Genomic DNA, 115,343 nt, shown 5'->3' on the forward strand with positions numbered 1-115,343 from the left:
CACGATCAATCATCACTGTTAAACACCCGATAATTGTATTTCCTACTAAATAATGATAGTCAACAGATTTTGGTACACTCACTTCGCGATTTAGTTCATTACCATTTTCATCAATTAAACTATACGACGCATATGAAAAAGCAATATTCATTTCTTCCATAAATAACAATTGTGTCTTCAATTTATGCGGCAACCATATATCATCACTATCTAAAAAGGCAATATACCTTCCTCTTGCCTCTTGGATCGCTAAATTCCGAGCTTTAGCAGCACCAACATTTTCTTTTAATGATAATAATCTAATTCGTGAGTCTCCTTCTATTATCTCTTTAATTTTTTCCGCAGATTGGTCGGTTGAACCGTCATCAACGATAATCATTTCCCAGTTTTCATACGATTGATTCTGTACAGATAAAATTGTCTCACCTATAAATCGTATACTATTATAAGAAGGTGTTATTACAGAAACATAAGGCGGCTCGTTATGTGCTGATAGACATTTTACCATCTATCTTTCCCCTTCCTTCATATATTGAAATATACTTCACAACAACTGCTAAAAATAAAAAGAACGCTTCGTTAATAATGAGTGACAATGACATCATCTGAAATAAAAATGCAATCATAGTCAATAGAAGGTATGGTTTTTCACGAAACAAAGTATGCTGCGCTAGCTTGAATATTAATATGAATAAAAATGCGCTATATAGAAGAAAACCAATTGTACCCGATTCAGACAAAATTTCTAAAAATGTATTGTGTACATATAATTTTTCATTAAATTGATACTCATAATAATTCGAAAAGTTAAAAGCACCGATTCCGATATATGGATTGGATAAATAATATTTAAAAGCAGCTTCCCATAATGTAAATCTACCACTTCCATTATCATGGGAAAAATCAGAGATTCGTTTATTTAATATGTCATCTAATTGGCCCCCCATTACACTATTCGATAAACTAAAAATAACTACACTAAACAATACTAAACTCATAATTATTTTTATTTTTTTAGCGAAACTAGACATACATATATATACAAAAACGACAAGCACAAGCGCTAATATACCACCCCTTGAAAAGGTTAATAGACTCGTCGTAACACATAAAATTAACCCTAGGATGTTAGTGATATTTTGTAAATTAGTCATATAGTACATAAAAAATATTGTATTATAGAAAATAAAAATGTTAGGATCATCTAGCAATCCAATTAACCGTGGATATCCTCTATCAACTAATAAACCAGCAAAAATTTCTCTCTCTTCTCCACCGTATAAACTAAAGTATTGTAAACCGATTATATAGAGTATTAGACTTACAATATTAAATACTACTCCTACATAAGCAATAGATGATTCAAGTACCACTATTTCAGTATTCCCCAATAAATTCCTCATTATAAAATAGCATCCTAAAACGAGTAGCACGCCAAAAATCATACGAATACTAGCATTTAAATACATAGAAAGAATTCCACTTAAACAATAAATGAAATAAAACAGTAAAAATATAACTTCATGAAAATATAACTTTTGAATATGAAAGTTTTTAATTGTTAAACAAAAATATATGACTAAAAAAATCATATATATTTTCAATGAAAATCCAATATATAAATTGTATTTACTTAACATAACAAATAATATTAGAAGAATAATCCATCCCATCGATACTTTCATACTATTTTCCATAGGCTATATCCCCTGTTTCGTAATATAATCCTTTTTGCGTATTTTTCTTATAAAAGAAAGAAGAAGTTTTTTTAGCTCATAATCATATAGGAATATGGCAGCTACTACAATTAGTATATTAAGAACAAGCGCAATTAAATGATATGTATGCAATATATATTGCACTCCAATAAAGGTTACACCAAAATAAATTGTATACGGTATTACAATTTGGAATACAATTTTTTTCTTCACTACACTTACCGCTATATATCCCACTAAAGCGACAATTTCAAATAAAACCATAGCGTATGCCGCTCCTATCACTCCACCAAGACTACTAAAGCTATAAAGCATAACCCCACCTATCACCAATGCTACACACTGCACAACAGTTCTCTTATTTTGACATCCGCTCGTCGTTAAACCGTCAGCAATGGCAATATTTAAACTTTGTAGCACAATAAGAAATGATAATATTTGGAGTGGTTCTACTGCATTGCTCCATTCTTCATGAAAAAATATAGAAATAAAGTATGGTGCTAAATGATATAAACCAATCGTCATACATATTCCTACAATCGCCATTGATTTAATTTGAAGCAAATTTAATTTCGTATGCGCTTCTAAATTATTCTGGTTATAATGCTTAAAGAGCACTGGAAAAAATGCACCTGCAATTACCCCCGGTACTTGATATAAAGCTGCCGGCATCCGGTAGGCTACTGCAAAAACACCTACCATACTTAATGGCAATGTATAGTTAAGCAAGATAGGTGCTAATTGTGGCGTACTCATTATTAAAAAACCGCTAATAATAAAGGGAGTTAATTGCCAAAATAACGCTTTATGAATTACGACTTTCATATTCATTTTCGTCTTTCTTCTCATGATATATATACTGAATACACCACCGATCATATACCCAAAAGCATATAAGCGAGCCGTTACATACACCGGTAAATCTCCGAAAATACAAAAACATGTAATTATAATAACAACCGATGATGATACAACTTTAATGAGCGCTATATACTCCATACGTTCCATCAGTTGAAAATAGACAATTCCTATGTTTTGCCAAGTTAATCCTATTAACATGAAAAACATTACGTTTATCATCATATAAATTAAATTTTTATCTACATACATATAATGAATAGCAACATAACCGATGATAGAAATAAAAATAAGTAGAATCATCCTTATTTTTATATACGATGATAAAATCTTCTCTAAATCTGCTCCACCCTTTGCCCCTTCTCGAAGAAACGTATTACTAAGTCCTAAGTCTGTAAAAAATAACATAACAAACGTCACTGCTATGGCAACACTAAACATCCCATAATGTTGTGCGTTAAAAAAGTTTGCTAAAATAATTAAACTGACAGCCTGAAGAAGGTTAGCTAAAATCGTACTATAAAATAGATGGATAATATTGTTTAGAATAGATCTACCCATACCAGTTCTCCTTTGCAAGTAACCTACTTACATATGTTGTTTGTTTACATATATATTTATCTTGCACCATTACCGTTCAATACAATTAAAACGGTCTTACATAAAATACGGATATCCATCCGAATCGTTTTCATTTCAATATACTCCATATCCAGCCTCAACTTTTCCTTTGGATCAAGATTATATCCTCCATTTATTTGTGCCCATCCTGTTAATCCTGGTTTTACCATTAAACGATCCTTAAATTCTGGAATATACGCATCAAATTCATTATAAAAAAACTCTCTCTCTGGTCGAGGGCCTACAAAAGACATATCTCCTCTTAAAATATTTAAAAGTTGCGGTAATTCATCAATTCTCGTTTTTCTTATGAACAATCCAACTTTTGTAATTCTTGAATCATGTTCTTTTGCCCATTGCGGGCCATTTATTTCAGCATCCTTTACCATCGATCTTAATTTAAATACATTAAACTTCTTCCCGTTTATACCTAAACGTTCTTGAAAGTAAATTGGAGCCCCTGATGTTTCTAAAGTAATCATAATACAAAAGAACAACATAATTGGTATCGTTAATAGTAACAATATGATTGAAAATATAATATCAAACAAGCGTTTTACACTTCGATTCAATATGCTAGGCTTTTCTTGAGCCGGAATCGTATACAACTTGGCTTGATTTGTTTCACGAATCATGGATCGTTACCCCCACATTCAAGAATATAAAATTATACCTATTAATTCACATTCTTTTCTCTTTATATCCGCTATTACTTTTTGCACTGTACGTAGTGAATCTTTTCGCTTTTTAACTGCTAAAACCACTCCATCGCACTTCCCTGCAATAATGTGCGTAGCAGGAAGGTCAAATACTTCAGAGGAATAAAAGAAAATGTAATCAAAATCTTCTTTCCACTTAGCAATCGCATTATCAAATTCATCCATAGCAATTAAGGGTGTCCCTGTGTGTACTGTTTTTTTTGCAGGAATACAATATAAGTATTTAGACAAATTACTAGAAAAAGATTCATAATTGCAGGGGGAAGAACTTATTATATCGTTTACTGTTATCATGTGATTACTTTGTAATAATACATGTAGTTTAGGGTCAGAAAAATTCACATCAATAAGTAACACCTTTTTCTTCATTTCCGCAAACACTAGCCCCATATTTACTATAAGCGAGGCAACAACACCTCTGTCCTTCGTTGAACTAACTGTGAACAGTTGTTTTCCAGATTTTTTCAGCTCGTGATATACCGTATAAAACTGCTCTTTCATCAGATCATCATGCATATTGAATGGCAGCTGTTTCTTTGTCCTAAACATCGACATGTTCACCTCGATATATAGATGATTGTTTATCAACCTCTGTAGGTTTCTTTTTTCTATTCGGTTTCATATTTATGTAACCAATAACAGAAACTGTAGTTATTTTCTCTAAATCCTGTTCCACGTATATACGTTCATCAAAATAATCTCGAAATACAGCTAAACCTATACCAACAAAAAAACTAACAATTAAAGAAATAGGAATGATTAGTTGAAATTTCGGAAACAATTTTTCGGCCTGTTCCTGTAACTCAGGATCAGTTAATACTTTCACTCCTTGTACATTTGTGTACTGTTGAAAGCTTTTTTGTGATTGCTCTGCCAATGTCTTTACTATGTCTTTCACGACTTTCGGATTGGAATCTTTTACTGTAACAGTTACAATTTGTGAGTTGTCCGTATTTACCACCGAGATTTTTTGTGCTAATTCATAACTTGATTGCTCTAATTTCAAAGTTTTTTTAACTGTTGAAATAATTAATGGGCTTTTTAAAATATCGACATACGATGTTACTAGTTGCTTATTTTCTTGTGTTTTATTTGTTGAATTTTCCTTATTAAACTCATCTAAATTCCCAACAAGAATTTGCGTTGAATATTGATATGACGGCTTTAAAACATACATAGAGATAAGAACTAAAGAAGCGGTTAAACAACACATCGTTAAAATAATCGTTACGAATCTTCTTTTCAATAATTGTTGAAAATCTTTTATACTCATTTCTTGCTTCAATTATTTCACCGCCCTTTTCTGAATAACATCCTGCAAGTCACTCTTTACAGATAACCCTTTCTCCTTTCTATCCACTTGTTTTGTTACATACTTTCCGACTCTCAATGCAAATTTTTCTACATATATATACGAAAGCATTGCAAATATAAACGAAAAAACAAGTGAAAAAATTAAAATAATAGGCAACGGTAATATTTTATGGAGCATGTATATAAGGGAAAATAACGATATAATATGATATAAATAAAGACTGTAAGAAATCTTCCCCAAATATAACAAGTATTTATTACGTAGTAAGGACGACAAAGTTGATATTGACAAGCTTAATATGACAAATAGACATGCGCTTATCGCCACTACATAGTCTCGAAATATAAAATTATTGAGCACTTTCATTTCTCCAATAAGCCCTTCATACATAAAAAGTAAAATCGCAAATAAAAACCATGCAATTTTCGTGTTTTTAGTACAATTACTATAAAAAACTATTAAATTATTTTTATACTTCGCAACTAGTGCTCCTAGTAAAAATAGCACCGTATAATGCAAAGTTAATGCATAGCTTGTTAATGTTAAGCCCGAACGAAACAAAAATAATATGATGACAGAACATATACTAAAACTAAACAATAATAGTAATGAACCCCTTAACGTTTTTCGTAAGCAAATCATCAAAATTAACGGGAAAATTATTGATATTCGCATTTCATGGACAAGCGACCAAATCACACCGTTATATGCATCTGTATTATATTTCCCAACCAATAAAATATGTTGTGCGATTAAGCTTGAAGAACTTTCAATCGTCCATGAGCGATTAAACCATTCACTTAAATAAGAAATACCATATTCACTAATTGTAGTCTGGCATATAATCGCTATAATTATTGCCACAATATAAGGAATATATATTCTGCATATACGTTTTAAAAGGTATGACCCATAGCTACTATAGTTTTTTTGAATAGATTCATACAAAACAAATCCGCTCAAAACAAAAAAGATAATAACAGATTCGTTACCACTACTAAAAATTAGACGAGCAGGTGTTTCTTTTAATAGATACACAACAAATGGTTTATTATCTTCATAACTGTAATTTTGAAATGCTGAAAAAATCATTAAATGATGACCAATCATTACTACTAATGAAGAAATCCCTCTTATAGAGTCCAATTCTTCGTATCTCTTCATCTTTTTACATCAACTCCTAATGAAATGATACTAATCATTTCAAAGCGACATCTTTATTCATATTCCTCTCCTTTCTTTTCATTCCAATTTTTCATATTAAAATGATTTTATAGTATAAATTTGAGTGTATTGTAACATTTTTTGTAATATTATGAATAGTAAATCTCGAAAATTGGTATATACCAATTTCAACCTCGAAAAATGAGTAATATTGATAGAAAAACACTATAAAAATATCTTGCATATTTACAAAATTAAAGAGATGAATAGCGTTTTTTCAATATAAAATAAAAAAGATAGCCTATATAGGCTATCTTTTTTATTTTATTTAATTACTGGCACCACTATATGCTACATGTCGTTTCTCAATTCTTTCTTCAATTTCTTTCATATTTTCTTTATTATTTAATAGTGATTGTTTATTTTCAATTAATAATTGTTTAAAAGATTTTCTCACTTTTTTTCTCATTTTCATTGTCCTCCTTGGGGGATGGTTTATATAAAAGATAAAGAATTATCTGTGTGTCCTTATAATAATTGATTGTTGTGAATTCTATTTGAACTTCATATGAAAAATCCGTTTATTTTCTGACAACTTTGTGAACACGAAAAAAAGACTCTCTAAAACTATGTTGAAATTAATTCACTTCATTATAAAAATTACTATTTCCATCAACTTTTATCATTATATCTTGTCGAAACATTTATATATTTAAAATTGATTTCGACATAATTTTATTTACTATAATACTGTTTACAAAAACAAAAAGAAGGTGTTGCATAAGTCAAAGTTCGACTTATGCAACATCCCTCTTTCTAAACTATTTATAGCATATTTATTAATATTTCAGGTCTTCCCCAATTCATTTCTTCACAAACAAATTTAAGTTTTTCTTCATCCATTGTGTGTAGTCCCTCTTCTAGTGAACATGAAATTGGAACTTCACAGTGAATTTGTGCTAATTGCAACGAAATATTTAAGTTCTCTAAATCACTTTCAATCTTCGTACGCTGCGCTTTCGTTAATGATTCTACATTTTCTAGTACAGCGGATACTGTTCCGTGCTCTTGAATAAGCTTATACGCTGTTTTTTCACCGATACCTTTTACACCTGGATAATTATCACTTGTATCTCCCATGAAAGCTTTTGCATGGACGATTTGCCACGGCTCTACACCTTTTTCTTCCATGATTTTCTCCGGTGTGTAATATTCGTAATTTCCAATTCCTTTACGCAGAAGCATAACTGTAACGTTCTTATCAACAAGTTGAAGTAAATCTGTATCACCAGTTAAAATATAAACTTCAGCTTCATTGCAATATTGTTTTGCAAGCGTACCGATACAATCATCGGCTTCGTAGCCTTTCATACCGATAACTGGAATGGATAATTTCGCAGTCATTTCTTGCACTAAATCAAATTGAGGAATTAATTCTTCTGGTGGCGCTGCACGATTTGCTTTATAATTCGAGAACGATTCTGTTCTAAATGTCGTACTTCCCATATCCCAGCATGTAACGATATGTGTTGGTTCGATCGCTTGCGTAGCTGTTAACAAGTGTTTCATATAACCATGAATCCCGTTTGTAGGGGTTCCATCTTGTCGTTTCATAAATTGTCCGTAGACACTTGTTGCGTAAAAAGCACGAAATAATAGTGCCATACCATCAACTAATAATACTTTTTTCATAATTCCTCTCCTATTAAAAAAATAATAACCTCACGTTATCACGTAAGGTTATATAAATAGATTACCATTCTACGTTTTTGCTCAACTTTGTCTATTATACATGGTTTTTTTATATTTAGCACCATTAACACATTAAGACATCCTACTACAACAAGTATGCAATATGCCTGAATACGTATTTTTTCCAGTAGAAACAACGACAGCCTTTGCATTTCCACTAACAATATGCGAACCTTTAAAACATACATTTTCAAGCTCAAGTGGATTATAATCTTTCATCCGTTTTAATGGAATAAATCGTTTACGTTCAAGGTGATAGCAGCTTTCAAACTTCTCTATACTCGCTTCGTTTCCCGTTAACACAGACTCATTTACTAATAAATCATCTGCATAAATAATACGTACATCAGCTGGCACAGCATCTCCAGCCGAAAGAAAAATCATATCTCCAGGTACAAGTTCTTGCACTGGTATCTCCATCATTTTCAGTTCACTATTTAGCCCTGTACTACTAGAACATTCTACTCTAGATACAGTAATCGTTTCACGTTGTAATTCATCACACACACGTTGTTTTGAAAAACCTGGGATCATGCCACCAAGCTTCATCATTACTTCTGCAAGAAGTGCTCTTTTTGAAGTTAGTTCATTTCGGCCATATACTTGAATACGTTTTTGTGCCTCTTTCATTGATAGTCCGTCTCTTGTTGTTTTAAAATATGCAAATACAGATTTTACATCTCTTGTTGCAATTTCAATTAATAAATCTTTATTTTTTTGAAGCATTGTTTGTTCTTTTATTGATTTTTTACTTAGTTTATATGACGTGTTACCCACAGTTTTGTTTGCATATAACATATTATCGTCTCCTCCTTTACAACATAGGAAGAAACGCTTTGTTTCTCAATTTATCCACTTTACTGTGAAAGTGTCTAGCGCTTTATAAACGCTACATTGTGATAAATATAGAGGGAGGAACAAATCGTTTCCTGCCTACATCATATATTTTTGATTTGAAGTATATGGGTAACGGAACCGAGTCAGAATTTGACATGCTCCTCACCTCCTCGTTTAATTTTATAGTTTATACTATGAAATTACTCATAGCTTGGTAACAAAAAAGACCCCTACCCTTAAGAGAGTAGTGGCCATTACATACACAAATAAACGATTTCTAATATAATTAGAAATCTACGGACCTCTCCCTCACCGAGTTTTAGCACTGTATAGCATAGGTACATTACCAGCTACGTTAAGAAAAACCTTAATTCGATCATTCCTGTTGACCCATTGGCGTCTCTCGACATTTTTGGGCAGTAGCATTTCTCTATACAGGAGCCTCACCTAACAGAGACTTATTTTCATTACATTGAAAATGTTACTCTTATTTAAAATAGATGTCAACCGTAGCCTACAATTTTTTCAAAAGGTATGGCAAACTAACATATATAAAGTGAAACTTTAATCAGTGGGGTTTTGTTCATCCCCCACTGATTATTAGCCCTCACCAATCGGGCTGCCCGGCAAATAGCGGAATAAAATAAAAAACTTTACGTTTAAACGTAAAGTTTTTAATAAGTTATACAGCCAGCAATTACAATCCCAATTGAAAGCGATAAAAACATAAGAAAAAGACCGACTGCTTGATTATCTTCTTCAAGACTTTTGTTTATATTAAAGCGTGGTGTAAGCCACTCAGCTAAATAAAAAACGATAATTTGAGCCAAAATCCCAACTGCTCCCCACGAAATCATATCAAGAAGTGAAATTGAATTAGCTGCTGTCGAATATAAAACAATAGCTAACCCAAGTAATCGTCCTCCAAGCACATAGCTTACCGCCTTATTCCCTTGAGCCATTAACTTAAATTCCTTAACTTTCGTTGTCACTTCCATCAAGAACAGACCAATACATAAAAGTCCGAGTGTTACTGCTAAATATGATAAAAAATTAATCATTTTTCCCCCTCCTTTTTATACCTACCGGTAAATAGTACGATTCATTTCCTGTAATCTTTTCTCCCGCGCGAATACCGATACTACTTGCTTTTCCAGCAATTAAAAAAGAACCAAACACATACGACAGTTTCTCCATCCCTTTTTCTGTTTCCAAGGATACGACTGGAAGTTCTATATACTTTTGAAATATCGGCAGTGAAGTTTTATACGTTTGATGTGCATTTTGAAGCATAATATTTTCATCCTTATCGCGAATCGTAATTGTATCTCCTTCTCTACCAAATGAAGGTTTTTGAACGAAAGAACCTTTTCCTAAAAATAAATCTGGTTCTAAATATGTAGGTAACATATATTCTTTAATCCACTGTTGTTCCTCGTTTGTATAAAAGACCTCTTCTTCTGCTAACCCCCAAATAAGACACTGAATTGATTTTGGCTGAAGTAAAAATGCTGACAAAGGATTTATTATAAAAAGCTTTCCGGCTTTTACAAGTTGCAGCAGTTCCACACCTACCAAATCTCCTGTTTCAGGATCTTGATCCTCAATTAAATCTTCTATCGGATATGTTTGACGATATAAAACATCAATCTTCGCCCCATCTTTATCAACTAGAGCACCTTTCGTAATTCTAAGTTCTGACATTGGCACTACTTTATTTTCAACATGGCATAACTGACTTAAATACATAGTCGTATTCCAATCCTCAATATGTTCATGATGTGCTGTAAAAACAACATTTGGATTGTCTAATCCCTTTGTCGCTTCCATTACAGCTTTCGTAACACCAGAAGATAGTAATCGTTCTTGATCCGAGTTTGGATCATCATAACCTAGGTTTTCACAAACTTTTCCATTCATTTGAAAGCATTCCATAATAAAAGTTGGTGTATCACTATTAAACTCAAGCATTTTAATTTGGTTATCAACCGTTATAACGAAATCAAATCGTGAAATAACAGATTCAGGATATAATCCTTTCATTCTAATGAATGATAAGCTCGCAGGAGGAAAACCAAGCTCAAGAAGCTGTTCGTCACTTAAATTTCTCAAAAGTCTAGCAGTCTTAAAAAATATTTTACCCATTCGTTCAGTCGCTAAGTGTAATTGTTCCAAAGTCTGATTTGTTATAGAAAAAACATGAAACAAACTATATTCACATTCATATAAATCCGACCAAAAATTCGGATATTTTAAATAAAAATCTTTTCGATCCCTTATGTATTGCGACATATTTTAGCCCCCAAATCCTCCCTTTGAACCGCTTCCAATTCCACCTTTAAATTCAGCAGACGATTGATACGATTTAAACGCCGATGAATTTTTAAAAGTGGATTTATTTTGATAATATCGCCCACCATAGAAATAATGCCCACGATAACCTGAACTACTATCATCACACTGCCATACCCCAAGTTCATCATCCCAATCCCAATCAGAACAACTATTATCATTCGGTTTTGGGGGAAGATCTTGTGCGCAACCAAATAAAGTGCCAGTCATTAAAGACGTTACGACACCACCTACTAGCCATTTCGTTTTTGTCACCTTCGCACTCCCCTTTTTAAATTCTATTCCTATTATATAGGATGGCATGATAAAGTAGAAGAAAAAGGAAGAAGAGGGATGAAATGCGCTTAGAATATCGACTTAATGATGAAACGAAAGGGTATCCTGCTTTATGGAACTACGCCAATATTTCTAATTCTGAAATTATCGCACGCATGACTTGTGAATATTTTATTAAAGAGAAAAATACTTATGTTGTTACTGCAACTTCGGTTGATCCAGACGGAACAGCAGTTATTTATATTCAAAAAGAAGTTTTCGCCAATGACCCTTCAGACCCTACATACTCCCACATCGGTTTTGAAATTAGAGAACTAAGTGAAACGAGTTCAAGCTTAGTAGATAGTCAAGATGTATGGAACTACGAAGAAATTTTACCATCTCTTCATTCAGATATTATATATATTCAGCGAGACGGCATGTCTATGGAATTCTCCTTGGATTCAAGAGAGATTGATGAAGACAGAAAGTGCTACATTTATTACGGAAACTTCACAGGTGAATCAAGATAATATTGATATATCTATGCAACAAAAAAACCTTACGTATAAAACGTAAGGTTTTTATATAGCCCCACATATGCCGTTCTCTCTAGATGTCCATAAACCTGCTCTCACAGGTGGATGCTCTCACAAATGTTTGTAACTTCCTTCTTAAAAAGATGGCATGTTAGCTACATTTAAATATTGAACTTCCATATTAAACTTATTGGTTTAAGACATGCATAAGCTACGTACACCGTAGGAATTTTATATAAGGTTAGTTGAAATAAGACCCCCGCACGTGCCGCTCCTCGTAAATGTCCAAAAACCCGCTACTCGCAGGTGGATGCCCTCACAGTTACCGTACATCTTCCTCCACAAGGAAGGCTTGATGATGGTCGCTAAATATTGAGCTTCCGTATAACTAACATCGGTTTTAGACATAAATAAGTTACGTACACCGCAGGATGTATTATTTACTTGTCGTTATATTATCACATTGTTTCCAATGTGTAAAATACAAAGTTTTTCGAGCAATCTCTTGCTTGTGACCTTATTTTAATACAAATTATTTTTGCATGCAAGTGATTAATCTTCTTCTTTTGCAATTTGATTTTCCGGATAAGAAATCCAATCACTCCAGCTACCCGCATACAATTTAACATTTTGGAATCCAGCCAATTTTAACGCAATGATATTTGGACATGCCGTAACACCAGAACCACAATATACAATGGTTTCCTTATCTTTCGACAGATTTTGGAATCGTCCTTGTTGCTCAGCTTCATTCTTAAATTGTCCTGATTGCAACATTCCATCCTTCCAAAAATAGTTTGCTGCTGTCGGAATATGTCCTGCTTTATGATCGACAAGTTCCTCTACACCAGCATAACGTTTTGGCTCTCTTGAATCAATTAACGTAACATCTGCACCTGCCTGGATATTCTCTCTTACTGTTTCCATCGATACAAGCATATGATCTTGTATGTTTGTTTTGAATGTTTTTCGTATAACAACAGGAATTTCCGTTGTTGTCGGTAGTCCATTCTCTTTCCAAACCGGGAAACCACCATCTAATATATATACTTTCTCATGTCCTACATAGTTACATAACCACCATAAACGAGCAGCATTTGCACCAGCTTGACTGTCATACGCAATTACTGTCGTATGTTCATCAATACCAACCTCCGAAAGCTTGTCCGCAAACTCTTCAATGCTTGGCAACGGGTGGCGGCCACCATGCTCTACTATAGGACTTGATAAATCTAAATTCAAATCAAAATATAAAGCATGAGGAATATGTTCTTCTTCATACTTTTCTCTACCCCAATTAGGATTCGCTAAATCAAAACGACAATCGATTACACGGACGTTCTCATCTTCTATATGCTCACGTAACCATTCGACTGTAACTATCATCTTTAACGACCTTCTTTCTCTTGTAAACGACTTACATACTCCATAACCATTTCTTCTGTAACATATTTACGCTGCAAGGTAACACCATTTTTTGCAAGATCATTAATTTGCTTTGTTACAACATTAATGACATCAACCGAAAATTCTTTCCCATTTGACGCAAGAGATACGGCTGCTTCAATAGCTGCTTCACGCTGCGCATCTAATTGTAAACATGCTTTTACACTTTCATTTTGTTTACGAGAATGTGCTGTAATTGCTTTATGTACTTCCATCTTCTCTTCCCCCTAAATAAGTTATACGTTCTAATTCAATTCCATTGCAAGCCGAATCATATCACGGCATACAATGCCATTTTCAATAATCTCTTCTTCATAATGCTTCGAAAAGTAATCAAAATCAATAGAAAAAATACGAAATCCACATTTTTGATATAAAGCAAGTTGTGAAACACTAGAATTGCCTGTACCAACTTCCAGTTTTGACATACCATATCCTTTAGCAGTTTCTACAGCATGACTTACTAGCTTCTTTCCAATCCCTTTTCCTTGCACATGCTCTGCAACCGCAATATTCATGATTTCCATCGTCTTTGGCCTTGTTTCCAAAAGAACATATACACCGATAACGCTACCCTCTTGCTTTGCTACGTATGTTAATCCTCTTTGTACATATGTAGCTATTTGCCGTTCACTTGGATCAGCAAGTAGCAATAAAGACTTCGGTATAGCTTCTTCTTTCGAAATATACTCTATTACTACACCCATAAAAATTCCCCTTTCTCTATTGTTCTAAACCCTCCTTGTCTACCATAAGTAATAGAAAGGAGGGGTTCATCATGGACAACAATGAGAAAAAATGCAACGTCATCTCTATTGATGGAAAGAAGAAGAAAAGCGACACGTATTCCTATCCAAAATTAGTAGTAGAAAATAAAACATATGAATTTTCTTCATTCGTCTTATGCGGTGAAACACCAGACGGCAGACGACTCGTTCTTACTCATATGATTTCTACCGATGAATTTGCTGGATTTGTAAAATCTTTAGATACTGTACTGCAAAAGAAAATTGAACGAATCTTTTTCTCATAACGACTATATAACATAAATTTCTTTTTCAATCTCTACTAACTGCTTGTGCAATTGTTCTTTACTTTGCTCATATAGAGATACATCAATCGTTTCAGCCAATGCAAATAATATACTTTCATAATAATTCATCACATCTTGCTGCATTACTTTTTGGAATAAGTTCCATTTCAAATCCCACTCTTGCTTATAATGATGAACAAATAAATCTTTTTCATCAGCTACATAGTTTGATACGAAAGGTTCTAATACAACTTTAGCCTCTTCTTGCATGAATGCTTTATCATTTTTTTCAAAAAAGCTTTTTTCATTTTTAAAATGTGCCAGTGCTTTTTTGAAATCTTTTATTTCAACTGAAGGGAACGGTTCTTTATGTGTAATATCTTTATATTCATACTCCACTGTTCCATTCATAGAAATTGATTGATTTTCTACTTTACAGTTCACTACAATTTCGTCCTTTGCACGCTTCATCGCTTCGTCTATCCATTTTTCAAGACGTAATGATGTCGCACGCATTTCTTGTAATAAATCATGCTGAATAAATGCTACTAATTCCATAACACACTGTTGCAATTGTGTTTTCACATTTCCATCCGTTCGAAGTGACGCCGGATTAATAAATTCAGTAAACACATCGTTATAACGTAGGAATAGACGCTGTTGCACGTAATAAAGCAACTCTTTCACTTCATTTTGCATCGCCTGTTCTTCAGCAAGTACACTATATGATGAAATGATATGAAGTAGTTGATCACGCTCTGCTTCATATTTTTTCGTTTGCTTCTCTTTCTCTTCATTCCCCTGCTTTGCACCATTTATCATGTTTACTAAAAGCTGATCTGCCCCTTGCAACGCACCGTATAGAGCATGCACAGAAACAAGCATTAAATCTCTCATCATAAAGGACGTAAATGATTCCTCAAACTTAGTAATTCCAGAGTTTTGTAAAATACCATACTTCTCTTTTTCAACACTCTTTCCTTGTTTCTCTTCAAGCGCACATAAACTTGAAATTGCAAATAAACGCGGATTTCTAATACCGTATTGCAGTAGCTGATCTGCGATATAACCTTTTACCATTTCAAGTTCTTCTTCAGACTCTGCTAAATCCGCCGCATTAATTAAGAAGAACATTTTATCAAGGGCAAAAGTATCCTTTACACGACCAAGCTGAATTAAAAATTCACGATCCGCACGAGAGAATACATGGTTATAATATGTTACAAATAAAATAGCATCTGCGTTTTTAATATACTGGAATGCAACATCCGTATGGCGAGCATTAATAGAATCCGCTCCAGGTGTGTCTACAAGCGCTACTCCCTGCCTTGTTAAAGCACAATCATAATAAAGCTCCATATACTCAACGAAGCATGATTTTTCTTCGTTCGCTACATAATCAGAGAACTCTTCTAATGTAACTTGTACTTGTTCTCCTAAATAAGTAGAAACTGCATCATACCCTTTTTGTACCGCTCGTAAAAAGCTAAATGTTGTTTTTTGCTTCCCAGTTGGTGAAGGATATTTCATAACTTTATCAATTTGTGCTAACGCCTCATCTAACGTAGTAATCTCATAATGAAACAGCTTATAAACAGCTTTCATATCTTCTAATAAAGCTTGCTTTGATTTGAATTGAACCATTACTGTTCCGTGTGGTTTTTCCTCTGTAACCGGCAAAATTTGATTAATCGTTGCCGTCGTCGGATTTGGTGATACAGGAAGTACCTTCTCACCTAGTAAGGCATTGGCAAATGATGATTTTCCAGCACTAAAAGCTCCGAATAACGCTACTGTAAATTGTTTCGTTTCCACACGACGCCTTTTTTCTATTACCTCTTGCTGTACATGTTTCAGCGCTGGCAATGGCTCTAATATCATTTCAGCTTTCTTCACTTTCTCTAATATACGCTGAATATTTAAAACTGCTGTTCCTTTTATCTCTTCTTCATGAGCCGCCCCGTTATCATTTACAATCTCCTGCTCTTGTAGTGTAAATTTCTCACTAACAATTTGTTTTTCACGTTGCAATATCTCCTCTATTTGCAATCCTTCTGGTGTAGCAACACGCTCGCGCCAAATATTTTGTAAATAACTTTCATATGTCTCTAAATTGTTACTGTATTGTAATTCCGTCTCTTTTGCCGTTTGCAACATCGTATATTTTTCAATCTCTTGTTCCATACGAGCAACTGCTTCCTTCACCTTTTGCTTTAAAACGACTGCACTTTTATCAAAAATTTGCTGAGCTTTTGTAAAATAACGTTTCTTCAGTTCATTCGCTACATCCGCTGTATAAAGAAGTAAGTAATCACCTGTGAAACCTGCACCTTGTTTAATGACTTCAGCTAACATTTCTGGTCCAAAAGCAATTTCTAAAGCATATATGTCTTTCCCAATTTCCTCCGTGAACAATCCTTCTTCTTTTAAGAAGGCCACAATAAATTCTTTCACATGAAAATCAAGTTGCGTTTCAACAGTCTTTTGAAGGGCAGAATAAAACGCCTCTACACGTCTTTGTTTTTCTTGCTCCGTCTTTCCTTTTGCAAATAGCAAACCAACTTTAAACTTTGTTAATTTCGTTTCTAAATATGCATTTGCCAATTCTCTCATTTCAAATGGCATTAAATACGCGTTATCTAATATAGCTTGTAAACCTTTTATAAATTCGTTTCTCACATGAGATTCTTTACTAGCCTCGCGATGTTTAATTTCCGTTAGCTCTTCTTTCTTTTCAACTATTTCTGAAATCGAAAGCGGTGATGCTAACTCTTCCTCATATGTCAAAAGAGCTTTTTCATTTTCAGAAAGAATAAACGAGAAATGTTCCCCCATTAAATATTCTGTTTCTCGCTCCATTCCATCTCTTACATACTGCTCTTTTTCTTTCATAATAGATGTAATTAATGTTTCTAAGCTTCCAATTTCATTTTGTGGATGGTTCATCATTCTTAATGACGTATAATAAACTCCATCTACTTCAATATCCCAGTTAGAGAACGATTGTTTTACACTATCTTTATAATCCTCAAACGATAATTCATTTTCTTTATGTTTATCTATTTGATTTACAACGAGATAAACCGTTTTATTACGTTGTTTCAATTCTTTAACAAATTGTAAATTCACTTCCGATTGGACGTGATTATAATCCATCATATAAAAAATTACGTCTGCTAGATGCAGCGTTGATTCTGTCGCTAATTGATGGGCATCATCTGTTGAATCAATCCCTGGTGTATCAACTAACATAACACCCTCAGGAATTGGCGCATCATTCCGATAAATATGAACACCAATTACCTCATCACCGTCTTTACAAATTTGTTTTAATTCTTCCGCTGAATATGCACCATCATATTCGTACTGTTCTCCAGATTTAATCGTTACAACAACACGATCAAATCCCTTTTCAATTTTAACGACGTTAGCGCTTGTCGGAATTGGACTTGTTGGTAACAACTGTGCTTTATATAGATGATTCATCATCGTTGATTTCCCTGCAGAGAAGTGACCGCAGAACGCTATCATAAGCTGTTCTTGTTTATATTTTTGAATCACCTCAAACAACTTTAAACTATTCTCTGCATCGCCGTGTTTTTGCCACTCTTCATAAAAACAAACAAGTTTTCTCATACCGTTTGTCTGTACTATGTTTGTCATCCCCTTGTTCCCCTTTATCCAAGATGTATATACTTTTCTCTGCTATTTGCGAGCTCATAACCAGTGAGAGTTACACCTACCCATTGATTACAGTTTCACTTTACTATCATACTAAATTTTCAGCATATTCTCATTAAAAATAAAAAATCCCTTTCATTCTTTTTACAAATGAAAGGGATTTTATGTCATATCACTCATTTTGCTGTTCCTACCCCATTTAAAACATACTTTGTAATAACTGCATATACAACGACTGTACCTGCTACTAATGCATATACCATACTTACGCACCAACCTTTTTTGATAATGATTATCACTTTTGAATACAGTTTATCATTAAAGAGAATCATTATCAACACTTTTCATAAAGAAAGCCCCTTATAGGAAGGAGCTTTACTGCCTGTTTTGAAGAAGGTTAAAACTTGTTGTGCACTCTTATTATATCTCATAATACGCATCTTAACAGTTTTAAAAATTGGAAATTACCTATATACCCTCTTCTTTACATTTTGTATAATAAAAGGGAATTACTTAACAAGGAGGAAAATAATGACACAAAACATTTCACAAGGCGAGAGGATACATTCCATCGATATTATTAGAGGAATAGCTGTATTAGGTATTTTTCTTGTTAACTGGCCAATTATTGCCGGGGTTGACTCACGTGATATTACAGGAATTTACGAAGGGATAGACAGCTATATTCGCCTATTTTACGATATGTTTATTCAAACGAAATTTTATACAATTTTTTCGTTTTTATTCGGATTAGGTTTTTATATTTTTATGAATCGTGCTGAGGCGAAGACCGATCGTCCAAAAACTTTGTTTGTTCGCCGCTTACTTATCTTATTATTATTTGGGTTCTTACATTACGTTCTTTTATGGGACGGTGACATTTTACATACTTATGCAATTACCGGGTTTTTCTTATTTTTATTTTACAAAAGAAAGACACGTACTATTTTAATATGGTCAATTGTACTATTAAGTTTCATGCAATTGTTCACATTATTAGGTTCTCTTGTCATGTTATTAGTGCCGGTAGATGAACTAGGCCTTTCCATAGCCATTATGCCGTTAGAAAACTGGGGCTTACAAATTACAGACAGATTCTATTCTTTCTATTCTGAAGCAATAAGTAACAGTCTTATTATGCTTCCTGAAACACTAGGATTGTTTTTACTCGGATTATATGCCGGTAAAAAAGACATTTTCCGCCGTGCTAAGGAATTAGATCCAAAACTTAAAAAATGGCAAATCATTATGTTCATTTTAACATTACCGATGTGGTTTATTATGGTTTACTTCTTTATGAACAATCAACCATACACACCATTTTCACTTATGGGTATTACGATGATAAGCGGAAAGACATTGTTCATCTTCTACATTGTCACGTTAATGCGTTTATTACAAAAAGAAAAATGGCAAACAGTATTACGTCCATTCCAATACGTTGGACGAATGGCGTTAACGAATTACATCTCACATACAATTGTTACATTACTTGTATTTGGGCTACTATTCAAAAATGATTATCTTGCTCCATTATGGGTTGGACCACTATTCTGCGTCGGTTTCTACACGTTACAAATCTTTATTAGCCGCTGGTGGCTTTCACATTACCAATACGGGCCACTTGAGTACATTTGGCGTCTTGGTACTTACGGGAAAATGATGCCACTTAAAAAGAAAAGCAAGGTCTCATAACGAGACCTTGCTTTTTTACGCTTCTCTTACTGCACTTTGCATAGACACCGGCTCTTCTTTTACTTTCACTTTGCGCTGCGGCACCATATTAAATACGATATTTAACAATACTGCTGATGCACTTCCAAGTACAATTCCGTTATCTGTTAAAATACGAATGCTTTCTGGAAGTTGTGAGAATAATGTAGGAACGACTGTTACGCCAAGCCCAATTCCAACAGAACATGCAACGATTAATAAGTTTTCTTGTCTTCCAAAGTCAACGCTACTTAACATTTTAATACCATATGCCATAACCATACCAAACATTGCGAGCATAGCACCGCCAAGTACTGACTTCGGAATAATTGTTGTGATAGCTGCAATTTTCGGAATAAACCCAAGAGCGATTAACATACCACCGCAAGTATAAATAATAACGCGATTTCTTACTCCAGTTAATTGAACAAGTCCTACGTTTTGAGAGTATGTTGTATATGGGAACGCGTTAAAAATACCACCTAACACCATCGCTAATCCTTCTGCACGATACCCTTTTGTTAATTCTTTTTCACCGATTTTTTTATTGCAAATATCAGATAATGCAAAGTATACACCTGTTGCTTCTACAATCCCTACACAAGCAACGAGAATCATTGTAATAATTGGTGTTAATTCAAATGTTGGTGTACCGAAGTAAAATGGCTGAATACCATGGAACCAATCCGCCTCTCCAACTGCTTGCAAGCTTACTTTCCCCATAAATGCTGCAGCGATAGTACCGAACAACAAACCTAATAGAATAGAAATTGAACGGATAAACCCATCAAAGAAACGATACATAATGATGATAAATAATAACACTCCAAATGCTAACGCTAAGTTTTCAAGACTTCCGAAATCTTTGCTTCCTACTCCACCAGCCATATCATTAATAGCGGCTGGAACAAGTGTAACTCCAATTACTGTAACGACAGACCCTGTTACAACTGGTGGAAACAGTTTTACAAGCTTTCCAAATAATTTCGCAAAAATAACAACGAATAACCCGGCAGCAATAATTGCCCCATAGATAGAAGACACACCGTATTGTTTTCCAATTGCAATCATCGGCCCAACCGCTGTAAATGTACAACCAAGTACAACTGGGAGTCCAATACCGAAAAAGCGATTTGATAATGCTTGTAAAATTGTCGCAACGCCGCACATTAATAAATCAATTGAGACTAAGTATGTTAACTCTTTTTGATTTAAACCAAGTCCGCCGCCTACAATAAGCGGTACGATAATTGCGCCAGCATACATAGCAAGCATATGCTGCATACCAAGCGATGCAATTTTAAATGGATGCTGCTTCATTGCTTATTTCACCTCCGCAGTTTCATGCTGTACAAATGTAACTGTGCCGTTATCAAGTGATGCAATTTCTGCTAGTGATTCAACACGAACGCCTTGTTCACGAAGCTTCTTTCCTCCATCTTGAAATGCTTTTTCAATAACAATTCCAATTCCTGCAATACTCGCTCCAGCTTGCTCTACTAAACTCATTAAACCTAAAGCAGCCTGACCGTTTGCTAAAAAGTCATCGATGATTAATACACGATCATTTTCATCGATATGATTGCGAGATAATGAAATTTCATTCGTTTCTTGTTTCGTAAATGAGTATACGTTTGCAACGTACATATTATCTTGTAACGTTAACGATTTACGTTTTCTTGCAAAGATTACTTTTACACCAAGCTCTAATGCAGCCATAACTGCTGGTGCGATGCCTGAAGATTCAATCGTTACGATTTTTGTAATGTTCTCTTCTTTAAAACGTTTAGCAAATTCTTTTCCAATCTCTTGCATAAGTACTGGGTCAATTTGATGATTTAAAAATGCATCTACCTTTAATACGTCACCAGATAAAACCTTTCCTTCGTTCAAAATCTTTTCTTGTAATACTTTCATGTTTGTTCCCCCTCTTATGCAATAAAAAACTCCAAAAGCCGCCACCACTCGTTACAAGTGAGAGACGCGCTTTTGGAGTTTCGCAAAAAAGAATGCTAAACAAGCAATATATTCGTCCTCACTCATAGTCAAAGTATTTACGGTACTTCGGTAGAAACTTGCAGGCCATATCCCCGCGATTATATGAGTGTAGCTAACTATTTATTTTATAGATGGATTATAACGCACTTTTTATACTTTGAAAAGTATTTATTAACAAAACACGTACAAATTTTATAAAAACATCATTTTCGTTCGAGTTTTGTAAACTCTTACATATTATTTCAAAGCGTCGTTAAAACAATTGGCCCATCTTTTGTAATTGCAATTGTATGCTCATATTGCGCTGATAATTTCCCGTCCATCGTTCTTGCAGCCCATCCATTTAAATCTACTTTAGAATATCGCATACCTACATTTACAATTGGCTCAATTGTAATTACCATTCCTTCTTGCAACTCAGGCCCTTGTCCTTGTTTCCCAAAATGAAAAATTGCTGGTTCTTCATGGATCTCTTTACCTATTCCATGTCCCGTAAAGTCTCTTGCGACAGAAAAACCTTCATTTGCTACGTAACTCTCAATTGCATACCCAATGTCTCCTACATGATTACCGATTACCGCCTGATCAATCCCTTTATACAATGCATTCTCAGCTACTACCATTAACCTTTCCGCTTCCTCAGAAACATTTCCAACTCTATACGTCCAAGCAGAATCTGAAAGACCACCATTTAAGTTTACTACCATGTCAATTGTTACAATATCTCCTTCATTTAAAGGAACATCGGCCGGAAACCCATGACACATTTCATCGTTTACAGATGCACATATCGCATATGGATACCCATTGTAACCTTTCTGTTCAGATGTGGCACCATGCTGTTTTAAATACATTTCAACAAACGTATCAATCTCTTGTGTCTTTATACCTGGCTTTATCATTTTCGCAATTTCTTTATGACATGAAGCAAGTAATTTTCCAGATTCATGCATCAAATCTATTTCATTTTTCGTTTTAATTGTAATCATACTACCTCTACCTTTCCTTGCTAAACCTACTATTTACTACTAAAATTCTATCATACACATCTTCTTCCACAATTTCCAATTACAAAAGCAAATATCCTTTATCTCTATTTTCCGAATATAAATTTTTAGTTAATTCGATTTTTAAGATATTATATCTAGTATTTTTTATTGATATTTACTTATAAACAAAGTATAGTGTTACCATACTATTAAAAGGAGGATTATTAAAGATGATGCACGCAGGAAGACTACGTCAGCAAACTTTGAACAATAAGTAACTTAATATGTTCAAAGGCTCTGTTTTCATAAAGCAGAGTAAACGGGATTAGTCTGCACATTTTTAATAATCTTCAACGGAAGAGTACACTTTCCACATGAAGAAAGGCAGATATACGTCTGTCTTTTTTTCGTATATTTTTTCATACAAAGAGAGGCGTTTATTCATTATATCCTCGTTTACTCTTAACCACAGACAGAAGCTCGTCTGTGGTTTTTTTATGATTACATTTCCTTATATCTCGCTACTTTAATCATATTGATGTAGTTAGAAACAATTAGTAACAGAAAACATTAAAATTAGAATAAACATTTGGAGGAAATGGGAATGAATACACTTAAAGTTAAACAATTAGCAAATAAGGAAGGACTAAATATATTAGAAGATTCAATAGTAATTAATGAATCTGGCGTTGACTTTCAAGTAGCACACGTTAAAGAACAAAACGGAGATAAATGGATACTAAGAATTCCTCGTAGACCAGAATCTATGAGACATGTCCAACGAGAAAAAAAGCATTAGAACTTATGAAAAAACATGTAGAATTCCAAGTTCCTGATTGGTCTATATTCTCTGAGGAACTAATCGCTTATAAACAACTAAGTGGCGTTCCTGCCGCTACTATCGATATAGAACGACAAGAATATATATGGAACTTTAATGAAAAGAATGCACCAACTGAATACAATATTTCATTAGGAAAAGTTCTAGCGAATTTACACTCATTACCTCAGCAAAAATTTAATAATATAGGTGTTGAAATTCTTACTGCTAATGAATTAAGAACTTCTATGAAACAAAGGATGAATCGAGTGAAGGAACAATACCACATCAATCAAAACTTATGGGATCGTTGGCAAGCATGGCTAGCTGAAGACTCTTTTTGGCCATCTCATGTAGGAGTAAAGCACGGGGATATACATCCAGGTCATATCCTGATTGATAAGAAAAATAATGTAACTGGCTTAATCGATTGGACAGAAGTAGGGATAGCTGATGTATCTATCGATTTCGCTTCCCATTATCTGCTCTTTGGGAAAGATGGACTAACAAAGTTAATTAGTTCTTATGACAATTCTGGCGGTAAAACTTGGTCAAGAATGGATGAACATATTATCGAACTTCTAACAACAAGTAGTATCACTGTTGCTGAATACGCTCAAGTATCAGGTTTGAAAGACATGCATGAAATAGCTGTACACATGCTATCAACTGAAAGTTAATGTAGTTGCAAAAAACAGAAGAACCCTCTTCTGTTTTTTGTTATTTTCCACATATATAATTCATTTTCAAAAACTCAAAACAACTACCGTTTGTTTTTTGTATAAACGTCCCAACTGCTTCAAACCCTGCCCTTTTATATACTTTAATAGCTCTCTCATTAAATTTCACTACTGATAGTGTTATATAATTGCACCCATATTTTTCTTCACTAAAAGCTAGTCCCGCATTCACGAACTGTAAACCAAATCCATTGCCAGTTATATCAGGTCTCATTCCAAGTCCTATATCAACCGTTCCATTATTCATTTTACAAACAGTAAAAAAACCAATGAGAGTGCCATTTTCCTTTACAGAAAATGTATGATTCCCTCTACTCTCATCATGTAAAAACTCATCTAAATCTTCTTCATCTGCCGCTATATCATAAAAAGAATATTTCCCTTCATAGTGCCAGTTATATGCAATCTCTTCCGCTTCTTCTTGCGTCATTACTGTATATGTATAAAGCATTCTTTTATCCCCCTTAAAAAAAGAGCTGCAATTGAACTGCACCCCAATTGTTAGACACAGTCTAACAATTGGAGGTGCAGTTTTTCTATGGCTAAATTTACAGCTGATGAAAAAATACAAATCGTTCTACGTTATTTGAACGGAAATGAAAGTTATCGAGAAATGGGTAGATCGCTCGGTATAAGTGACACAATCATTTTGAATTGGGTAAACCAATATAAACAGAATGGTCTGGAAGCTTTTCTAAAACGATGTACAAATTACACACAACAATTTAAACTAGACGTACTAAACTTTATGATTGAAAACGGTATGTCCTTATTTGAGACGGCAGCTATCTTTAATATTCCTGCCCCTTCAACGATTTCTGTTTGGAAAAAACAGCTCGAAACACAAGGAATTGATGCCCTTCAATCTAAGAAAAAGGGGCGTCCATCCATGAAAAAAGATTCAAATAAACAATTAAAACAACCTTTAGCTGAAGGGTCAGTCGAAGCACTTGAAGCACGCATTAAACAGCTTGAGATGGAAAATGAGTACTTAAAAAAGTTAAATGCCTTAGTTCAAAACAAGGAAAAATCACAAAACAAGACAAAGCGCAAGTAGTCTATGAATTAAGGCATAAATATTCGGTGAAGGCACTCGTGGAGCTAGCTACTATTCCTCGAAGCACGTATTATGATTTAGTAAAGAAAATGAATCGTCCAGATGTAGATGCCGATTTGAAAGCTGAGATTAAAGCGATTTATGAGGAAAATGAAGGTCGTTATGGTTACCGTCGCATTCGTGATGAATTAACGAATCGTGGCCAGAAAGTGAACCACAAGAAGGTTCAGCGCATTATGAAAGAGCTTGGGTTAAAGTGTGTTGTGCGTATGAAGAAATATAAATCCTATAAAGGAAAAGTCGGTAGAATTGCACCTAATATTTTAGAGCGTAATTTTCATACAGATGCACCGAATCAAAAGTGGGTAACAGACATCACAGAGTTTAAATTGTTTGGAGAAAAACTGTATGTATCACCTGTATTAGATTTGTATAATGGTGAAATTATTACCTATACAATTGGTTCTAGACCGACGTATTCGCTTATTTCAGACATGTTAGAGAAAGCATTGGAACGTTTACCTGAAACGCACCAGCTACTGATGCATTCGAATCAAGGATGGCATTATCAAATGAGACAATACGTCCGTACTCTTGAATCAAGAGCTATCGTCCAGAGTATGTCTCGAAAAGGCAACTGTTACGACAACGCAGTAATAGAAAATTTCTTTGGGATTATGAAGTCGGAGTTCCTCTACATAAAAGAATTTGAAAATGTAGAGCACTTTAAAATAGAATTAGAAAAATATATAGATTATTATAATACGAAACGGATTAAGGCAAAATTAAAAATGAGCCCGGTACAATACCGGACTCACTTTTATCAAGCTGCCTAATGAAATAACCGTGTCTAACTTTTAGGGGTCACTTCACAATTAAGCAGCTCTTTTTTATAACTCATAAATTTCTTTATACTTCGCTTCTAAATAATCTGCTAAGTAGTTTGCATTTAATCCTTCGCCTGTCACATCTTCTAAAATTTCAAGTGGCTTTTTCGTTTTACCGTATTGGTGAATATTTTCTGTTAACCATTCACGAATTGGTGTTACGTTTCCTTCTTCTAATAATGCGTCAAAGTTCGGAATGTCTTTTAACATTCTTTGCTTAAACTGTGCTGCATACATGTAACCAAGCGCATAAGATGGGAAGTATCCAAATGAACCACCAGCCCAGTGAACATCTTGCAATACACCTTGTGCATTATTTTCCGGACGAATGCCTAAATATGCTTCCATCTTATCATTCCAAGCTGCTGGTAAGTCCTTCACTTGTAATGTACCATCAAATAATTCTTTCTCAAGCTCATAACGAACCATAACATGAAGCGGGTATGTAAGCTCATCTGCTTCTATACGAATGAATGACGGTTTCGATTCGTTAATTGCATCATAAAACTCATCAACTGACATATCATCAAATTGACCATTGCTATACTCTTTTAATAAATCATAATTCTTCTTCCAGAATGATTTATTACGGCCGATAAAGTTCTCAAAGAATAATGATTGTGATTCGTGAATACCCATAGATGTACCACTGCAAAGTGGTGTACCTTCAAATTGTTCTGCAATATTTTGTTCATATACTGCATGACCACATTCATGAATTGTTCCAAAAACAGCCATACGAAAATCTTTTTCATCATAGCGTGTCGTAATACGAACATCCCCTCTATTTAATGTAATTTCGAAAGGATGTACTGTTTCATCAAGACGACCTGCTTCAAAGTCATAATTCAATTGCTTCAATAATTCTAATGTAAAGTTCTTTTGTTTTTCTTTTGAAAATCGTTCCGATAAAGCACTTGTTTTTAATCCTTTTTTAGACTCAGAGATTTCTTTTACAAGCGGTACGATGCGCTCACGAAGTTGACCAAATACGTGATCTAAAACTTCCACTGTAATACCTGGCTCATACATATCTAATAATGTATTGTATTTATATGTTTCATAACCCCAATATGTAATAAATTTCTTTTTAAATTCCACAATTTTTTCTAAGTATGGGCGGAACATTTCGAAATCAGATTTTTCGCGAGCTTCTTCCCACACACTCTCCGCTTTCGCTTCTAATTTCACATAAGCCTCATATTCAACTTGTGGAATTTTTTTATTTCTATCATATTCTTTCCGGCACTCTTCAACCATTTTCTTCGTCGTTTCAGAAAGTTTATCTTCGCGTATTAAAGCTTCAAGCTCTGTTAAATAGTTTCCCATCTCATCTGAAGTCGACATAGCAAACACTTCTGACGAAAGCATACCAATTACTTCAGAACGCTGATCCACACCTTTTTTTGGTGCACCTGTTCTTAAATCCCAAAACATTAAACTTAATGCTTCTCCATAATTCTGTATCTTCTTCACGTATGTTAAAAATTGTTTTTCTACTTCATATGTAGCAACTGTCATCGTATAAAAGCCTCCTTTTTCTACCTCAAACTTAATTCGACACGGAAACATAAATTCCTTTTATAATAGAAAAAAGCTTGGCAAGCGCCAAGCTTTTTCCTTATAATTCTTTACCTTCTACTGGCAGTACATTTTTCACAGCTGCAACTACTTTCTCATCTTCTGAATCAGATAAGAAGATTGATATAGCACCTTTATCGTCGCTCGTACGAATTAAACGTCCGATCCCTTGACGAAGTCGTAAAATCATATACGGTACATCTACATCCCAGAATGGATCATTTACGTGCTTACGTTTCGCTTCAAACACAGGATCGTTTGGAGGGAATGGTAATGACCAAATGATAACATGTGATAATGATGAACCTGGAATATCTAAACCTTCCCATAAATGAACGGCACAAAGTACAGTCTCTTCTTCATTTTGGAAACGAGAAACGAGCTGACTAATTTCCTGATCTCCTTCATATAGGAACGGAACTGACATTTGTTCTTTACTTACATATTCTTTAAACGCTGCAAGTTCTTGTGTTGTACGGAATAATACAAGCGTACGTCCATTTGTTTTTTGTATATTTTCAAGTGTATATTGACACTTTCTTTCCCATTCATTTTCTTTCGTATGCGATAGTAAGTTTACCGCCATTTGCTCCTCATAATCAAACGGTGAGGCAACTGAGAATGATAAGTAATCTTTTACCCCTAGACTATTTGCTGTAAATGCGAATGAATCGTTGTTCGATAATGTCGCAGAAGAGAAAATATACGGGATTTTCTTCGAGAATACTTTCTCTTGTAACACCTCTTCAACTGCACGCGGCATAATAACTAACGTGAAGGCACCATCACCTTCTTCACCCCATGTAATTACATTTTTCTCGTGCATAAACAGACGAAGTGAATGTTCTAACACATCTAAATGCTCATCAACGATATTTAAGTCATACGTGTTTACTGTATGCATTTCACTTTCAAATACTAATGCATCACCGACTTCACCAATTTTTGCATAAAGTCGCTTCGCTTCAGCTGTTACTTTTTCTGTCACAGTAATTTCTAAACGATCAGAACCGGCAATTTCCTTTTTATTCTCTTGTAACACATCAAAGAATCGCTCTGTTTGCCAAATTGTTTCTTCTACTAAATGCGCAAACTCCTCGCGAATATCGTTTTGTAGCAATCTCGTTAAAAGTTGCTCCATCATCGTTTGCTTTAAACGGTATGTTAAAGCTTTTTGAGCTGCATATTCTACAAGATGTCCTTCATCGAATACAACGCAGCTACTTTCTGGTAATAACGGAATTTGCCCTTCACGCTTACGAGCATCGTACGTCCAAATATGATCCATATAGAAATCTTGAGAACAAATAATTAAATCTGCTGCTTTACGATAATGTTCACGAGAAAGAGTTTGTCCACAGCGATGACGAGAATCACAAGTAAAGCAATCTTGGAAGTAATCCCAATTTACTTTTGACCATTCTTCGTCATTTAAAAGTGGAAATTCTTTTCTGTCACCATAGTGAGTAAAGTTTTGCATCGTACCATGATCAAATACAAACTGTGGTAACTCATAATATACGTCTTCAATTACTTCTGGAGCTCGTCCACTCATAACATCTTCAAGTTTACGTAAGCATAAATAATTATCCATTGATTTTGCAAGCCTTACATCAACAGAGAGCCCTAATGCTTCAGATAACTTAGCAATGTCCCCTTCTTCTTTCACAAGTTGCTCAATTAACGTTTCATCTGCACAAGCAATAATAGCTGGTTTCCCAGTATAACGCGCGTAACAAATTGCATATAGAAGATATACAATTGTTTTCCCTGTTCCTACACCCGCTTCTGCGAACATAACTTTCTTTTCTTGGAAAGCGCGTTCTAACTGAAACGCCATAAAAATTTGTTCATCACGCTCTTCAAAGCCTTTTTCCGGAAGGATGTCGTAAAATACATCTCCAATCCACTCATTCAACTTATCATAAAAATTATCTTGTTTTCCTACTTCAAATGGTAATCTCTTCTCAGTAAACATCCTTAGCCTCCAACCAAAAAGTTTTTCTATAAAAAGATAATAGCAACTGCTACGCATATGTATGCATTTGCTTTCCCCTGTTGCCATACATAGAAATTCACGAAAAAAAATTTTCCTTTCGAAAAAGGAAAATTTTCTTCTATATTAATGACTTTAAATACCGTTTATCAATCGCTGTTTCATGTGAAAGAGCTGACAGATATTCTTCTTGTGCTTTTTGTATTTCATCTACAATCGCACCTTGACTATCCACTTCTTTTCCGAGCTCATCATACGTACGGTGAATAGCTTTTTGAATCATTGATAATTGGAAACTATCCATATCACTTCCTCCTTTACGCATTACATAATAGCCAGTATATGCGCGCTGGAGGAGTTTTATACTATGAATTACGCGGTGGACGTTTTCCGAAGTATTGGTAGTAATCTGTACGGATAAATCCGTTAAACAGTTTACGCTTCTTCGACGCATCTTTTCCGTAACACTTCTCAAATGCTTCGTAGCTTGTTAATACATACGCTGACCATGTATCTAACGGACGGAATACTTGTCCCATTTCTTTATACAGTTGTTCAACGAGTGCTTTTTCACTTAAACGTTCTCCGTATGGAGGATTCGTTACAACGTAGCCATAATCCTCTTTTGTTGTGAAATCTTTTACCTGCATTTGTTTAAATGTAATTAAATCACCTAAACCTACTTCTTCTGCGTTATCTTGAGCAACTCGAATCATACGATGATCAATATCTGATCCTATGATTTGTAATCGTTGATCATAGTTCGCTAAATCTTCAGCTTCTTGACGCGCTTCACGCCAGTTTTGTTTACCTACCCAGCCCCACTCATCTGATGCGAAACCACGGTTAAATCCTGGCGCAATGTTTTGCCCAATTAATGCCGCTTCAATCGGAATTGTACCTGATCCACAGAATGGATCAACAAATGGACGATCTGGCTTCCAGTTTGTTAATTTAATTAAAGACGCAGCTAATGTTTCTTTTAACGGAGCTTCCCCTTGATCCATACGGTATCCACGTTTATGAAGTCCAACACCACTCGCATCAATTGTTAATGTTGCAATATCCTTGAGCATTGCAATCTCGATACGGAATAACGGACCATCTTCTTCAAACCAAGTTGTACGTTTATATGTTGTTTTTAATTTTTCAACGACAGCCTTTTTAACAATACGTTGGCAATCCGAAACACTGAATAATTCAGATTTTAAAGATTTACCGATAACAGGGAACTCGCCATTCTCTGGAATATAATCTCCCCAGTTTAATGCTTTCGTTTTTTCAAATAGCTCATCAAATGTTGTTGCTTTAAATTCGCCAACTTTAATTTTTACACGATCCGCAGTACGTAACCATAAATTCGTGCGACAAATCGCCTTTTCATCTGCTTCAAATGTTACTTTGCTGTTTTCTACTTGACATTCATAACCAAGATCGCGAACTTCTCGGGCAACTAACGCTTCAATACCCATTGCCGCTGTTGCAATTAAAGTAACTTTTCCCATTTGCATTCACCTCTTATGTATATTCAAACAATAATTAATAGCAATTGTTCCTATTAATCATTACATTTTACGAAAAATTTTCTCATTAACCATTTTAACTCATACTTTATAACTTCATACAAATAAAAAGCCCTCCTCTAACAAAGGAGAGCTGAGTTATTTCATAGTTGGTTCATAACGTTCTGTAAGCCATGTTCTGTTCCTTTGTACTACAAACGGCCCACGCCTCGTACTCCGGTGGCAATCATCTATCTACAGGTTATAAAACCTGTCCTTTCCCGTCGTTCATTTCCTTGGAAAAGATTCCCCTACCATTATTTGGGTTTCTCGCTCGTGGGGTTTACCTCGTTCCACTCCTATCATTTCTTCAAGGACTTCGTCACTGTGGCACTTTAAAGGTAGTCAAACCATATCCGAAAGGACTTAGGTTTTTTCCCTGCCGTTAAACCAGCCTTACAGCCAGAATACCCTAGCTTATGAATTGGCTAGGCACGAACACTACAGCCATCTCAGGCCGTGCGAGCATGGACTTTCCTCTACAACGTTGGCGTTGCAGCGATTACCCAAACGTTATGACATCCATTAGTATAGTGGAAACAAAAAGATTTTGCAACGTTTTTTTCTATGTAAAATGCTTAAACCTTTTCCCACCTTACATCATTCGTATAACTTACTTCCAAATACAGCTTTTTCTAAGTTAGATAAGCGTTTTAAAATATCCGTATTCGTGTTGTTATAAACCGGTTGTGCAACTGGTGTTTGTACAGGTTGTTGTGGAACTTGCGTTACTGCTAGTTTTTGTTCCTCTAATTCACGCTTTAAACGAGCATTTTGTTGCTTTAATTGCTCAAACTCTTTGTGGAAAGCTTCATAGTCTTTAATGATCATATCAAGAAACTTATCTACTTCTTCTTGCTGATAACCTCTCATACCTGTTTTAAATTCTTTTTCTAAAATATCTTTCGCTGTTAATTTAATTTTATCCGAAATCATTTTCTTCACCTCAAATTTTTACCAAAACTTTCATTAACTAAATTTTTTCAGAAACAATGCTTTTTGTCAATCATATATACGAGTACTATATTACATATTACTCTGCATTATTCCACTGTTCCTCTTCTATTATATCTTGTAACTCAGAAAAAAGAATGAAATAACTGTGATAATTTTCTATTTCCCCTTTTTTCTTTGCTGTTTCTACAATATATTTGGGACTTCCTGGTTTTTCTTCATCGTATACCGCTAAAAGTGCATCACTTTTTTCAATAAAAAATTGATTTTTTAATTTAAATTGCTCTGGGCTTTCATACTTCCGTTTCGTGATACTATCAACATGGTCTGCTTGAGAAAGAATAAATTCGTAATATTCACGATTATCTTCTTTCCAATTTTCTTCTTGTTCTAAAAACGGAGTGAATACCGCTAATTTTAAATCTGGATATTCTACTTGAATTTCAAAAACAACTTCAGCAGCCCATAATTCTACACCTAACTGGCCGCTTATTATAACCCATTCTAAACCATCTTCTACAAAAGTGGTTAATTTACGGTGTAATGCCTTTTTTATACACCCCACCCCTGGATGATCATTTTTAAATATTCCAAGTTCAAATGGCTTATATCCTGTTACTGCAATAACTTTCATATCAACACTCCAATTACAAAAAAAGAACTAGCATTTCGCTAGTTCTAACATATCATTTACTTTTTAAATATTCCACCAACGTTTGGTCCGATATTTGGACCTACTGGTGATACATTGTTTGGTAAAAACGGTGATACATTTGGTCCTGGTCCAAACGGTGATACATTCGGTCCTGGCCCAAATGGAGATATTTGATGACCGTGGTGATGATGACCATGGCCACACGGTCCACATCCACCGCCGAATCCTGGGTCGATTGGGTCCACAACATTTACATTTGAATTTGTTTGTGGGAAGAAGTTTTGGTTTTTAATTTGTTGATGATGTACATGTGTTGTATGTGTTGGGAAAATGTGTGGCACCACCGTTGTTGAAAAAGAGTGTGTTACGCATTGTTTCGTCGGATGAACGACAGGAGCAGTTGTACAAATAGGTCCTACAGGCTTATGCCCTCCAAAACAAGGATGACAATGATGCATAGTTTTTTCTCTCCTCTCTCGTTAAAAAAATCTGATTACACTTTACAGTATGAGAAAAGAGAGAAAGCCGTTTGTTATATATACCCATTTATTACAAGGAAATTTGTCTAGTCCTTTATTTCATATACCATACTTTCATAGACAACTCTTCAACATTACTTACCAAAAAAGCCTCCAACTTGCTTTACAATACCTGTCACCTGATTCATCGCATTCATCATTTGTCCAGCTGTATTCATCATTTTATTTACATCATAGTTACCATCGGATGTTTTAAATTGAGAAACAAAACTAGAAAACTGACTTGGCTGTTGTTGCTTTTGTTTACTCTGCGTCGGGTACGGCTGTTTTGGTGGATAAAACATCGCTTGTTGATTAGCATAGGGCGATGGTGGTGGCATATAATATTGCGAATTCATATAAGGCTGCTGCTGTTGTTGATTCATGTATGGTTGCTGAGCTTGTGATTGTTGAGCTTGATTCACATAAGGTTGCTGCTGTTGTGATTGTTGAGCCTGATTCACATGAGGTTGCTGTTGTTGTGGTTGTTGAGCCTGATTCACATAAGGTTGCTGCTGCTGTTGTGGTTGTTGAGCTTGATTCATAAACGACACTTCAAACGGTTGATAATAATTTTGATTTCCATAATAAGGCTCGAAAGGATACATATTATACCGTAAATATGTATCCGTATTATATTGGTACATATTTTGCTGTGCATATGGATTTGTTTGCTGATATACGTTAGATTGTTGAAACATGCATTCTCTCCTCCTTCACATAAGTTTCTACATATATAATATGTACCTATAAAATAATATGTGTGATGGAGTATCTGTCTATTTTTGTCGGAAGTTTAAATTTTTAAAAAATTAAAAAAGAAAACCCTTCCATGCTATGATAATTAAGAAGAAGATTCTCATGGGGGAGGAATCAACATGGTATTAGGGGATTTAAAACAAGCGTTTTCTCAAAAAAAGGGGTATTGCACAGAGAATGCAAATGAATTATTAGACTTTGCGAGACATTGGTATCTCGAAGGAAAAATATGCATTTCAGATTATCGAACATTAATAAAAGAATTAGAAATAAACGGCGCAACAAAACCTACAACAATGACAGAAGCATAAAAATAACAAGAGGGTTCTCCCTCTTGTTATTTACATTGCTCAACTATATTTTGCAAAGTATACGAAATGGCTTGGTGTGTTTCAAAGAATCGTTTACCTTTACCTTTATTTACAAAGCATTGTAACACATTCGTTTGTAAATTATCGTATACTTGATCAATTTGCTGTACATGTATATACTTTGGCTTTTCTTCTTTAATCCACGTATAAGCTAATTCTTTCCACTTCTTTAATTCCTCATCTACCATGTCTACAAATGGTTTCATATCCTTATAAAAGTCGTATTCGATTAGTTCTCTTTTTTTTATATTCGCTTCATTATTATACTGCATGAGTTTTTCTGAAGACTGTATTAATGCTTCATTCTTCATCTCTTTCCCACCTTATTATGCACTCACTACGACGTTTTGAAATGTCTTTACCCAATTCCCTTTTTCTTCGTGATGCACTAATTTATTTTCCATATGTTCAATATGCATTTCTGTTATTTCTATCTTATTACATATTTTTTCACTCGCATCCTTTAATGCATGATTCATTCTAATCCCTATATTCATTTCCAGCAAATCGAGAGAACTTAACATTTGATCCATTTTTTTCATTACATCTTCCTTCTGAACCATCGCCATATACAAAACGCCTCCTTCTTTGCTTTTCCTTTGTCATGTAATTTCGCCGAACGATTCACCACTCCTGCCCACATGACAAAACTAGTTGTTATTCGTCAAAGAAATCATTTCGTATGTCATTTATAGAAATGGTAACAATACAAAAAGGAGGTGTAGTACAATGGCAAAGAACAAAAATGAAAAAAAGAAAAACCAAAACAAACAACAAAATAAACCCGAGACTGGCAATCCAAAGCTAGATGGTCCAAACTTCCCTGCTACATAAAGCGAGACTTTATTACGTACGGTTAAATTTCAAGTCACCCTTAATCTCCTACTAGCATTACGTTTTGAGATTAAAGTCGTAGCAAGCATAGCAGGATTATTTCAAATTAAGAAGTCCCGTCTTCAAAATGGAAGACGGGACTTCTTTTTCATTATATCATGAACTCATCCATCCTTTTAACGAAACGATTTACGATAGATATCCTATAGATTTGTTCCCTCTTTCTCCTATACCATTCTGTTATATTAACTTCCTCTTTAGGTTCTTCAAGTACAAATAGCACATTCATTTTCATATTTGCACAAAACCAATCTCTCATTTCTATTTCTTCATGTAAAACAACAGGATAACTATCTCTAAGTGCTGGCGTACACGATTTTCTAGTTTCCTTTGAGTAAAATTCATAATCTTCTCTAGACCCAGTATGTGTAGTTTGCACTGCAAACTTATAAAACGAACCATTATAAATTGGATGAAACAATAACCATGCTAATTTTTTTCCCAGTTCTATACGCTGTTGTAACGTTTCAAATTGATAAACCGAAAATCCATACATCCTCCCTTCAATTGTTGGGAAGATAACTGCACTAATATGAAATCTTTCTTGTACTTTAAAAAGTGCAGTATGGAATACATGTTTTTTAAAATATGTGCTCTCAATGACTGGTTTTTGAATTTTATTTTGTTCATTTATAATAAGGGCTGTTATAAGCCTATTCATATCTCTTTTCTCCCAGAAAAGTAACCATTCTTTTTCCATAAAAATTGATACGCTGAAATATTGCAACAAATGAAAGAGAGGTGTACGTCTCTTCTTACTTTCCTCATACAATAATAGCTGAGGAAAGGCATCTAAGAAAATAATCCAATTAGCTTGTTCGTACAGAAGAAATAAATGTTTTTTTACCGTTTTAGGTAAAACAGTAGCATAATATCTCCCTTCTAAATCGGTCATATTCCATCCCGCATTTCTCGAAACCATACTCGCTAAAAAGGCCCACCTGATTTCACTATTTCTTAAATAATATTCTTGATAAGATTGTGTCCGAGAAATATTGTCCACATTAGCTATTTCTGTTTTCTTTGTAATATTGCGAATGATTGCTTTTTCTTCCTCTGTACAAAACTTTTTTTCTCGATTTTGTTTAATTTTCATATAATCATTCCATGTCAACATAAATAAGTCATCATACCTTTCATCAAAAAGGTCACATCTTTTTTCATTTTTTGATATAATCACCTTTGTAAGTAATTCTTAGTAAGTTGGGAGTGGACACACTATGACCATTCGTTACCCAAATGGAAAAAGGTATAATCAAGCTTCACAACCTCAAAAAACACCTATAAAAACACATACTTATAGCAACAGAGGTATGTCCCTTGAAGAGGAATTGAATGAAACAAATCAATATTACTTAACCCATAATATTGCATGTGTACATAAAAAACCTACACCTCTTCAAATTGTAAAAGTAGATTACCCCGCTCGAAGTGCTGCAGTGGTAAAAGAAGCGTATTTTAAACAACCTTCTACAACAGATTACAACGGTGTATACAAAGGGAAATACATCGATTTTGAAGCAAAGGAAACAAAAAATAAAACTAGTTTCCCACTTCAAAACTTCCACCTTCATCAAATAGAACATATGAAGCAAGTGGTTGCTCATAATGGAATTGCATTTGTCATTATTAAATTTACACTTTTTGATGAATTTTATTTATTAGATGCAAAACATATTATTGCATTTTGGAATCGTCAAAATACTGGTGGACGCAAGTCGATTACGAAAGAAGAAATAGAAGAGCATGGATCCTTATTATCATGCGGTTATCACCCTCGGATTGACTATATCCGTGTACTAGACACGGTTTATTTTTCGTGATAGAGTCATCACTAAGGCTCTTTTTTCGACTTTTGGGGGAGAGAATGAAAGGTAGGAGAAAGTATAATGTCAGATAATTATCGTTCTCGTACAGAACGAAATCATGTGAAAAATCAAGAGAAAAAAACACATAAAGAAGAAAAACCAAAGAAAAAAGGCTCCTTTTTCAAGAAATTCCTTATAGGTTGTCTACTTCTTGGTATCGTTGGTCTCGTAGCCGGCGTTTCCGCTTTCTTTGTTATGGTAAAGGACGCTCCAAAATTAGACAAATCCAAACTTGTTAATCCTTTATCAACAAAGTTTCTTGATAAAAACGGGAATTTCTTCTATGAATACGGTGCTGAAAAACGAACGCATGTTACTTATGATCAAATTCCAAAAGTAGTTGAAAATGCATTCCTTGCAACTGAGGATTCGCGTTTCTATGATCATAATGGAATTGATTTTAAACGAACTACAAAAGCAGTTATGGAAAATGTCACTGGTGGTTTCGGTTCCCAAGGTGGTAGTACGATTACACAGCAAGTCGTTAAAAACTATTTTCTAACGATGGACAAAACTGCTAAGAGAAAAGTACAAGAGTGGTACTTATCTTATAAATTAGAGCAACAATACTCTAAACATGAGATTTTAGAAATGTACTTAAATAAGATTAATTTAGGTAACCGTTCATATGGTATTGCGACAGCAGCGCAAAAATATTATGGTAAAGATTTAAAAGACTTGCAATTACATGAAGCTGCTATGCTCGCTGGTTTACCCCAAGGTCCAAACATTTATGATCCAACAAAAAAGGAAAATGTTGAACGAGCAACAAATCGTCGTAATGTTGTATTATCATTAATGAATCGACATGGTTATATAACAAAAGAAGAAATGAATAACGCCGTTAAGATCCCAGTAACAGAGGGCCTTCAACCGTCTTCAGAAGTAACTGAGATGAAGTATCAAGCATTTTTAGATGCGGTTGTAAAAGAAGTTGAAAAAGAATATCCTGATGTAAATATCGGTTCAGATGGTTTAACGATTCATACAACACTTGATCAAGATGCTCAAGATTACGCTGACAAAATTATGGATGGCAATCTTATTAAGTATCCAGACGATCAATTCCAAGGGTCATTCGTATTTATGGATACACAGTCTGGAGAAGTTCGAGCAATTGGTGCTGGACGTAAAGAAAGTAAGTCTACTTTCAAAGGTCATAATATGGCAACTGATTTAAAACGCCAAGTTGGTTCAACAATGAAACCAATTTTCGACTACGGTCCGGCAATTGAAAATTTACAATGGTCTACATACCATCAATTAAACGATTCAGAGTATACGTATTCCAATGGTAAAAAAATACAAAATGCAACAAAGAGCTACAAAGGTGACGTTTCACTACGTGAAGCTTTGAAAAAGTCATTAAACATTCCAGCTTTAAAGACAGCACAAACAGTTGGTCTTAATAAGTCAAAAGAATTCGCTGAAGGTTTAGGCATGACCTTTAAAGAAGGAAAAGTCTACGAATCAACAGCAATCGGTAGTAACGAGGGGTCTCCATTGGAAGTAGCAGGTGCATATGCAACCTTCGGTAATAGTGGTAACTATAATAAACCACACTTCGTAAAAGAAGTAACCTTCCCGGACGGGAAAAAGAAAAGCTTTAAACCTAAGGAACAACGCGCAATGCAAGACTATACAGCTTACATGGTTACTGACGTTCTTCGTGACGTAGTAAAACCTGGTTCTGGTGGTACAGGTCCAACAGCATACGTTTCAGGTGTTGACGTAGCAGGTAAAACAGGAACACAAAACTTTGATGCATCAGTTCTTCAAAAATATGATATCCCAGCTGATGCAAACAGAGATAGCTGGTTTGCTGGATATACACCACAATACACAATGGCTGTTTGGACTGGTTACGAAAAAGATGGTCCAAAAAATTATGTTAGTGATCGCTCCACTAGAATTGCACAGCAAATGTTCCAAATAATGATGAGCAAATTCGCTACAGATAAATCACGCTTTGAACGTCCTTCTTCTGTACAAGAAATAAACGGAGAGTTATACGTTAAAGGTGCGAAAAAAGATGCAATTAAACAAATTAAAGTAGATGCCCCTAGTGGTCTGAATGTCACTTTTGATGGCGCTAGCACAGTTACACTAAACTGGTCTGGACCAGCAGAAGTTGACGCATATGCAGCCAGCTATAAAGCAACTGACGGTTCAAGTGGTAGCCTATCAATAAGTGGTACGACAGCTACTCTTGGTGGTATTAAACCAGGTGTTACTTACAGCTTCTCTGTAGTAGCGAAAAAAGGTACTGGAACAAGCCCAGCAATTGGTGCATCCTTCACTGCGCCTGGCGGAACTCCAGATGCGAAAAAAGCTGATGAAGAGGCTAAGAAAAAGGCCGATGAAGAAGCTAAGAAAAAAGCTGATGAGGAAGCCCAGAAAAAAGCTAATGAAGATAAAGTAAAACAAGACGAAGCTAAGAAAAAAGCTGATGAAGAGGCTAAGAAACAACAAGAACAGCAGCAACAACAAGAACAACAACGTAAACAGCAAGAAGAAGCTCAAAAGAAAGCTGATGAGGAAGCTAGAAGAAAAGCTGAAGACGAAGCTAAGAAAAAAGCTGAAGACGAAGCTAAGAAGAAAGCTGAAGAAGAGGCCAAGAAAAAAGCTGAAGACGAAGCTAAGAAACAACAAGAACAGCAACACCAAAATACCGGAGGAGATACACCTCAGGCAGACGGTGCTGTTGTTACAACAGAGTCCTAATAAACAAAAAAAGAAGTCCGTTTCTCTTAACGAGAAGCAGACTTCTTTTTTGTTATCATTTTCTTTACAAACAGCTTTTCTATTTCGATATATAACTGCGCTAATTGAATATAAGAATGATAATTACTCGGTTTCTTTATAATGAATGAATACCTTTCCATAAAATTAACAGGTTGCACTTTTAATTTATTCGTATTTATTTGCATTTCATTCAAACTATGAACAGGTTGCTCATTTAACCAATAGACAACCGATAACAAGTGAGCTGCAAAAAGAATCATTGGCCCCTCAGCCTCTTGCTTATCTCTATTTCGAAACAGTATAGCAATGTCTTCATGCTTATTTTTCCATACATTCAACACTGCTGGAATACTGTTTTCAATTTCCTTCCATGGCTCATACTGTCTTTCAATATCAAATATAAAGTAAGTATTTTGTATTATTTCTTCAAAAGACTCGTCTGTATGATACTCAATTGAATTTACGCTTTCTTTAAAAAATGGTAAGCAATGAAATTCTTTCGGTATTTCTATAACTCGCTCCATCCTTTATTTCACCTTCATTCGCTTCTTTCCTTCACGACATACTTCTAACAGCCTGCACTCCTCACATTGCGGTCGTTGTGCTTTACAGTGATAACGTCCAAAGAAAATCATACGATGATGCGTAACCCCCCACTCATCCATCGGTACTTTCTTCATTAACGTTTTTTCTACTTCTAACACAGAGTCTTTCCATCTACAAATCGCTAATCGTTTACTCACTCGCTCCACATGTGTATCAACAGCAATTGCCGGAATCCCAAACGCTACGGAAACTACAACATTCGCTGTTTTCCTTCCTACACCTGGTAATTTCGTAAGTTCATCTCGATCGCTCGGTACCTCCCCATTATAGTCATCTAATAACATTCGGCATAATTTTTGAATGTTTTTTGCTTTATTTCTATACAATCCGATAGAGCGTATATCTTGTTGTAATTCTTCTAGAGAAACACTTAAATAATCTTCTGGTGTTTTATATTTTTGAAATAAATTTCTTGTCACTTTATTTACAAGTACATCTGTACATTGTGCAGATAACGCCACCGCGATTACAAGTTCAAATGGATTGTCATGAACCAATTCACAATGTGCTTCTGGATACATATCCGCCATTGTGTCTAAACAATAACGGATTTGCGTTTTGTTAAGCATATTTCCCCTCCTATATTACTGCTCCAACCAATTATAAAAAGGCACTTTTCCAGTAAATTTCGTCTCTTGTTTTGTCATTTGTTGTGCTCTTTGTTGATTCGCTCTAAATTTTTGACCTTGATTTTGAGCCTGATCTACCGTTTTAATTCCATTCTTTTTCCACTCAAATAAAATACGATCAATATATCGGAAATTTAGTTTTCCACTCATTACAGCTTCTCTAAGAGCCGCTTGAATTAAATTTGGATGATGTTGATCTTGGTCCTCCCACATTCCTAACGTTTCACATTCGAACGGCGAAAGTGGTCTTCCAAATTCTTTTTCGAATACTGTATATAAATTTACTTGCAGCTGTTTTTTTTCTTTTTGCTCTTCCTCTATTGATTCATCCATTAAGAAATGTAATATTTTTTCCCATAACGGTTGTAAAGAATAACTTTCGCACATCATCGCTTCTGATCTTTGTCCACCTTCTAGTGATAAAAAACCTTTTTGAATCAACGCTTGAATTATTTCCATACATTTCATTTCTGTTATCGTCATCCGTTCAGAAATCTCTGAAGGAGTCGGAAACGAATTACCTGATTCTAAAAATGTATGTATATGAAGTACAACCATAAATTCCGTCTCATTTAAACCTAATTTTTTATAATGCATCATAAGCAATTTTGGAATTGCAATGCTTCCCTGCTCAAACCACTGTAACATCATTTTCTTTTTCATCACCAAACACCTCGCTCTCTAGTATAACACACCTTTAGCTATTTCTTTTTGCCACAATTCGTCAAAAAAACCTCCCCATTAATAGGGAGGTTTTGTATATTACATAAATGAAATATACAATTAAGCTTGCACTTTACTTTTCATAAATGTATGGATGCGTTCCAATGCTTTCTCTACTTGTTCAAGAGATGTCGCATATGATAAACGAACATTATTTGGAGCACCAAATCCTGTACCTGGTACAAGAGCCACTTTTTCCTCTTCTAATAGAGCTTTTGCCCAATCATCAACTGTTGCATATCCTGATAAAGCTACAGCTTCTTTTACGTTAGGGAATAAGTAAAATGCACCTTGCGGTTTAATACAAGTAAAGCCAGGGATTTGAATTAATTTATCATAAATGATGTTTAATCTCTCTTCAAAGGCTTGACGCATTGTTTCCACAGGTTCTTGTGAGCCTGCATATGCCGCAATTGCGCCGTATTGAGCGATTGAAGTAGGGTTTGACGTACTATGACTCGCTAAGTTCGTCATCGCTTTAATAAGCTGCTTATTTCCTGCAGCATATCCAATACGCCATCCTGTCATAGAATGAGATTTAGATACACCATTAATAATAAGTGTTTGTTCTTTTAATTCATTAGAAAGCTGGGCAATTGAAATATATTCTACGCCACCATAAATTAATTTTTCATAAATTTCATCAGAAACGATTAAAATATCATGTTCTAAACATACTTCTCCAAGCTGTTGTAATTCTTCTTTGCTATAAATCATTCCTGTTGGATTGCTCGGTGAATTAATAATAACTGCTTTCGTTTTCTCTGTAATTGCCTCACGCAGCTGCTTTGCTGTAATTTTGTACTCATTGTCTTCTAAACCTTCTACATAAACCGGCTTACCGCCAGCAAGCTTTACTTGCTCTGGATAGCTTACCCAGTAAGGAGTTGGGATGATAACTTCATCTCCCTCATCAAGTAATACTTGGAATAATGTATATAATGCATGCTTTGCGCCATTACATACAATAATTTCAGATGGATCATACGCAATACCTTGATCGCGAGTAAATTTCTTCACAATTTCTTGTTTTAACGATTGTAATCCACCTGTTGGTGTATACTTCGTATGCCCTTCTAACATCGCTTTATGTGCAGCATCCATAATATGCTCTGGTGTATTAAAGTCAGGTTCCCCTGCCCCTAATGCAATTACATCATGACCCTCTGCTTTTAATGCTTGTGCCTTTGCTGTAATTTCTAAAGTTGAAGACGGTGTTAAAGCAGCTACTCGCTTTGCTAATTTCATTTGTAGTTCCCCCTACATCTATTTTTCAATGCTATATCGTCTTAAAAATTTTCCATCTTTAAATTCAAGATAGTAATAACTATAACGATTGTCATCATCAATATATGTAACTTCCCATAGTGGTACATCATTTTCAAAGCCTAATTTCACTTTCATAATCTCTTTCGGCTTACTTTTTGATTCCTTACTTTCATTGCCGACTTGCTCTATTGTTCTTTGTATAGCCTCTTTTTCAGAAATACCTTCGCTCTTTTTCCTTACTACAGTATCCCCTTTTTTCTCAGGCACCCAAACGATAAGTTGTTCTCCCTTTTCATCTGTACCTTGCACGACTATATATGCAGATTTTCCGTTGTAATAATCAACAGATTTCACCTTTGTAAGCTTTGCTTTTTCTTTAGCAATTTCTACAAATTTCGACTCTTTTGGAATTTTCTTTCCCATCGCTTTATTATAAACATACGCCCCATATATTCCGCTAGCAACGATAACAATAATGATTGCAAAAATCCACTTTTTCATTGTATCGCTACGTTCTGTAAATCGTAAATACAGCTGTTTCTTTATCTTTTTCGTCTAATGCTAGTCCGAACATGAGGTCCTGCTCTTTTAACGTACGATTCAAACTATCAACAATTTTATACAAATCAGACGAATATTTAATACGCGTCGTTGATAGTACTTCGATTTTCTTCTCCATGAAAAAACTCCTCCGTTACACAAAAATTTCTAATTATAGAAGAACGCAATGCGGTTACAATAAGAGTACATTCTTTACAACCCCTGCTTCATCACCCATCTATTATAGCAGGACATGTACAGCAAAAAAAGGTTTCAAGTCGAAAACCAACACATTTTGTATACAAGAAGTAAGAAAAATAAAATTCCTCCTACCCACATTTTTTACGCCTGAAGTTTATAAGTACTTCAGGCGTATTTTTCTTCCATTTTTATTCATTTAATGGTTCTTCTAATTGTACTAATAATTCTTCTAATGGCCCTTCATAAAGAGGTACGTTAGGGATCGATTGTAGAAATCGTTTTCCATAGGAAGAACTCGTCAAACGACGATCTAACACTACTACCGTTCCTGTATCTGTATTCGTTCGAATTAAGCGGCCGAATCCTTGTTTGAAACGTAATATTGCTTGTGGCAACGCTAATTTAGCGAATACATCCTCACCTTGATTTTTTAGCCACTCACCTTTCGCTTCCATCATAGGTTGATGAGGAGGCGTAAATGGTAGACGGACAATAACAAGACAACTTAAGGCATCTCCTGGAATATCTATCCCTTCCCAGAAACTACTCGTCCCTAATAAAATTGATTTGTCGAACTCTTGAAACTTTCGAATTAAGCGGCTTCGACTTCTATTATTCACACTTTGTGTGAGTAATAAATAACCCTCTAATTCATCATTATTTTTTAAATTCGCATACGCTTCTTTTAACATTTCATACGAAGTGAATAAAACAAGCATTCTGCCTTTTGTGGCTTTCGCTATCTTTGCAATATGTTCCGATACAGATTCAATATATCGCTCATTACTTACTTGCTTAATAAAAGGTACATCCGTTGAAACCATTAATTTCATTTGTTCATCATAACGAAATGGCGACGGAACCTTTAAAGTATTTGGAGCGAAATCATGTAAACCAAGTTCCTCTTTTATATAATCAAACGTATCGTTAACTGTTAGTGTTGCGGATGTAAAAATAACACTCTTTTTTTCTGTTAAAAATTTATCAGCAAATCTTTCACCAATATGAACAGGCTGTGCATATAGAACTGTTGAATGAATCGTCCCTTTCGTTTCAGTCTCCATCCAAGTTACATACGAATTCTTTTCTAATACGAGTAACTGTAATGATTCTGCCATCTTTCTCAGCAACTCAATTAAATGCATAAATTCACCTGTTACAACATGCATCTCCCATTCTAACTTACTTTGCAATATATCCACTTGCTTCTCAAGAGCAGTTACTACCCTTCTTAATTCATATATAAAACGATTTGTTAATTCGACGATACTATCCCACAACTTACCTTTTTCTAGTTCTGCGTTATACCTATAGATGAGCGGCATATTATTTGTTCCTTGTTCTTGCTTTGTTTGTTTAAATATAAAAGTACGTAACATTTGGAAGAGTTCATCCGCATCAAACTTAAGTTCCTTCAAACTATAACTTATCATACGGAAAGTTGAACGAGATGCTTGCTCTGATTTTTTCATCATTTTATATACTTTGGAGAGTACATCTTCTGTTTCTAGCGTCCCAAGACGAGATATAACCAATTGAAAATACATACAAGAGAACTGTTCACCCAATGTTCTACTCGCAGCTTCTTCAATATGGTGAGCTTCATCAAAAATAATATGTTCGCATGAAGCAAACAGCGGTTCTTCACTTGAAAAATCTTGAAATAATAACGCATGATTTGTAATAACGATATCTGCAAATAAAGCTTTATTCTTCGCTCGCTGGTAAAAACAACGACTAAACCAATTACTTTGCATACCGCCTGGACTATACGCATCACTACAAATACGATTCCAAAGTAACTTTCCGCCCTCAGGAATATTTAATTCGTCTCGATCACCCGTTTCAGTTTGCAATAGCCAAACTAAAATCTTCGCTTTCGTAAGTGCCATATCATAATTTTTTTCTTCCTCTTGTAAAGCATACTCAAATTTGTGTAAGCAAAGATAATGCTTTCTTCCTTTTAGAAGAGCTGCATCAAATGAAAATGGCATTATTTTTTGTAATAACGGAATTTCTTTTTCTAATATTTGTTGTTGGAGTTGTACCGTTTGTGTACTTATAATGACAGGTTCTTCTTTTCTCTTTGCAAAATAAAGACTAGGAAGCAAATACGCAAGAGTCTTTCCTGTTCCTGTACCGGCTTCAATTAGTGAAAAACGAGAATCTCTTAACGCCGTATATATCTCTTTCATCATCAGTTGTTGACTTTCTCTTCTTTCAAACTTTGGCATATGTGATTCCAATTTATCCATCGTTTTATTCAAGAAAGCATCAAACTTTGATGAACACGTTTCTCCAAGGTTTAAGGAATAGTTCCGCTTTTTCAGCGCAATATTTCGATGTATTTCATACTCCGCTATATCTTCTTTACCATGCATTACTTTCTTTAAAATATTTTCAGAAAGCACATCAGCTATATCACTTTGAAACACGTCGCTTAATTCATAAAGCGATTGCAACGTGACAAGTGGTAACTTTTCAATTTCATTTAAAAATTGTAAAAATAATTCCGCTGTTGCAAGAGCATCACTATCCGCACGATGTGGTTGATCATGTTCTAGTTCGTGCTTCTTAGCTAAATCACGTAATTTATAACTATCAGCTGTCGGTAAAAGAATTTGAGCCAATTCAACCGTGTCGATTTTAGGACAATGTATTTCTGTATATCCAGCCTGCCTTAATTCTTCATTTAAAAAATTCCAATCAAAGTGAACATTATGCGCAACGAAAGCCGCACCTTGTAATAGCTCAACAATCATCGGGGCTACATCTTGAAATAACGGGGCTTGTTTTACAAGACTTTCATCAATCCCTGTTAATTCTGTAATAAATGGTGGGATCTCTCTCTTTGGGTTAACAAAAGACGAAAAAATCTCCAATATCTCTCCATCTTCTACTACAACAGCTGCAATTTGGGTAATTTTATCCTTCCCATCTTTCCAGGAGTTCCCTGTCGTCTCTAAATCAACAACGACATAACGCTTACTCATATATGTAACACCTCAATTTCTTACCGTTCAAACAACAATAATTTATATAATGTTACTATACCACGTTTTATCTCATCTTAATGAAAAGATGCACAAAAAAGCTATCTCCGCAATGGAGATAGCTTTTCTACTTATAATATCGTACCCGCTTTTTCAGCACCTAACATTTCAATAATTTGATTATTGTCGTCTAGTACTGCAATTTTTGGTTCTTGTTTATGAACCTCTTCTTCCGTAACTAGCCCATAACAAATAATAATTACTTTGTCCCCTGGTTGTACAAGCCTTGCCGCAGCACCGTTTAAACAAACAACACCACTACCGCGTTCCCCTTTAATAACGTATGTCTCTAAGCGAGCACCATTATTATTATTTACAATTTGGACTTTTTCATTTTCTACAATATTTACTGCATCCATTAAATCTTCATCAATTGTAATACTACCTACATAATTTAAATTTGCCTCCGTTACAGTTGCACGATGTAACTTTGCTCTCATCATTGTGCGAAACATAGATGCTCCCCCTTATTTAACCGTTAATGTTATATTGTCAATTAATCTTACATTTTCAAATTTAACTGCAATAGCTAAAATGATTCGTCCTTCGACTTTCTCTACCATTGTTAATGACGGATATGCATATAAATCCGCATAATCTACAGTGCCTTTCGTATGCGTCTCAATATACTCTTTCACAAGATTTGTAATGATTTCTGGATTACGTTCACCTGCCTCAATTCTTTCTTTCGCTATACATAGACTGCGGTATAAATGAAGAGCCTCTTCACGTTCATCTTGTGATAGGTACACGTTACGAGAACTTTTCGCTAATCCATCTTCTTCCCTTACAATATCAACTGGTACGATTGTAACTGGAATATTGAAATCAGTTACAAATCCTTCAATTACTGCAACTTGTTGAGCATCTTTCATACCGAAATAAGCACGCGTTGGCAGCGTAATATTAAATAGTTTCATTAGTACAGTTGCAACACCAGCAAAATGACCAGGTCTTTGTTTACCGCATAATACGTCCGTGCGTTTCACAACTTCTACTGTTGTTGTTTGTTCTGATGGATACATTTCTTCTACACTCGGATAAAATAAATAATCTACACCGTTTTCTTTTGCTACATTTTCATCTCTATCAATATCACGAGGATATCGATCTAAATCTTCATTTGGGCCAAATTGCAGCGGGTTTACAAATACACTTAAAACTACAATTTCATTTTCTTCTCTTGCCTTACGTAATAAGGTAGCATGCCCTTCATGTAAATAACCCATCGTTGGAACAAAACCAATACTTTTTCCACTTGCATGCAGTTCGTTTGTAATTTGCTGCATCTCTTGCACTGTAGTTACGATTTTCATTATTGTTTTCCCCCGTATAACGCTAAGCGGTCTTCTTCTTTCATTGTGAACGAATGTTTTTCTTCAGGAAATTGCCTTGTCTTTACTTCAGTAACGTATTGTGAAATCCCGCGCACAATCTCCTCTTGAACAGAAGTATATTGCTTCACAAATTTTGGAACACGATTTACGCCATATGAGATAAGATCATGATAAACAAGCACTTGCCCATCTACTTTTTGTCCTGCACCAATCCCGATTGTTGGTATTGTTAGTTGTTCTGAAATAAGTTCTGCTAACTGCATTGGTACACATTCTAACACAAGCGCTATTGCACCAGCTTCTTCACATTTCTTTGCATCTTCTATTAATTTTTTTGCACTCTCCGCATCTTTTCCTTGCACTTTATATCCACCCAACACTCCTACAGATTGAGGTGTTAAACCTAAATGCGCTACAACAGGAATTCCTGCGTTCGTCAAATATTGAATCGTTGATATAACTTCTCCAGCACCTTCTACCTTCAATGCGTGCGCCCCGCTCTCTTGAACGATGCGGCGTGCATTCATCATCGTTTCTTGTAATGATACGTGATACGACATAAATGGCATATCAGTTACAATAAACGTCTCTTTCGCTCCGCGGCGTACAGCTTTCGTATGATGAATCATATCCTCTACTGTTACAGGTACTGTTGAATCGTATCCGAGTACAACCATTCCAAGAGAATCTCCAACTAAAATCATATCAACTTCAGCTTCTTCTGCTAATTTAGCAGATGGATAATCATACGCCGTTAGCATTGTAATCGGCTCACCTTGCTCTTTCATCTTCAAAAAATCTGTTTTTGTTTTCAAAAACTACTCCTCCTTTATGCAGGAGAGAGGAGATGGCCGAAATCATATAAAAAACCCCTCTGGCCATAAAAGGGCAGAAGGGTTGTGTGTTAGTCGGCATTATTCATCCCTCTGTCCCAGTCCGTTATTGGATCAAGGCAGAATCCAAGTTATTATTTTTCATATTACTTCGAATCATGGTGCAGTTCACTCTGATACTGCCCACATTCGAACTAATTATAGCAAACTACAAAAAGGAATTACTACATTTTTTTGAAAAAATAATTTTTTATTCTTATTGCGGTATATGAAATTTAACAAGAGAGTATATATGCTATAAAGTGAAAATTTAATCAGCCCGACAAATAGCGGGATAAAGTTTTTATAGATAATTCAATCTTGAAAAGATACATGTTTTTTCAACGCATGTTAAAAAAATCTAAGTTAATTTCTTCTATAATCAATTGAACTGTATAGTATAACTCTTAAACTAATGATGCAGGTTAATTGAGGAAAAGTACTTAACAAAGGAGAATTGCAGATGTCTATGAACAGGTGGTTATTTCGATTCAGCAGTTTGCTTGTAATGATTGTATGGTGGATGTCTTTAGGATCCTTTCATGTATTTGCCTCAGTTAATGTCGTAACACAACCCACCGATTTAACGAACGTGATTGAGGTTGAACTAAATGATGATTACTTTAATCCAAATGTCATCAAGATTCCGCTTGAAGGATCTACAACATTACTATTGAAAAATAAAGGTAAAAACGAGCACACCTTTACAGTGAAAAAACTCGGCATTGACGTCGTAGTCGAGTCAGGAAAAGAAAAGAATATTACCGTGAAACCTAAAAATACTGGTACATATGAATTAATATGTCGATACCATCTTCTTAAAGGAATGGAAGGCAAAGTAATCGTCAAATAACATGCCAGGCCAACTAGACGGAAGATATTTTGAAGTGAACTTTAAATATGAAAAGAATTTATTATCATGTTACAAATTCAACTCAAAAATATTGAAATAAAAAGAAGTTCCAAAAGAGGAACTTCTTTTACTTAATTTCGATATCTGCAGAATGAATATGATGTACTTTCCCCTCATGATCCTCCAGAAGTAATACACCATCCTCTGTGATTCCTTTCGCTAACCCCGTAATCGTCTCTCTCATCGTTCGAGCAGTAATTTCTTTCCCGATGCTCACAGCGTAACTTTCCCAAAGAATTTTAATGACAGAGAAACCATTTTGTAAATACTCTTCATATAATTTTTCTAGTTGTAAATAGATTTGTTGCATAAGTTCTGCACGAACAATCGGCTTACCTGATTCAATCGCTAATGAAGTAGCAATGTGCTGAATTTCTTCATCAAAATGTTCTTGCTTTTGATTCGCATTAATACCGATGCCCATAATGACAGCATTAATTTTATCAGGATCCGCTTGCATTTCTGTTAATATACCTACAGCCTTTTTACCTTGAATTAAAATATCATTTGGCCATTTTATTCCCACGCCTACACCTGTACATTTTTCAATTGCCTGTGCAACACTAACAGCCGCTAACAAAGTAAGTTGCGGTGCATGATGAACTGGAATCGATGGGCGTAAAATAATACTCATCCAAATTCCTGTTCCTTTTGGTGAATGCCATTTTCTGCTTAAACGACCTCTTCCCGCTGTTTGTTCTTCTGCTACAACGATAGTTCCTTCTTCTGCACCTTCATAAGCCAGTTTTGCTGCAATGTGCTGCGTTGATTCAACAGTTTCTTCAAAATACACTGTTCTACCAATTCGCTTCGTTTGTAGCCCTAACTGAATTTCATTAGCAGTCACTTTGTCTGGCTTACTTGCAATTCGGTAACCTAATCGACGCACAGCTTCAAGTTCATATCCCTCACTCCGGAGATCTTCCATATGTTTCCATACAGCAGTTCTTGAACAACCAAGTTTATCACTAATCGTTTGGCCGGATACAAACTCGCCATCCGCTTCAGAAAAAACTTGTAATAACTGCTTTCTTATAGTAGATTGCATCCTTGCAGCCACTCCCTTATACGCTCTTTCTCATTAACTATGTTCCCTTGTACGATTGCTTCCTCGATTTTCTGAAGCATTTCAGCAACCCACGGACCAGGCTTTTTGTTTGCCCAGTTTAATAAATCATTACCAGTCACATTCATTTCTTGACGCTCCTGGATTGGCAATACATGAAACATTGATTGTACTCGTTTAACAGATGTAGGGTCATAGCTTTCAATCATCGCTTCATATACTCTCTCTGCCATTTCAGCGATATGAATTCCCGTTTTATAAAGAAGGACTGTATCCCAACCCCTCTCCTTTCTAGTACGGATTGCCAATAAAACTGCAACAATATCTTTTATTTTTTTATTCGAAAACTTCCATTGACGTAAAAAGACAGATGGATGTTCTTCTCCGATACAATATAAGAAAAATGCCCACGCCTCAATATCCGTTTCGAAAGAATCCCATTTATACCGCGTAGCTGTTAAGAGTCTTTCTTCTGACATTTGTAAATATGGCAAATGAGAAAATAGCTTCGTCTCTACTAATTCTTTGAGACCTTTCACACAATATGTACCAGTTAACAGTTTCTCAAACTCTACTGTAATGCGCTCAATTGCTATATGTTCTAGCAAATGCCCATACGTTTCAATCGCTTGCTTCGTTTTCGTTTCTATTGAAAAACCTAACGTGCTTACAAACCGAATACCACGTATCATTCGCAGGGCATCTTCTTGAAAACGATCCGCAGCATTTCCAACTGTCACGATTTCTCTCTGTTGAATGGCTTCCTGTCCAGCGAATAAATCAACCATTTCGCCTTCTTCTGTCATAGCAATTGCATTCATAGTGAAATCACGACGTTTTAAATCCTCTTCTAATGAACGAACAAATTGAACACTACTAGGTCTTCGAAAATCTTCATATTCGCTTTCTGTTCGAAAAGTAGTTACCTCATAAGGCTCACCATTTTCTAAAACAATTACAGTTCCATGCTCAAGACCAACAGGAACATTTCTTGGAAATATAGCCATCACTTCTTCTGGTAAAGCAGATGTCGCAATATCAATATCTCCAATCGGCCTATCGATAATAAGATCTCGTACGCTCCCACCAACAAAGTAAGCCTCATGTCCTTGTTGCTTTAATGTCTCAATAATAGAACTAGCTTTTTTAAATCTTTCCATTTTTGTCATCCCTTAGTACGTCATAGTAAATCGTTTCATATTGTGAAACAATTTTTTCTGAGCGAAATTGCTCATAAACACTTTCTCTTGCTCGTTCTCCCATATTACGATGAAGTTCCTCGTCCTTTAATAGCTGAGTAGCTTGATTTGCCACTCCTGTTGTATCGCCAACTTCACATAAATATCCTGTTCCCCCGTGTTGAATAACCTCTGGAATACCTCCGACCCGTGTTCCGATACAAGGTACACCACACGCCATTGCTTCTAATAAAACAAGACCAAAACTTTCCTTCTCTGATAGAAGCAACATTAAATCACTCATCGCAAGTAGTTCTGCAACATTATCTTGCTTGCCTAGGAATAAAACGCGATCTTCAATATGTAAATTCTTCACTATCTGTAAAATCGTACAGAATTCTGGTCCGTCTCCAACAAGAAGCAACTTCGCATCTACTTCTTTAACAATTTTAGCAAATGCCTGAACAACATCCTGCACACGTTTCACTTTACGGAAATTCGAAATATGAATAAGTACTTTTTCGCTCTCACTTATACCGTATTCTTTCTTTAATTGAGACATATTACGCTTGAAATATACACGTTCGTCTATAAAGTTATATACCGTTTGAATTTCTTTACTTGGTTTTACAAGCTCATGCGTTTCGTTAATTAATGAATGCGAGACAGCAGTTACAACATCCGATTGCTCAATACCAAAACGAATTAAATTATTTAACGAAGGGTCGGAACCTAACACAGTAATATCTGTTCCATGCAAGGTTGTAACAATTTTAATACGCTCTCCGATCATTTGTTTTGCTAAATATGCACAAATCGCATGTGGTATTGCGTAATGCACATGTAAAATGTCTAGATTTTCTCTTTGTGCAACCTCTGCCATTTTACTTGCTAACGCTAAATCGTATGGTGGATATTGAAATACAGAGTATTGGTTTACCGTCACTTCATGAAAATAAATGTTTGGATATACTTTATTTAACCGGAATGGTAAACCCGATGTAATAAAGTGAATTTCATGCCCGCGTTCCGCCAATTGCTTTCCTAATTCTGTTCCAACAACTCCAGAACCACCTACAGAAGGATAACATGTAATACCTATTTTTAATTTCATTTACATCCCCCTAATAAATCAGCATGTAATAAAACCGGTTTCTTACTCATAAATCCCTCGGCATACAAGACTCCAACTTCTTTTCCAAACATCTTCTCACGAGCAATCACCGTTTCAACGTATCCTTCTGTTAACGGTGTCTTAACCCCATCACTCCCTGTTGAAAACTGACTTTCATACGATTCTAATGCTTCCACCTTTATAGAGAGGTGCTCACTTATATCTATACAAAAATTCGGTTTATGAAAACCATTAATCATATAATTATAAAAAGACTCCACACGATGTGGTGCAAGTTCCGGCATATATTTACGGATTCCTGCTGAAAAAATAGCCTCTTCCACAAGCTTTGCACAATTTGCATGATCTGGATGGCGATCTTCATAGTACGGCGCAAAAACTAGTTTTGGTTTATATGTACGGATCACCTTGACAATTTCACGTATATACTCTTCTTTCATATACAAACCACGGTCTGGCATCGCTAAATTCAGTCTCGTTTTTACTCCCATTATACGAGCTGCAACCTTTGCTTCTTCTTTTCTCAACTCTATCGTTCCATTTGAAGAAAGATCAGCTTCTGTTAAATCACAAATACCTACTTCATACCCTTGCTTTGTATATTTAGCGATGGTACCAGCCATGCCGATTTCAACATCATCGGCATGAGCACCAAACGCTAATATATGTAATCCACTCATAATTGTTCCCCTCATTTTCTTAACTTACGATAATCTAAATCTCCTCGCTCTAATGCGTGCATTAACATTTCAGCACTTGCCATATTCGTTGCAAGTGGAATCGCATATACATCACATAAACGAAGCAATGCATTCACATCCGGTTCATGCGGCTGTGCTGTTAATGGATCGCGGAAGAAAATCACCATATCTAAATCATTTTTTGCAATCATTGCACCAATTTCTTGATCTCCACCAAGAGGGCCAGATTGATATCTTGTTACAACTAATCCAGTCGCTTCCATAATGCGAAGCCCTGTCGTTCCTGTTGCAAATAATTCATGTTGTTCAAAAATTGGTTTATATGCGTATGCAAACGAAACCATATCATTTTTCTTTTTGTCATGTGCGATTAAGGCAATTTTCATCCGTTGTCTCCCCTTTAGTCGATAATATTTTCTAAACCGTACACAAGATGATCCAGGTTCATTACTGTCTCAATTGATAGTTTTACACCTGACATAAATGATGCACGATTGAATGAATCATGACGAACTGTTAACATTTGTCCATCTCCACCGAACATTACTTCTTGGTGTGCAATAAGCCCTGGCAAACGTACACTATGAATGTGAATACCGTCTACATTTGCACCACGTGCACCTGCTAGTTGCTCTACTTCATTTGGATGACCTTGCTGCTTTGATTCACGATTTTGACGAATTAATTCTACCGTTTTTACAGCTGTACCAGATGGTGCGTCTAATTTTTGATCATGATGTAATTCAATTACCTCAACATCTTGGAAATATTTCGCTGCCATTTGTGAGAATTTCATCATAAGAACTGCACCAATTGCAAAGTTTGGAGCAATAATTGTTCCTACTGCTTTTTCTTTTGCATTCTCTGTTAAACGTGCCAATTCTTCTTCTGTAAATCCAGTTGTACCAATAACAGAACGAAGTCCACGCTCAACTGCAAGTGTAACGTGTTGTTTCCCAACTTCTGGTGTTGTTAAATCTAACAACACGTCTGCTTCTACTTCATCTAAACAAGTATGTAAATCAGCGTAAATCGGTGCATGTAATGCTGGCATGCCAGGTAAATCAGAAATCTTCTCACCACCATGCTTATAATCCACTGCTGCTACTAAATTTAAATGTTCCGTTCTTTCCATAAGAAGGACTGCTTCATGTCCCATACGTCCTCTTGGTCCGGCGATAATTACTTTAATTTCTTTCATTATTCTTTCTCTCCCTCATCAATACGTGTCCAGCGATCTTTATCACGTGTATTAAATTTGTTCATTACAATGTTATGTGCTGTCTCTAAATCAATATTTAAACTATTTGCCATACAAATCATAACAAATAATACATCTCCAAGCTCTTCTTCAATACTATTTTCTTTTTCAGTTGTTTTCTTCGGTTTCTCACCATAATAATGATTTACCTCTCTTGCAAGCTCTCCCATTTCTTCCGTTAAACGAGCCATCATTGCAAGCGGACTGAAATAACCTTCTTTAAACTGACCAATATATGCATCTACTTCTTTCTGCATATCTTTCATCGTTTTTGCTTCCATACTATTCACCTCTAATCCTTCCTCTTTCATGTTAGCCAATTCATCGCGATTTGACAAATATTATTCCCCGCCAAACACCTATTTGCGACCCTTTTTTGGATAGACTATAATAAAGTGAAACTTCTTTTGCGATTTTTGCAAAAGATCAGCCCGAACTAATCGGGTTCCTACGGCTGGTTCGCCTTTCTTCAGAACTTTATCTCCTACAAGCCGTTGGTACGGGGTAAAGTGAAACTTCTTTTATGTGCTTTTCGCAAAAAATCAGCGCACACCAATCGGGTTGCAACTAGAAATTACTTATTATTATGTTTTACTGTTTCAGCGGAGCAATGCAATCATTACATAATTAGGGGGATTTCTATATGACATCAAAATTGAAGATGCGAAATATTATTTTTATTTTAATCGGTTCCGCTATATTTTCTTTCGGTATTGTCAATATCAATATTGAAAACCACCTTGCAGAGGGTGGGTTTACTGGTATTACACTATTATTGTATTTTTTATTTAAGTTTGATCCTTCCTACTCAAACTTAATTTTAAATATCCCTATATTTTTTATTGGTTGGAGGTTACTTGGCAGAACGACATTTTTATATACATTAATCGGCACCTTTAGCGTATCTTTATTTCTATGGATTTTCCAGCGTTACGAAGTGCTAAACTTACATTTAAACTTGCAAAATGATATGACACTCGCAGCTTTATTCGCTGGGGCATTTATAGGTATCGGCCTTGGAATAATATTTAAATATGGCGGGACTACTGGCGGTGTAGATATTATCGCACGACTAGCTCACAAATATGTTGGCTGGAGTATGGGAAAAACAATGTTTATGTTTGATGCTGTCGTTATCGTAGTCTCTATTCTTACCTATTTATCATACCGCGAGGGCATGTATACGCTAGTTGCTGTTTTTATCGGTGCTAAAGTCATTGATTTTATGCAAGAAGGGGCTTATGCTGCAAAAGGAGCGACTATTATCTCAGAGAAAAACGATGAAATTGCTGCCAAAATTTTATCTGAAATGGAGCGCGGAGCAACCTTTTTAAAAGCCGTTGGATCGTATACAAAAGTGGAACGTAACGTATTGTATTGCGTTGTTGCTAAAAATGAAATCGTGAAATTAAAAAATATTATTACGTCTGTAGATCCTCATGCTTTTGTCGCTGTAAGTGATGTACATGATGTAGTTGGTGAAGGATTTACGTTAGATGAAAATAAAAACCCTTTACATAATTAAATGTAACTAGAAAAGCACCTTAGCTTTTCTAGTTTTTTATTACAAGTCTTTTAAGCTTCTCCAAATCCTCATAAATAAGCTCCAATAAACTCCGATTATAAAAAATAGAAGCTGGATGAAAAGTTGGAAAAACATGATATTCATTCTCTGACCATATAAACTCTGCACTTTGCATATCCTTTAATTTTTGAATGGGCTGTTTTAATAATTGCCCATGTACATCTGTGATTTTTTTATTTTTTCCTGTTAAACGTTGAAGACCGATATTTCCAAGCGTGACGATAAGCTTCGGATTTATTTTCTCTAATTCATAATCTAATAAAGGCGCATGGGCAACTATTTCTCCTTGATTTGGCGTTCTATTATACTTTTTTTGTATGATTTCACCATTTCGTTCTTTTTTCTCTCGCCATTTATAAGGTCTACTCCGAACAGCGCTCGTAATATATACTTCTTCCCTTGTAACGTGAATACGCTCTAAAAAACCCATTAATTGTTTTCCCGCCCTCCCGCTAAACGGAATCCCATTATGAATTTCTGTTTCACCAGGCGCTTCTCCTAACAACATAAATTTGGGATTTTCAGGGCCTTGTCCACTTAAAAAACCTTCTAGTTGATAAGGAGCACTACGCTCTTTCACTTGTTTTACTAAATGGTCTGGATATTTCATTTCCCCCCACCGCCTTTCCGCATTACTTCTATTATTTCTATTTGCAATACATTATATAATTCAAGCCACACAACAAAAAAAGACTATCAAAATTGATAGTCTTTAGTCGTCGCTACGCTGCATACCAGTATACATTAATACGAGACGTAATAATTCAAATACCGCTACAGCTGCAGCTGCTACATATGTTAATGCTGCCGCATTTAATACTTTACGAGCTTGGCCATATTCATCTGTTGATACAATACCTAACGCTTCAATTTGTTGCATCGCACGCTTTGACGCATCAAACTCAACTGGTAATGTAACGAGCTGGAACACAACACCTGCTGCCATTAGAATGATACCTAATAACAACAAACCAGACATTTGTGCAAATATACCGATTAGGACGAAAACCCAAGACATATTCGAACCAAAGTTTGCAACTGGCACTAACGAATGACGAACGCGCATAAATTTGTAATCTTTTGCATCTTGAATTGCGTGTCCTACTTCATGTGCTGCAACTGCCGTACCAGCAACTGAATGTCCATAATAGTTATCTGTTGATAATCGAACCGTCTTAGCGGTTGGATCATAATGATCTGATAAATGACCTGGTGTTTCTTCTACAGCTACGTTGTATAATCCATTTTCATCTAAAATTTTTCGAGCCACTTCCGCTCCTGTCATACCTGATGTTGAATAAACTTGTGAATACTTGCTATAGGCACTACGTACTCTTGACTGTGCATACAACGGTATGATCATTATGATCGCGAAGTAAATTAAATAAAACATCATGAACCTCCATTGAAGTTTTAATTATAGTACTTCTCATTCTATTTTCTTCTGCCACTATTGTCAATAAATAAACCTTACAATCCATATCTTTACTTATTACATTATCTATTTTTAGAATGTACATTACTTTTTCTTTTCTCTCTCTCTCCTTTATACTTTCTCCATCCAACATAAGTTAATGTGAATAAAATAAGTCCCCCAGTAATTGTCATAAACCAAATGAGAGAGGGTGCAATTTCATCCTTTTTTACTGTGTGAAATATCTTTTGCAAATCCCCTTTAATAATCCCTAATTGCATTTGGCCGCCTTTCGTTTTTAACATAACGTTACGAAATTCATCCAAATAAGATAAATGAGCATTTACACGCTGTACCTCGTTTTCTGGCAAAGCAATCATTAAGCTTGGATAAATAATATTGAATTCATTTAAAAATGTATTTAACGTTTGTTGAAACTGCCCAACATCTTCTTTTTCCATCGCTTTTTCCATTTGAGAAAAGGCATCCATTACTTTTCTTTCTCTTTCCATCCAAAGCGGTTGATATTTCGATACTTGCGCATCAACAGCAAGTTGTAATGCCAGCACATTATCCATTTTAGCTTGCTTACCTAAACCTTCTTCAAAGAGCGATTGTTGCGCCTTGTCGTAAGCTAAAGAAATAACTCTAACTTGATCTGGTGTTACTTCCTGCTTCTTTTCATTCCCCTTGATTAAAAATTGCTCTGAGAAAAGTTGTAATACTTGTACTGCTTTTTCATCTTCATTACGCTTCACTAACTGTAACGAGTCATCTAACAACCCTGTTAGCTCATTCCACTCTTCAGCATATATACGTAATGGAAACATTATAATTAGAAATGCTATCAATCCAATTAATGTTCTCTTCATCCCGGTCCCCCCTATAACTACTAGTACAAAATATGTTAATTGGGACAAGAATAGAACAGAACTGAACCGAAAAATATATTATCGTTTTACAAAGAAAAAATTCTCTTTAAGCAGAGAATTTTTTCTTTGACATCCTTTTCTTTTTTACGAAATATCTATATAAACTATAACAAAGTATACTACCACCTAAAATGAATAATAAAATAGCACACGCAGCATGCATAAAGAACTCCTCTGGTAGCATTAATATAACTGGATCCGTTTCAATATCAAACATCCAATAATCATTACTGAATAAAAGCTTATGGAATAATACAAAGCTCTTTTCAAAATTAATAGCGATTGGTAACATAAGCGCTATCGGAAAAATGATTGTTAAAATCGATCCGTGCAGTAAAAACTTTTCATTTTTCTTTTTTAATAAATAAATTCCGCCTATCACTGCAATCATAATTGTCGCATACATCACATATTGAATCTTTACTAAAATATTTTTAACATCTACAAAATGAATACGGCCATTTGTAGACATATCTAATGTTGGCAAATGTAATGCTCCGTCATAAAACGGGGATAAATATGTAATAAGCACATCGTAATTTCTTTTAATTTCATCCTTCGTCATATCCGCTAAATCAGGAATATTTAAAAAATCAATTTCAAAATAATACAGCCATTTTCCATACACAACTGCCGTTGTTGCAAGTGCAAAAATAGAAAATGCTATGCTATATGAAACAATTAAAGTAATCAATCGATCCAATATTTTTGTACCACTCTTATTTTTCTCCATGTTCTCCCCCTAAATGTTCTAACCATCATAAAGAAAATTGTTTCCTGTGCTCACGTAAGCAACAATAATATGTAATACATAGTACAGCAACGCTTAACCAAAACGTAAAATAACCAATTTCCTCTACAAACAAATGCATAATTCCATATCGCGGCATTTGCCAAAATAAATAATCAATTGCATCGTTATGCAACGTCCACACACCCGCTACTATAAAATGCCATTTTTTTATACGGTAAAATGGAGCATATAAAACACCTTGCACCGCCATCGCAAAGTGCGAAAGCATTAACATGTAGCCCATAAGGCCAATAGAACCTTTTACGTAAATCATAATCGCATTTACAACAACAGCCCAAATACCATATTTTATTAAAGTAACAATCGCTAGTGCTTCTATTAATCCCCAGTTTCTCTTTGTCAAAAAAGCAATTAAAACAAAGAAAAAAAAGAGACTCGCCATAGGACTATCTGGTACAAACGGCCAAAATATAGGTGACGTTTCTTTCAATTGATTTCCGTACCATATAAACCCGTAAATTGTACCTAATATGTTAACAACCAATAAAAATAATAATACCGAGCGTTGTCTTAACATTGCATACAAGTACACCAATCTGTATGTCCAACACCTTTCAAGCAAAGTAATTCATTCACTAAATCCTACTCTATTATAACAAACTTCATCCAACTAAATATAAAAGCTGACTACAAATTTTGTAGTCAGCTTTTTATTATTTTTTATTATACTTTGCAACGAATTCCGAAAGCTTCTTCAGTTCCTCATCTGTACCTTTAAATACACCTTTAGGCATGGAACCTTTTCCATCTTTCGCAATTTTAGCAATTTCTTCTGGCTTTAAAGTTAAGTTTTGCAGTGCTGGTGCTGCCGCCCCGCCCTGTAAGTTGTCACCATGACATGTTAAACAAGTATTTTTTTGCATTAATTTATAGCCATCATCATTTTTATCAACTGGCGCTGTTTTTACAATTGCTCCTTGTTTCTTTGCAGCTTCCCAGTCATGGTGTGCTACAGATTCCCAAGTTAAAAAGATAATCGATGCAATTGCTAAAAGCATAAATCCAGTTGCTACAGGACGCTTCAATGGACGTCTTTCTGGACCTCGATCAAGAAATGGAGCTAACAGTAATGCACCAAACGCAATCCCTGGCATAATAAACGCTCCAATTACAGTAAATGAACCGGAAGCATAAGAATACTTTAATAACTGATACAAGAATAAGAAATACCAATCTGGAAGTGGTATATATCCAGCATCTGTTGGATCCGCCATTCTCTCAAGTGGCGACGGATGCGCCACTGTTAAACATAAATAACCGATTAAAAAAACTGCACCAACCATCCATTCTTTTAACAAGAAGTTCGGCCAAAATGCTTCTGTTTTCCCTGGGTATTCAGAATAGTCTTTTGGAATATTTGGTTTCCGAGCTACTGGTACCCGAGAATCTCCTACAAACTTCATCCCTTTGCCGCGATGCATAATCTCCCTCCTTTAGTTCTTTCCCCTTTAATTTAGCAATCTCTTATAGTGGACCGGAAATACCTTGTTTGCGAATCATGATGAAGTGGAAGGCCATTAAACCTAGAAGTGCTGCTGGTAAGAAGAAGACGTGAATAGCAAAGAAGCGAGTTAATGTTTGAGCGCCAACAATTTCGGAATGACCAGCGAGTAATGTTTTAATATAAGGACCAATGAGCGGTGTTTGCTCTGCAATTTGAATCCCTACTTTTGTAGCAAATAAAGCTTTCATATCCCACGGTAATAAATATCCGGTAAAACCAAGACCTAACATAACAAAGAAAATAAGAACACCAACAATCCAATTTAACTCACGGGGCTTTTTATACGCACCTTGGAAGAAAACTCTGAGTGTATGTAAAAACATCATTACAATTACGAGACTAGCACCCCAGTGGTGCATACCACGAACAATTTGCCCATAAGCAACTTCATTTTGTAAATAGTAAACGGATTCCCAAGCATTTTTAATATCAGGCACATAATACATCGTCAAAAACATTCCAGATAAAATTTGAATTACAGTAACGAAAAAGGTAAGTCCTCCAAAGCAATAGACGAATGCAGAAAAGTGATGTGCCGGGTTTACATGTTCAGGTACTTCATGATCAGCGATATCACGCCATATTGGTGTAATATCTAATCTTTCATCTACCCAATCATAAATTTTATTTAACATCTACTTTGCACCCCCTCTTGGCTTTGCTTTTCCTAGATACAGCGTTCCATCTTTCACTTTAGACTCGTACACATCAAGCGGAGCAAGGGGTGGCGTACCCTTAATGTTCATCCCATCTTTTGTATAACGCCCCCCGTGACATGGGCAAAAGAATTGATTCGGATGTGCTTTGTCCGAATTCCAGTTAACTGTACATCCTAAATGTTTACATACTGGAGAGAACGCAACAATGTCTCCGCTTTCATCTTTATGAACCCAAGCCGATTTTGGTTCTTCAGACTTGTACCAACCATCAACCTGCTTCACTTTAAAATCGAAACGCTTCGGCTCTGTTGTAATATCCTTTACTTGCGCAACAGCAACCATATCTGTTCCGGCTTCTTTTCTTAACACCGGATCAAGCGCAAATCGCGTCATCGGCATTAAAATACCGGCAGCCATAAAGCCTCCTACCCCTGTGAGTGTGTAATTTAAAAATTGTCTTCTTGACACGCGATGTTCTTTCTCGCTCACGAAAATTTCCCCCCTCTATCAGAAATTGTCCCCTCGTGATAAATTATATAAAAAATAAAAACTAGGACACTATCATGATATAATACGCTCATGCACAGGTCAATATCATACTACTCATAATAATAAGAACTTTCTGTTTATTGCGAGTTTCCCCACTTCTCTTCCAACATCACCATTATATTTTTTATATGTGCATGAATAACTTCTCTCTTTGCTTGATCACTAAATTGTTCTAATGCTAATGAAGGAAACCAAAATAAATCTCCCTGTAACTCTTGTATATCCTCTTTCCATGAAAAATCACTTGTAACATAAGCAATATGCTTAAAACCTTCTCTTCGTAAATGATTTGTCCATTCTTGCAAACGACCTTTTTCATTCTTTTGACTTTCTACTAAATACGTAAAAGCAGGCAGTAAAAGCACTCTTCCTTTATACTCTCTTTCCAATTCCATACTCAACAATTCGATAAATTCACCTTGTTCTACAACCATTTTTATTTCTTTCGCTGCCGAAATTGATAAAAGCGGTATTACTCCTGTATCAACATACTCTCTTGCTTGCTCAAACTGTTCCACATCTTTTACAATCCATTTCAAATTTCTTCCCCCCTTCATTTACAAATGACAGAACTTTCACTTTATATATATTAAACCATACTAAAAGAGGTAAAAAAAGAAAAACTACCCAATATAGGTAGTTTTTCTTGATAAAAGTCTGAAATTTGTAAAAATATTAATCCAAATACATTCTATAAAGTTTTTAACTCTGCCGTTAATCTATGAAACGCTTCCTTATCTTGCTTATCTAACGCTTCATCAATTTGTTTCAAAAGGCGTTCTCTTCTAAACGAAAATACACTTTCTTCCAAAAACCTTTCTGCAAGTAAACGATCTTTTTCATTTACTTCAATATGCTTTGGTAGATATGGGTTTTCTTCTAATACAGCTACATAATTCGCATTTTGAAACGATGATTTAAAGTTGAGTTGAATATAAATATCCTCATCTCGATTTAAACGAATATCATGAAACGATTTTTCAGCATCTGTTGTCATAACATTTTGTTTAAAAAAGTGAAACGGTGTGTCTTTCACACAATTCGCTGACATCACTAAGCCACGCGGACAATATTTTGCATGCTCTACGAAGTGGACTTTATGCATCAATTGGTCGTGACTCATTAAATAATTCAGAATCCATACACATTCACGCTGTTTCAGTTGGTAATTATTCAAAAACCATTTTACAAAATCCTTCTTCTCGTTTACAGAAACAGGGGTATTCATAGCAATTAAGTCCCTCCTCTGTCTTTCTCTTTTCTTTTTAGATTCAAGAAGCGGCATTCAGTTTCCTTCCAACTTATGAAAAATCCTCTAAATTATATAACAACTCTTCAATATGAATTTGTGTCGGGTCTAGTTGTAATAACTGGGTAAATACTTCTTTCGCCTCTTTTCGCTTTCCTTCTTCCAATAAGAAATAACCGTATTCTTCTAAGAAGTCTGGATGATTCTTAAAAGAAGTATATGCACTTTCATAGTGTTTTAATGCATCCGAATACATTTCTAATTGTTTTTTTGCATACGCAAGGTCCCAAAGTAGTTGTGTATCTGGTTCTCCACTATCAATAGCACGCTCTACAATTGCAATTAAATCTTCGTACTTTTCTTGTTCTTTTAAGATATACGCATATTTTAATGTTGCGCCTAAATGCCCTGGATCTAACTCAAGTGCTTTTTGAAGAACTTCCTCTGCTTCTACTATTTTTCCTAATTTCGCCGCAATGTTCGCTAACTCTACATAAAACGGAACTGAAAGCTCATCTACTTTAATTCCTTCATGAAGCGTTTCATAGCTTTCTTGAAGCATTCCTTCTTTTTCATAGCTTTTCGCTAAATACATGTACAGTGATGCGTACTCAGGGTCTAATTCTTTTAGTTCTTGCCAAGCACCGATTGCTCTCTGATATTCTTCACCTTGGTATAATGTGAAGGCATATCCAAATAATGAGTGAATATCTTTTTGTTCCTCTAGGCCTGCTTCATAATAAGAAATCGCCTCTTCCCAGTTTCCAATCGCACTTAACGTTTCTGCAAGACGAAGTGCGATTACAACACCACCCATTACTTTATGTTCCGCTAATAGCGATTCATAATAAGTAATTGCCTTTTGTTCTTCACCTTTACTACTATATAATTCTGCTAACCCAAACGTAATAACAGGTTCATCAGGCATCATTTCTTTCGCCTTTAATAGTTTTTGCTCTGCTACATCATCAAAACCTTGCATTTGGAATAAATCTGCAACAAGTAATAAAGATTGAACATATAAATCGTCATTTTCTGGAATATCATGAAGTACTTCAATCGCTTCATCTTCTTTATCTAGATCAATATATAATTCTGCTAAAAATACAGTGAATTCACTTTCTTCCGGATACAGTAAACGTAAGTCTTCAGTAATCGCTAATGCCTCATCTGTAAATCCAAGTGTATGATAGTAACGAGCGATATCATACTTCTCTTCATCATTTGCAATTTTTAATTGTTCTTTTAATAATTGTAATCCTTTTTCCGCTTCACCATTTTCAATATATGAAACAACTTGTTCAAACTTTTGCATAAACGTCTCCTTTAATTCTAAAAAATATTCTCTTCTGTTCATTTACCCCGCTATTAACGGGCAGTAAGACCCCCACCTCAAAATTCAGCTAAGGCAAAGAAGTTAGTTTGGGGATCAACTGCCCGTAAAAGCCCGATTGGTTCAACTAATAATCAGCGGGGGATAAACATCCCCCCACTGATTAAAGTTTCACTTTATCATAAGCAACTCACTGTTAGAACGCAACCTTTAGAATGAGCATGCTTCTTCTTATACTTCTTCTTACAGAGTAGGTAATTGTTCAAAAGGTTCGGATATGACACCGATACCTTATCATCATCTTCTATTGTACCGCTTTCTTTTATGACCGTGCAAATAACTTCTCTCACTAATTATCAAGCCATACAAACCGTGATTTACAGAACAACTTAATTACCAGTCTTCAACCTTTATTTTTAATACGATAAAAAAGGCTCCTATAATAGGAGCCTTCACAATCTCTTAAGAATATGTTTCTTCTTTCTGTACTTGCTCATTTACAAGCTCTTTCAGCAACTCTATAATTTCATCATTTTCTTCTTTCAAACCGACAGTAATACGAATACCATCATCGATACCAAATGCAGCACCAGAACGAACGATATATCCTTTTTTCATTAATCGTTCGAAAGCTTCATTACCCGGTATACCAAGTTTTAAGAAAATGAAATTTGTTTGAGATGGATAATAGAATACGTTATATTCTTTACAAAATGCATAATACTGATTTAGACCTTCAGCATTCTTTTTCACACAATCTTGTAAAAAGGCTTGATCTTCTAATGCAGCGAGTGCTACAGATTGCGCTACAGTTGATGTATTGAATGGTAACCTTGCTACTTCTAGCTGTCCGATTAACTTCGCATCCCCAATCGCATATCCAATACGAAAAGCAGCTAAACCATATGCTTTTGAAAACGTGCGTAAAACCATAAGATTTTCATACTTTTCAAGAAGTGGTAATGTTTGCGGATAGTCTTCTGCTTCCGCGTATTCATAATATGCTTCGTCCATAATAACGAGAGCCGACTTAGGAACCGATTCTAAAAATGAAAGTAATTTTTGTTTCTCAACATATGTACCTGTCGGATTATTCGGATTACAAATCCATACAATTTTCGTTTTATCATCTACTTGCTCTAGCATTGCATCTAAATCGTGAATACCATCTTTAAGTGATACTTCACGAACTTCTGCTCCTTCAATAACAGCATGGTGATGATATTGTGAAAACGTAGGATTCGCCATTACAACGTTTGTTCCTTCATGTAGTAACGCTCGGCTAATCATTTGAATGACTTCATCTAATCCACTACCAAATAGTAGTTGTTCTGCTTTTACACCTAAATGTTCCGCTACTTTTGTCCGAAGTTCAAAGGCATATCCATCTGGATAAAGGGCATATTGGCTCGCTAAAGAAGTTAATGCTTCTGTCACACGCGCTGAGCAACCGAATGGATTTTCGTTCGATGCTAATTTCACAATTTTCGATAATCCATATTCCCTTTTTACTTCTTCAATGTTTTTCCCAGGTACATACGCTCTCAAAGTTAACAATTGCTCTTTCACTCTCATTTTTCTTCCCCCAGTCATTTCATTCAATTTGATTACAATACAGTTATAGCCCCTTACTGTAATCTTTTATCATAACCGTCACTATTACGAGAATACCTCTAAATGAGCACTTCACAACACTTCGCTATCATTTTAAACCATATCTTTTTGAAATGCCTCTAACGCAATATGAACAGTCTCATCTGAAATAGATACGACATTCACTACCCCATATTCCTGCATAAGCACCATATGAATTGCTCCTGCATTTGCTTTCTTATCTTGTTTCATCAATTGAACGAGGCGCTCTACATTCAAATCTCTTGGCATTTTTGGATAGCCGTATTTCAAGAACCACTGCTTCATATCTTCATAAGCAAGATTAACCTTGTACACTTGCTCACTTAAAAATATGGCGAATAACATTCCAACCGCTACGCCGTCACCGTGAGTAATATTTCCATACCCTAGCTCTTTTTCAAGAGCATGTCCTAACGTATGTCCAAAGTTCAAATGGGCACGTACACCCTTCTCTGTTTCATCTTGTGATACAACATTTGCCTTTACAGGAATCGCCTTCGTTAATATATGGATTAACTTCTCATCACGAAGATCCGCTAATGTTTGCACTTCTTCTTTTAACCAATGATATAGCTCCACATCACCAATAAGAGCATGCTTTATCACCTCTGCATAACCTGAACGCCACTCTTTTTTAGGAAGAGACTGTAAAAACGGTGTATGATATACAACTGCTTCTGGCTGATGGAATGCACCAATCATATTTTTACCTAACGGATGATTAATCGCTACTTTCCCACCTACTGCGCTATCGTGCGCTAATAAAGTCGTCGGAACCTGCACAAAGCGAATACCACGCATAAACGATGCAGCAACAAAACCAGCTAAATCTCCAATCATTCCGCCTCCCAGTGCAAGAATTAAAGAATTTCTATCTAATTTATTTTCAAGAGCTGACGTATGAGCCGCATAGAAATTTTCGAAAGACTTCTCTTTTTCGCCACTTGGTACAACAAACGAAAACACGTCCTGCTCCACTTGTAATGCATCGATAACTGTCTGTAAATGTAGTGATGCAACAGCTTCATCTGAAATGATCATTACGTTAGATACAGCTGGCTGCATATTTTGAACGATCATTGTTAAGTGTGACAACGCTTCTTTACCAACATGTACATCATATTCTTTTGATTTCGTTTGAATATGTATGTTTCCCATTAAAATCCCCTCGCATATTCATTATGTTTCTCAATATTTTCACGAATCAGTTCCATACGATCTAATCCGAATTGTTCTATTAAAGCTGTTGCTAATTCCCAAGCCACAACCGCTTCTGCAACGACACTAGCTGCTGGTACTGCACAACTATCTGAACGTTCAATGCTCGCTGTAAAAGGCTCTTTCGTATCAATATCTACACTTTGAAGAGGTTTATAAAGTGTAGGTATCGGTTTCATCACACCGCGCACAACAATTGGCATTCCAGTCGTCATACCACCTTCCAATCCACCTGCATTATTTGTTCTTTTTGTATATCCATGCTCCTCATTCCATAGAATTTCATCATGAACTTCACTTCCCGGTCTATGCGCTGCTTCAAAACCAATTCCAATCTCGACACCTTTAAAAGCATTAATACTCATAATTGCAGCTGCTAATTTCGCATCCAGTTTTCGATCATAATGCACGTAGCTACCTACTCCAATTGGCATTCCTTCCACAATTACTTCAACGATTCCACCAATTGAATCACCATTTGCTTTCGCATCATCAATCGCTTTCATCATTTGGTTACCAGCTTCGTCATCTAAGCAACGTACAGGAGATGCTTCTGTAATACTCTTTAATTCTTCAATTGAACTATACGTAACCTCCTTAGCTTGTACACCGCCAATTTCAATTACATGGCCCGCCACTTTAATACCAAGTTCTGCTAACACCTTTTTAGCAACCGCACCAGCAGCAACACGCACCGTCGTTTCGCGCGCTGACGAACGTTCCAGTACATTCCTCATATCTCTATGACCATATTTAATTGCACCATTTAAATCAGCATGCCCAGGCCTTGGTTTTGTCACTTTCCTTTTCATCTCTTTTTCTTCTTGTTTCGTTAAAGGTTCTGCACCCATAACTTTTATCCAATGGGCAAAATCACGATTTTCAACAACGAGTGCAATAGGGGAACCTAATGTTTCTCCATGTCTAACACCACTTAAAATTTGCACTTGATCCGTTTCAATTTGCATGCGTCTACCACGCCCATACCCCTTTTGCCTTCTAGCTAACTCTTCGTTTATATCATCCGCTACTAAAGACAATCCTGCTGGAACACCCTCTATAATTGTTGTAAGTTGCGGACCATGAGATTCACCAGCTGTAATATATCGCATACGTTATTCCTCTTTTCGTATATGTATTTATCTCACTATATTAACTTTTATCATTCTAAAAATATTAAAGAAATTATATCATATATCGACCATTTTCTTATTCTATATTTCCGATAGGCCTAATTTAAATATCAATATATCATAACAGCTCAAACTTCGTAACTAATTGAAAATAAAAAAAGTGCAAGAAGAATACCCCTATTCTTCTTGCACTTTTTACTATTATCACAGTGATTAAAGCGTTTACAAATTATTTCAAAATAATTAGTAAATCCATTCATTCATTAATTTTGAGTAGTCAACTAATTCTTCTTCTTTAAAGAAAATAGCAATCTCGCGCTCTGCGCTTTCTAAAGAATCAGAACCATGGATAATGTTTTTCGCAACAGTTACACCGAAATCTCCACGAATTGTTCCAGGAGCTGCTTCATGTGGTCTTGTTTTCCCCATCATGTTACGCGCTGTATCTACTACACCTTCACCTTGCCATACCATTGCGAACACAGGTCCAGATGTAATAAAGTCTACTAACTCACCAAAGAAAGGTTTTTCCTTATGCTCAGCGTAGTGTTGTCCAGCAATTTCCGGAGTGACTTGCATTAATTTTGCACCAACTAATTGAAAGCCTTTTTTCTCAAAACGAGCTACAATTTCCCCAATGAAGGCACGTTGTACACCGTCTGGTTTTACCATTAGAAATGTTTTTTCCATAAAAAATCTCTCCACTTCTGAATTATGTATGTAATTGTATATCCCCACACACATATTATCACCCTTATCACAATTGTGCAATAGTTTTGAAATAGAGAGATTATTTTATTTTTTAGAATAAACATTAAAATTTTCGTTTTCCAATATACTTTGCAACATTTTGTAATGCGTACTTTGCTTGTCCACGTGGGAGTGGTTTTATTATTTCTAAAGCTTTATGTAAATAACGTTCACTAAACGCAAATGCTTGATCAATTGCTGTACTATTTTTTACAGCATCAATAATTTCTTGCATTTCACTTGCTGTTGAATTTTCATGTACAGATGTGATTTTCTGACGAAGTACGGGATCTTCCATCGCATATAAAGCAGGAAGTGTAATATTCCCTTGTAGTAAATCTCCACCAGCAGGTTTTCCAAGTTTCTCTTCTGTAGAAACGAAGTCTAAAATGTCATCAATAATTTGATAAGACATTCCTACAAAATACCCATACCAAAATAGACGATTTACCGTATCACGATTAGCACCAGCAGCAATCGCTCCCAATTGACAACTCGCGGCAATTAATAATGCTGTTTTTCGCTTTATTCTTCTTAAATACGTTCTTAAATTTTGGTCATAATTGTATTTATCTTTAATTTGTTCAATTTCACCTTTACAGACTTCTAAAATAGTATGCGATAACGCTTGATGTGCCTCTGGAATTTCGATATTTGTTATACATTCAAGAGACTTAGCGAACAGATAGTCCCCTGTATACATCGCAATACGATCTCCCCATTTTGCATTCACAGTCGCACTGCCGCGTCGTAAAAATGCAGCATCAATAACATCATCGTGAACAAGAGAAGCCATATGAATAAGTTCTAACGCAACAGCAACATGCTTAATTGCATCTAACTTATAATCTCCAAATTTCCCTGCAAGCAACACAAATACAGGACGAATTCGCTTCCCACCAGCTTCAATAAGCTGTAATGCTGCCTCTTCTACTAATGGCTGTTCAGAAGCGACTGTCTTTTTTAATTCTTTTTCTATCACATTAATATCCGATCGTAAAAAAGAGTACATAAGTTGTAACTTCATATTGTTCACCTTAACCTAAAACTTCTTTTTTCTATTTTGATTCTGGTTTAATACCTAAATGCATCGCTGCTACCCCAAAAGTAAATGGTTTTACTTGCACACGTTCAAGTCCAGCTTGCTCAAACATTTGAGCCAGTTCTTTCATCCCTGGGAACGTACTAGCAGATTCTTGAAGCCATGAATATTCTTTATAACTTTTCGCAAACATCTTTCCAAATAACGGCATGATATATTTAAAGTATAAAATATACCCTTGTCGAAAACCAATCATTGTTGGTTGAGATGTTTCTAAACAGATTACTTTTCCACCTGGTTTTACTACACGTGTCATTTCTTTTAATACGTGCATATAATCCGGTACGTTACGTAAACCAAACCCAATCGTCACATAATCAAACGTATTATCTTCAAATGGAAGTTCCATTGCATTCCCATGTAGAAGTTCTACTTGTTTTAATTGTAACGCCTCTACCTTTTGCTTACCGACAGATAACATATTTTCACTGAAGTCTAAGCCAACAACCTTTCCTTGTTCACCTACCGCTCCAGCTAGCGCAATTGTCCAATCTGCGGTTCCACAGCATACATCAAGCGCTTGACTGCCTGGTTGTACATCCATAATTCGCATCGTTTCTTTACGCCACGCTTTATGTCTTTGAAAACTAATTACAGAATTCATCACATCGTATTTATCAGAAATCTTTTCAAATACGTCATGTACTCTTTCTTCTTTTGATTGTTGCATGCTCGTACCTTCTTCCAATGTAAAATTGCTTATGTCTTCTATTTATCCCTTAACACAGAATTTATTTCATTAATGTCTATGTGATTTTCTAAAAATTGTTTTTCTTTCTTTCTCAATTCCATCATCCAACTATTAATCACTACTTCTGCTTTATCCCCTAAAGCATCTTGCATCGCTTGAAAAACAGGTGAATGTTGTTTATCAGCATACAATTGAATTTCTTTTTGAAGACGATTTCCACCTAATACGTATGTGATAAATGGCTTCCAATGTGATAAATGAAAATGATCACATGTTTTTTGAAGGAGCGCAGACTCAATCGTTACTACGCTTTTCATTATGTCATCCGTCGTTTCATGCGCTTTTTGGTATAACATAATTTTGTGTTCATTTATCTCTTTAATTCCTTCAGCAAGTGCACGAATTAAAACAATATCACGATTCATAGACAATAAATAATAATATAGTCCACTATAGTAATCGCCTGCAAGTACTGTTAATTGACGACATTTATGCGATTCAATCGCTTCCTCGCCTGCTTTATTTGATACCTTTTCATGCGTATCAAGCGCAATTTGCACAAGCATAATCGTTACTACGTAATGCTCAATTTGTTCTATATGTAAGTTTGCACTCTTTAAAGCACCATATAACAATGCTATCTTTTCTTCATCAATAAATGGTTCTTCAATATAGTTTATAAAATAAGGATGGCGTAATTTCTCCATCAATTTCTCTTTTATACCCGCATACCCTCCGTAGATGTCACACACAAAAAATCACCCTTGTTTTCTAATTCATAAAACTTATTATAACACATACACTCTATTTTCTATAACCAAAACTTGGCTACACCTACCATTCATGTAAGCAATTTTTCTAATCTCACTCTGTCTAGCTAAAACTATATCATTTATTTACTAAAAAAAAAAAGAAAAGCAGTTTCCCGCTTTTCTTTACTTCGTTTTAATAAACGATAAAATTTCACTGCGCGCTGCAGCATCATTTTCAAGCACACCACGCACTGCTGTCGTTACTGTTTTCGCACCTGGTTTTTTCACACCACGCATCGTCATACACATATGTTCTGCTTCTACTACTACCATTACACCATGAGGCTCTAATACTTCCATAATAGAGTTCGCTACTGTTGATGTAATACGTTCTTGCAGTTGTGGACGACGTGCAATTGTATCTACAGTACGAGCTAATTTACTTAACCCTGTCACCTTTCCACCTTGCGGAATATATGCAACGTGAGCAACTCCATAGAATGGAACTAAATGATGCTCACACATCGAATAAAATGGTATATCTTTTACTAGTACAAGCTCTTCGTGATCTTCTCCGAATACTTTATGCAAATGCTCTTTCGGATCTTCATGCATACCTGAGAACACTTCTGCGTACATTTTTGCAACACGTTTTGGTGTATCAAGTACTCCCTCACGATTTGGATCATCCCCAATCGCCTCTAAAATAAGGCGTACTGCATGTTCAATTTGTTCTAAATTAACTTTTGCCATCCGCTAGCCCTCCCGAAAACCTAAAAGTGATACGAACACATTCTAGCATATTTATGTTTTTAAAAGCAAAAAGAAGAGTTCCCAAAAAGGAAACTCTTCTTCCCTGTTAATATGTAAGGATTATTTAACCGCATCTTTTAACGCTTTACCAGGTTTGAATGCAGGTACTTTACTTGCAGCGATTTCAATCTCCTCACCTGTTTGTGGGTTACGACCTTTACGAGCCGCACGCTCACGAACTTCGAAGTTACCGAATCCGATCAGTTGTACTTTATCACCTTGTTTTAAAGCTTCTAAGATAGAATCAAAAACAGCGTCTACTGCTTTTGTTGCGTCCTTTTTAGAAAGGGAACTTGCTTCTGCAACAGCATTGATTAAATCTGTCTTGTTCATGCCATTCACCTCCTCCCAAAGATAAGACTGTATAATGATCATAAAATGAGTCTTACTTTCATTTGTAGGCAATTTTTACAAATTCTATACTACAAAGATGTAGATAAATCATTATCAACGCCTATATTATACGATTCTCCTTTATAATTCAATATTTTTAAGGAAATTGTTACTGTGAAAATGTGAAAATCTGATGAAACTTGACAATTTACAACAATGTATTAGATAATGACTGTTTATTTTTCTATTTTATAATCAAAAAAAAACAAAAAATCCCTCTACAATGAGAGGGATTTTTCTTATAGTATAATCGCAATTAATCCGCCAGATCCTTCATTAATAATTCTTTCTAGCGTTTCTTTTAATTTATATCTAGCGTTTTCTGGCATTAAGGATAATTTCGCTTGAATTCCTTCTCGAACAATTGAGCTAAGCGAACGTCCAAATATATCAGAATTCCAAATTGATAACGGGTCATCTTCAAAATCTTGCATTAAATAACGAACTAATTCTTCACTTTGCTTTTCAGTACCAATGATCGGTTCAAACGTTGACTCTACATCTACTTTAATCATATGAATGGATGGCGCTACCGCTTTTAACTTCACACCAAACCTTGAACCGTGACGAATAATTTCTGGCTCATCTAAGCTCATATCTGCTAGCGCAGGCGCTGCTACACCATATCCTGTTTGTTTAACCATACGCAGTGCGTCTGCGACTTGGTCGTATTCTGTTTTCGCATGAGATAAATCGAGCATAAGCTTCAATAAATGATCTTTCCCCCGAATTTCTACCCCTACTACTTCTTTTAAAATCTGATCATATAATTCATCTGGCGCATATAAATCAATCTCCGCCACACCTTGCCCCATATCAATGCCAGCTAAGCTCGCTCGATCAATAAATTCATATTGACTAAACTGCCAAACAACCCGATCCACATCACGAAGACGTTTTATATCCTTCACAGTTTCTTGAACTGCTTCTTGATAACTTTGACGCAACCAATGCCCTTCATTTAGCACCATTACCCAGCTCGGAAGGTTCACATTCACTTCTAATACAGGGAATTCAAATAGCGCTTCACGAAGTACATTATATACATCTGTTTCTCTTAAACTCTCCACACTCATTGCAATAACCGGGATATCATATTCTTCTGATAAACTTTGGCGTAATTGCTCTGTATCTGGATGATACGGCTGTACCGTATTAATTATCATAATGAAAGGTTTTCCTACTTCTTTCAATTCATTTACAACGCGTTCTTCTGCCTCTATATAATCTCTTCTTGGAATTTCACCAATTGTTCCATCTGTTGTAATTACAACACCAATTGTTGAATGTTCTTGAATTACTTTACGCGTGCCGATTTCTGCAGCTTCATGGAATGGAATAGGTTCTTCATACCAAGGGGTATTAATCATGCGCGGGCCATTCTCATCTTCATAGCCCTTCGCTCCTGGAACCGTATATCCAACACAATCTACTAATCGAATATTCACTTCAAGTCCTTCATCTACTTCGATAGAAACCGCTTGGTTTGGAACAAACTTCGGTTCCGTCGTCATAATTGTACGACCAGCAGCACTTTGAGGCAATTCATCCTGCGCTCTTTGACGGTCAGACTCATTCTCAATATTTGGAATAACTACAAGTTCCATAAATTTTTTAATGAATGTTGATTTCCCTGTTCGAACAGCTCCTACAACTCCAAAATAAATATCACCGCCTGTTCGTTCTGCAATATCTTTAAAAATATCTACCTTTTCCAAGTGATTCCCTCCCTCAAAATTTTTGGGAATAATTCCGCGTTTATAGTCAACTAATACCTTCTCTAACGTTGCCTATAATATCTGATATAATATAATGGTATTCTAGAAGTTCGGACAATATATCATATAATTTTGTCCAATTTCATATGACTATTAAAAAATATCTTTTGTTTGCATCGTAAGTTGTATAACATAAAAAACCTTTCTTCTAGAACTTATTCACTAAAAGAAAGGTTCATGACTTATGATTTTAAAAAAATTGGTTCTCCGTCCTTTACTGTGTACGGTAAAGAATAAGCTGGTACAAACGGGGAACCTTTCGAAAGTATATTTCGAATATCTTCTCCCTCCGTAAACTGCCCTTCATTTTTTTTCAAAGCGTCATATAAGTCGATTCTATAATCAACAAAAACTTCTCCTTTTTCATTAATTACAAAAGGAAGTCCTTTACCAGAATATGGACTTGTCACTTGTGGCACATCTTTATATCCTAGTTTTTTAAAATCCAATTCATATACACCATCTGAAATTACTTTTTTAAAAGGTGGATATTGATGTTCATCACGATACATCCTAAGCTTTAAAGATAGTTCCTGAATTTGTTCAGCCATCCTAACATCAATTAACTTTACTGTTGGATTTGTTTCAACGTCTATTAATACGTATTGATATACTCCTCCACTTTCATATGCATTCCCTGGTGCTTCTTGTATGTAACGCGGGGCAATCTGTTGAAAGTCGATTGGATACTTTTGATAAATAGGTGTACTCATATCCCTCGTCTTAATTGGCAATATCCCATCATTTTGCTCCTTAAATGTCACAACAGCTTTTTGAACAACCTGTAGCTGATCTTCATAAGGAACCGCATTTTGCTTCATATTTTCTTTCGGATACAGACACCCCGTTAAAAGGCTCATACAACAAAATATTAAAATAATATGGACTTTTTTCACTAGCATCACCTTTTCATACTAATATAACTTGCTCCGTATGTAGTATTTTCGAGACCATTCCATTTACTGCTGTACAGGTCCACTAAATACAACAAGAAAAATAACAATTCCTGACACAACCATAAGGGTGTACGCTACTAACGCTGTAATCCCTTTCAAAAATTTATTCTGTATTTTATGTCTACTTAATAAAATAAAACTTACTGCAAAAAACATAAATCCAATTGCCCCTAAAGCCAACCACATTTTCATAAGCCCTTCTGACATATACACACCCCTTTTTATTAATCTATTTTTATACTATTTTAACAAATTAAAATCTTTAAACAAATACAAAAAGAACATTTTACTACAAATTACGAATATGTAACTTTAATCAATAGGTTTTTCAGCATTTTCCACTAATCTAGATAAAAATAAAACCGAAGCGATTGTATCTCTCGCTTCGGTTGACCAAATATGCCCAAAAACAGCTCTATTCCCATTCTTTCATGGCTATCATATGCAATCTACAAACTCTTTGTTTCTCATAATTTATTTTTTAAACATTTTGCTTAACGAGCCAAAATCTGCTGGCATATTATTATTAATAATCGCTTTTACAATTTGATCCTCTTGCTCTTTCGGCACTTCACGTCCCGCCATAAGAGCCACTTGATGAATTAATTGACGAAGTACAGTTTCATCACGTAAATTCGCATTTTGCACGGATGACGCTAATTTAAAAATATCCTCTTTATTTACTTTCGCTTCCTTCTCAATATTATTAAAAATGTTATTATCCATTCTTTTCACCCTCTCCTCAAGTTACTCTTCATCCTATGCAAAAATAAAAAAATGGTGAAAAGACCCATAAAATAAAAAAGCGACAGAAGTACAAATGTACTTCTGTTGCTTTTCTTTACAGTAAGTCAGGTATAGCTTCCACTTCATGTTTTCGAACACGTCCCATCAATGAGCCTACCGCATCTTTTACGTTATTCCCATTGAACAGCACGTCATATAAAGCAGCTGTAATCGGCATTTCAACTTCCATTTTCTCTGCCAATTCATGAGCAGCTTTCGTTGTTCTTACACCTTCTACAACCATACCCATGCTTTCTAACACTTCTTCTAAAGAATGTCCTTTTCCAAGCATATTTCCAGCGCGCCAATTTCGGCTATGAACACTTGTACAAGTTACAATTAAGTCTCCCATACCGGTTAGACCAGCAAACGTTAACGGATTCCCGCCCATTTTTCTTCCTAAACGAGCAATCTCTGTTAAACCACGTGTCATCAATGCCGCTTTTGCATTATCACCTAATCCAAGACCATCAGTTATACCAGCAGCTAATGCGATAATATTTTTTAACGCACCACCAAGTTCAACTCCAACGATATCTGGATTTGTGTATACACGGAAATAACTATTCATAAATAAATCTTGTACTTCCTCAGCCGCTTCCATACGCTTTGCTGCAGACGTAACTGTTGTCGCTTGTCGTAAACCAACTTCTTCAGCATGACTCGGTCCAGACAATACAACAACATCTTTAATTAAGTTCTCTGGAATTTCTTCCTCGATCACTTCCGAAATACGTTTTGACGTACCAGGTTCAATCCCTTTACTCGCATGAATCCAAGTAATCGGTTCTGTAACAATTTCTTTCATCTCTTGTAATACATCTCTGTACGCTTTCGTCGGTACTACTAGCAGTACTGTATTTACATCTACTAATGCTTCTTCTAAAGAAGAGTAGGCTACGATTGTGCTTGGCAATGTAATGCCTGGGAGATATCGACTATTCTCATGTTTCGTATTCATTTCATCTATAAGTTCTGAGCGATTTCCCCAAATACGTACATCATGTCCATTGTCAGCTAATACCATCGCTAACGCTGTTCCCCAGCTACCTGCTCCTACTACTGTGATTTTTGTCATAAAATCACATCCTCTCCATTAGTCTCTTGCTCGAGCAATAATGTGAATCGGCGTTCCTACAAAACCGAACGCTTCACGTAAACGATTCTTTAAGAAGCGCTCATATGAAAAGTGCATTAATTCTGTATCGTTTACAAACACAACAAATGTCGGTGGTTTTACCGCAACCTGTGTCGCATAGAAGATTTTCAGACGGCTACCATTATGAGTCGGTGTTGGATTCATCGCTACCGCATCCATAATTACATCGTTTAATACGTTTGTTTGTACACGGATACTATGGCTTTCATTTACCTCATTGATAACCGGTAATAACGTTTGTGTACGTTTTTTCGTTTTTGCAGATAAGAATACAATCGGTGCATAATCCAAGAATTGGAAATGAGCGCGAATATTTTCTTCAAATGCTTTCATTGTTTTTTCATCTTTTTTCACTGCATCCCATTTGTTTACAACGATAATAACAGCTCGTCCTGAATCATGAGCATATCCAGCGATTTTTTTATCTTGCTCAATAATTCCTTCTTCTCCGTCTAAAACAACTAAAACAACGTCAGAACGTTCAATCGCTCTAAGTGCACGAAGTACACTATACTTTTCTGTACTTTCATATACTTTTCCTTTTTTACGCATACCAGCTGTATCAATGATTACATAATCTTGATCATCTTTACTATATGGTGTATCGACAGCATCACGCGTCGTTCCTGCGATATTACTTACAATTACACGTTCTTGACCAAGAAGTGCATTTACAAGCGATGATTTCCCTACATTTGGACGTCCAATTAAAGAGAAACGGATTGTTTCATCGTCATACGCCTCTTCTTCAATCTTTGGAAAATGATTTGCAGCTTCATCTAACAAATCACCAAGTCCTAAACCGTGTGTACCTGAAATCGGGAATGGCTCGCCAAATCCTAATGAATAAAAATCATAAATATCACTACGCATTTCTGGATTATCAACCTTATTTACCGCAAGTACAATTGGTTTTTTAGAACGATACAAAATTTTAGCAACTTCTTCATCCGCTGCAGTTACACCATCGCGACCATTCGTCATAAAAATGATAACATCTGCTTCATCAATCGCAACTTCCGCCTGTTGACGAATTTGTGTCAAGAACGGCTCGTCTCCAATATCAATTCCACCTGTATCAATAATGTTAAACTCATGATTTAACCATTCTCCCGCACTATAAATACGGTCTCGAGTTATACCTGGGATATCTTCTACGATTGAAACTCTTTCTCCAACTATTCTATTGAAAATAGTAGATTTTCCTACGTTCGGGCGGCCTACTATTGCTATTACTGGTTTCGGCATATACTTTCATCCTTTCAACTTGCTTCTGTTTATTATGTAAAAAACCCTTCTTTGTGCAAGAAGGGATTTGCATTCCAGAATATTTCTCAACGTATCAAAACACCTCACATTATAACACACGTTCCTAATGTTTCACAATAATATATACATTCTCTTGTAAGCGATGCGCAATACCATCTAAAATTGCCTCTAAATTATTTGCAACAAATTCTAGTTCCTCCATCGACTCACAAACAAATAAAGGAGCACCACCTGCAAATTTTTCTGGCGCTGTTGTAATAACTGCCAGGATAACGCTTTCTAACATCATCTCTTATCTCCCCTTCCTTTCGGGGCTTCCGATGACATATGGACGGCACTTTCTAACGTTGGTACATTTCCTATAACACTTATCGCTTTCTCTGCATCTTGATCTTGCGGTAAGACAAAAATTCCAACCCTACCATCCTCTAAATCACGCTTTGCTAACGGTACAAGCGCTGGTGTACCAGAATCTCTATAAATCCCTAGCGCCACCGAAACATCGTGTAAAACAGCTTGCCGTTGCCCTAAATTTGAGATTGTCACCATCGCATCAATTGATTTCGGTTTTAAAATAAACCCCATGCCATATTTCATAATCTCTTCTTGCCTCGCCGGCAATCCAATATTCATAATATAAATATTATCAATATACAGTCCTGCCCCTTCAAAACGAAGGGGCACGTGCTCAATTTCAACAAGATCATGTAGCCTTTTTCCAGACATTAATTTTTTCGCAATAAAAAATGCGATTATAGCCATAATTACTCCCGCAATCCATGAACGGAACCCTATATACGCAAATGTCGTTGCAAACGACGTTAACATCGCCAAATAGTTGCGACTTTCAAAAACCAATGCAATTCCTTCAATATATGTATTTCCACGCGGTACGAGCTCATATCCATCTAATTGTTGAAGCGTGTTTCTTTCCATATTACGTACATCACGAAATTGTGTTGCCGCTAACGTAAGAAATGTAATGGCAGAAAAATCTTTTTTCAAAATAGACGGGATTGCAATCGCTCCTAAAGCAGCTGCAATTAACCCCATTGCAATATGAATAATTTTCCCATGCAGCCTCGTCGGATATTGCCGCGTATCCGTCCGAAGCATTAACACTCTTGTAACTGTCCCCGCTATTACGCCGCATAAAATGGCTGATGTATATTCAGTCATGCATTACCCTCGCCTTTCTTTTACGTGTTTTTCTCTTAAACTGTTCCATGTATACTGATGCTTTTGCAATCCAAAACAATACTGCCATGAATAATGTAGAAACGGCGACGATATCAAAAAATGCTAAACTACCGTAATCATATGGAAAATTCAATTTCCGAAAAATAAATGTCACTAGCAACTCTCCTTGTAACATCCCTACATATAGGGAACATAATCGTAATATGCGATCCCCATGCAATAACACCGATGCATACACAAGAGCACTACTTAGCAGAAACACTCTATCCACCACAATCCAAATCGGATCATATATTTCTAACAAATGAAAACTTGTATATAACATTGCAATAATAAGTGCCGAAAGTAAGCTATATAATTTTTTCCAAACAGAATATAGCGTAATTCCTATAAAAGAAATAATACAAAGTAGAAGAGCATTTACTGATACCACGAATGAGGCAATCGTTACATGTAACGGAGAGCAAATTATAAAAATCATTATACAAGCGCCTAACTTCCACCGAATAGGGTCCTTTTTCATAAAAAAGGTTACGATGATCCACCCTATCCAAGCTACAAAATAAAAAGTACTTCCATCCATCAACTTCACCTCCTATGTTTTCCATTATGGGAACTTTTTATGAAAGTTAATCCACTTTATTTACGCATAGTTTTTTCTTATAACAGCAACACTTTTAACAAGGAGGTGTTATTTATTATGGGTAAAGATCGCCAAGAACGAAAACTACGAGAATCACGCCGCGTTGAATCTGATCGTAATCAATCACTACAATATCCAGGTGCAACTGGACTTGATACACCAGAGCAGGCTCGAAAACAAAACCAGCACTAATTAATACAAAAAGACGGTTTCGATGTTGTACGAAACCGTCTTTTGCATAATCATTTTAATGATTTTTATTTATATTGAAATAATATTTTGTGTACTATATCCTCCTATCACTTCTTTTACCCCCACCTATTTCCCTTATAAAAGCAAGTCCTCTCAAAAATCCAGTAACTAATCATCTTCATTTTTTAACCTTTTTTCAATTACAATTTTTATAAAATACCAATTCCATTCTCCACTTTATATTACGAGAAAGAAAAGAAAACAAAAAATCAACCGAACGGTTGATTTTTTATCTCCTACTATAATGCGCAGTATCAATACCACGCTGCATTAACCAATGATATGTTTCACCTTTTACAACAAGAGGTACAGATTGCAACTCTTCTATCGTCTTCGCACCAAGAGCTGTCATAATAAATTTCAAATCTGTATGTAGAAGCTCAATTTCATCCACTAATTTCTCGATACCATCTTGCATTAAAATACGTAAAAAGTAACCAGCAAACGCAGTTGTATTCGCCCCTAATGCGATTGCTTTCGCTACGTCAAGCGCTGTCTGTATACCCCCTGATGCAATAAAAGAGAGGTTATTATTTGTAGAGGTTGCTTCAATAATCGAGGTTGCTGTTTGTATGCCCCAGTTATTAAAATAAGAAAGCATTCGCTGTCTTCTTTCATTTTCAACAGCAGCAAAATTCGTACCACCTTGCCCACCAATATCAATTGCCGTTACACCTACGTTCGCTAACTGTTGCATTGTTTCCTTACTCATCCCAAATCCAACTTCTTTTACAATGACAGGAACTTTACTATTTAAAACAATTTTCTCAATACGCTGAAGTACGCCAGTAAAATCACGGTCTCCTTCTGGCATCGTTAACTCTTGTATGACATTTAAATGAATTTGCAATGCATTCGCTTCAATCATATCAACGGCACGCTCTGCCTGCTCGATAGTTGCCTCACTACCTAAATTAGCAAAGAAAATACCATTTGGGTTTACCTTTCTGATCACCTTATAAGAAGCAGCCTCACTTTCATCTTTTAACGCCGCCATTTGCGAACCTACAGCCATAGCAAGGTTATGTTGTTTCGCTACATATGCTAATTGCTCATTGATATGTAACGTTTTCTCTCCTCCACCACCAGTCATCGCATTGATAAAAATCGGCGAACTTAGTGAAAGTTCGCCGATTTTTGTTTCACATGTTATTGTGTCATAATTTGAATTTGGCAAGCTTTGATGCACAAAATCAATATCATGAAAGCCATGCGTACGAGACTGACCAGTAGAAAGAGCGTATTCAATATGATCTAATTTACGTTTTGCCCTTACCACTTGTACCCCTCATTATTTCTTTAATTTTTTCAGTTGTTCACCAATAATATCACTTAATTGGAAAGTAGCAGAATCAGCATTTGGCTCATACTGACTATAATCTTCAATTACATTATTTTCCTCAAGCGCTTCTTTTATACTTAAAGAAATACGTTTCTCTGCTGCGTGAACTTCAAGTACTTTCACTTTTACTTCTTGTCCCATTTCCAATACTTCATTCGGATTTTTCACGTGACGATTTGCAATTTGAGATACGTGTACAAGTCCTTCAACGCCAGGTAAAATCTCAACGAATGCACCAAATGTAACAAGGCGTTTTACTACGCCCTCACGAATATCTCCAGCTTTTATTTCGCCAGCAACGTTTTCCCAAGGTCCTGGTTGAGCTGCTTTAATCGATAAAGAAATACGTTGTGTATCAGCATCAACAGATAACACCTTTACCTTAACCTTTTGACCTTGCTCTAAAACTTCAGAAGGTTGCTCTACACGTTCGTGTGAAATTTGTGAAATGTGAACTAAACCGTCCACGCCACCAACGTTAACGAAAGCACCAAAGTCAGTTAATCGTTGCACTGTTCCTTCAACAACGTCCCCTTCTTTTAATGAAGAAATTGCTTCTTTTTTCTTAGAATCTAGTTCTAATTCTACTACCGCTTTATGCGAAAGGATTACACGATTTTTTTCACGGTCTAATTCAACAATTTTCACCGCTAACGTTTTACCTTTATAGTCAGTAAAGTCTTCTACATAATGTACTTCTACAAGTGAAGCTGGGATAAAACCGCGAACCCCAAGATCCACAACTAATCCGCCATTCACAATATCTTTTACAGTAACATCAAACACATGACCAGAAGTAAATTTCTCTTGTAATTCTACCCATGCTTTTTCTGCATCAACAGCACGTTTAGACAAGACAAGATCATCTTCTTCTAATTTAATAATTTTCAACTCTAGTGTTTGATCTAATTCTACAACATCGCTTGCTTTTTCAATATGAACGTTAGCTAATTCACTAATTGGAATTACGCCATCTGTTTTGTATCCAACATTTACAAGCACTTGTTTCTCTTCAACTTTCGTTACAGAACCTGTAACAACGTCACCAACTTGTAATTCTTTTGAATCCATAACTTCTTCATTCATTTTCTCTACCATGGAAATACCTCCCTACAGAATTGACAAAGCATTTTTTATGTATATACGAAATGAAAACAAAGTTTTCATTTGCATGTTTAAGAATTTCTCATCACATACTTTTTTCAATACCATTCATAAGAAAATATATTAAACCTATATAAATAGTATACAGCAAAACCAGCTTGAAAAAAGTATGTTTTGAAATATAATAGCGAATATATTCTGACAGTTTTATTCCTCTTTAACTAACTTCTTACAAATCAGCTCATTTGTCAAGGAAAGAGACTCACAATTCACGTATCCTTTACATTTCTATTTAAACAAAAAAGAAAGGGGATCATCCCCTTTCTTTATTTCGCAAACACTCCTGAAACAATACTCATAATTTTTTGGACAACTTCTTCAATTGATAAAGAAGTCGTATCTAATTCCAATGCATCATCAGCCTTTTTTAGTGGAGAAACTTCGCGTTCTGAATCTAATTTATCACGCTGAGCAATTTCTTCTTTTAGCTGCTCTAAATTAGAATCGAAACCTTTATTTAAATTTTCTAAATGTCTTCTTTCCGCTCTTTCTTCAACAGAAGCAAGCATAAAGATTTTCACTTCAGCATCCGGTAATACATGTGTACCAATATCACGGCCGTCCATTACAACGCCGCCTTTTTTCGCTAAATCTTGCTGACGGCGTACCATTTCTTCACGAACAAGGCGATGCTTTGCTACAATAGATACTCGATTCGTCACATCAGGTGTACGAATTACTTCAGAAACATCTTGTCCATTTAAAAATACAAGCTGTGTATTTTCTCCTTGCTGAAATTCAATATTTACATTCCTTACAACTTCCATTAACTGCTCTTCATTTTCAATATCTACTTTTTGTTCAAGGGCTGCATATGTAAGCGTACGGTACATTGCGCCTGTATCAATATAAACGTAAGAAAGTTCCTTCGCAACAACTTTTGCCACTGTACTTTTACCAGCAGCTGCTGGACCATCTATAGCAATTGAAATTCGTTTATCCATTGTAACACCTCATTTTTTCACTTATAAAACAAAACGAAAAGCAGGTGTTCACCCTGCTTCTTCTCATTTGCTTCACGTCATTAAATCCTCAATTATTGTAGCATAATCCTTCATAGAAGAAAATGAAAACTACCTATTCACCTGTAAGATTTCCGCTTTGTCTTTTACCATGACACCTTCATAATAAACAATTTTAGATAAATATTTCACTGATGACTTATGTATAAATAACAATTGCACAACAGAAAGACAAATAAATTGTATTATTAATATACGAATAAAAATTCTCTCCATCTTTTCCACCGTAATTGCTCCCTCCTATACTATATTTACACATCTCGTTTCGTAATTTTATACATCGTACATATAGCAGTTAATTTTATTGTCATTTGCGAGGCATACTTTTATACATTTCCATTGTCGAATTTACTAAAAACATGTTATGTTCTAAATGTATTTTTTACTTGAAAGGGGTATAAGAATTGAAAAGAATCCTAGTTTTACACACAGGTGGAACAATTGCAATGGAGGAGGATAAAGAAACTGGAGTCGTACAACCAGGTGAAAAAAATCCTCTTTTAAAATTCATTCCTGATTTAGAAGGCGATGTTGATTTAATCGTTGAAGATGTGTTCCATTTACCATCTCCCCATATGACACCGAGCGAAATGTTACAATTACAAGTCATCATTGATGAAAGAGTAAAACAAGACAACATTCATGGCGTAGTCATTACGCATGGTACTGATACATTAGAAGAAACAGCCTATTTCTTAGATTTAACAGTACAAGCAACTATTCCGATCGTTGTGACAGGTGCAATGCGCTCTAGCAATGAATTAGGTGCTGACGGCCTATATAACTTCTTATCAGCTGTAAAGGTTGCTAGTTGTGATGAAGCTGCAGAAAAAGGTGTTTTAGTCGTATTAAATGACGAAATTCATTGCGCTACAAATGTAACGAAAACACATACAAGTAATGTAGCAACATTCCAAAGCCCACAATACGGACCAATTGGAATGGTAACAAAACGCGGCGTTGTCTTCCATCACGCTTTAGTACATCATGAAACATATACGATAAACACAGTGTCTAAAAATGTAGTTGTTCTAAAAGCATATGCTGGCATGGATGATACATTATTAGCAGCAATCGAAAATCTTCCTGTAGACGGTATTGTTATCGAAGCGCTCGGACAAGGTAATCTACCTCCAAGAACACTTCCTAGTCTAGAACGATTATTAAATAAAGGTATTCCTGTCGTATTAGTTTCTCGCTGTTTCAACGGTATCGTTCAAGACGTATATTCGTATGAAGGTGGCGGTAAACACTTAAAAGATATGGGCGTTGTATTCACATACGGCTTAAATGCACAAAAAGCACGTATTAAATTACTTGTCGCATTAGAGAATACAAATTCTCATGAATCCATTCAAAATATGTTTATGCACGAATAAAAAGGAGTTGTCGAGATTTTCTCGACAACTCCTTTTTATTTTTCTCTTGATGCAATGGTTTGCGCAATCGCATCTCCATGAAATCTACCGTTCTCGATAAATATTTCATTTGCATTATTTCCAGCAGCAATGACACCTGCAATGAAAATATTTTCAGCATTCGTTTCCATTCTATCCTCTGTATAAATTGGACGTCCTGTTTCTTCATCAATCTGAACACCCATCTTCGTTAAGAAGCTATGATCAGGATGATAACCAGTCATCGCAAATACAAAATCGTTTTGGATTGTATAAACTTCACCATCAACTGTAAACGTTAATGTATGCTCAGTAATTTCTTTCACATGAGCCCCGAAATGCATTTGAATTGTACCGTTTCGTACTAACGCCTCAAATTCCGGCAAAATCCAAGGCTTTATGCTTGGCGAATACTCAATTCCACGATACAGTACCGTTACACGCGCACCAGCTTTAACAAGTTCTAATGCGGCATCTACACTCGAATTTTTCCCACCTATAACTACTACGTCTCGATCAAAATAAGGATGCCCCTCTTTAAAATAGTGAGCTACTTTCTTCAATCCCTCACCTGGAACATTCATATAATTTGGGTTATCATAATATCCAGTTGCTACAACAATATATTTCGCTATATATGTTTCTTTACTTCCGTCACACTTTGTCGTCTCAACTTGAAAAACTCCTCCATCTTTTTGAACTTTCTCCACTCGCTCAAAAGCATTTACACGTACAGATTTACGTTTTACTACTTCACGATAATACGCAAGCGCTTGATTTCGAACTGGCTTACGATTTTCTGTAATAAAAGCTACATCACCAATTTCTAATTTTTCACTAGAAGAGAAAAATGTTTGATGAGTTGGATAATTATAAATGGCATTTACAATGTTTCCTTTTTCAATTACTAACGGATTTATCCCTACCTTTTGCAACGAAATCGCTGCCGCTAATCCGCACGGACCGCCTCCGATTATAATAACTGTTTCTTTCTGCATACTCGTCCACTCCTAGTCTTCTACCAATACACTATTTATAAAAACAAGAAAAAACCTACTTACAGCAGTAGGTACCTATCTTTATTGTATTCATTTTTCATATATTTGTCATCTAAACGAAACGTACATCCGATAGACATCTGCTAAAAACTGCTGAAATTTAATACCTTGTTTCCCTAATACATTCTCAGGATCAATCTTTCTAGCTGGATCAAGCGTTTTATGTGACACGATATCTTTTTTCGGATTTAAGCCAAAGTTTTGGCATAAATACGCATGATACCATGTAAAACGATTATATGCTTCCCAAAAGTTAACATCACCGCCATAACAAAGTTCCACTCCAATGGCCGCCTTATTCGCGTCATAGCCGTATAAGTCATTATCCGTCGGCACACCATATCGAACATGATACGCAACTTCATTTATAGGAATAATCTCCAATATTGTTTTATCATCTATAAATGTATGCGCCGAAGCTTTCGGTTGTAATTCATTAAAGTAATCTCGATTTCCTATCGCATTGCTTCCTGGATTCCCCGTATCATGGCTTACAATAAATCTCACTTTAGTCAGAGGAATCCCCGGCCGTGAACTTCCATATCCAATATAGTTGCGTTCTATAGGAAACATCGCCATTGCTACCAACTCCCGCTCTAGAAGATTACCTTACTTCCTTATATATGTATTCGGTAGCAACGTCCTTATCGCATATTTCTTACACGAAGAGAAAATCGAAAATATTTGAAGTGAACACCATAAACAACAAGATACTTACAGCCACTCCATAAAAACCGTAAAACCAAACACAATCTTCTTTCGTATCTAAACCGAAAAATTTATTTACCGATTGTAATAATGTGCCACGCTTGCTTTGTTTGTTTCGTAATACTTCCACTCGCTCTACAACATCTGCTGGCATCATAAATCTTTGGTCTACTGTCATTTTCATCATTTATCTCTCCTTAAAATCATTTCCGTTTTGTTTATCTAAGGAGAGTATAGCACGTTTGTTCGTATAGAACAAGCGTTCTTTTTTTATTTTTATTTTATTTTTCAGCAAGCCAAGTAAAAATTGAGATTACAACGGCAATAATCGGCCCTACTACAACCACACCAAATATCAAAAACAGTAGCCCTTCTCCGAACATTCTAACGGTACTTACTTTTCGAGCTTTCATCGTTCTTGCAAGTTCTCCCTCTAACCTCTTAACCTTTTCTTCTAATTGTTCTACTCGTTCCAGCATTTCATTCTCCATATATAACACCTCATTTAATACTTCAACAAAAAAACGTGATTCCCTCGAAAGGAAATCACGTTTTCTCAAGATATAATATTTTATACCCAACCTCTGAAGCGGCTTGCTTCAGCCATTTTACGAACACCAACCATGTACGCCGCTAAGCGCATGTTCACTTTACGAACTTGTGCTGTTTCATAAATAGAATCAAATGATCTTACCATTACTTTTTCTAAACGTTGTTCTACTTCTTCTTCAGTCCAGTAGTATCCTTGGTTATTTTGTACCCACTCAAAGTAAGATACTGTTACACCACCAGCACTTGCTAACACGTCTGGAACAAGTAAAATTCCGCGATCTGTTAAAATTTTAGTCGCTTCTAATGTTGTTGGACCATTTGCAGCTTCAACAACGATTTTCGCTTTAATATCATTAGCATTTTCTTCTGTAATTTGGTTCTCAATTGCAGCTGGAACTAAAATATCGCAATCAAGTTCTAACAATTCTTTATTTGAAATTGTATTGTTAAATAGCTTTGTTACTGTACCGAAGCTATCACGACGGTCTAATAAATAATCAATATCTAATCCGTTTGGATCATGTAACGCACCGTAAGCATCTGAGATTGCAATAACTTTCGCACCTGCATCATGCATAAATTTAGCTAAGAAGCTACCAGCATTACCGAACCCTTGGACAACAACGCGTGCACCCTTAATATCAATGCCACGTTTTTTCGCAGCTTCACGAATACAAATTGTTACACCTTTCGCTGTTGCTGTTTCACGGCCATGTGATCCACCTAATACAAGCGGTTTACCTGTAATAAATCCTGGTGAATTAAATTCATCAATACGGCTATACTCATCCATCATCCATGCCATAATTTGAGAGTTTGTGAATACATCTGGAGCTGGAATATCTTTCGTCGGACCTACGATTTGGCTAATTGCTCGTACATAACCGCGGCTTAATCTTTCTAACTCACGGAATGACATTTCACGTGGATCACAGATAATTCCACCCTTACCTCCACCATATGGTAAATCAACAATACCACATTTTAAACTCATCCAGATTGAAAGTGCTTTCACTTCATTTTCTGTTACATTCGGATGGAAGCGAATTCCACCTTTCGTTGGACCAACAGCATCATTATGTTGTGCACGATACCCTGTAAATATTTTAACAGTCCCGTCATCCATACGAACTGGTATTTTCACTGTCATCATACGAATTGGTTCTTTTAATAATTCATATACTTCGTTTGGATAACCCAATTTTTCTAACGCTTCACTAATAACAATTTGTGTTGAATTCAATAGTTCAAAATGTTGTTCCCTTTGTTGTTGTGTTTTTGTTTGAGTTCCCTTTTCGGCTACCATAGTAAGTAAACCCCCTGTAATTTCACTTGTTTAGTAAACCTTCATTGCCTAGTATACACCCTTAAATTTGGAATGCAATAGAAAACGCTAACAAATATATACAAACTATTTTCTGTTGCAAGCGTTTTCACTATTATTATAGTCCTTTTATTACTTTTAGAAAAGTAAAATACTTAAATATTTAAATATTTTTTATTTTACTCAAACATACTCCCATAAAACTGCATATTTTATTTTAAAAAAGTATGTTGGAGTATTTACAATCATCCCTTCCCTTATCCAAATAAAAACAAAACCTCAGCTATGTTGTATTAGCTGAGGTTTTGTTTTTTCACAAAGTAATTGTGTATTTGTTCTATCGCATTAAAATCCATTAATTCTTTACCGTACTCCATGATGCGATAAATAGTTGCGGTAGACGGATTACCGTATTCCGCTAAAATAGCTATAAAATCCGCCTTTAACAATTGAATTTGTTCCTCTTCTTCCATCCAAAGATAGAAGCGCTTATCCCACGTATATAGCTTTCCGCCAGTTACACCAAGGTTATATAAGCGATTCGACAGGTTAATTATGTCATCTAGCGTAGCAAACTCATATAATATATGCTCACTTTCATCTAGAGTCACTTGCATTTCAATAAACTCGTCACGAAACTCATCATCTGTATCCATTTCTTGATTTTCTTTCGTTACAATTACAACCATCCCTTGTGCTTGTAGAGAAAATACTTCAACTGCAATCGGACCATCTGCTTCAAATCCTAATTCCTTATTTGCTTCTTGCATCATATCACGAAATAATTGCTGTACTTTCGGCGCATTTCTCCATAAATCTTCTTTCGTTAATCCTCGTTCAGATAAATCATCAAATGTTAGAAAAATTTTTATCTTATTGTAATTTAATCGTTCCAGCCTCATCTCATACCCTCCCTACGTAACCAATGCATCTAATTTTTATTATATGAAATAGAAAATAGATGGTTCTTTTCGAACAACTATTCCGACATTTTTAACCATTCATCCCATTCTTCTTTTGTATCACCAATTAAGGTTGTTTCAATGTCCAACTGGTTTAGAACGCCTAGCTTTCCGATAAAGCCAACAGAAAGAGATTCCCTTTTTTCTTGTAATAAATTTATAAAGTTCATCGTCTTTTTCATTTCTTGTTCGTCAGCACAAGATACAAATACATATTTCGGCTGTATTTCTTCTACCGCTGACAACATACCATCTTCAGCTAAGCTTGTCCTAATATATATCGCCTCATATCCTTTTAAGCGTAAATACGTTGAAAAAATAAATCCTTGCAATGCATTCTTTTCTAACACAATAACTTTGTGTAAAGAGGAAAACATTGAGGCATTGTGATACACCATTCCTAGACGCGTTTGTAAAAATGATAGTGCATATTGGAATTGCGCCATTGAAATCTCATTATTATTTTTTGACATTAATAAATTGTCTGTCACTCGAAGAACGATACTGGCAACAACCTTCTCTGTTGAATATATACTAAAAGCTTCGTTTAATAATGCAGTAATTGTAATTTCATCAAATTTTAACAAAGCTTGTAGCAAATCGTCCACTAAAACAACTTCTTTATCGAAAGGTATCTCTTTTTGAACTGTACTCTGCAAACGATTCTCTTCTAATAACTGAACTGCTTGTCCAATCATCATACCGGAAGAAACTTTTTCCATTAACCATTTTAAAATTTGAATATGTTCTTCTGTATATAAACGATGCCCAGCTTGATTCCGCTTTGGGGCAATAATTTGATATCGTCTTTCCCATGCACGAAGCGTACTCGGCTGAACTCCAATTATATTCGAAACAGCTTTTATATTATATTTTCCACTAAGAGTTGGCATCATTTCCCTCCGCACAATGTAATGATATGTGTTTGAGCAGGTGCTCGGAAACGAAGTGGTATCAATGTTGTTCCGTACCCATTACTAACAAAGAGAATGGTATTCAAATGGTTATATACGCCACCTTTTAAATATTTTTTAGATGGGAATAATCGGATTTGTCCCCCATGCGTATGTCCACTTAATACAAGTGAAATCTGCTCATTTCCAGACATCTTTTTTATTATATCAGGGTTGTGACTAACTAAGATACGAAAACCTTCTTCTTTACAATCCGCCAATGCCAAATCTAGACGATCACGGTGCAATCCAACATCATCTATACCGAGCAAACAAATTCTCTCTCCTAATTCAGACTCAAATACCACTCTTGTATTATCTAAAACTTTTACGTTATTTTCTAATAATAACGCATCTAATTCATGATATTCTATCTCATAATCATTGTTTCCCCACACAAAATATACAGGAGCTATCTCTCTTAACTTTTGGATATTCGCAGAGATTTTTGATAAAGAGACACCTTTCTCTGCTAAATCTCCTCCGATAATTACTAGATCTACTTTTCCTTTTACTTGTTCAATTAACAAATTCGAAATAACTCTTCTATGAATATCAGAAATAAAAAACACATTTACTTTTTGAAAACTTTTCGGAAATTCTTTAAATACTAAAGTATGTTCCAACACCGTATTACGCGTTGCTTCTTTATACATCACAAGAAGTAATAAAATCCCCATGCCTATGAGAGTACTGAATAATATAATCCATATCATATTTTTTACTCCCCTCCTCATAAAGATAATCCTAGGCTTTTATAACAAATTGTGATCGCCTAATTCACTAGCTCTCTTGCTTTGTGGATTTATCTTTTATCGGAATTTTTAATTCTTGCCCTGCACTCACTTCATCTTCTTGCAAGTTATTATACTTTTTAATGACTTCAATCCCATTTTCATCCGAAAAATATTGCTTCGCTATACTTTCTAAAGTTTCTCCCTCTTTCACAGTATGCGTTATCGCTTTTTCAGACTGTTTCTGTGAATCAGATTTAGCTGAATCAAAGAAGATTACTTCAAACGCACTTTTCCCGGCATTATTACTATCGCCCTTCACCTGAATATATTTATCCGTATACCACAAAATACTAATTGGCAGCAGAATGAATAGAAATGTTAAAACCCGGACGAAAATGTGATTTATTTTAAACTTTTGTTTTTTCTCTTTATTTCTATGAATTTCACTACGCGGCGGTAAACTTTCTTTTTCTTCCACTCGCTCAACTTCTAATTCCTCTTCAAAATCAGGAATTCGTTTCCTCATGTTGTTCACCACCACCTTCCATTTATTTTCTTAATTGGAGTCCCATTATAAAATCAACAAGAAAGTGTGCAAAGATTGTTATAAACAAATTCCCTGTCCATTCAAATACATAACCAAAGACAAAACTAATGAAACAGACGAAACAAAACAAAAATGGCTTTGTTATATAACGAATATGTAACACTGCAAATACTAAACTCGCAATTACAATTCCAAAATGAGTCTGCACTACACCTCTAAATAAAAATTCTTCTGCAAAACCGATTACGAACGTAATAACGAGTAAATGTAGAACCGACATTCCTCGAAACATCTTATCGTTAATACCACCATCATCAAACCAAGACTCTGGAAACACTCGCATTGCAACATAATCTAATAACACAATACCAATCGCTAACAAACCACCTATAATAAGTATAGATACTGGTTCCCATTTCCATAAATTAAACACTTCTTTTACATCTTGAAATAATATATATGCTAGTAAACAGCCAATACCGATAATAATTAACTGTGTTATATATAGATTCAGCCTTATTTCCTGCGGACTCATATCTTCAACATTATGCCTTTGAATGTTCATCATTCCTCCATCTTTTCTAGGCCGAAAAGCTTTTGTAACTCTGTTTCCCAATTATAGTCGAAATCCGATTGTTGCGCTCGTCTTTTTTTATAATCTTCTTTTGTAATACCGCAATAATCGCAGCAATTATTTAACTCTTTCTCTTTCCTATAACCGAACTGTTGCAGCACATATTCACGTCTACATCCTTTAACTCGTATCCATGACTTCATATTTTCTAATTCACTATATTTATTACGCAACCTTATTTCTACTTCAGCTATTAATCGGTTCATAATTTCATCTGACAAACCCTCTAATAATAATCTTCGTTGTTGTATAATTCCAACCTGTTCGAGATGATAACGAACGAAACGCCAATATTGCTCATTAAATCTTGCTGCATTATAACAAATTTCTTCTACATCTTCTATTGGTAATTCTTTCGTTTGAAACATTCTTTCTTGTAGTAAAGAAAATAAAAATTGTATTTGCGACTTACTTGGCAATTCATCCTCAATGATTGAAAGTGGTAAATCATGATCCAACGGACTACACAATAAAATAGCTATACTCGGTTTGCCATCTCTTCCAGCTCTTCCGATTTCTTGTAAGTAAGAAGCTATATTAGTTGGATAATGAAAATGAATAATATATTGCGTATTCGCCTTATTTACCCCCATACCAAATGCACTTGTACATATTACAAGCTGCAATTGATCGTTCATAAACTGCTGTTGAATTAACATACGCTCTTCATGTTCCATACCACCATGATAAAAAGCTACACCAGTAACACCTTTCCCTCTCAAGTATTCCGTTAACCTTTCTGTCCACGCTCTACTTGAACAATATACAATCCCCGGCCCTTGTAAATACATCACCTGCTCCAAAAGCGCCTCTTTCTTTTCTTCTATCGTCTCTACAAATTGCACCTTCATTGCAATATTAGGACGGTCAATAGAGTATACATGTTCCGCGGCACCCTTTAAATTTAAACTGTCTGCGATATCTTGCAGTACCCCTTTTGTCGCTGTGGCTGTCAATGCTAACACTGTAGGAGAACCAATATTTTCAATAACTACATTTAGTTTCTTATAGTCCGGTCTAAAATCATAACCCCATTGAGAAATACAATGAGCCTCATCAACAACAAATAATGAAATATGAATTTTCTTCAATTCCCTAATTAATAACTCCGACTGTAACATCTCTGGTGAAACAAAAATAAATTTATATGAAGATAATTTTTTCATCGCTTCTCTTTTTTCATTTAATGTCCGAAAACTATTAAATGCTATCACTCGGTTTTTCACAACATACTTTAATTGTGTCACTTGATCTTCCATTAAAGATAATAACGGCGATACAACAAGCACTGTTCCTTCTCGCATAAGCCCCGGAAACTGATAGCACATAGACTTTCCTCTTCCAGTCGGAAGCATTGCTATCACATCTTTTCCTTCTAATAAATCTGTAATAACTCCTTTTTGACCTGGACGAAATTCAGAATATCCAAACCACTTATATAAATATTCTTCAAGTTTCATTTACACCCTCCATCCGCGCTAATACAAGACGAACTTCAAAATAAGAGATATCTTCTCCAATCGCTTGTTTCAAAACACGTAACTTCCGCGTTTGCAATGCTTCAATTACTTTTATTACTTTGTCTATCTTTTCTTTTTCCATAAACATTTCAATAGAAAAATCTTTTTCTCGCAAAGCAATTTCAACAAAATGATCTTCTATCGTTGCAACCTTCAAATTCCGAATCGTTGCTATTTCTTCTAAAGAACGCCCTTGTCTCCAAAAATTATATGTTTTTTTCGTGGATAAACTAAATAGTTCAGCTCTCTCATTTGGATAAGATATAATTTCAGCTAATAGCGGAAATTCATTTTCTTTATCACGAACTTCTTGTATAAAGAAATGCATTGTACCCCAAAATAAAAAATACACCCTGAACATATCTTGTTTCGTAATTTCTGCTAATTGTTGCAATGTACAACCAATCCGTTCATAACCCGTTAGTCGATATGTTACAATCGTCGCTTCTATCGCATTACTTTTTTCTAAAAGATTATGTACTTCCGTCCACAGTTTTCTCGCCAATTCACTTCTCTTATATGGCCTTCCTGTTAGAAAACGTTTCACCCACATCATTATTTCTGTATCTTGTTGAATCGGGATAAACTTAGTATTATTCTGTTGTAAATTTGATATAGTTTGAATAATCAATGACAATCTTTTCCAAAATGTTTCACCTAATTCTCCATAATGTAAACCATGCAAATGCGCTGGAAAAGCATAAACTTCCTCCCATTTATGTAACTGCGTTTTACCCTTAGGTGTTAACACATATGTATTTTCATGTATTTCTTGAATAAAATCTGCTTGCAACAACTTTACAACTTCACCATCATAGTCATTTCTATTTAATGATTTATATATTCCGAACAAAAAAGAAATTCTAAACATATTTCCATCTTGTAAAGTTTGCGAAGAACGTTTGCCCTTTAGTAAATAATAAATAGATGAAACGGTTCTTTCACCATTCAATTGTTTTAAACAATGCAACAAAGTATATTGTATTTGCATGACCGCTTCCACCTTCCAATCTTAACTTCATTCTTTTCAGTACAATTACACTATCTACTGTCGCTCATTAAACTTATCATAATAAGAACTATATACTTGTATATATTCTATTGTATCAAACGAAATCATATTTACGTATTTTGAAAATCTTATGACATAATTCAAAAATAAGTTGACACACTAATTGATAAGCATTATCATTATAATTTTATGTTGAAAAGTTTTACAAACCGTTTTACAATAAGGTTATAATTTTTATGGCAAGCTTTTCACATACATATTATCAGGAGGGAAAAAAGATGGCAAAATATACAATCGTTGATAAAGATACTTGTATTGCATGTGGTGCTTGTGGCGCTGCTGCACCAGACATTTATGACTATGATGATGAAGGTATTGCATTTGTAACATTAGACGATAACCAAGGTATCGTTGAAATTCCAGATGTATTAATTGAAGATATGATGGATGCATTCGAAGGCTGTCCAACTGACTCAATTAAAGTTGCTGACGAATCATTCGACGGAGACGCTTTAAAATTTGAATAGTCTTTTATTAACTTCAAAAAATGCCCCTCATATTGATGAGGGGCATTTTTTGTATCTAAATTTTATTTTCCTTAATAAAAAACCATTAGTAGTTCCACACTACTAATGGTTTATATATATTATGCATTTTTCATTTTTGCAAACACCCATACTTTCAGGCGTGAGAATAATGCCACAAATACAATTGTTACAACAATTCCTTTAATTAAATTAAATGGTAAGATTGCCGTTACAACCGTTGTTCTTATAGCTTCGCTAGACATAGCTGGTGAATTTAAAAACCAAGTGTACGCCGGGAATATGATGATGTAGTTTAATACACTCATAATAAGTGCCATTGTAATTGTCCCTAGCATTAACCCTGTCGTTAAACTCTTCACAGTACGATACTTTCTAAATAAGAAAGCTGCTGGTCCAATAAATAAACATCCTGCAATAAAGTTTGCAATTTCTCCAACTGGTACTCCCGTTAAACTTCCTTGAATCCCGTAATGTAAAATGTTCTTTATTGCCTCTACAATCACTCCAGCTACTGGTCCAAAGATAATTGCTGCAATTAGAGCTGGTACATCACTAAAATCAATTTTCAAAAATGGCGGAAGCCCTGGGAACGGGAAATCTAACATCATTAGTAAATATGCAATACTACTTAGCATCGCTACACTCACCATCTGCACCACACTGTTTTTTTGTTTCATCTTTCTCTCTCCTTTTCCATCGATCTTCTCATGGAAAGTGGAAAGGTTCTGCTATGCCTATTTTTTCATAGAACGAAAAAAACCTTTGTGTTTTACACAAAGGGAGAATTTAAGGCACATCAAACAGACGTTCAAATCCATATCTTTTTTGAACGCTTGAACCTCCATCTTCTCCCATCCAGACTGTACTGTCGGCTTTGGAATCACACCAAATCCTGCCTTAACGGCTCGCGGGCTTAGAACAAAATCATAAATAGTTCATCACCGCCGGTCGGGATTTTCACCCTGCCCCGAAGATAGACCGATATTCTATTTTCCCCTTCATTATACAACAACCTCATAACATTGTGAACAAAAAAATTGTAACTTATTTAAAATTAGTTATTTATTTTTCGTAACAACAAATAAATTGCGAGATATTTTACAATACAATCCATATTTTTTATTATTCGGCATTTCTCTTTTGAATTACCTAGTCATATATAATTAAAAGTGATAAGATATTGAATTGTTAAGATAAGAACATTTTCTGAGTTATGGAGGAAATGTCATGAAAAAAGAAAAGAGACATTCTATTCGAGAAGCAATGAAAAAAAACTTAAGAAAAGAATACTTTTACTTAAAAAAAGAATTACTTTTCTACTGCCCAATTGATTTAGGCACATTCTCAAACGAGACATACTATGCTACTTTCGATGAAGATGGCATCAGTATTTATCAGTATGATAAAAAAACAGAAAGTAAATTAAAATTGTGTGAGCGTCATCCGTGGAAAAGTTGGAGTAAAGTGAAGATTGATCACTATTTGACAACTTCTCAATTTATTTTTCAGGGTGAGCGAAATTGGATCTTATCCCTTTTTCAAAAAGGAAAAGAAGCTCAAAGAATTATTGAAGAGCATACATCTTTACAAACAGAAGTTGTTTCCCGCTCTTTCTTAAAAAAACTTCCTGGTTTTCGTTCTAATACACCACTGAATAAATACATCGGTAGCATTTGTTACACTGCACTTATTGCATTTTTATTAAAATGGATGATTCCATTTCAAGCACCACAAATCGCCCTGTATTCTATTTCGATTGGTTGTATGCTTCTTGGCCTACTTTGTTTGACAATCGGTTTAATTGAACCGACTATCGTACTGTTTCGAACAAAAGAGAAAACAAGAACAAAAGTTTTTTACTTATATAGCTATTTAGCTATTTCTGGATTTATATGTGTCTTTATTTTTTGGTAAAAGAAGCCGTCCCAAAATAAATTTTGGGACGGTTTTCTTTTAGATATAAATACTCTAATTCACTCAATACTTCTAGCAGAAGCGCCCATATAATTTCATTTACATCGAACCTTATTTAAGAATATTCAAAGTTTAATTTTTGAGACGTTGCCTTTACTTAACATATAATTGTTGATTAGGATAAATTAGCTCTTGCTGCAATCCATTTTTTTCTTTAATTTCCTTAAGTGTCATACTAAATTTCCGTGCAATACTAACTAAAGTATCCCCTTTTTGTACGACATATAATGATGAAGAAACAACTTCATTTCTTTGTTCACTTAAAACAAGCAATGGGTTCATCGCATTCTTTTTCGCCATCGTCCATCTTCCTTGATGAAGTTCTAGATGTAAGTGTGCACCTCGCGATTCTCCCGTGTTCCCTACTTCTCCAATTTTTTCACCTTTTGAAATATAATCTCCTTGACCCACATATCTCTTATTTAAATGTGCATATACAGCCTCATATTCTCCGTGTTTAATAAATACAACATTTCCATAACTACTTGAATAATAAGACTTCGTTACCTTACCATCTTGGATAGCTGCCACAGGCGTTCCAATCGGTGCAGCTACATCAATACCATAGTGTTTTCCATGCCTTGTCCCAAAATAATCACTTATCTGACCTTCAACAGGCCATGTCCATCGATTTCCTTCTGCATAAACATGTAATTGAGATACAAACAGTATACTCAATAACATGACTCCGCATTTTAAAACTTTCATATACATCCTCCGTTTTCTAATTACCACCATACCTTCTCTATTTTGGTATATTACAGAAAAAAGTATACAAAAAAAGAAAGTGAATTACTCCACTTCCTTCTCTTTCTTATCACGAAAAACTAATGCACTACGGTTATACTCCACATCTTTCACTTGTAATCGGGCATTTATTACTCTAGCTACTGCAAATAAATAGTCAGATAATCTATTTACATACTTTAGAACAACTTCATTTATTTCTCCTTCTTTTTGTAAGGACACGATACATCGTTCTGCTCGCCTTACAACTGTACGTGCAATATGAATAGCAGCTGCCGACTCGCTTCCACCTGGTAAAATAAAGCGCTCTAGCGGCGGTGCTTCTTCTATATACAAATCAATCTTTCTTTCTAAGCTTTCAACCATCTCAATTGTCACCTTATAAGGAATTTTTTGTTCCACTATTGCCAAGTCTCCTCCGCAATCAAATAGCTCATGTTGAATATTTTCAAGCTCATTGTAAATATCTCTATAAGTCCTGCCTTGAAGCTTAGTCATTGCATATCCGATATGAGAATTCGCCTCGTCTATTGTTCCATACGCTTCCACACGGATATCATCTTTATCAACCCTACCGCCTATTACACTTGTCGTTCCTTTATCTCCTGTTTTTGTATATAATTTCATTTCTTCACAGCACCTCTCTTGTTATTCTTTATTCGAGCAACATAGAAAAAAGTTCTACCATTCTTTATTTAATTGAGTTTACAAAAAAATAAAAAACAGCAGAACTTTATTCATTATCAACTTTAAAAACACATATCTAAATTATACGATTCGGTAAATATACAGAGAATGTAGTTCCTTCTCCAACAACACTTGAAACAGAAATTTTACCATCATGACCTTGAACAATATTTTTCGCAATCGCAAGCCCGAGTCCTGTTCCACCCTTTTTCCCACGTGTTCTTGCTTTATCAGCTTTATAGAAACGATCAAATAAAAATGGAATATCCTCTTCTGGAATGCCTGCACCCGAATCTTGTACTTCAAAAATGAGGCCATTATTTTTCGAATCAATTACAAGCGTTACATGTCCGCCTGCGTTTGTATGACGTATTGCGTTATCAATTAAATTCGTCAATACTTGCTCCATACGATCTGCATCAAATGGGTATTGTTCAATTGAATCTTTGAAATCAACCGTTAACGCGACCTCTTTATCCTTTGCAATCCCTTGGAATTTACGACCTATTTTTTCAACGAAAGGATGAATATCAACTTCACCTATATGTAACTCTACATTACCACTTTCCATGCGTGCTAAATCTAATAATTCATTTACAAGTTTACCTAAACGAACGGATTCATCATAAATGATTTGAACAAACTCATCAATTTCTTCTTTCGTTTGCACAATATCATCTAAAATCGCTTCACTATACCCTTGCAGCATTACCATTGGTGTACGAAGTTCATGCGATACATTCGCAATAAAGTCTTGACGCATCTTTTCAAGACGGCGTTCTTCCGTCATATCTCGCAGTACCGCTACAGCTCCACGAATTTTCGTTTGATTGTAAAGCGGCGTCATAAGAACTACATAGTTCCCTTTTTGTAAATTAATTTCAACAACTTGTTGTTGTTCACTTTCTACAACAAGATGGAATAGTTCCACAAGTTCAGAAGGTAGTTTTTTACTTAGCTCTATCTCTTTTTCTTCTTGCCAAACTTGTAAGAAATGTTCGGCCGGCGGATTAATTACAACGACTTCACCTTCTTGATTTAACGTAATAACCCCATCTGCCATACTACTTAAAATACTAGCTAACTGTTCTTTTTCTTGCTGCAGTGCATTCATATTAAACTTCAACTGTTTCCCCATTTGATTTAAGGCCGTTGCAAGCTCACCAATCTCGTCCTGAGACACCATAGGAGCTTTCGCATCAAACTTCCCACGCGCCACCTCAAAAGCAACTTCACGCATTTTACGGAGTGGTGCTGTAATTCGAGTAGACAAGAAGAATGCAAAGAACGTTGTTAATATAATCGCAATCCCTGCTGATAAGAATATAAAATCAGTCGTTCTCTCCATGCCTTGTATCGGTACTTGTAAAGATTCGTATACGAACACTGCACTTTGATTTTTTGACTGCACTGGTTTTCCGACAATCATAATATCATTTTCAGTGTTTTTATTCTTTCTACTATTAGAGGCTTTTCTAATGTTATTCTTAATTTCTTTTTTGTCTGTGAAAACAGCCGCTAATTCTTTATCTTCTTTCAAATCATCCATTGTAAGAGTGACTAACCCTTCTTGTTTCGGCGAAGATGATATTTCTTTACCATCTTCTACAATAATGATCCTTGAAAGTGAATCAGAGAATTTGTACGCGATATTCTCAATCGTTTTTACATCGGCACCTTCTTCAATTAACTCTGAAACACTTGTTGCAACTTTTTGAAGCCTATCTTCACTCATATCAACATAATATGTTCTAAAAAACTGTGAAAGTAAAATCGCAACAAATCCAAGCACAAACGAAACGAGAAGTAATATAGTCATCCATAACTTCCCTACTACACTTCTCCAAAGCATCAGTCGTTCACAACCTCAAATTTATAACCTACGCCCCAAACGGTAACAATCATCTTCGCAGCATCTGGTGATTTTTTACTTAACTTCTCACGTAAACGCTTTACATGCGTATCAACTGTACGTAAATCTCCGAAGAATTCATATTGCCATACTTCTTTTAACAATTGCTCACGATCGAATACTTTATCAGGAGCTTTCGCTAAAAATAATAGTAACTCATATTCTTTCGGCGTTAAGTTTACTTCATTACCATCTGCAGTAACACGGTGTGCATCGTTATCAATTGTTAAGTGCGGGAATACAGTAACATCTTTTGTCGTTGTATCTTGTGTAAAGAATGTTGTTGGTACAGCACGACGTAATACCGCTTTCACACGTAGCACGACCTCACGTGGACTAAATGGCTTTACAATATAATCATCTGTTCCAACTTCAAATCCTTGTACTCTATTTACTTCTTCACCTTTTGCTGTCAGCATAATAATTGGTGTCGCTTTCTTCTCACGAACCCCTTTACATACTTCAATGCCATCTTTACCAGGCATCATAAGATCTAATAAGATTAAATCGTAATCATTTTGCAACGCCATTTCTAAAGCTGTATCACCATTATCTGCTTCTTCAATTGTGTATTGTTCTCTTTCTAAGTACATTTTCAATAAACGACGAATACGATCCTCATCATCTACAATTAAAATTCTTGATTCATTTTCCATCTCTACCCGCTGCGTACTCTCACCTCAGCGGTTCACACCTACCCTTCTTTACTATTATGTTGCGCTATTCTCGTTTATTTAAGCAATCTTCTAAATGTTTCACTTCCCATATTATGCTTCACAAGAATAATAAATTTTGTTCAATTTTTTTCCAAAACTATGTATTTTTTTTGAACAGTATATAATGTCCTCGACATCATTTTACAAAATCAACCGCTACTTTGTCATGTTTTTCTCAAAAAAGAAGAAAAGTTGACAAAAATAAAATAGGAAAGTGACATGCACTCTCCTATTTTATTTCTCTATGCATATGAATGTAAACCGGCAATAATTAAGTTTACTACAATAAAGTTAAACATAATAATTGCAAAACCAATTACTGCAAGCCAAGCTGATTTCTCTCCATGCCACCCTTTAGATAATCGTAAATGTAGTACTGCAGCATAAAAGAGCCACGTTATAAGTGCCCAAACCTCTTTCGGATCCCAGCCCCAAAAACGCGTCCACGCTATTTGAGCCCAAATCATTGCAAAAATTAACGCTCCTAATGTGAAAACTGGGAATCCAATTGCAATAGATCGATATCCGATTTCATCTAGTAAATCACTATTCGTATTCTTTACTAACGGCTGAAGTGCCGCCGATACTCGCTTCCGTAAAACAAGCCTTAATACAATATAAAGTAATGTTCCAACTAACACTGACCAAATAACAGTATTTAATTTTTTCGCATTTACAATCGCTGGAACTTCAACTACCGGTTCTAATTTATTTTCTGTCTGTAACTTCCCTTCATGCGGTCCTACTAAAGCTGGAAGATTGTACTTCATTTCCAGTTGTTGTTCATTTTTATCAACCCATTGAAACTTCGCTTCATATTTCATACTAGAAAATACCGTTGTTACTCCAATAAATCCAACTGTACAAACAAGCGTAAACACTACCGTCTCTAGCCAAAATGTCCGTTTACTTCTCGTTGATTGATCTACATTTTTTAATAAATACATGACGCCCGTAATAAAACTAATCGCTAAAATTGCTTGTCCTGCTGCTGCAGTCGTCACGTGAATATGTAACCAATTACTTTTTAAAGATGGAATAAGCGGAGATATTTCCCTCGGAAACATACTTGCATAGGCAATTAATAAAAGCGCAACTGGTAATGCAAATAGTCCAATTATACTTACGCGGTACATAAAATACATTACAATAAATGCTCCTACAAGCATCATGCCGAAAAATGTACCGAATTCAAAAAAGTTACTAACTGGCGCATGCCCTGATGCAATCCACCTTGTAACAAAATATACTGTTTGTGCTATAAACCCTAAAATTGTAATTGTTATTCCTACATTTGCCCATTTATGACCCTTTTCTTTAATGGCTCCACCAAAAAATAGAGTCGCAATTAAATATAAAATAAATGCGGTAAAGAGAAAGTTACTACTTATTTGCACCATATCGTTTCCCCACCTTAACTAATTTTTTTATCGATTACTTTATCATTTGGCTGTGGAATTGCTGTACCTTCTATTACTCTTTCAATATCTTTCTTTAAACCGAACCAATTTTTATTCGTATGCCCTGCAATCCACCATTCATCATTAACACGTTGTATCCAAATACGGCGATGATTCCAATACATACCTTGAATGACACCAACCATAAATATAAATCCTCCAATACCGAGAATCCAAAGCGTTAAATCTTTTCTTACAGTAAGTGCTGTTGCATTTTGCATTTCAACACCCGCAAACGACATTTTATATTTGTTGTTTCCATCAGGTTCTATATTTTGCTGAATACCAACAAAACTCACTTCACCATCTGGTGTTTCAGGTGTAAACATTTTAAATACAAATGCAGGATTGTTCGGTAATTTCGTTTTTGTATTCGGTTTTCCATTCTCATCAAAATAAAAATCAGGAAAATAGCTTAATAGTTCTAGAGAATAACCATTTCCTAAATCATATTTTTCCTTAGGATTCGTTAAATCTACTTTAATCGGTCCCCATTTTTGATTATTTTCTTTATTTTGCAAGTTGAAGGACATACTTTTAAATTCACTTTCTTTATAATCCACTTGATACACTGCAAATTGATCAAATTTCAGTGGTTCATTTACTCGAATTTCCGCTTCTTTTACTTTTTCCAACTTTGGTTTTTGCCCTGCTATATTTTCGCCCACAGCTTTATATAATACAGCATTCGTTTGGAAGTTTTTCGCAATCATTTTATCGCCTACACGATCAATCGCTTCCTCAAAAACTTCCTTGTCCTTACTTTTATCATAAACTTCTTTTATAAATTTCTCGTTTTTTAAGTAGTATTGTCCATCCGTCCCTGGTATTTCTTTCGTTTCACCATCACGTAACCAAAGTGCTTCGTCTACGTACATACTCGGTAAAAAACGAAGCATCGCACCGAATAAAAAGATAATAAGACCGATATGATTTACATATGGACCCCAACGCGAGAAGCGTCCCTTTTCTGCTAAAACGTTTCCGTCTTCCACTTTCACGTTATAGTTTCTTTTCTTTAAATTCTTTTGCACTCTTTCCAGGTCACCATCTTGCGGTGTACCAGTCCCATATAATCTCTGTCTCTTTAAAAAACTAGGATGTCTTTTTACGCCTTGCTTTTTTAAAGCTTTATAAAGTGGAATAACGCGGTCTAAACTACATATCACAAGTGAAATACCGATAGAAGCAATCAAAATCATATACCACCATGAACCGTATAAATTATTAAATCCTAATTGATAGTATAATTGCCCTAAAAATCCGTATTCTTGCTTATAATATTCAGCTGGTGCAATCCCTGGAGTTATGTACATTTCTTGCGGAAAAATAGTTCCTATCGCTGATGCAGCTAAAGTTATTACGATTAGCCATACACCGACTTTTACAGAAGAGAAAAAGCTCCAAATTTTATCGACTATCGTTTTTGTTTGCGTGAGAGATCTCCGTGCACTCCCCTCATAGCGCATATCCAATAGTTTTGCATTTTCATTGCTTTCAAATGGTTTCCCGCAAGCTTCACAAAAAACGGTTCCTATCGGATTAACATGTCCACATTCACATTTAATTTCTTTCAACACTCTCACCGCCCCTGTATCTATATGTACTATTGTATATTCTAACCTCGAGTTACCGCAATACTCAGAATTTTTAAATCAGAGGCACTATAGACACGCACCTCTTATGTAAAGGCTTTCTTTATTACGGAGTAATTTTCTTTAAATACTCTTCTAACTGTTCTTTCGTTTGTTCACCTATAATTTGCTCCACTACTTTTCCATCTTTATCAATCAAAAAGCTTGTCGGTAATGGACCTACTCCATATGTTCCTATAATCTTTTGTCCTTTATCAATAGCAACTGGGAATTTCAAACCATATTGGTTCACAAAGTTCTTTACTGCAATATCCGTTTCATCTGCATCTAACGCTATGATTTCAACGCCTTTTTCTTTATACTTTGGATATAATTCATTCATATAAGGCATTTCTTTTTCACAAGGTTTACACCACGTACCCCAAAAGTTTAAAAATACACCTTTTCCCTTTAAATCTTTTAGTTCAATTTTCTTCCCTTCTAAATCTGTCACAACAAAGTTAGGTGCTTCTTTTCCGATTTGCATTTTCTCTTTATTAGCAAAGAATCCTTGATAAAGGGTAAATCCTACAGCACCACATAAAATGAGTAGAATAATAACGCGAAATAATAAGCGATTTTTCTTCATATTACCTCTCCTCTCCTCGGTAAATGTTATGTATTATCTTCTGTAAATGTTGTATTGAATAAATCACCAGCAGAGCACTCCACTGGTGAATTTTTAACTCTATAGCTTATCTTGGCTTTGTAGAAGCAAGCGCGCGTAATTGTTTCACCTCATGTGGTGTCAATTCTCTCGCATCACCAGGTCGCAGGCTTCCTACTTCTAAGAAAGCATAACGTTCACGTTTTAATTTCACTACTTTACAGTCTAACGCTTCAAACATACGACGTACTTGACGATTACGTCCTTCATGAATTGTTAATTGTACAATAGCCATCTCTTTACGCTTGTCCCAAGAAATAATTTTCACATGTGCTGGTGCTGTTTTACCATCTTCTAATGCAACACCGCGTTCTAACATGCGAATTTTCTCACCTGTTAATGGGCCTTTTATTTTTGCAACATACGTTTTTTCAACTTTATATTTAGGATGCATTAATATATTTGCGAAGTCCCCGTCGTTTGTCATTAATAATACTCCTGACGTATCATAATCTAGACGTCCGATTGGGAATAAACGTTGTGTAATTTCAGGGAAAAAGTCTGTTACAACACTTCTACCTTTATCATCTGATACACTTGAAATTACACCAGTTGGTTTATATAGTAAAAAATAAACAGGTTCTTCTTTTTCAAGAGGGATGTTATTTACTTCTACTTTATCTTGAGGAGTTACTTTTGTTCCTAACTCTTTCACTATTTTTCCGTTAACTTTCACTTTTCCTTGCTGAATTAATTCCTCAGCCTTTCTTCTCGATGCAATACCTGCTTGCGCAATCACTTTTTGTAATCGTTCCATTTCTTTTTTTCACCTCGAATTTATCTTACCTTACATTAGAAAGACTTGGCAACCGCATACGCTTTACGGTTATTCGCTCCATCTCCCTTAAACAACATAGCGATGATATTAAACATATAAAGGTCAAATCATGTTTTTATCCTTTATTATTGTCCATATTTTTCATATTTCTCACAATAAAAGTTCATCATTTTGTCAAAAATACTGCATAAAAAAACCACTATTAAGCTACACCTTAATAGTGGTCGTATACGTATTATACGCGAAATAGCATAAAAAATGAATAGCTTTACTGAAACAATAGGGAAACAAAGACAATCGAGCAAATAATTCCGATTAAATCTGCAAAAAGACCTACTTTTAATGCATCTCCCATTTTTCTAATACCAACAGCTCCGAAGTATACTGTTAAAATATAAAAAGTCGTATCTGTACTCCCTTGCATCGTAGAAGCTAATCTCCCAATGAATGAGTCTGGCCCATATGTAGCAATTAAATCAGTCGTAATACTTAGACCAGCAGAACCTGAAATAGGACGTATTAGTGCTAATGGAACGATTTCTGCTGGAACGTGAATTAAATCTAGCATTGGCTTCATTACTGATATCATTGCATCTAGCGCACCTGACGATCGGAATATAGAAATAGACACAAGCATTCCAACCATAAACGGTAAAATGGAAATTGCAATTTGAATCCCTTCTTTTCCTCCCTCAACGAACGATTCATACGTCGGCACTTTCTTTATCGTGCCATATAAAAGGATAAAACCAATTACACAAGGGATTACCCATAAGGAAATTGTATTTACAATACTCATTTTTTCCGCCCCTTTCTACTCCTTCTTCGGTAAAAATAGCGGTCAATCCAAATTGCTCCAATCATAGAAAGTACTTGTGCAATAAATGTTACCCCAACAATTTCAGTAGGATTGGCTGATTCATATGTCATTCGAATTGAAATGACTGTCGTAGGAATTAATGTAATAGCTGATGTATTTAATGCTAGAAACGTCACCATAGAACGGCTCGCCGAATCCTTTCCTCCATTTAACTCTTTTAGTTGTTCCATCGCTTTAATACCAAGAGGGGTTGCTGCATTACCTAGACCAAAAAAGTTTGCCATCATATTTGATAGAATAAATCCCATGGACGGATGATCCTTTGGTATTTCTGGAAACAACCTTTTTACTATCGGCATAAAAAGTGAAACTAATTTTTTTAACAATCCGGCTTCCTCTGCAATTTTCATTAAACCAAGCCAAAATACTAAAACACTAATAAGTCCTATACAAATCGTTACTGCATCTTTTGCTCCGTCAAATACAGCCTTATTCACTTCTTCCATCGTTCCATTTATCATGGCGTATACAATCCCAATGACAGCCATCGCTACCCATACGAGATTAACCATTGTTCCCAACACCTATCATGTAAGAAAAAATTTCTTTCACATTATTCCAGTAAAGTCCCGTTGTAGCTACTAACTTCCGTTTACTATAAAATAAATTCCGTTCTCCAACTTTCTCATTGCCAACATAAACATCTGTCTTTCCAACCTTTACTCCATCCTCAAGCGTTATACTTTTATCCAGTTCAACTTTTAATAATACGTTCTTTCTTTCCTCTTCAGTTAACGGCACGGAAAAACTATTTTTCGTATAAACATGGTTGGCATACTTCTTTTCATTTATTTCAGCAATTGCTCCTTGTCCTAAAACTTTCGTTTGCTTGAAACGTTCAAATCCTTTATCAAATAGATTCATATGATCATCCCAATCACTAGAAGCACTCAAAGTTACGACAATTAAATCTAGTCCATCTTTTGATGCCGTTGTAACAAGCGTTCTTCCTGCTTTCTTCGTAAAGCCTGTTTTTCCTCCTGTTGCAAATTCATAATAAGACGTTACCAACTTATGTTTATTTTTCCACGGGTAATCCCAAGAATCGGATTTATACGTTTTTGTTCCAAAGATTTTTTTAAATGACTCGTTTCCCATTGCATACTTCGTTAATAACGCCATATCGTAAGCCGACGAATAATGTGATCCATCTCCATCTAAACCATGAGGGTTTGAGAAGTGAGTATCTTTCATTCCAATTTCTTTCGCCTTTTCATTCATTAAATATACGAATCCATCTATACTCCCACCCACACTTTCAGCAATTACTTGCGCTGCGTCATTACCAGATCTAAGCATGAGTCCGTATACTAAATCTTCTAACTTCACTTTTTGTCCAGGCTTTAAATAGATTGCTGATCCTTCCACCCTCACCGCTTCATTGCTAACTGACACCATTTCTTTCATCTTCCCTGATTCAGCAGCTAACAAGGCAGTCATAATTTTTGTTATACTAGCAATTTTTTGAGGTTCATGTTCTGCTTTTCCGTATAATACACGACCAGACTGTTGCTCCATTAATACAGCATTTCGAGCACTGACATTGCTGTTCATCTTTGCATATGTAGGAATCGGCATAACGCTTGCGTACATAATAAGAAGCGTAATGATTACACAAATTCGTCTCATATTTCCCCCCACGTCCTTTTGGCACTTTTTGTACAAGTGTATGCTTGGCCTTTTAAAATATGAACGAAATCTTCCTTCTGCTTCCATTAAAAAAGACGCAGAGAATTTGCGTCTAATATGGTGTCCATTCAATTTGTTTCGCAGTTTCAAACCTTTTTTCTACATCAGGCCAATTTACAACATTCCACCAGTTTTTAATATATTCATCTTTTCGATTTTGGTATTGTAAATAATACGCATGTTCCCAGACATCTAGTACAAGGAGTGGTATCGTATCCCATTGTGTAAATAATTGATGAAGTGTACTTTGCAAAATTTCTAACCTTCCAGACCGGGGCACCCAAACGAGAATTGCCCAGCCTGAACCTTCTACTTTAGAGGCCGCTTCTGTAAAATGTTTTTGGAAACGTAAAAAGCTCCCAAAATCTTGTTCGATTTGTTGTGAAAAAGCACCTCTTGGACTCCCACCACCGTCTTTTTTCATGTTATTCCAAAATATCGTGTGTAAGTAATGACCTGACCCATGAAAAGCCGCTTCTCTTTCCCAATGCTTAATTAAATCAAATTGATTTGTTTTTCTCGCTTCTTCCATCATCTTCTCTGCTTTATTTAATCCTTCCACGTAACTCCGATGATGTTTATCATGGTGTAACATCATAATTTCTTTAGAAATATAAGGTTCTAACGCATTATACGGATAAGGTAATGGCGGGAGTGTATGTCCTCCAATTGGAACAGCTCGTTCGCTATCCCCTCTTTCATATAATTCATATTCCTCTTCTTCTTGCATAAATACTTCCTGCAAGTGATGCTGAATATGTTCTACATCATCACTTATTTCATACATAAACTCTGCATCTGTTTCATACTCATGCTCTTTCATACGCTCTAACAACGCCTGAATTTTATAAGCAAGCATATGGACATCATACACTTCCATTGCGCGGCTATCTAATACGTGAAGAACACTTTCACACCAATTTTCTACTTCATGAAAGTAATCTGTAAATACACCTTGCTGATTCATGTTGCACCTCCCTAATGCTATCCACTTAACTATATTCAATGAAAATCCCTTATATAACTGTACAAAAGGAAAAGAAGCTAAGTCACCTTAGCTTCTTTTCCGCAATCAATATTTGTGTAACATCTTTGTCTGATAATCCGTCTCATAATATTCTAGTTCTTCACGCATCAATTGAAATTTACCTTCTAAACTCTTCATCACTTGCCCCAAAGATGCAGGTGGTGTTTGTTGAAAAACGATAGAATTTTTTCCTGTATATGCAGACCGACTATTTTCATACCAATAATCACTCTTTGGTGAAAAAAACTCTGCAATTACTTGATGGTAAATCTTATATAAAATTTTTTCAGCTGCTGTTTTTCGAAATGGCTGACTATTCAACAAAACAAAACATGCATCATGTCCTTCTTCGCAAAAAACGAGAAGTCGTCTCATTGATGCTAATAACCCTTTATAATATTGCTCATTCCCTGCTGGTGTTTCCTCTAATAAAGAAGGCAACGTATGATAATTTACATAATTGGTTATCAAATTAATAGCATCTTCTAAAAATATAGAAACTTGTTCTGTTTGATTTTCAACCATCAAATTAGACATTTTTTCTCTCTCCTTTGCCATTTCACGCTATTTCTACTCTTTTATTTTTATGTAATTCAGCCAATATTTCTTGTACTTTCGACACCGTTCCCTCATCAAAATATTGTTGAAATTCTTCCAGGTTATTTAAATACAAACGTTTTTGCGCACGAAGTTCCCTATCCTTCACTAAACAACATATCGCTACAATATCGCGCAAATATATGTTTTGTTCTTCTACTTTATACACTGGATTTCCTTCAAAAGGAGTAATTTCTTGTAAAACTTCTTCAAAATATCGAACGTATAAAACCGAAAAAGTTTTCTCTTTATCATTTAATATATATGTCACTTCAGATCTGTTAAAAAAATCTTCTGATGTATTAGGTTTCGCCTTTTCTAACTCATATCCTACATAACCTTTTATAATCATATACTCCCCTCCACCTTCTTTCATCTTATTCTAACTTAATTTTCTGATAAACAAAATATTCTTTTAAATATACCTATATAAAAAATAGCTCCCCTATACAGGAATTTACCTTTTTATTTTTCTTGAAGTTTGTCATAATAATATTATTGTCTCAGTTTTCTTATACAAGGAGAGTTGTATTTATGTCGTTTTCATGGAAACGTTTCTTACAAATCGGGAAAATTATCTTCCCATTTGTTGTATTAACAATTGTATTCTTTCAAGCAAAAAAAGAATTAGCGGGCATTTCTTTTTTAGAAGCGATTGATACAATTAAAAACATTCCAACTGGAGGAGTCTTTTTAGCAATTACACTTGGTGCATTCGCTGTATCAACAATGTTCTTTTATGACTATGTTATGCTTCGTTACTTAAAAGCTGATATCCCTGTCCAAAAGATTTTCCGTATCTCGTGGATTGCTAATACTTTAAATGGATTTATCGGGTTTGGTGGTCTAGTTGGAGCTGGCGTACGCACAATGCTTTATCGTCCATACATAAAAGAAAATGGAAAACTTATTAAAAGTATCGCTTGGATGACAACTGCCTTTATTAATGGATTAGCCATTCTTTCATTTCTTGGTCTTATCGGAATATTAGACACGAGATTTATTTTGCATGAAAAACCATGGCTATGGCCTGTTCTTATCTTCTTTGCTCTTTTCGTCCCTATATATATCGGATTTTCTAAATTAAAAAATAGAAAAGCGATGCAAACAGAGGGACAAGAAGAAGAGGAGAAAAACCCAACTGTTTTATACTCATTAGTTTCATTAGTCGAATGGGTATCTGCTGGTATTGTTATGTACGTCATATTACTATTATTTGGCATTGAAATCGAATTCCAAAAGTTTTTAGGCGTATATGTCATTGCTGCTTTAGCTGGTGTCGTTAGTCTTGTTCCTGGTGGTCTTGGATCATTTGATCTTGTCTTCTTAACTGGGCTTGGGCAATACGGCATCGATACAGGTGTTTTGCTTCCTGCTATGTTATTATATCGTCTCGTCTATTACATCTTACCATTCTGCCTTGGTCTCATTTTTGCAGCTTTTGAAATGACAGGAGTAGCCATTAAAAAGTTTGAAGATAAACCCTTTATTGCGCCTGCATTAGAGACAACTGGTGTTATATGGACTTTGCAGCGTGACTTTCTAGGAAAGTTAGGTTCTTGGGCATCTGCTGCTTTAACAGTATTTGCTGGCTTAATGGTTATTTTATCAACTATTCTACCGACAAGTATAAATCGGGCACACGCCTTACATATTCTAGCTCCAAAACATCTTATTCAATTTTCTTTTAGCTTATCGCTAACATTCGGTATTCTCCTCCTCATTCTTTCACGAGGGATATATTACGGAACAAAACGTTCTTATTATATGACGATTGTTTCTTTAATTGGAGCGGCTATTTTTAATACACTAAAAGGAATTGATGTTGAAGAAACTTTTATTTTATTAATCGTACTCGCTGTATTGTATATGCTTCGTAAAAGGTTTGTACGTGAGAAAATGGAAGTCTCACTTTCCGATATCGTAAAAGTTTTTATATTCCTACTTGTAACGTTATATTTATATAAAAACTTAGGTATTTTATTTGCAAGTGCAAAAGAAGCTTTCCAACCTGATTTTGTCGTTCGTAATATTACACAAGTGAAACGAAGTGCATTAGCAGCTGCCTTTTTTGTTCCTACTTTTTTACTAATTGGTTCACTCATTGCAAATCGTTATCGAAATGAATTTCCCGGGCAACCAGCTAATGATAAAAGATTACAAAACTTCTTAGATGAACATGGTGGAAATGTACTTAGTCATTTAGGTTTTTTAGGAGATAAACAGTTCTTTTTCAGTAGTGATGGAAAAGCACTCATTCTCTTCTCAATAACTGGAAAACGACTTATTGTACTAGGTGATCCAATCGGGGACCCTTCCTCCTATCGTACTGTATTGCAAGAGTTTTTAGCTGAGGCTGATCGATTTGGATACATTTGTGTATTCTACCAAATTGAAAGTAAATGGATGAGTTTATATCACGATTTTGGTTATAACTTCTTTAAGCTCGGTGAAGAAGCTGTTGTTGATTTAAATACATTTACAATAACAGGAAAGAAACGCGCTGGCATGCGAGCTACTTTCAACCGTTTTGAAAGAGAAGGCTATACATTCTCTATTCATGAGCCACCTTTCTCAGACGAATTATATGAAGAGTTAAGAAAAGTTTCAGATGCATGGCTTGGTGGAAAAAAAGAGAAAGGTTT

Annotated in this window: 125 protein-coding genes, 3 other RNA genes, 1 pseudogene and 3 riboswitches (2 of these 132 running past the window's edge); of the genes and pseudogenes, 16 read left to right on the top strand and 113 right to left on the bottom strand. The window is 35.3% G+C overall.

The genetic code is table 11. The features are described 5' to 3' along the window. From N2V92_RS26850 to N2V92_RS26910, 13 genes are all read right to left on the bottom strand, one after another. Positions 1-508: the 5' portion of a glycosyltransferase family 2 protein gene (locus N2V92_RS26850; RefSeq protein WP_000237679.1), read on the bottom strand. Its footprint begins 293 nt before the window's first position; only the first 508 of its 801 coding nucleotides appear in the window; the start codon lies at positions 506-508; its stop codon lies beyond the left edge, outside the window. Beyond that, positions 483-1,697: an O-antigen ligase family protein gene (locus N2V92_RS26855; RefSeq protein WP_000431763.1), complete on the bottom strand. Its 1,215-nt coding sequence runs from the start codon at positions 1,695-1,697 to the stop codon at positions 483-485. Before N2V92_RS26855 ends, N2V92_RS26850 begins: the two co-directional genes overlap by 26 nt. A 3-nt stretch (positions 1,698-1,700) precedes the next feature. Further along, positions 1,701-3,137, bottom strand: coding sequence for an oligosaccharide flippase family protein (locus tag N2V92_RS26860; RefSeq protein ID WP_042597491.1), 1,437 nt, complete (start codon positions 3,135-3,137; stop codon positions 1,701-1,703). A gap of 56 nt (positions 3,138-3,193) precedes the next feature. Beyond that, positions 3,194-3,832, bottom strand: a complete 639-nt coding sequence (locus N2V92_RS26865) for a sugar transferase (protein WP_000617643.1) — start codon at positions 3,830-3,832, stop codon at positions 3,194-3,196. 18 nt (positions 3,833-3,850) lie between these two features. Continuing rightward, positions 3,851-4,471 carry a CpsD/CapB family tyrosine-protein kinase gene (locus N2V92_RS26870; protein ID WP_041488115.1) on the bottom strand — a complete coding sequence of 207 codons (621 nt, stop codon included), beginning with the start codon at positions 4,469-4,471 and terminating at the stop codon, positions 3,851-3,853. Continuing rightward, the gene (locus tag N2V92_RS26875) at positions 4,458-5,201 is read right to left on the bottom strand and encodes a YveK family protein (protein WP_000807060.1); all 744 of its coding nucleotides are present in this window, start codon (positions 5,199-5,201) and stop codon (positions 4,458-4,460) included. Before N2V92_RS26875 ends, N2V92_RS26870 begins: the two co-directional genes overlap by 14 nt. Continuing rightward, complete coding sequence (locus N2V92_RS26880; RefSeq protein WP_000833052.1) at positions 5,202-6,395, bottom strand: acyltransferase family protein; 1,194 nt, start codon at positions 6,393-6,395, stop codon at positions 5,202-5,204. A gap of 328 nt (positions 6,396-6,723) precedes the next feature. Next, the gene (locus N2V92_RS26885) at positions 6,724-6,864 is read right to left on the bottom strand and encodes an FbpB family small basic protein (RefSeq protein ID WP_001228048.1); all 141 of its coding nucleotides are present in this window, start codon (positions 6,862-6,864) and stop codon (positions 6,724-6,726) included. 356 nt (positions 6,865-7,220) lie between these two features. Beyond that, positions 7,221-8,087, bottom strand: coding sequence for a 5'-3' exonuclease (locus N2V92_RS26890; protein ID WP_000757071.1), 867 nt, complete (start codon positions 8,085-8,087; stop codon positions 7,221-7,223). Positions 8,088-8,219: 132 nt separating this feature from the next. Beyond that, complete coding sequence (locus tag N2V92_RS26895) at positions 8,220-8,945, bottom strand: P-type ATPase (protein ID WP_000964950.1); 726 nt, start codon at positions 8,943-8,945, stop codon at positions 8,220-8,222. Between the two features lie 335 nt (positions 8,946-9,280). Then, positions 9,281-9,446, bottom strand: a riboswitch (M-box (ykoK) riboswitch). Between the two features lie 212 nt (positions 9,447-9,658). Continuing rightward, the gene (locus N2V92_RS26900) at positions 9,659-10,045 is read right to left on the bottom strand and encodes a DUF350 domain-containing protein (protein WP_000606873.1); all 387 of its coding nucleotides are present in this window, start codon (positions 10,043-10,045) and stop codon (positions 9,659-9,661) included. Further along, positions 10,038-11,276, bottom strand: a complete 1,239-nt coding sequence (locus N2V92_RS26905) for a glutathionylspermidine synthase family protein (protein WP_042597489.1) — start codon at positions 11,274-11,276, stop codon at positions 10,038-10,040. The genes N2V92_RS26900 and N2V92_RS26905 overlap by 8 nt, the downstream gene beginning before the upstream one ends. Positions 11,277-11,279: 3 nt before the next feature. Then, positions 11,280-11,591 carry a hypothetical protein gene (locus N2V92_RS26910; protein WP_000169030.1) on the bottom strand — a complete coding sequence of 104 codons (312 nt, stop codon included), beginning with the start codon at positions 11,589-11,591 and terminating at the stop codon, positions 11,280-11,282. 83 nt (positions 11,592-11,674) lie between these two features. On the opposite strand from N2V92_RS26910, the gene N2V92_RS26915 reads away from it, so the two are divergent. After that, positions 11,675-12,124: a hypothetical protein gene (locus tag N2V92_RS26915; protein ID WP_001235522.1), complete on the top strand. Its 450-nt coding sequence runs from the start codon at positions 11,675-11,677 to the stop codon at positions 12,122-12,124. Positions 12,125-12,178: 54 nt separating this feature from the next. Here the strand turns inward: N2V92_RS26915 and ssrS (N2V92_RS26920) are convergent. From ssrS (N2V92_RS26920) to N2V92_RS26940, 5 genes are all read right to left on the bottom strand, one after another. After that, positions 12,179-12,362, bottom strand: a non-coding RNA gene (ssrS, locus tag N2V92_RS26920) — 6S RNA. 21 nt (positions 12,363-12,383) lie between these two features. Further along, a non-coding RNA gene (gene ssrS / locus N2V92_RS26925) (6S RNA) lies at positions 12,384-12,566 on the bottom strand. 116 nt (positions 12,567-12,682) lie between these two features. After that, positions 12,683-13,516, bottom strand: a complete 834-nt coding sequence (locus N2V92_RS26930; protein ID WP_000637581.1) for a sulfurtransferase — start codon at positions 13,514-13,516, stop codon at positions 12,683-12,685. A 2-nt stretch (positions 13,517-13,518) separates the two neighbouring features. Next, the gene (locus N2V92_RS26935) at positions 13,519-13,791 is read right to left on the bottom strand and encodes a YpbS family protein (RefSeq protein ID WP_000451820.1); all 273 of its coding nucleotides are present in this window, start codon (positions 13,789-13,791) and stop codon (positions 13,519-13,521) included. Positions 13,792-13,821: 30 nt separating this feature from the next. Next, positions 13,822-14,283, bottom strand: coding sequence for a GNAT family N-acetyltransferase (locus N2V92_RS26940; protein WP_000539329.1), 462 nt, complete (start codon positions 14,281-14,283; stop codon positions 13,822-13,824). A 71-nt stretch (positions 14,284-14,354) separates the two neighbouring features. Between N2V92_RS26940 and N2V92_RS26945 the strand changes: the two genes are divergently transcribed. Beyond that, complete coding sequence (locus N2V92_RS26945; RefSeq protein ID WP_000369740.1) at positions 14,355-14,609, top strand: DUF3931 domain-containing protein; 255 nt, start codon at positions 14,355-14,357, stop codon at positions 14,607-14,609. Positions 14,610-14,612: 3 nt separating this feature from the next. Here N2V92_RS26945 and N2V92_RS26950 read toward each other — a convergent pair whose 3' ends face one another. Both N2V92_RS26950 and N2V92_RS26955 read right to left on the bottom strand, forming a co-directional pair. After that, entirely contained in the window at positions 14,613-18,272 is a 3,660-nt protein-coding gene (locus N2V92_RS26950; RefSeq protein WP_000182183.1) for a dynamin family protein, read from the bottom strand. A gap of 194 nt (positions 18,273-18,466) precedes the next feature. Beyond that, on the bottom strand, positions 18,467-18,622 hold the full coding sequence (locus tag N2V92_RS26955; protein ID WP_000600126.1) for a hypothetical protein: 156 nt from the start codon (positions 18,620-18,622) through the stop codon (positions 18,467-18,469). Positions 18,623-18,821: 199 nt separating this feature from the next. Between N2V92_RS26955 and N2V92_RS26960 the strand changes: the two genes are divergently transcribed. Continuing rightward, a complete protein-coding gene (locus tag N2V92_RS26960) occupies positions 18,822-19,985 on the top strand; it encodes a DUF418 domain-containing protein (protein WP_000193087.1) in 1,164 nt (387 codons plus the stop codon). A gap of 15 nt (positions 19,986-20,000) precedes the next feature. Here N2V92_RS26960 and pbuX read toward each other — a convergent pair whose 3' ends face one another. The 3 genes from pbuX to N2V92_RS26975 form a co-directional block, all read right to left on the bottom strand. After that, positions 20,001-21,323: a xanthine permease PbuX gene (gene pbuX, locus N2V92_RS26965; RefSeq protein WP_000809208.1), complete on the bottom strand. Its 1,323-nt coding sequence runs from the start codon at positions 21,321-21,323 to the stop codon at positions 20,001-20,003. Between the two features lie 3 nt (positions 21,324-21,326). Further along, entirely contained in the window at positions 21,327-21,920 is a 594-nt protein-coding gene (locus N2V92_RS26970; RefSeq protein ID WP_000866482.1) for a xanthine phosphoribosyltransferase, read from the bottom strand. Between the two features lie 105 nt (positions 21,921-22,025). Next, positions 22,026-22,127: riboswitch (purine riboswitch) on the bottom strand. 116 nt (positions 22,128-22,243) lie between these two features. Beyond that, positions 22,244-22,990 (bottom strand): type I methionyl aminopeptidase, encoded by a 747-nt coding sequence (locus N2V92_RS26975; RefSeq protein ID WP_000628412.1) that lies wholly within the window; start codon positions 22,988-22,990, stop codon positions 22,244-22,246. A gap of 604 nt (positions 22,991-23,594) precedes the next feature. Between N2V92_RS26975 and mphL the strand changes: the two are divergent. Further along, positions 23,595-24,490: pseudogene (mphL, locus tag N2V92_RS26980) on the top strand (macrolide 2'-phosphotransferase MphL). Between the two features lie 40 nt (positions 24,491-24,530). Here the strand turns inward: mphL and N2V92_RS26985 are convergent. Further along, positions 24,531-25,001: a GNAT family N-acetyltransferase gene (locus N2V92_RS26985; RefSeq protein ID WP_000967501.1), complete on the bottom strand. Its 471-nt coding sequence runs from the start codon at positions 24,999-25,001 to the stop codon at positions 24,531-24,533. A gap of 87 nt (positions 25,002-25,088) precedes the next feature. Here N2V92_RS26985 and N2V92_RS26990 point away from each other — a divergent pair. Continuing rightward, a protein-coding gene (locus N2V92_RS26990) for an IS3 family transposase (RefSeq protein WP_340864145.1) occupies positions 25,089-26,443 on the top strand; the annotation gives its coding sequence in 2 pieces (ribosomal slippage) (positions 25,089-25,542 and positions 25,542-26,443; 1,356 coding nt in all). Positions 26,444-26,497: 54 nt separating this feature from the next. Here N2V92_RS26990 and ypwA read toward each other — a convergent pair. The 9 genes from ypwA to N2V92_RS27035 all read right to left on the bottom strand — a co-directional run bounded on the left by ypwA (position 26,498) and on the right by N2V92_RS27035 (position 34,461). Further along, positions 26,498-28,015, bottom strand: a complete 1,518-nt coding sequence (gene ypwA / locus N2V92_RS26995) for a carboxypeptidase (protein ID WP_000215085.1) — start codon at positions 28,013-28,015, stop codon at positions 26,498-26,500. 100 nt (positions 28,016-28,115) lie between these two features. Beyond that, complete coding sequence (locus N2V92_RS27000) at positions 28,116-30,053, bottom strand: ATP-dependent DNA helicase (RefSeq protein WP_000493696.1); 1,938 nt, start codon at positions 30,051-30,053, stop codon at positions 28,116-28,118. A 139-nt stretch (positions 30,054-30,192) separates the two neighbouring features. Beyond that, the gene (locus N2V92_RS27005) at positions 30,193-30,375 is read right to left on the bottom strand and encodes a DUF3921 domain-containing protein (RefSeq protein WP_000376895.1); all 183 of its coding nucleotides are present in this window, start codon (positions 30,373-30,375) and stop codon (positions 30,193-30,195) included. A 61-nt stretch (positions 30,376-30,436) separates the two neighbouring features. Next, entirely contained in the window at positions 30,437-31,576 is a 1,140-nt protein-coding gene (locus N2V92_RS27010) for a THUMP domain-containing class I SAM-dependent RNA methyltransferase (RefSeq protein WP_000521224.1), read from the bottom strand. Between the two features lie 180 nt (positions 31,577-31,756). Beyond that, an RNA gene (gene rnpB / locus N2V92_RS27015) (RNase P RNA component class B) lies at positions 31,757-32,147 on the bottom strand. Between the two features lie 86 nt (positions 32,148-32,233). Continuing rightward, positions 32,234-32,569, bottom strand: coding sequence for a cell division regulator GpsB (gene gpsB / locus N2V92_RS27020; RefSeq protein ID WP_000622431.1), 336 nt, complete (start codon positions 32,567-32,569; stop codon positions 32,234-32,236). A 97-nt stretch (positions 32,570-32,666) separates the two neighbouring features. Next, positions 32,667-33,221, bottom strand: coding sequence for a DUF1273 domain-containing protein (locus N2V92_RS27025; RefSeq protein WP_000862927.1), 555 nt, complete (start codon positions 33,219-33,221; stop codon positions 32,667-32,669). A 56-nt stretch (positions 33,222-33,277) separates the two neighbouring features. Beyond that, positions 33,278-33,700: a CotD family spore coat protein gene (locus N2V92_RS27030; protein ID WP_000546292.1), complete on the bottom strand. Its 423-nt coding sequence runs from the start codon at positions 33,698-33,700 to the stop codon at positions 33,278-33,280. Positions 33,701-33,855: 155 nt separating this feature from the next. Beyond that, on the bottom strand, positions 33,856-34,461 hold the full coding sequence (locus tag N2V92_RS27035; RefSeq protein ID WP_000487717.1) for a YppG family protein: 606 nt from the start codon (positions 34,459-34,461) through the stop codon (positions 33,856-33,858). Between the two features lie 177 nt (positions 34,462-34,638). Here N2V92_RS27035 and N2V92_RS27040 point away from each other — a divergent pair, with 177 nt between their 5' ends. Beyond that, the gene (locus N2V92_RS27040) at positions 34,639-34,830 is read left to right on the top strand and encodes a YppF family protein (protein WP_000242652.1); all 192 of its coding nucleotides are present in this window, start codon (positions 34,639-34,641) and stop codon (positions 34,828-34,830) included. Positions 34,831-34,856: 26 nt separating this feature from the next. Here the strand turns inward: N2V92_RS27040 and N2V92_RS27045 are convergent, their stop codons facing one another. Both N2V92_RS27045 and N2V92_RS27050 read right to left on the bottom strand, forming a co-directional pair. Next, positions 34,857-35,201 carry a YppE family protein gene (locus N2V92_RS27045; protein ID WP_000786936.1) on the bottom strand — a complete coding sequence of 115 codons (345 nt, stop codon included), beginning with the start codon at positions 35,199-35,201 and terminating at the stop codon, positions 34,857-34,859. Between the two features lie 15 nt (positions 35,202-35,216). After that, on the bottom strand, positions 35,217-35,459 hold the full coding sequence (locus tag N2V92_RS27050; protein ID WP_001252036.1) for a hypothetical protein: 243 nt from the start codon (positions 35,457-35,459) through the stop codon (positions 35,217-35,219). Positions 35,460-35,544: 85 nt separating this feature from the next. On the opposite strand from N2V92_RS27050, the gene N2V92_RS27055 reads away from it, so the two are divergent. Continuing rightward, complete coding sequence (locus N2V92_RS27055; RefSeq protein ID WP_003277508.1) at positions 35,545-35,724, top strand: hypothetical protein; 180 nt, start codon at positions 35,545-35,547, stop codon at positions 35,722-35,724. A gap of 151 nt (positions 35,725-35,875) precedes the next feature. Here N2V92_RS27055 and N2V92_RS27060 read toward each other — a convergent pair whose 3' ends face one another. Continuing rightward, positions 35,876-36,901, bottom strand: a complete 1,026-nt coding sequence (locus N2V92_RS27060) for a DUF2515 domain-containing protein (RefSeq protein WP_003277507.1) — start codon at positions 36,899-36,901, stop codon at positions 35,876-35,878. Positions 36,902-37,004: 103 nt separating this feature from the next. On the opposite strand from N2V92_RS27060, the gene recU reads away from it, so the two are divergent. Continuing rightward, positions 37,005-37,607, top strand: a complete 603-nt coding sequence (gene recU, locus N2V92_RS27065; protein ID WP_000155599.1) for a Holliday junction resolvase RecU — start codon at positions 37,005-37,007, stop codon at positions 37,605-37,607. Between the two features lie 66 nt (positions 37,608-37,673). Next, entirely contained in the window at positions 37,674-40,376 is a 2,703-nt protein-coding gene (locus tag N2V92_RS27070; protein WP_001283103.1) for a PBP1A family penicillin-binding protein, read from the top strand. Positions 40,377-40,402: 26 nt separating this feature from the next. Here the strand turns inward: N2V92_RS27070 and N2V92_RS27075 are convergent, their stop codons facing one another. From N2V92_RS27075 to panB, 10 genes are all read right to left on the bottom strand, one after another. Then, positions 40,403-40,921, bottom strand: coding sequence for a YpoC family protein (locus N2V92_RS27075; protein ID WP_000442661.1), 519 nt, complete (start codon positions 40,919-40,921; stop codon positions 40,403-40,405). 3 nt (positions 40,922-40,924) lie between these two features. Further along, positions 40,925-41,572, bottom strand: a complete 648-nt coding sequence (gene nth, locus N2V92_RS27080) for an endonuclease III (RefSeq protein WP_000933035.1) — start codon at positions 41,570-41,572, stop codon at positions 40,925-40,927. 15 nt (positions 41,573-41,587) lie between these two features. Further along, positions 41,588-42,295: a DNA replication protein DnaD gene (gene dnaD, locus N2V92_RS27085; RefSeq protein ID WP_000728537.1), complete on the bottom strand. Its 708-nt coding sequence runs from the start codon at positions 42,293-42,295 to the stop codon at positions 41,588-41,590. Between the two features lie 120 nt (positions 42,296-42,415). Continuing rightward, the gene (gene aspB, locus N2V92_RS27090) at positions 42,416-43,603 is read right to left on the bottom strand and encodes an aspartate transaminase AspB (RefSeq protein ID WP_000761559.1); all 1,188 of its coding nucleotides are present in this window, start codon (positions 43,601-43,603) and stop codon (positions 42,416-42,418) included. Between the two features lie 18 nt (positions 43,604-43,621). Then, positions 43,622-44,125: a cell wall elongation regulator TseB-like domain-containing protein gene (locus tag N2V92_RS27095; RefSeq protein WP_000758739.1), complete on the bottom strand. Its 504-nt coding sequence runs from the start codon at positions 44,123-44,125 to the stop codon at positions 43,622-43,624. 7 nt (positions 44,126-44,132) lie between these two features. After that, positions 44,133-44,303, bottom strand: coding sequence for a YpmA family protein (locus N2V92_RS27100; protein WP_000412179.1), 171 nt, complete (start codon positions 44,301-44,303; stop codon positions 44,133-44,135). A gap of 250 nt (positions 44,304-44,553) precedes the next feature. Next, on the bottom strand, positions 44,554-47,358 hold the full coding sequence (gene dinG, locus N2V92_RS27105) for an ATP-dependent DNA helicase DinG (protein ID WP_000044952.1): 2,805 nt from the start codon (positions 47,356-47,358) through the stop codon (positions 44,554-44,556). A gap of 131 nt (positions 47,359-47,489) precedes the next feature. Beyond that, the gene (panD, locus tag N2V92_RS27110) at positions 47,490-47,873 is read right to left on the bottom strand and encodes an aspartate 1-decarboxylase (RefSeq protein WP_000490186.1); all 384 of its coding nucleotides are present in this window, start codon (positions 47,871-47,873) and stop codon (positions 47,490-47,492) included. Between the two features lie 12 nt (positions 47,874-47,885). Then, positions 47,886-48,734, bottom strand: coding sequence for a pantoate--beta-alanine ligase (gene panC / locus N2V92_RS27115; RefSeq protein WP_000707008.1), 849 nt, complete (start codon positions 48,732-48,734; stop codon positions 47,886-47,888). Further along, positions 48,734-49,570 (bottom strand): 3-methyl-2-oxobutanoate hydroxymethyltransferase, encoded by an 837-nt coding sequence (gene panB, locus N2V92_RS27120; RefSeq protein WP_000851105.1) that lies wholly within the window; start codon positions 49,568-49,570, stop codon positions 48,734-48,736. The genes panC and panB overlap by 1 nt, the downstream gene beginning before the upstream one ends. Before the next feature lie 520 nt (positions 49,571-50,090). Between panB and N2V92_RS27125 the strand changes: the two genes are divergently transcribed. Beyond that, the gene (locus N2V92_RS27125; protein ID WP_042597478.1) at positions 50,091-50,480 is read left to right on the top strand and encodes a cupredoxin domain-containing protein; all 390 of its coding nucleotides are present in this window, start codon (positions 50,091-50,093) and stop codon (positions 50,478-50,480) included. Positions 50,481-50,607: 127 nt separating this feature from the next. Here N2V92_RS27125 and N2V92_RS27130 read toward each other — a convergent pair whose 3' ends face one another. The 7 genes from N2V92_RS27130 to N2V92_RS27160 are packed head-to-tail and all read right to left on the bottom strand — an operon-like array spanning position 50,608 to position 56,162. Next, complete coding sequence (locus N2V92_RS27130) at positions 50,608-51,588, bottom strand: biotin--[acetyl-CoA-carboxylase] ligase (RefSeq protein WP_001192058.1); 981 nt, start codon at positions 51,586-51,588, stop codon at positions 50,608-50,610. Beyond that, the gene (locus tag N2V92_RS27135) at positions 51,573-52,766 is read right to left on the bottom strand and encodes a CCA tRNA nucleotidyltransferase (protein ID WP_000439309.1); all 1,194 of its coding nucleotides are present in this window, start codon (positions 52,764-52,766) and stop codon (positions 51,573-51,575) included. Before N2V92_RS27135 ends, N2V92_RS27130 begins: the two co-directional genes overlap by 16 nt. Then, positions 52,753-53,898, bottom strand: coding sequence for an N-acetyl-alpha-D-glucosaminyl L-malate synthase BshA (gene bshA, locus N2V92_RS27140; RefSeq protein WP_042597476.1), 1,146 nt, complete (start codon positions 53,896-53,898; stop codon positions 52,753-52,755). Before bshA ends, N2V92_RS27135 begins: the two co-directional genes overlap by 14 nt. Next, complete coding sequence (bshB1, locus tag N2V92_RS27145; RefSeq protein ID WP_000015671.1) at positions 53,895-54,599, bottom strand: bacillithiol biosynthesis deacetylase BshB1; 705 nt, start codon at positions 54,597-54,599, stop codon at positions 53,895-53,897. Before bshB1 ends, bshA begins: the two co-directional genes overlap by 4 nt. Positions 54,600-54,610: 11 nt before the next feature. Beyond that, positions 54,611-55,006, bottom strand: coding sequence for a methylglyoxal synthase (gene mgsA, locus N2V92_RS27150; protein WP_000684765.1), 396 nt, complete (start codon positions 55,004-55,006; stop codon positions 54,611-54,613). A gap of 14 nt (positions 55,007-55,020) precedes the next feature. Further along, positions 55,021-55,821, bottom strand: a complete 801-nt coding sequence (gene dapB, locus N2V92_RS27155) for a dihydrodipicolinate reductase (RefSeq protein WP_000658818.1) — start codon at positions 55,819-55,821, stop codon at positions 55,021-55,023. Beyond that, complete coding sequence (locus N2V92_RS27160) at positions 55,821-56,162, bottom strand: nucleotide pyrophosphohydrolase (protein ID WP_014894810.1); 342 nt, start codon at positions 56,160-56,162, stop codon at positions 55,821-55,823. The genes dapB and N2V92_RS27160 overlap by 1 nt, the downstream gene beginning before the upstream one ends. A gap of 362 nt (positions 56,163-56,524) precedes the next feature. On the opposite strand from N2V92_RS27160, the gene N2V92_RS27165 reads away from it, so the two are divergent. After that, positions 56,525-57,406, top strand: coding sequence for a YitT family protein (locus N2V92_RS27165; RefSeq protein ID WP_000202121.1), 882 nt, complete (start codon positions 56,525-56,527; stop codon positions 57,404-57,406). 28 nt (positions 57,407-57,434) lie between these two features. Here the strand turns inward: N2V92_RS27165 and N2V92_RS27170 are convergent, their stop codons facing one another. The 29 genes from N2V92_RS27170 to N2V92_RS27310 all read right to left on the bottom strand — a co-directional run bounded on the left by N2V92_RS27170 (position 57,435) and on the right by N2V92_RS27310 (position 82,138). After that, on the bottom strand, positions 57,435-58,076 hold the full coding sequence (locus N2V92_RS27170; RefSeq protein WP_000876853.1) for a uracil-DNA glycosylase: 642 nt from the start codon (positions 58,074-58,076) through the stop codon (positions 57,435-57,437). A 102-nt stretch (positions 58,077-58,178) separates the two neighbouring features. Then, entirely contained in the window at positions 58,179-58,862 is a 684-nt protein-coding gene (locus N2V92_RS27175; RefSeq protein ID WP_003258828.1) for a zinc metallopeptidase, read from the bottom strand. Between the two features lie 101 nt (positions 58,863-58,963). Further along, positions 58,964-59,752 carry a sporulation protein YpjB gene (ypjB, locus tag N2V92_RS27180; RefSeq protein ID WP_000831587.1) on the bottom strand — a complete coding sequence of 263 codons (789 nt, stop codon included), beginning with the start codon at positions 59,750-59,752 and terminating at the stop codon, positions 58,964-58,966. Positions 59,753-59,858: 106 nt separating this feature from the next. After that, the gene (gene lit / locus N2V92_RS27185) at positions 59,859-60,545 is read right to left on the bottom strand and encodes a lipoprotein intramolecular transacylase Lit (RefSeq protein WP_000414366.1); all 687 of its coding nucleotides are present in this window, start codon (positions 60,543-60,545) and stop codon (positions 59,859-59,861) included. 25 nt (positions 60,546-60,570) lie between these two features. Beyond that, a complete protein-coding gene (locus N2V92_RS27190) occupies positions 60,571-61,161 on the bottom strand; it encodes a DUF1405 domain-containing protein (RefSeq protein ID WP_000262822.1) in 591 nt (196 codons plus the stop codon). A 118-nt stretch (positions 61,162-61,279) separates the two neighbouring features. Further along, complete coding sequence (gene qcrC, locus N2V92_RS27195) at positions 61,280-62,047, bottom strand: menaquinol-cytochrome c reductase cytochrome b/c subunit (protein WP_000554601.1); 768 nt, start codon at positions 62,045-62,047, stop codon at positions 61,280-61,282. 43 nt (positions 62,048-62,090) lie between these two features. Then, positions 62,091-62,765, bottom strand: coding sequence for a menaquinol-cytochrome c reductase cytochrome b subunit (gene qcrB / locus N2V92_RS27200; protein ID WP_000932700.1), 675 nt, complete (start codon positions 62,763-62,765; stop codon positions 62,091-62,093). After that, entirely contained in the window at positions 62,766-63,278 is a 513-nt protein-coding gene (gene qcrA, locus N2V92_RS27205; RefSeq protein ID WP_001290420.1) for a menaquinol-cytochrome c reductase iron-sulfur subunit, read from the bottom strand. A 137-nt stretch (positions 63,279-63,415) separates the two neighbouring features. Beyond that, positions 63,416-63,895 carry a YpiF family protein gene (locus N2V92_RS27210; RefSeq protein ID WP_003258820.1) on the bottom strand — a complete coding sequence of 160 codons (480 nt, stop codon included), beginning with the start codon at positions 63,893-63,895 and terminating at the stop codon, positions 63,416-63,418. Between the two features lie 134 nt (positions 63,896-64,029). Continuing rightward, positions 64,030-64,566: a ReoY family proteolytic degradation factor gene (locus tag N2V92_RS27215; RefSeq protein ID WP_001095925.1), complete on the bottom strand. Its 537-nt coding sequence runs from the start codon at positions 64,564-64,566 to the stop codon at positions 64,030-64,032. A 73-nt stretch (positions 64,567-64,639) separates the two neighbouring features. Beyond that, entirely contained in the window at positions 64,640-65,902 is a 1,263-nt protein-coding gene (locus N2V92_RS27220) for a tetratricopeptide repeat protein (RefSeq protein ID WP_001168695.1), read from the bottom strand. A gap of 480 nt (positions 65,903-66,382) precedes the next feature. Beyond that, entirely contained in the window at positions 66,383-67,495 is a 1,113-nt protein-coding gene (hisC, locus tag N2V92_RS27225) for a histidinol-phosphate transaminase (protein ID WP_001264022.1), read from the bottom strand. A gap of 132 nt (positions 67,496-67,627) precedes the next feature. Then, positions 67,628-68,713, bottom strand: a complete 1,086-nt coding sequence (gene aroB / locus N2V92_RS27230; RefSeq protein ID WP_000526805.1) for a 3-dehydroquinate synthase — start codon at positions 68,711-68,713, stop codon at positions 67,628-67,630. After that, positions 68,713-69,885: a chorismate synthase gene (gene aroC, locus N2V92_RS27235; RefSeq protein WP_001269378.1), complete on the bottom strand. Its 1,173-nt coding sequence runs from the start codon at positions 69,883-69,885 to the stop codon at positions 68,713-68,715. Before aroC ends, aroB begins: the two co-directional genes overlap by 1 nt. Before the next feature lie 264 nt (positions 69,886-70,149). Beyond that, entirely contained in the window at positions 70,150-70,596 is a 447-nt protein-coding gene (gene ndk / locus N2V92_RS27240) for a nucleoside-diphosphate kinase (RefSeq protein ID WP_000415883.1), read from the bottom strand. 124 nt (positions 70,597-70,720) lie between these two features. Further along, positions 70,721-71,683, bottom strand: coding sequence for a heptaprenyl diphosphate synthase component II (gene hepT / locus N2V92_RS27245; protein WP_000776078.1), 963 nt, complete (start codon positions 71,681-71,683; stop codon positions 70,721-70,723). A 31-nt stretch (positions 71,684-71,714) separates the two neighbouring features. After that, positions 71,715-72,428: a 2-heptaprenyl-1,4-naphthoquinone methyltransferase gene (menG, locus tag N2V92_RS27250; protein WP_001187674.1), complete on the bottom strand. Its 714-nt coding sequence runs from the start codon at positions 72,426-72,428 to the stop codon at positions 71,715-71,717. Positions 72,429-72,466: 38 nt separating this feature from the next. Next, a complete protein-coding gene (locus tag N2V92_RS27255) occupies positions 72,467-73,201 on the bottom strand; it encodes a heptaprenyl diphosphate synthase component 1 (protein WP_000332840.1) in 735 nt (244 codons plus the stop codon). Between the two features lie 183 nt (positions 73,202-73,384). Further along, positions 73,385-73,954: a GTP cyclohydrolase I FolE gene (folE, locus tag N2V92_RS27260; RefSeq protein WP_001151482.1), complete on the bottom strand. Its 570-nt coding sequence runs from the start codon at positions 73,952-73,954 to the stop codon at positions 73,385-73,387. Between the two features lie 120 nt (positions 73,955-74,074). Then, on the bottom strand, positions 74,075-74,347 hold the full coding sequence (locus N2V92_RS27265; RefSeq protein ID WP_001043860.1) for an HU family DNA-binding protein: 273 nt from the start codon (positions 74,345-74,347) through the stop codon (positions 74,075-74,077). A 299-nt stretch (positions 74,348-74,646) separates the two neighbouring features. Then, on the bottom strand, positions 74,647-76,125 hold the full coding sequence (gene spoIVA / locus N2V92_RS27270; protein WP_000416521.1) for a stage IV sporulation protein A: 1,479 nt from the start codon (positions 76,123-76,125) through the stop codon (positions 74,647-74,649). 242 nt (positions 76,126-76,367) lie between these two features. Beyond that, the gene (locus N2V92_RS27275; protein WP_000755479.1) at positions 76,368-77,081 is read right to left on the bottom strand and encodes a hypothetical protein; all 714 of its coding nucleotides are present in this window, start codon (positions 77,079-77,081) and stop codon (positions 76,368-76,370) included. Positions 77,082-77,144: 63 nt separating this feature from the next. Continuing rightward, on the bottom strand, positions 77,145-77,348 hold the full coding sequence (locus tag N2V92_RS27280) for a DUF2768 domain-containing protein (RefSeq protein WP_001289006.1): 204 nt from the start codon (positions 77,346-77,348) through the stop codon (positions 77,145-77,147). A 267-nt stretch (positions 77,349-77,615) separates the two neighbouring features. Continuing rightward, on the bottom strand, positions 77,616-77,867 hold the full coding sequence (locus N2V92_RS27285) for a stage VI sporulation protein F (protein ID WP_000369753.1): 252 nt from the start codon (positions 77,865-77,867) through the stop codon (positions 77,616-77,618). Between the two features lie 115 nt (positions 77,868-77,982). Continuing rightward, complete coding sequence (locus tag N2V92_RS27290; protein WP_042597472.1) at positions 77,983-79,005, bottom strand: NAD(P)H-dependent glycerol-3-phosphate dehydrogenase; 1,023 nt, start codon at positions 79,003-79,005, stop codon at positions 77,983-77,985. A gap of 18 nt (positions 79,006-79,023) precedes the next feature. Beyond that, a complete protein-coding gene (gene der, locus N2V92_RS27295; RefSeq protein WP_001125890.1) occupies positions 79,024-80,334 on the bottom strand; it encodes a ribosome biogenesis GTPase Der in 1,311 nt (436 codons plus the stop codon). Between the two features lie 124 nt (positions 80,335-80,458). Beyond that, positions 80,459-80,644, bottom strand: coding sequence for a capping complex subunit for YIEGIA (locus N2V92_RS27300; protein ID WP_000979048.1), 186 nt, complete (start codon positions 80,642-80,644; stop codon positions 80,459-80,461). After that, positions 80,641-81,534, bottom strand: a complete 894-nt coding sequence (locus N2V92_RS27305; RefSeq protein ID WP_000141605.1) for a YIEGIA family protein — start codon at positions 81,532-81,534, stop codon at positions 80,641-80,643. Before N2V92_RS27305 ends, N2V92_RS27300 begins: the two co-directional genes overlap by 4 nt. Next, a complete protein-coding gene (locus tag N2V92_RS27310; RefSeq protein ID WP_000349104.1) occupies positions 81,527-82,138 on the bottom strand; it encodes a YphA family membrane protein in 612 nt (203 codons plus the stop codon). Before N2V92_RS27310 ends, N2V92_RS27305 begins: the two co-directional genes overlap by 8 nt. A 117-nt stretch (positions 82,139-82,255) precedes the next feature. Here N2V92_RS27310 and N2V92_RS27315 point away from each other — a divergent pair, with 117 nt between their 5' ends. After that, complete coding sequence (locus tag N2V92_RS27315) at positions 82,256-82,390, top strand: YpzI family protein (protein ID WP_000513902.1); 135 nt, start codon at positions 82,256-82,258, stop codon at positions 82,388-82,390. Between the two features lie 289 nt (positions 82,391-82,679). Here N2V92_RS27315 and N2V92_RS27320 read toward each other — a convergent pair whose 3' ends face one another. From N2V92_RS27320 to N2V92_RS27335, 4 genes are all read right to left on the bottom strand, one after another. After that, positions 82,680-83,729, bottom strand: a complete 1,050-nt coding sequence (locus tag N2V92_RS27320; RefSeq protein WP_000251041.1) for a type 2 isopentenyl-diphosphate Delta-isomerase — start codon at positions 83,727-83,729, stop codon at positions 82,680-82,682. Between the two features lie 12 nt (positions 83,730-83,741). Next, on the bottom strand, positions 83,742-84,890 hold the full coding sequence (gene rpsA / locus N2V92_RS27325; protein ID WP_000229557.1) for a 30S ribosomal protein S1: 1,149 nt from the start codon (positions 84,888-84,890) through the stop codon (positions 83,742-83,744). A gap of 332 nt (positions 84,891-85,222) precedes the next feature. Further along, the gene (gene cmk / locus N2V92_RS27330) at positions 85,223-85,900 is read right to left on the bottom strand and encodes a (d)CMP kinase (protein ID WP_000361254.1); all 678 of its coding nucleotides are present in this window, start codon (positions 85,898-85,900) and stop codon (positions 85,223-85,225) included. 129 nt (positions 85,901-86,029) lie between these two features. Then, positions 86,030-86,203: a YpfB family protein gene (locus N2V92_RS27335; protein ID WP_000413849.1), complete on the bottom strand. Its 174-nt coding sequence runs from the start codon at positions 86,201-86,203 to the stop codon at positions 86,030-86,032. Between the two features lie 179 nt (positions 86,204-86,382). Between N2V92_RS27335 and ansA the strand changes: the two genes are divergently transcribed. Continuing rightward, a complete protein-coding gene (gene ansA / locus N2V92_RS27340) occupies positions 86,383-87,357 on the top strand; it encodes an asparaginase (protein ID WP_000822011.1) in 975 nt (324 codons plus the stop codon). Between the two features lie 35 nt (positions 87,358-87,392). Here the strand turns inward: ansA and N2V92_RS27345 are convergent, their stop codons facing one another. The 12 genes from N2V92_RS27345 to N2V92_RS27400 all read right to left on the bottom strand — a co-directional run bounded on the left by N2V92_RS27345 (position 87,393) and on the right by N2V92_RS27400 (position 97,361). Further along, complete coding sequence (locus N2V92_RS27345) at positions 87,393-88,373, bottom strand: YpdA family putative bacillithiol disulfide reductase (protein ID WP_001168517.1); 981 nt, start codon at positions 88,371-88,373, stop codon at positions 87,393-87,395. 108 nt (positions 88,374-88,481) lie between these two features. Further along, positions 88,482-89,012: a peptidoglycan recognition protein family protein gene (locus N2V92_RS27350; protein ID WP_001240655.1), complete on the bottom strand. Its 531-nt coding sequence runs from the start codon at positions 89,010-89,012 to the stop codon at positions 88,482-88,484. A 79-nt stretch (positions 89,013-89,091) separates the two neighbouring features. Then, positions 89,092-89,328, bottom strand: coding sequence for a DUF3961 domain-containing protein (locus N2V92_RS27355; protein ID WP_002083150.1), 237 nt, complete (start codon positions 89,326-89,328; stop codon positions 89,092-89,094). A gap of 94 nt (positions 89,329-89,422) precedes the next feature. Next, complete coding sequence (locus N2V92_RS27360; RefSeq protein ID WP_000426765.1) at positions 89,423-89,632, bottom strand: hypothetical protein; 210 nt, start codon at positions 89,630-89,632, stop codon at positions 89,423-89,425. Positions 89,633-89,712: 80 nt separating this feature from the next. Beyond that, the gene (gene gudB / locus N2V92_RS27365) at positions 89,713-90,999 is read right to left on the bottom strand and encodes an NAD-specific glutamate dehydrogenase (RefSeq protein WP_000225173.1); all 1,287 of its coding nucleotides are present in this window, start codon (positions 90,997-90,999) and stop codon (positions 89,713-89,715) included. A 311-nt stretch (positions 91,000-91,310) separates the two neighbouring features. Next, positions 91,311-91,919 (bottom strand): genetic competence negative regulator, encoded by a 609-nt coding sequence (locus tag N2V92_RS27370; RefSeq protein ID WP_001235399.1) that lies wholly within the window; start codon positions 91,917-91,919, stop codon positions 91,311-91,313. 77 nt (positions 91,920-91,996) lie between these two features. Next, the gene (locus N2V92_RS27375) at positions 91,997-92,872 is read right to left on the bottom strand and encodes a MerR family transcriptional regulator (protein ID WP_001142721.1); all 876 of its coding nucleotides are present in this window, start codon (positions 92,870-92,872) and stop codon (positions 91,997-91,999) included. Beyond that, the gene (locus tag N2V92_RS27380; RefSeq protein ID WP_000637802.1) at positions 92,872-93,648 is read right to left on the bottom strand and encodes a metallophosphoesterase; all 777 of its coding nucleotides are present in this window, start codon (positions 93,646-93,648) and stop codon (positions 92,872-92,874) included. Before N2V92_RS27380 ends, N2V92_RS27375 begins: the two co-directional genes overlap by 1 nt. Positions 93,649-93,715: 67 nt before the next feature. After that, the gene (locus N2V92_RS27385) at positions 93,716-94,195 is read right to left on the bottom strand and encodes a LysM peptidoglycan-binding domain-containing protein (protein WP_001231548.1); all 480 of its coding nucleotides are present in this window, start codon (positions 94,193-94,195) and stop codon (positions 93,716-93,718) included. A gap of 22 nt (positions 94,196-94,217) precedes the next feature. Next, the gene (locus N2V92_RS27390) at positions 94,218-94,781 is read right to left on the bottom strand and encodes a CPBP family intramembrane glutamic endopeptidase (protein ID WP_001025781.1); all 564 of its coding nucleotides are present in this window, start codon (positions 94,779-94,781) and stop codon (positions 94,218-94,220) included. Beyond that, complete coding sequence (recQ, locus tag N2V92_RS27395) at positions 94,781-96,310, bottom strand: ATP-dependent DNA helicase RecQ (RefSeq protein WP_044797923.1); 1,530 nt, start codon at positions 96,308-96,310, stop codon at positions 94,781-94,783. Before recQ ends, N2V92_RS27390 begins: the two co-directional genes overlap by 1 nt. Further along, positions 96,300-97,361 (bottom strand): helix-turn-helix domain-containing protein, encoded by a 1,062-nt coding sequence (locus N2V92_RS27400; protein ID WP_001167015.1) that lies wholly within the window; start codon positions 97,359-97,361, stop codon positions 96,300-96,302. The genes recQ and N2V92_RS27400 overlap by 11 nt, the downstream gene beginning before the upstream one ends. 299 nt (positions 97,362-97,660) lie before the next feature. On the opposite strand from N2V92_RS27400, the gene N2V92_RS27405 reads away from it, so the two are divergent. Then, entirely contained in the window at positions 97,661-97,909 is a 249-nt protein-coding gene (locus N2V92_RS27405) for a ferredoxin (protein ID WP_001151993.1), read from the top strand. A gap of 119 nt (positions 97,910-98,028) precedes the next feature. Here N2V92_RS27405 and N2V92_RS27410 read toward each other — a convergent pair whose 3' ends face one another. Next, positions 98,029-98,607 (bottom strand): ECF transporter S component, encoded by a 579-nt coding sequence (locus N2V92_RS27410; protein WP_000810856.1) that lies wholly within the window; start codon positions 98,605-98,607, stop codon positions 98,029-98,031. 162 nt (positions 98,608-98,769) lie between these two features. Further along, positions 98,770-98,909, bottom strand: a riboswitch (FMN riboswitch). Positions 98,910-99,157: 248 nt separating this feature from the next. On the opposite strand from N2V92_RS27410, the gene N2V92_RS27415 reads away from it, so the two are divergent. Next, on the top strand, positions 99,158-99,844 hold the full coding sequence (locus N2V92_RS27415; RefSeq protein ID WP_000711799.1) for a hypothetical protein: 687 nt from the start codon (positions 99,158-99,160) through the stop codon (positions 99,842-99,844). A 153-nt stretch (positions 99,845-99,997) separates the two neighbouring features. Here N2V92_RS27415 and N2V92_RS27420 read toward each other — a convergent pair whose 3' ends face one another. The 14 genes from N2V92_RS27420 to N2V92_RS27485 all read right to left on the bottom strand — a co-directional run bounded on the left by N2V92_RS27420 (position 99,998) and on the right by N2V92_RS27485 (position 113,050). Then, positions 99,998-100,612, bottom strand: a complete 615-nt coding sequence (locus tag N2V92_RS27420) for a peptidoglycan DD-metalloendopeptidase family protein (RefSeq protein ID WP_042597462.1) — start codon at positions 100,610-100,612, stop codon at positions 99,998-100,000. A gap of 84 nt (positions 100,613-100,696) precedes the next feature. After that, positions 100,697-101,278, bottom strand: coding sequence for a cob(I)yrinic acid a,c-diamide adenosyltransferase (locus N2V92_RS27425; RefSeq protein ID WP_000781275.1), 582 nt, complete (start codon positions 101,276-101,278; stop codon positions 100,697-100,699). A gap of 136 nt (positions 101,279-101,414) precedes the next feature. Then, positions 101,415-103,190 carry a sensor histidine kinase ResE gene (resE, locus tag N2V92_RS27430; RefSeq protein WP_000964694.1) on the bottom strand — a complete coding sequence of 592 codons (1,776 nt, stop codon included), beginning with the start codon at positions 103,188-103,190 and terminating at the stop codon, positions 101,415-101,417. Beyond that, positions 103,190-103,906, bottom strand: coding sequence for a DNA-binding response regulator ResD (gene resD / locus N2V92_RS27435; RefSeq protein ID WP_000426861.1), 717 nt, complete (start codon positions 103,904-103,906; stop codon positions 103,190-103,192). Before resD ends, resE begins: the two co-directional genes overlap by 1 nt. A gap of 302 nt (positions 103,907-104,208) precedes the next feature. Then, positions 104,209-105,366, bottom strand: a complete 1,158-nt coding sequence (gene resC, locus N2V92_RS27440; RefSeq protein WP_000250089.1) for a cytochrome c biogenesis protein ResC — start codon at positions 105,364-105,366, stop codon at positions 104,209-104,211. 14 nt (positions 105,367-105,380) lie between these two features. Next, positions 105,381-107,006, bottom strand: a complete 1,626-nt coding sequence (gene resB, locus N2V92_RS27445; protein ID WP_000910521.1) for a cytochrome c biogenesis protein ResB — start codon at positions 107,004-107,006, stop codon at positions 105,381-105,383. Between the two features lie 121 nt (positions 107,007-107,127). Beyond that, positions 107,128-107,649 (bottom strand): thiol-disulfide oxidoreductase ResA, encoded by a 522-nt coding sequence (gene resA / locus N2V92_RS27450; RefSeq protein WP_000742193.1) that lies wholly within the window; start codon positions 107,647-107,649, stop codon positions 107,128-107,130. A 106-nt stretch (positions 107,650-107,755) separates the two neighbouring features. Then, positions 107,756-108,484: a 23S rRNA pseudouridine(2605) synthase RluB gene (gene rluB, locus N2V92_RS27455; RefSeq protein ID WP_000440553.1), complete on the bottom strand. Its 729-nt coding sequence runs from the start codon at positions 108,482-108,484 to the stop codon at positions 107,756-107,758. Positions 108,485-108,773: 289 nt separating this feature from the next. Beyond that, positions 108,774-109,304 (bottom strand): spore maturation protein SpmB, encoded by a 531-nt coding sequence (gene spmB, locus N2V92_RS27460; protein WP_000029514.1) that lies wholly within the window; start codon positions 109,302-109,304, stop codon positions 108,774-108,776. Beyond that, positions 109,301-109,897, bottom strand: a complete 597-nt coding sequence (gene spmA, locus N2V92_RS27465; protein WP_000247810.1) for a spore maturation protein SpmA — start codon at positions 109,895-109,897, stop codon at positions 109,301-109,303. The genes spmB and spmA overlap by 4 nt, the downstream gene beginning before the upstream one ends. Next, the gene (locus N2V92_RS27470) at positions 109,890-111,014 is read right to left on the bottom strand and encodes a D-alanyl-D-alanine carboxypeptidase family protein (RefSeq protein ID WP_001252627.1); all 1,125 of its coding nucleotides are present in this window, start codon (positions 111,012-111,014) and stop codon (positions 109,890-109,892) included. Before N2V92_RS27470 ends, spmA begins: the two co-directional genes overlap by 8 nt. Before the next feature lie 112 nt (positions 111,015-111,126). Further along, positions 111,127-112,041 (bottom strand): superoxide dismutase, encoded by a 915-nt coding sequence (locus N2V92_RS27475; protein WP_001075736.1) that lies wholly within the window; start codon positions 112,039-112,041, stop codon positions 111,127-111,129. 105 nt (positions 112,042-112,146) lie between these two features. After that, complete coding sequence (locus tag N2V92_RS27480) at positions 112,147-112,638, bottom strand: YpuI family protein (RefSeq protein WP_000067555.1); 492 nt, start codon at positions 112,636-112,638, stop codon at positions 112,147-112,149. A gap of 22 nt (positions 112,639-112,660) precedes the next feature. Further along, the gene (locus N2V92_RS27485) at positions 112,661-113,050 is read right to left on the bottom strand and encodes a hypothetical protein (protein ID WP_000584359.1); all 390 of its coding nucleotides are present in this window, start codon (positions 113,048-113,050) and stop codon (positions 112,661-112,663) included. A 182-nt stretch (positions 113,051-113,232) separates the two neighbouring features. On the opposite strand from N2V92_RS27485, the gene mprF reads away from it, so the two are divergent. Then, positions 113,233-115,343 carry the 5' portion of a bifunctional lysylphosphatidylglycerol flippase/synthetase MprF gene (mprF, locus tag N2V92_RS27490; RefSeq protein ID WP_000010842.1) on the top strand. 469 nt of this gene lie beyond the right edge of the window, so only the first 2,111 of its 2,580 coding nucleotides appear in the window; it begins with the start codon at positions 113,233-113,235; its stop codon lies off the right edge, out of view.

The sequence above is a fragment of the Bacillus sp. CH_48 genome (genome assembly GCF_038008465.1).
Lineage (GTDB): Bacteria > Bacillota > Bacilli > Bacillales > Bacillaceae_G > Bacillus_A > Bacillus_A thuringiensis_S.

Excerpts from the sequence above, each read along its gene's own strand:
- N2V92_RS27420 (WP_042597462.1), bottom strand. The coding sequence starts at position 100,612 with ATGAAAGTTTTAAAATGCGGAGTCATGTTATTGAGTATACTGTTTGTA.
- N2V92_RS27095 (WP_000758739.1), bottom strand. The coding sequence starts at position 44,125 with ATGAAAAAGTGGATTTTTGCAATCATTATTGTTATCGTTGCTAGCGGA.
- N2V92_RS27475 (WP_001075736.1), bottom strand. The coding sequence starts at position 112,041 with ATGAATCAGCAAGGTGTATTTACAGATTACTTTCATGAAGTAGAAAAT.
- cmk (WP_000361254.1), bottom strand. The coding sequence starts at position 85,900 with ATGGATAAACGAATTTCAATTGCTATAGATGGTCCAGCAGCTGCTGGT.
- N2V92_RS26950 (WP_000182183.1), bottom strand. The coding sequence starts at position 18,272 with ATGACAAACATAGTACAGACAAACGGTATGAGAAAACTTGTTTGTTTT.
- N2V92_RS26900 (WP_000606873.1), bottom strand. The coding sequence starts at position 10,045 with ATGATTAATTTTTTATCATATTTAGCAGTAACACTCGGACTTTTATGT.
- N2V92_RS27010 (WP_000521224.1), bottom strand. The coding sequence starts at position 31,576 with ATGGGAAAAGTTACTTTAATTGCAACAGCGGCAATGGGTATTGAAGCG.
- folE (WP_001151482.1), bottom strand. The coding sequence starts at position 73,954 with ATGGCAAAAGTTAATTTAGAACAAATTGAACATGCAGTACGCCTTATT.
- N2V92_RS27360 (WP_000426765.1), bottom strand. The coding sequence starts at position 89,632 with ATGGAGAATGAAATGCTGGAACGAGTAGAACAATTAGAAGAAAAGGTT.
- gudB (WP_000225173.1), bottom strand. The coding sequence starts at position 90,999 with ATGGTAGCCGAAAAGGGAACTCAAACAAAAACACAACAACAAAGGGAA.
- rluB (WP_000440553.1), bottom strand. The coding sequence starts at position 108,484 with ATGGAACGATTACAAAAAGTGATTGCGCAAGCAGGTATTGCATCGAGA.
- spmA (WP_000247810.1), bottom strand. The coding sequence starts at position 109,897 with ATGGTTAATCTCGTATGGGTAGCGATGGCTGTCATTGGGATTGTATAC.
- N2V92_RS27485 (WP_000584359.1), bottom strand. The coding sequence starts at position 113,050 with ATGATTATAAAAGGTTATGTAGGATATGAGTTAGAAAAGGCGAAACCT.
- N2V92_RS27050 (WP_001252036.1), bottom strand. The coding sequence starts at position 35,459 with ATGGCGATGGTTCAGAAGGAAGATGTAATGAAAAAAATGGATCAAATG.
- N2V92_RS27175 (WP_003258828.1), bottom strand. The coding sequence starts at position 58,862 with ATGATGTTTTATTTAATTTACTTCGCGATCATAATGATCATACCGTTG.
- ypjB (WP_000831587.1), bottom strand. The coding sequence starts at position 59,752 with ATGAAGAGAACATTAATTGGATTGATAGCATTTCTAATTATAATGTTT.
- N2V92_RS27310 (WP_000349104.1), bottom strand. The coding sequence starts at position 82,138 with ATGGATGGAAGTACTTTTTATTTTGTAGCTTGGATAGGGTGGATCATC.
- N2V92_RS26970 (WP_000866482.1), bottom strand. The coding sequence starts at position 21,920 with ATGAAAGTATTACAAGAAAAGATTTTGAACGAAGGAAAGGTTTTATCT.
- hisC (WP_001264022.1), bottom strand. The coding sequence starts at position 67,495 with ATGAGAGTGAAAGAGCAATTGTTAACTTTGAGAGCGTATGTACCTGGG.
- N2V92_RS27070 (WP_001283103.1), top strand. The coding sequence starts at position 37,674 with ATGTCAGATAATTATCGTTCTCGTACAGAACGAAATCATGTGAAAAAT.
- N2V92_RS27170 (WP_000876853.1), bottom strand. The coding sequence starts at position 58,076 with ATGAAATATCCAGACCATTTAGTAAAACAAGTGAAAGAGCGTAGTGCT.
- N2V92_RS27290 (WP_042597472.1), bottom strand. The coding sequence starts at position 79,005 with ATGACAAAAATCACAGTAGTAGGAGCAGGTAGCTGGGGAACAGCGTTA.
- N2V92_RS26860 (WP_042597491.1), bottom strand. The coding sequence starts at position 3,137 with ATGGGTAGATCTATTCTAAACAATATTATCCATCTATTTTATAGTACG.
- spmB (WP_000029514.1), bottom strand. The coding sequence starts at position 109,304 with ATGAGTATTGTAAATACAATTTCCTTATGGGTAATCCCTTGTGTAATT.
- N2V92_RS27385 (WP_001231548.1), bottom strand. The coding sequence starts at position 94,195 with ATGAGGAAACGAATTCCTGATTTTGAAGAGGAATTAGAAGTTGAGCGA.
- N2V92_RS27410 (WP_000810856.1), bottom strand. The coding sequence starts at position 98,607 with ATGAAACAAAAAAACAGTGTGGTGCAGATGGTGAGTGTAGCGATGCTA.
- N2V92_RS26880 (WP_000833052.1), bottom strand. The coding sequence starts at position 6,395 with ATGAAGAGATACGAAGAATTGGACTCTATAAGAGGGATTTCTTCATTA.
- N2V92_RS27210 (WP_003258820.1), bottom strand. The coding sequence starts at position 63,895 with ATGAAGGGGGGAAGAAATTTGAAATGGATTGTAAAAGATGTGGAACAG.
- aroB (WP_000526805.1), bottom strand. The coding sequence starts at position 68,713 with ATGGGAAACATACATATTCAAACGAAATCAAAAGAATATGATGTACAT.
- panD (WP_000490186.1), bottom strand. The coding sequence starts at position 47,873 with ATGTTTCGCACAATGATGAGAGCAAAGTTACATCGTGCAACTGTAACG.
- N2V92_RS27060 (WP_003277507.1), bottom strand. The coding sequence starts at position 36,901 with ATGTTGACATGGAATGATTATATGAAAATTAAACAAAATCGAGAAAAA.
- N2V92_RS26905 (WP_042597489.1), bottom strand. The coding sequence starts at position 11,276 with ATGTCGCAATACATAAGGGATCGAAAAGATTTTTATTTAAAATATCCG.
- N2V92_RS26975 (WP_000628412.1), bottom strand. The coding sequence starts at position 22,990 with ATGATTACAATTAAAACGAAAAATGAAATAGATTTGATGCATGAATCT.
- der (WP_001125890.1), bottom strand. The coding sequence starts at position 80,334 with ATGCCGAAACCAGTAATAGCAATAGTAGGCCGCCCGAACGTAGGAAAA.
- N2V92_RS26865 (WP_000617643.1), bottom strand. The coding sequence starts at position 3,832 with ATGATTCGTGAAACAAATCAAGCCAAGTTGTATACGATTCCGGCTCAA.
- N2V92_RS27100 (WP_000412179.1), bottom strand. The coding sequence starts at position 44,303 with ATGGAGAAGAAAATCGAAGTACTATCAACGACGCGTATTAAATATTCG.
- N2V92_RS27400 (WP_001167015.1), bottom strand. The coding sequence starts at position 97,361 with ATGCAAATACAATATACTTTGTTGCATTGTTTAAAACAATTGAATGGT.
- N2V92_RS27220 (WP_001168695.1), bottom strand. The coding sequence starts at position 65,902 with ATGCAAAAGTTTGAACAAGTTGTTTCATATATTGAAAATGGTGAAGCG.
- N2V92_RS26955 (WP_000600126.1), bottom strand. The coding sequence starts at position 18,622 with ATGATTCTCTTTAATGATAAACTGTATTCAAAAGTGATAATCATTATC.
- N2V92_RS27315 (WP_000513902.1), top strand. The coding sequence starts at position 82,256 with ATGGGTAAAGATCGCCAAGAACGAAAACTACGAGAATCACGCCGCGTT.
- N2V92_RS27480 (WP_000067555.1), bottom strand. The coding sequence starts at position 112,638 with ATGTCTAATTTGATGGTTGAAAATCAAACAGAACAAGTTTCTATATTT.
- N2V92_RS27280 (WP_001289006.1), bottom strand. The coding sequence starts at position 77,348 with ATGTCAGAAGGGCTTATGAAAATGTGGTTGGCTTTAGGGGCAATTGGA.
- N2V92_RS27350 (WP_001240655.1), bottom strand. The coding sequence starts at position 89,012 with ATGGCGATGTTTCCTATAGAACGCAACTATATTGGATATGGAAGTTCA.
- dnaD (WP_000728537.1), bottom strand. The coding sequence starts at position 42,295 with ATGAAAAAGAAAATGATGTTACAGTGGTTTGAGCAGGGAAGCATTGCA.
- ypwA (WP_000215085.1), bottom strand. The coding sequence starts at position 28,015 with ATGACAGTTGCTACATATGAAGTAGAAAAACAATTTTTAACATACGTG.
- N2V92_RS27005 (WP_000376895.1), bottom strand. The coding sequence starts at position 30,375 with ATGGATAGTTTCCAATTATCAATGATTCAAAAAGCTATTCACCGTACG.
- aroC (WP_001269378.1), bottom strand. The coding sequence starts at position 69,885 with ATGCGATATATTACAGCTGGTGAATCTCATGGTCCGCAACTTACAACA.
- nth (WP_000933035.1), bottom strand. The coding sequence starts at position 41,572 with ATGCTTAACAAAACGCAAATCCGTTATTGTTTAGACACAATGGCGGAT.
- N2V92_RS27030 (WP_000546292.1), bottom strand. The coding sequence starts at position 33,700 with ATGCATCATTGTCATCCTTGTTTTGGAGGGCATAAGCCTGTAGGACCT.
- N2V92_RS27285 (WP_000369753.1), bottom strand. The coding sequence starts at position 77,867 with ATGGATAATAACATTTTTAATAATATTGAGAAGGAAGCGAAAGTAAAT.
- N2V92_RS27405 (WP_001151993.1), top strand. The coding sequence starts at position 97,661 with ATGGCAAAATATACAATCGTTGATAAAGATACTTGTATTGCATGTGGT.
- N2V92_RS27355 (WP_002083150.1), bottom strand. The coding sequence starts at position 89,328 with ATGATGAAAATGACAGTAGACCAAAGATTTATGATGCCAGCAGATGTT.
- ndk (WP_000415883.1), bottom strand. The coding sequence starts at position 70,596 with ATGGAAAAAACATTTCTAATGGTAAAACCAGACGGTGTACAACGTGCC.
- N2V92_RS27160 (WP_014894810.1), bottom strand. The coding sequence starts at position 56,162 with ATGGAAGCAAAAACGATGAAAGATATGCAGAAAGAAGTAGATGCATAT.
- hepT (WP_000776078.1), bottom strand. The coding sequence starts at position 71,683 with ATGAAGTTACAACTTATGTACTCTTTTTTACGATCGGATATTAATGTG.
- N2V92_RS27045 (WP_000786936.1), bottom strand. The coding sequence starts at position 35,201 with ATGAAGAATGAAGCATTAATACAGTCTTCAGAAAAACTCATGCAGTAT.
- N2V92_RS26935 (WP_000451820.1), bottom strand. The coding sequence starts at position 13,791 with ATGGAAGTACATAAAGCAATTACAGCACATTCTCGTAAACAAAATGAA.
- N2V92_RS26940 (WP_000539329.1), bottom strand. The coding sequence starts at position 14,283 with ATGGGTGTAGTAATAGAGTATATTTCGAAAGAAGAAGCTATACCGAAG.
- N2V92_RS26890 (WP_000757071.1), bottom strand. The coding sequence starts at position 8,087 with ATGAAAAAAGTATTATTAGTTGATGGTATGGCACTATTATTTCGTGCT.
- N2V92_RS27370 (WP_001235399.1), bottom strand. The coding sequence starts at position 91,919 with ATGAGGCTGGAACGATTAAATTACAATAAGATAAAAATTTTTCTAACA.
- qcrB (WP_000932700.1), bottom strand. The coding sequence starts at position 62,765 with ATGTTAAATAAAATTTATGATTGGGTAGATGAAAGATTAGATATTACA.
- N2V92_RS27165 (WP_000202121.1), top strand. The coding sequence starts at position 56,525 with ATGACATCAAAATTGAAGATGCGAAATATTATTTTTATTTTAATCGGT.
- aspB (WP_000761559.1), bottom strand. The coding sequence starts at position 43,603 with ATGAAATTAGCAAAGCGAGTAGCTGCTTTAACACCGTCTTCAACTTTA.
- recU (WP_000155599.1), top strand. The coding sequence starts at position 37,005 with ATGACCATTCGTTACCCAAATGGAAAAAGGTATAATCAAGCTTCACAA.
- N2V92_RS27075 (WP_000442661.1), bottom strand. The coding sequence starts at position 40,921 with ATGGAGCGAGTTATAGAAATACCGAAAGAATTTCATTGCTTACCATTT.
- N2V92_RS26870 (WP_041488115.1), bottom strand. The coding sequence starts at position 4,471 with ATGTCGATGTTTAGGACAAAGAAACAGCTGCCATTCAATATGCATGAT.
- resE (WP_000964694.1), bottom strand. The coding sequence starts at position 103,190 with ATGCTTTGGAGAAGTGTAGTAGGGAAGTTATGGATGACTATATTACTT.
- gpsB (WP_000622431.1), bottom strand. The coding sequence starts at position 32,569 with ATGATTTCGGATAAAATTAAATTAACAGCGAAAGATATTTTAGAAAAA.
- menG (WP_001187674.1), bottom strand. The coding sequence starts at position 72,428 with ATGCAACAATCAAAAGAAGAAAGAGTACATGACGTATTTGAAAAGATT.
- N2V92_RS27135 (WP_000439309.1), bottom strand. The coding sequence starts at position 52,766 with ATGGAAAGATTTAAAAAAGCTAGTTCTATTATTGAGACATTAAAGCAA.
- resD (WP_000426861.1), bottom strand. The coding sequence starts at position 103,906 with ATGGAAAATGAATCAAGAATTTTAATTGTAGATGATGAGGATCGTATT.
- N2V92_RS26915 (WP_001235522.1), top strand. The coding sequence starts at position 11,675 with ATGCGCTTAGAATATCGACTTAATGATGAAACGAAAGGGTATCCTGCT.
- qcrC (WP_000554601.1), bottom strand. The coding sequence starts at position 62,047 with ATGCATCGCGGCAAAGGGATGAAGTTTGTAGGAGATTCTCGGGTACCA.
- bshB1 (WP_000015671.1), bottom strand. The coding sequence starts at position 54,599 with ATGAGTGGATTACATATATTAGCGTTTGGTGCTCATGCCGATGATGTT.
- N2V92_RS27040 (WP_000242652.1), top strand. The coding sequence starts at position 34,639 with ATGGTATTAGGGGATTTAAAACAAGCGTTTTCTCAAAAAAAGGGGTAT.
- N2V92_RS26855 (WP_000431763.1), bottom strand. The coding sequence starts at position 1,697 with ATGGAAAATAGTATGAAAGTATCGATGGGATGGATTATTCTTCTAATA.
- panC (WP_000707008.1), bottom strand. The coding sequence starts at position 48,734 with ATGAAAATCGTAACTACAGTGCAAGAGATGCAGCAAATTACAAACGAA.
- N2V92_RS27215 (WP_001095925.1), bottom strand. The coding sequence starts at position 64,566 with ATGAATACCCCTGTTTCTGTAAACGAGAAGAAGGATTTTGTAAAATGG.
- N2V92_RS26945 (WP_000369740.1), top strand. The coding sequence starts at position 14,355 with ATGGACAACAATGAGAAAAAATGCAACGTCATCTCTATTGATGGAAAG.
- N2V92_RS27345 (WP_001168517.1), bottom strand. The coding sequence starts at position 88,373 with ATGCAGAAAGAAACAGTTATTATAATCGGAGGCGGTCCGTGCGGATTA.
- N2V92_RS27415 (WP_000711799.1), top strand. The coding sequence starts at position 99,158 with ATGAAAAAAGAAAAGAGACATTCTATTCGAGAAGCAATGAAAAAAAAC.
- N2V92_RS27380 (WP_000637802.1), bottom strand. The coding sequence starts at position 93,648 with ATGATATGGATTATATTATTCAGTACTCTCATAGGCATGGGGATTTTA.
- N2V92_RS27375 (WP_001142721.1), bottom strand. The coding sequence starts at position 92,872 with ATGCCAACTCTTAGTGGAAAATATAATATAAAAGCTGTTTCGAATATA.
- N2V92_RS26895 (WP_000964950.1), bottom strand. The coding sequence starts at position 8,945 with ATGTTATATGCAAACAAAACTGTGGGTAACACGTCATATAAACTAAGT.
- rpsA (WP_000229557.1), bottom strand. The coding sequence starts at position 84,890 with ATGGTAGAGAAAATGAATGAAGAAGTTATGGATTCAAAAGAATTACAA.
- resC (WP_000250089.1), bottom strand. The coding sequence starts at position 105,366 with ATGGTGCAAATAAGTAGTAACTTTCTCTTTACCGCATTTATTTTATAT.
- bshA (WP_042597476.1), bottom strand. The coding sequence starts at position 53,898 with ATGAAATTAAAAATAGGTATTACATGTTATCCTTCTGTAGGTGGTTCT.
- N2V92_RS27130 (WP_001192058.1), bottom strand. The coding sequence starts at position 51,588 with ATGCAATCTACTATAAGAAAGCAGTTATTACAAGTTTTTTCTGAAGCG.
- N2V92_RS27000 (WP_000493696.1), bottom strand. The coding sequence starts at position 30,053 with ATGTTTACTGAGAAGAGATTACCATTTGAAGTAGGAAAACAAGATAAT.
- N2V92_RS27035 (WP_000487717.1), bottom strand. The coding sequence starts at position 34,461 with ATGTTTCAACAATCTAACGTATATCAGCAAACAAATCCATATGCACAG.
- mgsA (WP_000684765.1), bottom strand. The coding sequence starts at position 55,006 with ATGAAAATTGCCTTAATCGCACATGACAAAAAGAAAAATGATATGGTT.
- N2V92_RS27125 (WP_042597478.1), top strand. The coding sequence starts at position 50,091 with ATGTCTATGAACAGGTGGTTATTTCGATTCAGCAGTTTGCTTGTAATG.
- dinG (WP_000044952.1), bottom strand. The coding sequence starts at position 47,358 with ATGAGTAAGCGTTATGTCGTTGTTGATTTAGAGACGACAGGGAACTCC.
- N2V92_RS27305 (WP_000141605.1), bottom strand. The coding sequence starts at position 81,534 with ATGACTGAATATACATCAGCCATTTTATGCGGCGTAATAGCGGGGACA.
- N2V92_RS27470 (WP_001252627.1), bottom strand. The coding sequence starts at position 111,014 with ATGAGACGAATTTGTGTAATCATTACGCTTCTTATTATGTACGCAAGC.
- N2V92_RS27300 (WP_000979048.1), bottom strand. The coding sequence starts at position 80,644 with ATGATGTTAGAAAGCGTTATCCTGGCAGTTATTACAACAGCGCCAGAA.
- dapB (WP_000658818.1), bottom strand. The coding sequence starts at position 55,821 with ATGAAAGAAATTAAAGTAATTATCGCCGGACCAAGAGGACGTATGGGA.
- N2V92_RS26985 (WP_000967501.1), bottom strand. The coding sequence starts at position 25,001 with ATGCTTTATACATATACAGTAATGACGCAAGAAGAAGCGGAAGAGATT.
- pbuX (WP_000809208.1), bottom strand. The coding sequence starts at position 21,323 with ATGAAGCAGCATCCATTTAAAATTGCATCGCTTGGTATGCAGCATATG.
- N2V92_RS26885 (WP_001228048.1), bottom strand. The coding sequence starts at position 6,864 with ATGAGAAAAAAAGTGAGAAAATCTTTTAAACAATTATTAATTGAAAAT.
- resA (WP_000742193.1), bottom strand. The coding sequence starts at position 107,649 with ATGAAGAAAAATCGCTTATTATTTCGCGTTATTATTCTACTCATTTTA.
- N2V92_RS27425 (WP_000781275.1), bottom strand. The coding sequence starts at position 101,278 with ATGAAATTATATACAAAAACAGGAGATAAAGGAACGACAAGTGTAATA.
- recQ (WP_044797923.1), bottom strand. The coding sequence starts at position 96,310 with ATGAAACTTGAAGAATATTTATATAAGTGGTTTGGATATTCTGAATTT.
- N2V92_RS26960 (WP_000193087.1), top strand. The coding sequence starts at position 18,822 with ATGACACAAAACATTTCACAAGGCGAGAGGATACATTCCATCGATATT.
- N2V92_RS27390 (WP_001025781.1), bottom strand. The coding sequence starts at position 94,781 with ATGAACATTCAAAGGCATAATGTTGAAGATATGAGTCCGCAGGAAATA.
- lit (WP_000414366.1), bottom strand. The coding sequence starts at position 60,545 with ATGGAGAAAAATAAGAGTGGTACAAAAATATTGGATCGATTGATTACT.
- N2V92_RS27025 (WP_000862927.1), bottom strand. The coding sequence starts at position 33,221 with ATGAAAGTTATTGCAGTAACAGGATATAAGCCATTTGAACTTGGAATA.
- N2V92_RS27265 (WP_001043860.1), bottom strand. The coding sequence starts at position 74,347 with ATGAACAAGACAGATTTAATCAATGCTGTTGCAGAAGCAAGTTCCCTT.
- N2V92_RS26930 (WP_000637581.1), bottom strand. The coding sequence starts at position 13,516 with ATGATAGTTACAGTCGAATGGTTACGTGAGCATATAGAAGATGAGAAC.